At 52.3% G+C, this 115,343-nt stretch carries 98 protein-coding genes, 1 pseudogene and 1 riboswitch (2 of these 100 running past the window's edge); of the genes and pseudogenes, 66 read left to right on the top strand and 33 right to left on the bottom strand.

The window, feature by feature from the left end:
* The 5 genes in view from mltG to GNT65_RS07610 are tightly spaced (at most 44 nt apart) and all read left to right on the top strand, a layout consistent with a single transcriptional unit that may run on beyond the window.
* Window positions 1-332, top strand: partial view of an endolytic transglycosylase MltG gene (mltG, locus tag GNT65_RS07590; RefSeq protein ID WP_160794914.1) — the 3' portion only. The gene continues 676 nt to the left of window position 1, outside the view; only the last 332 of its 1,008 coding nucleotides appear in the window; its start codon lies off the left edge, out of view; its stop codon occupies window positions 330-332.
* Entirely contained in the window at window positions 329-961 is a 633-nt protein-coding gene (gene tmk, locus GNT65_RS07595; protein WP_160794916.1) for a dTMP kinase, read from the top strand. The genes mltG and tmk overlap by 4 nt, the downstream gene beginning before the upstream one ends.
* Before the next feature lie 17 nt (window positions 962-978).
* On the top strand, window positions 979-1,893 hold the full coding sequence (gene holB, locus GNT65_RS07600) for a DNA polymerase III subunit delta' (RefSeq protein ID WP_160794918.1): 915 nt from the start codon (window positions 979-981) through the stop codon (window positions 1,891-1,893).
* 6 nt (window positions 1,894-1,899) lie between these two features.
* Window positions 1,900-2,226 carry a PilZ domain-containing protein gene (locus GNT65_RS07605; protein WP_160794920.1) on the top strand — a complete coding sequence of 109 codons (327 nt, stop codon included), beginning with the start codon at window positions 1,900-1,902 and terminating at the stop codon, window positions 2,224-2,226.
* Window positions 2,227-2,270: 44 nt separating this feature from the next.
* Window positions 2,271-3,059, top strand: coding sequence for a TatD family hydrolase (locus GNT65_RS07610; RefSeq protein WP_160794922.1), 789 nt, complete (start codon window positions 2,271-2,273; stop codon window positions 3,057-3,059).
* Window positions 3,060-3,454: 395 nt separating this feature from the next.
* On the opposite strand, the gene rsmF is transcribed toward GNT65_RS07610, so the two are convergent.
* A complete protein-coding gene (rsmF, locus tag GNT65_RS07615) occupies window positions 3,455-4,915 on the bottom strand; it encodes a 16S rRNA (cytosine(1407)-C(5))-methyltransferase RsmF (RefSeq protein ID WP_160794924.1) in 1,461 nt (486 codons plus the stop codon).
* A gap of 88 nt (window positions 4,916-5,003) precedes the next feature.
* Between rsmF and GNT65_RS07620 the strand changes: the two genes are divergently transcribed.
* Window positions 5,004-6,230, top strand: coding sequence for a nucleoside recognition domain-containing protein (locus GNT65_RS07620; protein WP_160794926.1), 1,227 nt, complete (start codon window positions 5,004-5,006; stop codon window positions 6,228-6,230).
* A 121-nt stretch (window positions 6,231-6,351) separates the two neighbouring features.
* Here GNT65_RS07620 and GNT65_RS07625 read toward each other — a convergent pair whose 3' ends face one another.
* Together GNT65_RS07625 and GNT65_RS07630 are read right to left on the bottom strand one after the other, a co-directional pair.
* On the bottom strand, window positions 6,352-7,224 hold the full coding sequence (locus GNT65_RS07625) for a TonB-dependent receptor (RefSeq protein WP_160795119.1): 873 nt from the start codon (window positions 7,222-7,224) through the stop codon (window positions 6,352-6,354).
* A gap of 249 nt (window positions 7,225-7,473) precedes the next feature.
* Window positions 7,474-7,845, bottom strand: coding sequence for a diacylglycerol kinase (locus GNT65_RS07630; RefSeq protein ID WP_160794928.1), 372 nt, complete (start codon window positions 7,843-7,845; stop codon window positions 7,474-7,476).
* A gap of 177 nt (window positions 7,846-8,022) precedes the next feature.
* Here GNT65_RS07630 and GNT65_RS07635 point away from each other — a divergent pair, with 177 nt between their 5' ends.
* Window positions 8,023-8,922: a DNA ligase gene (locus GNT65_RS07635; protein WP_239872670.1), complete on the top strand. Its 900-nt coding sequence runs from the start codon at window positions 8,023-8,025 to the stop codon at window positions 8,920-8,922.
* Between the two features lie 65 nt (window positions 8,923-8,987).
* Entirely contained in the window at window positions 8,988-9,452 is a 465-nt protein-coding gene (locus GNT65_RS07640) for a low molecular weight protein-tyrosine-phosphatase (protein WP_160794930.1), read from the top strand.
* A 92-nt stretch (window positions 9,453-9,544) separates the two neighbouring features.
* Here the strand turns inward: GNT65_RS07640 and ylqF are convergent, their stop codons facing one another.
* Both ylqF and GNT65_RS07650 read right to left on the bottom strand, forming a co-directional pair.
* Window positions 9,545-10,486, bottom strand: coding sequence for a ribosome biogenesis GTPase YlqF (gene ylqF, locus GNT65_RS07645; protein ID WP_160794932.1), 942 nt, complete (start codon window positions 10,484-10,486; stop codon window positions 9,545-9,547).
* Between the two features lie 108 nt (window positions 10,487-10,594).
* Window positions 10,595-11,434, bottom strand: a complete 840-nt coding sequence (locus GNT65_RS07650) for an isopenicillin N synthase family dioxygenase (RefSeq protein ID WP_160794934.1) — start codon at window positions 11,432-11,434, stop codon at window positions 10,595-10,597.
* A 277-nt stretch (window positions 11,435-11,711) separates the two neighbouring features.
* Between GNT65_RS07650 and GNT65_RS07655 the strand changes: the two genes are divergently transcribed.
* Entirely contained in the window at window positions 11,712-12,629 is a 918-nt protein-coding gene (locus GNT65_RS07655; protein ID WP_160794936.1) for a bifunctional methionine sulfoxide reductase B/A protein, read from the top strand.
* Between the two features lie 67 nt (window positions 12,630-12,696).
* Here GNT65_RS07655 and GNT65_RS07660 read toward each other — a convergent pair whose 3' ends face one another.
* The gene (locus GNT65_RS07660; protein ID WP_160794938.1) at window positions 12,697-14,256 is read right to left on the bottom strand and encodes a SulP family inorganic anion transporter; all 1,560 of its coding nucleotides are present in this window, start codon (window positions 14,254-14,256) and stop codon (window positions 12,697-12,699) included.
* A 127-nt stretch (window positions 14,257-14,383) separates the two neighbouring features.
* Window positions 14,384-17,773: a ribonuclease E gene (rne, locus tag GNT65_RS07665; protein ID WP_160794940.1), complete on the bottom strand. Its 3,390-nt coding sequence runs from the start codon at window positions 17,771-17,773 to the stop codon at window positions 14,384-14,386.
* Between the two features lie 597 nt (window positions 17,774-18,370).
* Between rne and rluC the strand changes: the two genes are divergently transcribed.
* Together rluC and GNT65_RS07675 are read left to right on the top strand one after the other, a co-directional pair.
* Window positions 18,371-19,330 carry a 23S rRNA pseudouridine(955/2504/2580) synthase RluC gene (gene rluC, locus GNT65_RS07670; RefSeq protein WP_160794942.1) on the top strand — a complete coding sequence of 320 codons (960 nt, stop codon included), beginning with the start codon at window positions 18,371-18,373 and terminating at the stop codon, window positions 19,328-19,330.
* Window positions 19,327-19,986 carry an HAD-IA family hydrolase gene (locus GNT65_RS07675; protein ID WP_160794944.1) on the top strand — a complete coding sequence of 220 codons (660 nt, stop codon included), beginning with the start codon at window positions 19,327-19,329 and terminating at the stop codon, window positions 19,984-19,986. The genes rluC and GNT65_RS07675 overlap by 4 nt, the downstream gene beginning before the upstream one ends.
* On the opposite strand, the gene GNT65_RS07680 is transcribed toward GNT65_RS07675, so the two are convergent.
* A complete protein-coding gene (locus GNT65_RS07680; RefSeq protein ID WP_160794946.1) occupies window positions 19,967-21,340 on the bottom strand; it encodes a sensor domain-containing diguanylate cyclase in 1,374 nt (457 codons plus the stop codon). The genes GNT65_RS07675 and GNT65_RS07680 overlap by 20 nt on opposite strands.
* 258 nt (window positions 21,341-21,598) lie before the next feature.
* The gene (locus GNT65_RS07685; RefSeq protein WP_160794948.1) at window positions 21,599-22,195 is read right to left on the bottom strand and encodes a Maf family protein; all 597 of its coding nucleotides are present in this window, start codon (window positions 22,193-22,195) and stop codon (window positions 21,599-21,601) included.
* A gap of 405 nt (window positions 22,196-22,600) precedes the next feature.
* Here GNT65_RS07685 and yceD point away from each other — a divergent pair, with 405 nt between their 5' ends.
* The 12 genes from yceD (at window position 22,601) to GNT65_RS07745 (ending at window position 32,462) form a co-directional block, all read left to right on the top strand.
* Window positions 22,601-23,125, top strand: coding sequence for a 23S rRNA accumulation protein YceD (gene yceD / locus GNT65_RS07690; RefSeq protein ID WP_160794950.1), 525 nt, complete (start codon window positions 22,601-22,603; stop codon window positions 23,123-23,125).
* A gap of 17 nt (window positions 23,126-23,142) precedes the next feature.
* Window positions 23,143-23,313, top strand: a complete 171-nt coding sequence (gene rpmF, locus GNT65_RS07695) for a 50S ribosomal protein L32 (RefSeq protein WP_011865398.1) — start codon at window positions 23,143-23,145, stop codon at window positions 23,311-23,313.
* A 14-nt stretch (window positions 23,314-23,327) separates the two neighbouring features.
* Complete coding sequence (gene plsX, locus GNT65_RS07700; protein WP_160794952.1) at window positions 23,328-24,356, top strand: phosphate acyltransferase PlsX; 1,029 nt, start codon at window positions 23,328-23,330, stop codon at window positions 24,354-24,356.
* Between the two features lie 9 nt (window positions 24,357-24,365).
* On the top strand, window positions 24,366-25,325 hold the full coding sequence (locus GNT65_RS07705) for a beta-ketoacyl-ACP synthase III (RefSeq protein WP_011865400.1): 960 nt from the start codon (window positions 24,366-24,368) through the stop codon (window positions 25,323-25,325).
* A 46-nt stretch (window positions 25,326-25,371) separates the two neighbouring features.
* The gene (gene fabD, locus GNT65_RS07710) at window positions 25,372-26,298 is read left to right on the top strand and encodes an ACP S-malonyltransferase (protein ID WP_160794954.1); all 927 of its coding nucleotides are present in this window, start codon (window positions 25,372-25,374) and stop codon (window positions 26,296-26,298) included.
* Between the two features lie 11 nt (window positions 26,299-26,309).
* The gene (fabG, locus tag GNT65_RS07715; protein ID WP_160794956.1) at window positions 26,310-27,056 is read left to right on the top strand and encodes a 3-oxoacyl-ACP reductase FabG; all 747 of its coding nucleotides are present in this window, start codon (window positions 26,310-26,312) and stop codon (window positions 27,054-27,056) included.
* 160 nt (window positions 27,057-27,216) lie between these two features.
* Window positions 27,217-27,450: an acyl carrier protein gene (gene acpP, locus GNT65_RS07720; RefSeq protein WP_011865403.1), complete on the top strand. Its 234-nt coding sequence runs from the start codon at window positions 27,217-27,219 to the stop codon at window positions 27,448-27,450.
* A gap of 168 nt (window positions 27,451-27,618) precedes the next feature.
* A complete protein-coding gene (fabF, locus tag GNT65_RS07725) occupies window positions 27,619-28,860 on the top strand; it encodes a beta-ketoacyl-ACP synthase II (protein ID WP_160794958.1) in 1,242 nt (413 codons plus the stop codon).
* Between the two features lie 158 nt (window positions 28,861-29,018).
* The gene (locus tag GNT65_RS07730) at window positions 29,019-29,378 is read left to right on the top strand and encodes a hypothetical protein (protein WP_160794960.1); all 360 of its coding nucleotides are present in this window, start codon (window positions 29,019-29,021) and stop codon (window positions 29,376-29,378) included.
* An 86-nt stretch (window positions 29,379-29,464) separates the two neighbouring features.
* Window positions 29,465-29,944: an acyl-CoA thioesterase gene (locus GNT65_RS07735; protein WP_160794962.1), complete on the top strand. Its 480-nt coding sequence runs from the start codon at window positions 29,465-29,467 to the stop codon at window positions 29,942-29,944.
* Between the two features lie 23 nt (window positions 29,945-29,967).
* On the top strand, window positions 29,968-31,563 hold the full coding sequence (locus tag GNT65_RS07740) for an FGGY-family carbohydrate kinase (protein ID WP_160794964.1): 1,596 nt from the start codon (window positions 29,968-29,970) through the stop codon (window positions 31,561-31,563).
* A 23-nt stretch (window positions 31,564-31,586) separates the two neighbouring features.
* Window positions 31,587-32,462, top strand: coding sequence for an NAD(P)-dependent oxidoreductase (locus GNT65_RS07745; protein WP_160794966.1), 876 nt, complete (start codon window positions 31,587-31,589; stop codon window positions 32,460-32,462).
* Between the two features lie 109 nt (window positions 32,463-32,571).
* On the opposite strand, the gene cdd is transcribed toward GNT65_RS07745, so the two are convergent.
* A complete protein-coding gene (cdd, locus tag GNT65_RS07750) occupies window positions 32,572-33,462 on the bottom strand; it encodes a cytidine deaminase (RefSeq protein ID WP_160794968.1) in 891 nt (296 codons plus the stop codon).
* Window positions 33,463-33,579: 117 nt separating this feature from the next.
* A complete protein-coding gene (sbcB, locus tag GNT65_RS07755) occupies window positions 33,580-34,992 on the bottom strand; it encodes an exodeoxyribonuclease I (RefSeq protein ID WP_160794970.1) in 1,413 nt (470 codons plus the stop codon).
* A 164-nt stretch (window positions 34,993-35,156) separates the two neighbouring features.
* On the opposite strand from sbcB, the gene GNT65_RS07760 reads away from it, so the two are divergent.
* The 3 genes from GNT65_RS07760 to GNT65_RS07770 all read left to right on the top strand — a co-directional run bounded on the left by GNT65_RS07760 (window position 35,157) and on the right by GNT65_RS07770 (window position 37,335).
* Window positions 35,157-35,975 carry a hypothetical protein gene (locus GNT65_RS07760; RefSeq protein ID WP_160794972.1) on the top strand — a complete coding sequence of 273 codons (819 nt, stop codon included), beginning with the start codon at window positions 35,157-35,159 and terminating at the stop codon, window positions 35,973-35,975.
* A gap of 38 nt (window positions 35,976-36,013) precedes the next feature.
* A complete protein-coding gene (gene rlmA / locus GNT65_RS07765) occupies window positions 36,014-36,826 on the top strand; it encodes a 23S rRNA (guanine(745)-N(1))-methyltransferase (RefSeq protein ID WP_160794974.1) in 813 nt (270 codons plus the stop codon).
* A 302-nt stretch (window positions 36,827-37,128) separates the two neighbouring features.
* Window positions 37,129-37,335 (top strand): cold-shock protein, encoded by a 207-nt coding sequence (locus GNT65_RS07770; RefSeq protein ID WP_011865413.1) that lies wholly within the window; start codon window positions 37,129-37,131, stop codon window positions 37,333-37,335.
* 341 nt (window positions 37,336-37,676) lie between these two features.
* Here GNT65_RS07770 and GNT65_RS07775 read toward each other — a convergent pair whose 3' ends face one another.
* The 4 genes from GNT65_RS07775 to GNT65_RS07790 form a co-directional block, all read right to left on the bottom strand.
* Entirely contained in the window at window positions 37,677-38,582 is a 906-nt protein-coding gene (locus GNT65_RS07775; protein ID WP_160794976.1) for an ABC transporter ATP-binding protein, read from the bottom strand.
* Entirely contained in the window at window positions 38,579-39,433 is an 855-nt protein-coding gene (locus tag GNT65_RS07780) for an ABC transporter permease subunit (protein WP_160794978.1), read from the bottom strand. The genes GNT65_RS07775 and GNT65_RS07780 overlap by 4 nt, the downstream gene beginning before the upstream one ends.
* A gap of 56 nt (window positions 39,434-39,489) precedes the next feature.
* Window positions 39,490-40,143 (bottom strand): YceH family protein, encoded by a 654-nt coding sequence (locus GNT65_RS07785; RefSeq protein ID WP_160794980.1) that lies wholly within the window; start codon window positions 40,141-40,143, stop codon window positions 39,490-39,492.
* Window positions 40,144-40,241: 98 nt separating this feature from the next.
* Entirely contained in the window at window positions 40,242-41,075 is an 834-nt protein-coding gene (locus GNT65_RS07790) for a CvfB family protein (RefSeq protein WP_160794982.1), read from the bottom strand.
* Between the two features lie 551 nt (window positions 41,076-41,626).
* On the opposite strand from GNT65_RS07790, the gene speA reads away from it, so the two are divergent.
* The 4 genes from speA to pdxH all read left to right on the top strand — a co-directional run bounded on the left by speA (window position 41,627) and on the right by pdxH (window position 46,171).
* Window positions 41,627-43,540 carry a biosynthetic arginine decarboxylase gene (speA, locus tag GNT65_RS07795; protein WP_160794983.1) on the top strand — a complete coding sequence of 638 codons (1,914 nt, stop codon included), beginning with the start codon at window positions 41,627-41,629 and terminating at the stop codon, window positions 43,538-43,540.
* A 77-nt stretch (window positions 43,541-43,617) separates the two neighbouring features.
* Complete coding sequence (locus GNT65_RS07800; RefSeq protein WP_160794984.1) at window positions 43,618-44,538, top strand: adenosylmethionine decarboxylase; 921 nt, start codon at window positions 43,618-43,620, stop codon at window positions 44,536-44,538.
* A gap of 26 nt (window positions 44,539-44,564) precedes the next feature.
* Window positions 44,565-45,488, top strand: a complete 924-nt coding sequence (speB, locus tag GNT65_RS07805) for an agmatinase (protein ID WP_160794985.1) — start codon at window positions 44,565-44,567, stop codon at window positions 45,486-45,488.
* A gap of 26 nt (window positions 45,489-45,514) precedes the next feature.
* Window positions 45,515-46,171 (top strand): pyridoxamine 5'-phosphate oxidase, encoded by a 657-nt coding sequence (gene pdxH / locus GNT65_RS07810; RefSeq protein ID WP_160794987.1) that lies wholly within the window; start codon window positions 45,515-45,517, stop codon window positions 46,169-46,171.
* Window positions 46,172-46,244: 73 nt separating this feature from the next.
* On the opposite strand, the gene GNT65_RS07815 is transcribed toward pdxH, so the two are convergent.
* A complete protein-coding gene (locus GNT65_RS07815; RefSeq protein WP_160794989.1) occupies window positions 46,245-47,021 on the bottom strand; it encodes a hypothetical protein in 777 nt (258 codons plus the stop codon).
* 239 nt (window positions 47,022-47,260) lie between these two features.
* On the opposite strand from GNT65_RS07815, the gene cysB reads away from it, so the two are divergent.
* Window positions 47,261-48,235: an HTH-type transcriptional regulator CysB gene (cysB, locus tag GNT65_RS07820; protein ID WP_160794991.1), complete on the top strand. Its 975-nt coding sequence runs from the start codon at window positions 47,261-47,263 to the stop codon at window positions 48,233-48,235.
* A gap of 99 nt (window positions 48,236-48,334) precedes the next feature.
* On the opposite strand, the gene GNT65_RS07825 is transcribed toward cysB, so the two are convergent.
* A complete protein-coding gene (locus tag GNT65_RS07825) occupies window positions 48,335-49,711 on the bottom strand; it encodes an L-serine ammonia-lyase (protein ID WP_160794993.1) in 1,377 nt (458 codons plus the stop codon).
* Between the two features lie 358 nt (window positions 49,712-50,069).
* Between GNT65_RS07825 and nagZ the strand changes: the two genes are divergently transcribed.
* From nagZ to GNT65_RS07840, 3 genes are all read left to right on the top strand, one after another.
* Window positions 50,070-51,083 carry a beta-N-acetylhexosaminidase gene (gene nagZ, locus GNT65_RS07830; protein ID WP_160794995.1) on the top strand — a complete coding sequence of 338 codons (1,014 nt, stop codon included), beginning with the start codon at window positions 50,070-50,072 and terminating at the stop codon, window positions 51,081-51,083.
* 75 nt (window positions 51,084-51,158) lie between these two features.
* On the top strand, window positions 51,159-51,701 hold the full coding sequence (gene ycfP / locus GNT65_RS07835; RefSeq protein ID WP_160794997.1) for an alpha/beta hydrolase YcfP: 543 nt from the start codon (window positions 51,159-51,161) through the stop codon (window positions 51,699-51,701).
* Window positions 51,702-52,108: 407 nt separating this feature from the next.
* Window positions 52,109-52,378: an acylphosphatase gene (locus GNT65_RS07840; RefSeq protein WP_160794999.1), complete on the top strand. Its 270-nt coding sequence runs from the start codon at window positions 52,109-52,111 to the stop codon at window positions 52,376-52,378.
* 205 nt (window positions 52,379-52,583) lie between these two features.
* Here the strand turns inward: GNT65_RS07840 and GNT65_RS07845 are convergent, their stop codons facing one another.
* From GNT65_RS07845 to GNT65_RS07855, 3 genes are all read right to left on the bottom strand, one after another.
* Window positions 52,584-53,522, bottom strand: a complete 939-nt coding sequence (locus GNT65_RS07845) for a peptidoglycan binding protein CsiV (RefSeq protein ID WP_160795001.1) — start codon at window positions 53,520-53,522, stop codon at window positions 52,584-52,586.
* On the bottom strand, window positions 53,515-56,997 hold the full coding sequence (gene mfd / locus GNT65_RS07850) for a transcription-repair coupling factor (RefSeq protein WP_160795003.1): 3,483 nt from the start codon (window positions 56,995-56,997) through the stop codon (window positions 53,515-53,517). Before mfd ends, GNT65_RS07845 begins: the two co-directional genes overlap by 8 nt.
* Window positions 56,998-57,072: 75 nt before the next feature.
* Window positions 57,073-57,654, bottom strand: a complete 582-nt coding sequence (locus GNT65_RS07855) for a hypothetical protein (protein WP_160795005.1) — start codon at window positions 57,652-57,654, stop codon at window positions 57,073-57,075.
* Between the two features lie 95 nt (window positions 57,655-57,749).
* On the opposite strand from GNT65_RS07855, the gene GNT65_RS07860 reads away from it, so the two are divergent.
* From GNT65_RS07860 to lolE, 3 genes are read left to right on the top strand one after another with little or no spacing between them, the layout of a single operon-like run.
* Complete coding sequence (locus GNT65_RS07860; RefSeq protein ID WP_160795006.1) at window positions 57,750-58,982, top strand: lipoprotein-releasing ABC transporter permease subunit; 1,233 nt, start codon at window positions 57,750-57,752, stop codon at window positions 58,980-58,982.
* Between the two features lie 3 nt (window positions 58,983-58,985).
* Window positions 58,986-59,687, top strand: coding sequence for a lipoprotein-releasing ABC transporter ATP-binding protein LolD (gene lolD, locus GNT65_RS07865; protein WP_160795008.1), 702 nt, complete (start codon window positions 58,986-58,988; stop codon window positions 59,685-59,687).
* Window positions 59,684-60,937: a lipoprotein-releasing ABC transporter permease subunit LolE gene (gene lolE / locus GNT65_RS07870; protein ID WP_160795010.1), complete on the top strand. Its 1,254-nt coding sequence runs from the start codon at window positions 59,684-59,686 to the stop codon at window positions 60,935-60,937. Before lolD ends, lolE begins: the two co-directional genes overlap by 4 nt.
* A gap of 42 nt (window positions 60,938-60,979) precedes the next feature.
* On the opposite strand, the gene GNT65_RS07875 is transcribed toward lolE, so the two are convergent.
* Both GNT65_RS07875 and GNT65_RS07880 read right to left on the bottom strand, forming a co-directional pair.
* Window positions 60,980-62,335 (bottom strand): diguanylate cyclase domain-containing protein, encoded by a 1,356-nt coding sequence (locus GNT65_RS07875; protein ID WP_160795012.1) that lies wholly within the window; start codon window positions 62,333-62,335, stop codon window positions 60,980-60,982.
* A 331-nt stretch (window positions 62,336-62,666) separates the two neighbouring features.
* Window positions 62,667-63,173: a DUF2062 domain-containing protein gene (locus tag GNT65_RS07880; RefSeq protein WP_160795014.1), complete on the bottom strand. Its 507-nt coding sequence runs from the start codon at window positions 63,171-63,173 to the stop codon at window positions 62,667-62,669.
* Window positions 63,174-63,216: 43 nt separating this feature from the next.
* Between GNT65_RS07880 and GNT65_RS07885 the strand changes: the two genes are divergently transcribed.
* The 6 genes from GNT65_RS07885 (at window position 63,217) to GNT65_RS07910 (ending at window position 72,017) form a co-directional block, all read left to right on the top strand.
* Entirely contained in the window at window positions 63,217-65,493 is a 2,277-nt protein-coding gene (locus GNT65_RS07885) for a DNA internalization-related competence protein ComEC/Rec2 (protein WP_244952124.1), read from the top strand.
* Between the two features lie 34 nt (window positions 65,494-65,527).
* Window positions 65,528-67,342: a lipid A export permease/ATP-binding protein MsbA gene (gene msbA / locus GNT65_RS07890; RefSeq protein ID WP_160795018.1), complete on the top strand. Its 1,815-nt coding sequence runs from the start codon at window positions 65,528-65,530 to the stop codon at window positions 67,340-67,342.
* A 5-nt stretch (window positions 67,343-67,347) separates the two neighbouring features.
* Window positions 67,348-68,382, top strand: a complete 1,035-nt coding sequence (gene lpxK, locus GNT65_RS07895) for a tetraacyldisaccharide 4'-kinase (RefSeq protein WP_160795020.1) — start codon at window positions 67,348-67,350, stop codon at window positions 68,380-68,382.
* Window position 68,383: 1 nt separating this feature from the next.
* Entirely contained in the window at window positions 68,384-68,563 is a 180-nt protein-coding gene (locus tag GNT65_RS07900; RefSeq protein ID WP_160795022.1) for a Trm112 family protein, read from the top strand.
* Window positions 68,564-68,744: 181 nt separating this feature from the next.
* On the top strand, window positions 68,745-69,464 hold the full coding sequence (locus GNT65_RS07905) for a lipopolysaccharide kinase InaA family protein (protein ID WP_160795024.1): 720 nt from the start codon (window positions 68,745-68,747) through the stop codon (window positions 69,462-69,464).
* 341 nt (window positions 69,465-69,805) lie between these two features.
* A riboswitch (cyclic di-GMP riboswitch) is annotated at window positions 69,806-69,891 on the top strand.
* 71 nt (window positions 69,892-69,962) lie between these two features.
* Complete coding sequence (locus tag GNT65_RS07910; RefSeq protein ID WP_160795026.1) at window positions 69,963-72,017, top strand: Ig-like domain-containing protein; 2,055 nt, start codon at window positions 69,963-69,965, stop codon at window positions 72,015-72,017.
* Window positions 72,018-72,407: 390 nt separating this feature from the next.
* Here GNT65_RS07910 and GNT65_RS07915 read toward each other — a convergent pair whose 3' ends face one another.
* From GNT65_RS07915 to GNT65_RS07950, 8 genes are all read right to left on the bottom strand, one after another.
* Window positions 72,408-74,117, bottom strand: coding sequence for a hypothetical protein (locus GNT65_RS07915; RefSeq protein WP_160795028.1), 1,710 nt, complete (start codon window positions 74,115-74,117; stop codon window positions 72,408-72,410).
* 463 nt (window positions 74,118-74,580) lie between these two features.
* Window positions 74,581-75,369 (bottom strand): DsbA family protein, encoded by a 789-nt coding sequence (locus GNT65_RS07920; RefSeq protein ID WP_160795030.1) that lies wholly within the window; start codon window positions 75,367-75,369, stop codon window positions 74,581-74,583.
* Between the two features lie 33 nt (window positions 75,370-75,402).
* The gene (locus tag GNT65_RS07925; RefSeq protein WP_160795032.1) at window positions 75,403-76,773 is read right to left on the bottom strand and encodes a sigma-54 dependent transcriptional regulator; all 1,371 of its coding nucleotides are present in this window, start codon (window positions 76,771-76,773) and stop codon (window positions 75,403-75,405) included.
* A gap of 367 nt (window positions 76,774-77,140) precedes the next feature.
* Window positions 77,141-78,004: an MBL fold metallo-hydrolase gene (locus GNT65_RS07930; RefSeq protein WP_160795034.1), complete on the bottom strand. Its 864-nt coding sequence runs from the start codon at window positions 78,002-78,004 to the stop codon at window positions 77,141-77,143.
* Window positions 78,005-78,105: 101 nt separating this feature from the next.
* Window positions 78,106-81,153, bottom strand: coding sequence for an efflux RND transporter permease subunit (locus tag GNT65_RS07935; RefSeq protein ID WP_160795036.1), 3,048 nt, complete (start codon window positions 81,151-81,153; stop codon window positions 78,106-78,108).
* Window positions 81,150-84,398, bottom strand: a complete 3,249-nt coding sequence (locus tag GNT65_RS07940; RefSeq protein WP_160795038.1) for an efflux RND transporter permease subunit — start codon at window positions 84,396-84,398, stop codon at window positions 81,150-81,152. The genes GNT65_RS07935 and GNT65_RS07940 overlap by 4 nt, the downstream gene beginning before the upstream one ends.
* A gap of 14 nt (window positions 84,399-84,412) precedes the next feature.
* A complete protein-coding gene (locus GNT65_RS07945; protein WP_160795040.1) occupies window positions 84,413-85,477 on the bottom strand; it encodes an efflux RND transporter periplasmic adaptor subunit in 1,065 nt (354 codons plus the stop codon).
* A 352-nt stretch (window positions 85,478-85,829) separates the two neighbouring features.
* Window positions 85,830-87,116, bottom strand: a complete 1,287-nt coding sequence (locus GNT65_RS07950; RefSeq protein WP_160795042.1) for a citrate synthase — start codon at window positions 87,114-87,116, stop codon at window positions 85,830-85,832.
* A gap of 413 nt (window positions 87,117-87,529) precedes the next feature.
* Between GNT65_RS07950 and sdhC the strand changes: the two genes are divergently transcribed.
* The 8 genes from sdhC to sucD all read left to right on the top strand — a co-directional run bounded on the left by sdhC (window position 87,530) and on the right by sucD (window position 97,155).
* Window positions 87,530-87,925 (top strand): succinate dehydrogenase cytochrome b556 subunit, encoded by a 396-nt coding sequence (gene sdhC, locus GNT65_RS07955; protein WP_011865450.1) that lies wholly within the window; start codon window positions 87,530-87,532, stop codon window positions 87,923-87,925.
* Window positions 87,919-88,266, top strand: a complete 348-nt coding sequence (gene sdhD, locus GNT65_RS07960) for a succinate dehydrogenase, hydrophobic membrane anchor protein (protein ID WP_011865451.1) — start codon at window positions 87,919-87,921, stop codon at window positions 88,264-88,266. The genes sdhC and sdhD overlap by 7 nt, the downstream gene beginning before the upstream one ends.
* On the top strand, window positions 88,267-90,033 hold the full coding sequence (sdhA, locus tag GNT65_RS07965; protein ID WP_160795044.1) for a succinate dehydrogenase flavoprotein subunit: 1,767 nt from the start codon (window positions 88,267-88,269) through the stop codon (window positions 90,031-90,033).
* An 11-nt stretch (window positions 90,034-90,044) separates the two neighbouring features.
* Window positions 90,045-90,752, top strand: coding sequence for a succinate dehydrogenase iron-sulfur subunit (locus tag GNT65_RS07970; protein ID WP_160795046.1), 708 nt, complete (start codon window positions 90,045-90,047; stop codon window positions 90,750-90,752).
* 214 nt (window positions 90,753-90,966) lie between these two features.
* A complete protein-coding gene (gene sucA, locus GNT65_RS07975) occupies window positions 90,967-93,789 on the top strand; it encodes a 2-oxoglutarate dehydrogenase E1 component (RefSeq protein ID WP_160795048.1) in 2,823 nt (940 codons plus the stop codon).
* Window positions 93,790-93,819: 30 nt separating this feature from the next.
* Window positions 93,820-95,013: a 2-oxoglutarate dehydrogenase complex dihydrolipoyllysine-residue succinyltransferase gene (odhB, locus tag GNT65_RS07980; RefSeq protein ID WP_160795050.1), complete on the top strand. Its 1,194-nt coding sequence runs from the start codon at window positions 93,820-93,822 to the stop codon at window positions 95,011-95,013.
* Window positions 95,014-95,116: 103 nt separating this feature from the next.
* Window positions 95,117-96,283 carry an ADP-forming succinate--CoA ligase subunit beta gene (gene sucC, locus GNT65_RS07985; RefSeq protein WP_160795052.1) on the top strand — a complete coding sequence of 389 codons (1,167 nt, stop codon included), beginning with the start codon at window positions 95,117-95,119 and terminating at the stop codon, window positions 96,281-96,283.
* Window positions 96,283-97,155, top strand: a complete 873-nt coding sequence (sucD, locus tag GNT65_RS07990; RefSeq protein WP_160795054.1) for a succinate--CoA ligase subunit alpha — start codon at window positions 96,283-96,285, stop codon at window positions 97,153-97,155. The genes sucC and sucD overlap by 1 nt, the downstream gene beginning before the upstream one ends.
* Window positions 97,156-97,223: 68 nt before the next feature.
* Here the strand turns inward: sucD and GNT65_RS07995 are convergent.
* A pseudogene (locus GNT65_RS07995) lies at window positions 97,224-98,887 on the bottom strand (FMN-binding glutamate synthase family protein).
* A 220-nt stretch (window positions 98,888-99,107) separates the two neighbouring features.
* On the opposite strand from GNT65_RS07995, the gene GNT65_RS08000 reads away from it, so the two are divergent.
* Window positions 99,108-99,608 (top strand): GNAT family N-acetyltransferase, encoded by a 501-nt coding sequence (locus GNT65_RS08000; protein WP_160795056.1) that lies wholly within the window; start codon window positions 99,108-99,110, stop codon window positions 99,606-99,608.
* Between the two features lie 99 nt (window positions 99,609-99,707).
* Here the strand turns inward: GNT65_RS08000 and fur are convergent, their stop codons facing one another.
* Window positions 99,708-100,139, bottom strand: coding sequence for a ferric iron uptake transcriptional regulator (gene fur / locus GNT65_RS08005; protein ID WP_160795058.1), 432 nt, complete (start codon window positions 100,137-100,139; stop codon window positions 99,708-99,710).
* A 310-nt stretch (window positions 100,140-100,449) separates the two neighbouring features.
* On the opposite strand from fur, the gene cobB reads away from it, so the two are divergent.
* The 4 genes from cobB to GNT65_RS08025 all read left to right on the top strand — a co-directional run bounded on the left by cobB (window position 100,450) and on the right by GNT65_RS08025 (window position 102,758).
* Window positions 100,450-101,190, top strand: coding sequence for a Sir2 family NAD+-dependent deacetylase (gene cobB, locus GNT65_RS08010; protein WP_160795060.1), 741 nt, complete (start codon window positions 100,450-100,452; stop codon window positions 101,188-101,190).
* 68 nt (window positions 101,191-101,258) lie between these two features.
* Window positions 101,259-101,678, top strand: a complete 420-nt coding sequence (locus GNT65_RS08015; protein ID WP_160795123.1) for an AAA family ATPase — start codon at window positions 101,259-101,261, stop codon at window positions 101,676-101,678.
* A gap of 39 nt (window positions 101,679-101,717) precedes the next feature.
* Window positions 101,718-102,005 (top strand): antibiotic biosynthesis monooxygenase family protein, encoded by a 288-nt coding sequence (locus GNT65_RS08020; protein WP_160795062.1) that lies wholly within the window; start codon window positions 101,718-101,720, stop codon window positions 102,003-102,005.
* A gap of 99 nt (window positions 102,006-102,104) precedes the next feature.
* Entirely contained in the window at window positions 102,105-102,758 is a 654-nt protein-coding gene (locus GNT65_RS08025; RefSeq protein ID WP_244952130.1) for a Type 1 glutamine amidotransferase-like domain-containing protein, read from the top strand.
* A 48-nt stretch (window positions 102,759-102,806) separates the two neighbouring features.
* Here GNT65_RS08025 and GNT65_RS08030 read toward each other — a convergent pair whose 3' ends face one another.
* Window positions 102,807-104,093, bottom strand: a complete 1,287-nt coding sequence (locus GNT65_RS08030) for an alpha/beta hydrolase (RefSeq protein WP_244952125.1) — start codon at window positions 104,091-104,093, stop codon at window positions 102,807-102,809.
* Window positions 104,094-104,480: 387 nt separating this feature from the next.
* On the opposite strand from GNT65_RS08030, the gene GNT65_RS08035 reads away from it, so the two are divergent.
* The 10 genes from GNT65_RS08035 to GNT65_RS08080 all read left to right on the top strand — a co-directional run.
* A complete protein-coding gene (locus GNT65_RS08035; protein WP_160795068.1) occupies window positions 104,481-105,671 on the top strand; it encodes a thiolase family protein in 1,191 nt (396 codons plus the stop codon).
* 135 nt (window positions 105,672-105,806) lie between these two features.
* Complete coding sequence (locus tag GNT65_RS08040; RefSeq protein ID WP_160795070.1) at window positions 105,807-107,312, top strand: CoA-acylating methylmalonate-semialdehyde dehydrogenase; 1,506 nt, start codon at window positions 105,807-105,809, stop codon at window positions 107,310-107,312.
* Window positions 107,313-107,475: 163 nt separating this feature from the next.
* The gene (locus GNT65_RS08045) at window positions 107,476-108,633 is read left to right on the top strand and encodes an acyl-CoA dehydrogenase family protein (RefSeq protein ID WP_160795072.1); all 1,158 of its coding nucleotides are present in this window, start codon (window positions 107,476-107,478) and stop codon (window positions 108,631-108,633) included.
* A 15-nt stretch (window positions 108,634-108,648) separates the two neighbouring features.
* Complete coding sequence (locus tag GNT65_RS08050; protein ID WP_160795074.1) at window positions 108,649-109,422, top strand: enoyl-CoA hydratase; 774 nt, start codon at window positions 108,649-108,651, stop codon at window positions 109,420-109,422.
* Entirely contained in the window at window positions 109,422-110,552 is a 1,131-nt protein-coding gene (locus tag GNT65_RS08055) for an enoyl-CoA hydratase/isomerase family protein (RefSeq protein ID WP_160795076.1), read from the top strand. The genes GNT65_RS08050 and GNT65_RS08055 overlap by 1 nt, the downstream gene beginning before the upstream one ends.
* An 84-nt stretch (window positions 110,553-110,636) precedes the next feature.
* Window positions 110,637-111,536 carry a 3-hydroxyisobutyrate dehydrogenase gene (mmsB, locus tag GNT65_RS08060; protein ID WP_160795078.1) on the top strand — a complete coding sequence of 300 codons (900 nt, stop codon included), beginning with the start codon at window positions 110,637-110,639 and terminating at the stop codon, window positions 111,534-111,536.
* A gap of 4 nt (window positions 111,537-111,540) precedes the next feature.
* The gene (locus GNT65_RS08065; RefSeq protein ID WP_160795080.1) at window positions 111,541-112,299 is read left to right on the top strand and encodes an SDR family oxidoreductase; all 759 of its coding nucleotides are present in this window, start codon (window positions 111,541-111,543) and stop codon (window positions 112,297-112,299) included.
* Between the two features lie 276 nt (window positions 112,300-112,575).
* On the top strand, window positions 112,576-112,833 hold the full coding sequence (locus GNT65_RS08070; RefSeq protein ID WP_160795082.1) for a hypothetical protein: 258 nt from the start codon (window positions 112,576-112,578) through the stop codon (window positions 112,831-112,833).
* A gap of 9 nt (window positions 112,834-112,842) precedes the next feature.
* Window positions 112,843-114,894 (top strand): S9 family peptidase, encoded by a 2,052-nt coding sequence (locus GNT65_RS08075; RefSeq protein ID WP_160795084.1) that lies wholly within the window; start codon window positions 112,843-112,845, stop codon window positions 114,892-114,894.
* A gap of 248 nt (window positions 114,895-115,142) precedes the next feature.
* Window positions 115,143-115,343: the beginning of an ABC-F family ATPase gene (locus GNT65_RS08080; RefSeq protein WP_160795086.1), read on the top strand. 1,395 nt of this gene lie beyond the right edge of the window; only the first 201 of its 1,596 coding nucleotides appear in the window; the start codon lies at window positions 115,143-115,145; the stop codon falls past the right edge of the window.

Here is a 115,343-nt window from a genome sequence, read left to right on the forward strand (position 1 = left end):
GTCCCTGGATTTCTGCGGTCTTTACCAATAGGTTACGTAAGGGGATGCGCCTGCAGACAGATCCTACGGTGATCTATGGCATGGGTGAGCGCTATCAGGGCAATATTACCCGCAAAGATCTACGCGAACATACGCCTTTTAACACCTATCGTATTCATGGCCTGACGCCGACCCCAATAGCGGCCCCGAGCGGCGCGTCTTTGATGGCGGCGGCTCGCCCGGCCGATGTCGACTACCTCTATTTCGTGTCGAAGAATGACGGCAGCCATATATTTTCTAAAACATTAACCGAGCACAACCGTGCTGTAGACAAGTATCAGAGAAATCGATGAAGCAAGACAGCGCGAAATTTATCGTTATCGAAGGACTGGAAGGGGCTGGCAAGTCGAGTGCCATTGCCCTGGTGAGAGATTTTATCGAGAAACATAACGGCCAGGCGCCCGTGTGTACCCGTGAGCCCGGCGGTACGCCGCTCGCCGAGCGCATTAGGGATCTGGTAAAGATAGCCGATCCTAACGATCCCCTGTGTGATGAGTCAGAGTGTTTGCTTATCTATGCCGCCAGGGCGCAACTGGTGGCCAATGTGATAAAACCAGCTTTGGCCCAGGGGAACTGGGTGCTAGGCGATCGTCATAACCTCTCATCTCTGGCCTATCAAGGGGGCGGGCGTCAACTCATGCCGCTGGTCGAGGCCGTGAGCAATGCGACCCTGAAAGATTTTAAACCCGACCTTACGCTATATTTGGACATAGACCCTCAGCTTGGCTTGCAGCGCGCCAGAGACAGAGGCGCCCTGGATAGAATCGAGCAGCAGGCGCTGAGTTTCTTCGAGCGCGCCAGGGCAACTTACCTGCAACTGGCCGAGCAAGACGAGTCTATCGTGGTGATCGATGCCAGTCAGACTATGGCGCAGGTGCACAAAGAGATCTTGGCCGTGTTACAGCGCCAAGATTGGTCATGACAACAGCGGAAGTCATAATGAATCTACCTTGGTTAACCCCAGTTCGTGAGGCTTTCTGTGGTCAGTTGATGACTGGCCGGCAGGGACATGCCTATCTCTTGGGGATTCACCAGGGCTATGGCGGCATGCAACTTGCCAATACCTTGGCTCAGGCCAGCCTGTGTATGGCGCCGACGGCCAATGGTGCCTGCGGTGTCTGCAAGGGCTGTCAGTTGTTTATCGCCGGTAACCATCCCGATTGTTACTTGCTAGAGGCCGACGGCAATCAGATTAAGGTAGATCAAGTCAGAGAGCTGTGCCAGAAGTTGACTGCCACCGCCCAGCAGGGGGGAAGACGAGTCGCGATCGTTAAGAACTGCGAGCGACTCAATACGGCGGCGGCCAATGCCCTGTTGAAGACGCTGGAGGAGCCGGGCAAGGAGACCCTTCTGTTGCTGCAGAGTGATACCCCTAGCCGTTTGATGGCCACCATAAGCAGTCGTTGTCAGCGCCTACATTGCCAGCTGCCGAGCCGCGAGGCGGTACAGGAGTGGTTGGCGGTTCAGTTTAACTTAACGAGTGATGTGACTTGGTGTCTGCCGATTGTCGGTGGCCCAGTGGATCTGCTTGCCGCCCTAAATGACGGACGATACGAGGCCTTGATTGGCCTGAGAAAAGCCTGGGTGCAAAGTTTGTCGTCTGGGCACCTGTGTGCTAACTTAACTAATATAGATGAAAAGCAAGTTTCTGATGCACTTAAAGTTTTGTATGTTGTCCTGCGACAAAAACTGGTGAAGCAGAAAGATGCTGATGCATTAATTAACATCAAGATAACAAAATTTGCAGCCAAGGTTATGGAGACGTATCATAACCTGAGTATGATGCCTAATGTGAATTTTATGGCCGTTTTTCAGTCGTTTATCATAGAGTATCAGTCGCTAACAACAAGTTAAAATAATATGGTCGATCTCGTGGTTAATTTTGATACATTACATCAGCTATACAGAGCCTACATGCCCTTCATACAGCCTGCGGGCTTGTTTGTGGCGACGACCGAAAGCCACTACCTAGGTCAGGAGCTTACCATCGCCTATCAACTTCCTGGCTCGACCGCGCGTCACGAGTTTCAAGGCCTGGTAGTGTGGATCAACCCCTTGGGCGCATCCGGTGGGCGACCGGCGGGCATAGGGGTGAAGATCATCACCGACGCCTCGACCCACAAACATCATATTGAAAGTCTACTTTCCCGCGAACTCGCCTCAGGTGATTTGACCTGTACCATGTAGATAGCTATCCTTTGGCTCCTTTTGTAGTGACTTAGGATTTTTGCGTGCTTATCGATTCCCATTGCCATCTCGATCGCCTTAAAGCGGCGCCCGACCAGGACTCATTGAAGACTTTGCTAGCCCAAGCCAAGGATCGCGGCGTGGAGTATTTCCTGTGCGTCAACGTGCGTCAGCAAGGTTTTGCCTCTATGCAGGCGAAAATGGCAGCCTTCGATCAGGTGTTCCTGTCGGCAGGCGTGCACCCGTTAGATGTGCAGGAGGGGCTGGATACGACTCAGTTGCACAGCTATCTACAAGACCCTAAGGTAGTCGCCATCGGTGAGACAGGCCTGGACTATTACTATTCGGGCGAGACCAAGGCGTTGCAACAGCAATGTTTCGAGCAGCAGATCGCCCTGGCGGTCGAGGTAGATAAGCCGTTGATCGTCCATACCCGCGATGCCCGTGAAGATACCATCGCCATGCTTAAGGCCGGTCAGGCGGACAAGGTGGGTGGCGTGCTGCACTGCTTTACCGAGAATTGGGAGATGGCCAAGGCCGCCATAGATCTGGGCTTCTATATCTCTGTGTCTGGCATAGTGACCTTTAAGAATGCCGGCGAGCTACGCTCTGTGATCCGCAAGGTGCCAAAAGACAGGCTCCTGGTGGAAACCGATGCGCCGTATCTGGCGCCAGTGCCTCACCGTGGTGAAGAGAATCAACCTGCGTTTGTTCGGGATGTGGCTGAGTTTGTGGCCGAGCTACGCGGTGAGAAGTATGAAGAGCTGGCTGAGTATACTGGTGACAACTTCTTTAGCCTGTTTAAAGACGCGGCAAAGCTAGTGCAAGCCTAGTTTTTGGTGAAAGCCTAATGTTTGTTGAGAACCTAGTGTCTGTTGATAAATAGTCACTGGCGAAAGATGCGTGCTTAGCTGCTGGGGGCATAGACAAATGTCGCAGAGCTAAGCACTAAAGTTGTCATCTGGAAAACAACCAAGCAAGCAGTTAAGCTCGCAAGCCAAGAGAAGCTGATAAAAAAAGACCCAAAACTATTCCAATTGTTCTGGGTCTAGGGGAATGGCTCTTTGCAGAGCCGTGCGCTACTGTTTGAGATTGCCTCGAATTTCGTCTCAGGCTTTTAGTGTAGTCAAACTCTACCTCACTGCCGGGCTCGTCTAGGTAAATCTTAGATTAAAATGTAACAAAATGTTATCTTGCGGCTGTTGACGTTAATTCAGTCGCTTTCGCTTTAGCCTGAGGCAGCGCCTGTGTTATCCTCTGTAATTATCGAAGAAGGGCAGATTTTATCTCGTACCAGGTCTCTAGGCAGGCTGTTCTTTAGCTTATTCCCCAAGTGCTTCACCAAGCCTAAGTGGGCGCCCTGGTAACTCACCAACTGCTCGCCTTGTGGTTTCTCTTTACTGGCTAAGGCGATATCACGGCCCATCAGGTATTGAATCGCCTGAGCCTCATCAAGCCTGATCCCTTGGGAACTGCCGGCCAGTGCCATGACGGCCTCATGCCTGGGCTTAAAGCCTTTCTTCAGGGCATCGGCCAGCTTGAGGCCAATCCGCTGAAAGCGAATTTTGCCGATGAGAGGCTCCACATTGCTAGGAAACAGCCAATACTCATCGTCTCTCTGCATCAAGAGCCCCTGACCGTCAAGCTTTATGCCGAAGCTTGTATCGAAATAGTCGCATAGGGCCAGGCGAGACTTCTTGTCGATAGGACTAAAGGGAAAGTTCTTCTGCTTGCGCGGTTCTTCGCTGTTTCTGGGCACCTCGGTCAGCTTGGTTAACTTGGCGATGAAGAAACCTTCGCTGTCGAAGATCTGCGGCCAGACATGGAGGAAGCCTTCACCGGTACAGGCTTTCTCGGCGTCTGGGAAGAGGCTGGCTAGGGAGTCAAACTGCACCGCATCGCCATAGGTGGCCTTGAGGTGCAGACAGACTTCCTGATTTTCGCGGCGATTGAGGGTGCAGGTGGAGTATACCAGGCTGCCGCCCGGCTTTAACGCCAGAAAGGCAGATTCGATTAGGTCGCGTTGCACGCTGGCAATAGCCTCTATCTCATCTGCGTCCCAATGTTTGAGGGCATCGGGATCTTTGCGCACCGTGCCTTCACCGCCACAGGGGGCGTCGAGCAGTATGGCGTCGAAAGTCTCGAACAGATACTCGCCAAAGACTCTGGCATCGAAGTGGGTGAGGGCGAGATTGCTGGCGCCCATGCGTTGCACGTTGGCGTGCAGCACCTTGACCCGACTGGAGGAGTATTCGTTGGCGACCAACAAGCCCTGGTTGTTCATCAGGGCCGCAAGCTGAGTAGTCTTAGAACCCGGCGCCGAAGCCATATCCAGTAGGGTGAGGGGGGACGCATCCTCTATCGGCTCGGGAAATAGCGCCTTAGGTGGCAGCATGGAGCTGGCCTCCTGAATATAAAATAGTCCCTGAATATGCTCTACCGTGTTACCCAGCTGCACCGAGTCACCCACCTTTACCCAGAAACCCTCCTCGCACCAGGGCACAGGTTCGAACTGCCAGCCTTTGGCATTCATCATGGTGAGAAAGTCAGAGGTCGTTATCTTGAGAGTGTTGACCCTGATGGAGGGACGTAGGGGCTTGGCGCAATAGCTGATAAATTCATCCATCGAGAGATGATCCGGCATATCTTTCGCTATGCTATTGATAAAATTTTGATTTAGTTGAACCATAGGTAACAGAATAGAGATATCGTTAGTCGCCAGTATATCACATCCATTATTGGGCCTTGAGCAAAGCTTAGGGTGAAAGGAGTCTCGGGTGTTAAATCGCGTTTGGTTTGCCTTTTTTGTCGCCGCCTTAGTCGCAATCGCCATCAGTCTGTTTCAGGGACAGTGGCAGATCCTATCTGCCGTGGTCGAAGCCCTGTTTGCCAGTGCCAAGTTAGCCGCCGAAATTGCTTTGGGGTTGATAGGCGTACTTTCCCTGTGGATGGGCCTGATGCGGGTAGGGGAGAAGGCCGGTGTGGTGGGCCTCTTCGCTCGTTTGTTTGAGCCTTTGCTGAGCCGCTTAATGCCAGAAGTGCCGCGGGGACACCCCGCCTTTGGCAGCGTCACCATGAACCTGACGGCCAATGTACTTGGCCTAGACAATGCCGCGACGCCCCTTGGGCTTAAGGCGATGCAAGATCTGCAGAGCCTGAATCCGGTCAAGAGTGTGGCTACCAATGCGCAGATCCTCTTCTTGGTTCTCAACACCTCTTCCGTTACCTTGGTGCCGGTCACCGTATTTCTCTACCGCGCCCAGCAAGGTGCCGAGTCGCCAGCGGATATCTTTCTGCCTATCTTGCTGGCCACCACGGCCTCCACCCTGGTGGGCGTATTAGTGGTGGCCTTCTATCAGCGGATCTCACTGCTGAATAGTGTCCTGTTGGGCTACGGTGCCCTGATGTTGGCGGCGGTATCTACCTTGGTGTTTTATCTAGGCACGCTAACGGTAGCTGCCATAGGTGAATTTTCAACGGCGCTGGGCAACGGCATCTTAGTGCTGCTGATCTTCAGCTTCATTCTGGTGGCGGGGCTGCGTAAGGTGGCTGTGTATGATGAGTTTGTTGGCGGCGCGAAAGAGGGCTTTAATCAGGCGGTGCAGCTGATCCCTTACCTGCTTGCCATGTTACTGGCCATCGCCTTACTGCGCGCCTCGGGTGCGTTGGATTATCTGCTTGGGGTCATCGCCGCCCTGGTCAATCTGCTGGGGGGGGATACCCGGTTTGTCGACGCCCTGCCCACCGCCTTGATGAAACCCTTTAGCGGTTCGGGTGCTCGTGCCATGATGCTGGAGACAATGCAACATTATGGGGTCGACTCGTTTGCCGGCCGCTTAGCGGCCGTGGTGCAAGGGAGTACCGAGACAACCTTCTATGTGCTGGCGGTCTACTTCGGCGCCGTGGGGATACGTAACGGTCGTCATGCCCTGGTGTGTGGCTTAAGTGCGGATTTTGCCGGGATATGCGCTGGTATCTGGGTCTGCTATCAGTTTTATGGTTAATTGATGCCCGCACAAGGGGCGGCTGCCAAGCTAGCGGTCGGTCATACACAGTCGAGTATTAAAAAGAAAAATGGCCGTTAGGACCCAAGCCTAACGGCCATATCAAGATGGCATTTGGCGCTTAGAAGCGATAGCTTACCGATAGCATGGGCCCGATAAAGCTGTAGTACAAGTTATAGTCGGCCACGTTGAGCTGATCTGAGATGCTGTGTTTAAAGTCGACATCGACCTTGTAATAGTTAAAGGCGGCTGACATACGCCAATTCTTGGTGATCTCGGCTTCGACACCGGCGCGAATATCTATCAGACTGCCCTTGATATCGTCCAATTTGATGTAGAAATACTGAGCGTGGGCGTTGAACTTGAAGCCTGGGCTGAACTCATAGTCGCCGTACAGTCCGACATCCGGCAAGGGCGCCGTGACCTCTTCATCGACAAATCTTGGTGATGCCGTTTGCGCACATTGTTGTAGTGTCTCTCCCTTGGCACAGATACCTATGTCGCCGTCGAAGGCGGTCTTGATAAACATAGTATGGAGGCCTAAGGAAAGACCGAGGTTAAAGTTATTTCCCTGATAGAAGTTATAACCATATCCCAGGCGTGCAATGTCGATATTCAGGGTTGTCTCTAGACGAGCACCCGATTGAACGTCATAAACTTGATTGTCTAGGGTGACCTGAAAGGGGACGGTGAGATTTTTTACCTCTGCAGTACGATGCAGCTGTTTCCAGTCGAAATAGATGCTGTGCCGAGAGTTGAAGTGGTAGCTGGCCTCGAAAAACGGTAGAAACTGCGATTCTTCTAAAGCTAAGTCCTCTTCGAAATCGAGCTTAAAATTATTGCCCTGAACCGGGTTGGTGACATCCATGCTGGAGTTAGAGTTGGAGTAGAAACCGCCAATTTTTAACATGATCTCACTAGGTTCTACCGGTGCCGACACCGAATAGGAATTGGCAGCTCCAGCGGCTAATACCGAAGAGCTAAAGAGAGACAAGCTAAATATGGCGACCGATTTAATCACTAACTACAACCTCTATCAACTAATAATAATTATAAGTTATTGATTTATTTAGTAAGACTTTTTTACTACGCTATCATTCTAACAGGATATTTAAAATTGTGAATGATTTGTATCAAAAAATGTCAAGGTTGCGGCGTTTTTGTTGATATTGAGAGCTGGATTACACAAATAAAAAGGCTCCCGATGATGTATCGAGAGCCAGGTATTAAAGTCTGAAGCGGGTTAGAAAACCAGTGGCCAGAGGATAAGTAGCCAAGTGACGCCGCACAGGGCCAGAGCGATAAATACTGCCGCCGAGGCGATATCTTTTGCCTGACCGCTTAGGGGATGGATCTCGTGACCGATACGGTCGACCACCGCCTCGATGGCCGAGTTAAGTAGCTCGACGATCAAGACTATCATCAGCGTCATGATAAGCAGGATACGTTCGACCAAGGGCACCTCTACTAATAGGGCGATTGGTAGCATGAAGGCGACCAAGATCAACTCTTGGCGAAAGGCAGCCTCCGATTGCCAAGCAAGCTTAAGTCCTTGCATCGAGAAGCCTGTTGCTCTGAAGATTCGTTTGATGCCGTGATTATTTTCCGGTTTCATAGGTGTCCATTTCGTTTTTGTCGTTTAACTGTTTCCGCTCGGCCTGAGCTGGCGGGGGCAGGCCTGTTACAATTTGGGCGCCAGTATAACACTCTAGTTACCAGCGTAACATCTGCCTGATAGGCTTTGGGCTAAACTTAACGCTTAGCTGTCACCCTATTGCTCAAGGAGGAGCCAATGTCGTGTACTAGTCGGTCAATCTTTATCGGGCGCGCCGCGCTATTTCTATGTTGTGTCTCACATGTGGCGATGGCTAACGACTCCCCCAGTTTTCCAGGTGGCGCAGTGAGCCAGCTTAAGCCGAAACAACAGCCAGGATTGCAGTTGGCAGGTAGGCGCGAGGCCGACCGACCTATATCAGAGTATCTGGTGAGCGAAAAGTTCGATGGCGTAAGAGGACGCTGGACGGGCAACTCGATGATGACCCGCTCTGGTCATCCAATAAGAGTGCCTCCCTGGTTTACCAAAGGCTTTCCTAAAGACCCCTTAGATGGCGAGTTGTGGATTGGTCGCGAGCAGTTTGAGGCTATCTCTGCCTTAGTTCGTAATAAAAATGCCGACCCTGAGCGTTGGCGCGCCGTCTCGTTTCTGGTCTTCGATTATCCCGCTATAGATAGCCCCTTTGGTGAACGTTACTCGCTAGCCGTTAAACGCTACGCACATCTATCACCTTTCTTGCATGTCATTCCTCAAAGGCGAATTCAAGATAGTCAGGCGTTGAATGTTGAATTAGACAAAATGGTGGCACAAGGGGCTGAGGGCCTGATGCTGCATCATCAGGATGCTCGCTATCGGGCCGGGCGCAATGGTGACTTAGTGAAGCTCAAGCGTTATCAGGATGCCGAGGCTAAGGTTATCGCCCATCTGCCGGGGAAGGGGAAATACCTGGGAATGATGGGGTCGCTAGAGGTTGAAACGAGTGGGGGGATCCGTTTTAAGCTAGGCACTGGCTTTAGCGATGAGCAGCGTCGGCATCCTCCGGCCATTGGCAGCACGGTTACCTATAAGTATTATGGCCTGACTCAAAATGGTGTACCCAGGTTTGCCAGCTTTATGCGAATTCGTGAGCCGCTTTGAATTCGCATGCCGTTTGGGATAAGCATTAAATTAATAATGTAGGTTTTGAATAAGAAAGGAAAAGTATGTCAAACATCAACTCTGTCCTATTTGTCTGTCTCGGGAATATCTGTCGCTCTCCAACGGCCGAGGCGGTATTTAGAGGCCTGCTTAACGAGCGGGGCCTCTCGATCGTTTGTGACTCGGCGGGTACCTCTGATTACCATGAGGGGGAGGGGCCAGACCGACGGGCTCGTCAGGCTGGCGAGCGCAGAGGCTTAGATTTCAGTGACATTCGTGCCAGAGGGGTTAGAGACGATGACTTTGAACGATTCGATCTGATCTTGGCGGCAGATAAGGCTAATTTGCGAGATTTGCGTGTTCGCTGTCCAGCTCAATATCAGTCAAAGCTGGCCTTGATGCTCTCGTTTCTAGATGAGGGAGAGCGGGAGGTGCCAGACCCATACTATGGCGGCGATGCGGGTTTTGAGCAGGTTTTGGATCTACTGCAGCAGAGTTGTGAAAAACTGCTGTCGCAGATTGCTAAATAAGCATGAACTTGATGCACAACCGCTTGCTAGTGACAATTTAGAAATATTTTCGAGAGCGTCATCTTGCAAGCGGCATTTTTTAAGTTGCTAGCTTAGTCGTTATGACGAACGCCCGAACGCTTTTGGCGCTCAGCCTCGATCTTCGCCTGCTTCTCCGCCTCTTTTTCGGCCAGGATACGAGCCACTTCCGCCTTTTCGGCATCGGCCATCTCTGGGGTTTCCAGTGACAACTGACCTATCTTACCCGAGCGGAACTCATGCAGTAGCAGTTCCGAGGCCTTGTGCAGATCGATTCTGCCGCCTGGTCTCAAGGCGCCACGATTGCGACCAATCGCCTCGAGCAGACCTATGTCATCACTAGGAAGTTCTTTGAGCTTATAGCGCTCAAGCATGGCATCGGGATAGGCCTTGAGGAAGTATTCGGCGGCAAACATGGCCACATCTTCATATTCCATTGCCGTGTCTTTGATGGCGCCGGTTACCGCCAGGCGGTAGCCGCTGGCCTCGTTGTCCACCTTAGGCCATAGGATGCCGGGGGTGTCTGATAGTACGATGCCATTCTTCAAATTAATACGCTGCTGGGTCTTGGTGACCGCAGGCTCATTCCCCGTCTTGGCAATCACTCTTCCCGCCAAGGTGTTAATGATGGTCGACTTGCCTACGTTAGGGATCCCCATGATCATGGTACGGATATCTTTTTCTACCTTGTCACGGTTAGGCACTAGCTTACGACAGAGTTCGGGGACCTTACGCACCTGGGCTGCCTGCAGCGTGGTGATGGCCATCGCCTTCACCCCTTGCTCTTGCTCCAGGTAGTCGATCCAGCGCTGGGTGATCTCCGGATCGGCTAGATCTGACTTGTTGAGCAGCTTGATACAGGGCCTGTCACCACGCAAACTGGCGACCATAGGGTTTTCGCTGCTATAGGGAATACGGGCGTCGAGCACTTCGATCACCAGATCGACTTGAGGCATCACCTCTGCTATTTCTTTGCGCGCCTTGTGCATATGGCCTGGAAACCACTGAATTGCCATCTCTGTACTCTGTCTCTGTGCAAATTTGGGGAGGGATTTTACCCTGATACAGTTTAAAAATCATAAATAAAAAGCGCCCTTGGGCGCTTTTTATCTTAGTCGAGGGTGTTAGATAACGCCCAATTCTCTCAGACGCTCCATCAGGTAGGTGTCGGCGGTGTAACGCTCCGACAGGACCACTTCTGGTTTAGGATGGAGGAAGAGGGGCAGCGAGATACGCGAGCGTGTCTTGTCGGCGCCTTCTGGATTGATCACTCTGTGGGTCGTCGAAGGGAAATAACCGCCCGACGCTTCCTGGAGCATGTCGCCAATATTGATGATCAAGTTGCCGAAATCGCTGGGTACATCTAACCAGTCGCCTGATTTGGCTTTCACCTGCAGGCCAGGCTCGTTAGCGGCCGGCAATACGGTAAGCAGGTTAATATCTTCATGGGCCGCGGCGCGAATGGCACCTAGCTCTTCATCGCCCGACATTGGCGGATAGTGAAGAATGCGCAGCAGTGTCTTATGGCTGTTCTCTATCATCTTAGGTAGGGCGATAGAGTAATTGACAGCCACTTCTGCTGGAGTATGGGCTTCTACCCAACCGAGTAGCTCCTCGGCCAGTGCGTTAGCTTCCTGATAGTAGCGCAGTATGTTCTCTCTAAGGGAGTCTGGAATGCGCCCCCAAGGATAGACATGGTAGTATTCTTTGATATCTTTCACCGTATGGCCTTTGGCAGTTTCAGATACCTCGGAAGGGAAGAAACCATCGTGGGTTTCCGGCTTAAACAGGTAGTTGTGCTTGTCATCGCTATTGAAGAAGGCCTGCCACTCTTCATAGATGGTATCGACCAAAGCCTTGTCGATCGGGTGATTTGAGAGTACGCCAAATCCTGTTTCGCGCAAGGACTCAACGAATCGCTTGGCGCTGTCTTGAGCACGGTAATCTATTGTTTCTAATTTCATATTTTGTTTTCTTGTTATTGAACCCCGCTGGCAGTTTAACCTTGGGATCGCCTTTGAGCAATTGGGTGTGACAAAAATCACGCTTTCATTGTTTGGTGACGAGAAGAGCTTGGTTTGCCTCTAAAATTTTTACTATTAAAATCATGCTTTAGCTAACAAACAGCAGGTGGACACTATAATGATGCAATAACCTACCTGTTTACTAGGTCTTTTATCTGCTATTGTGTGAGTAGAGTGGTCTGAATGGCCTGAGGGAAAGTCGTACAGGAGTGCAAGAGTGCGTGAACTAACGGAATTTGAGCGGTATGTGATTGAGGATAAGGGCACGGAGCGCCCCTTTAGTGGTGAGTACAATCAGCACGATGCGCCTGGAGTCTATCATTGTAAGCGTTGCGATGCGCCTCTCTATCTGTCTGAGCATAAGTTTAACGCCCATTGTGGCTGGCCTGCCTTCGATGATGAGATCCCGGGCGCTGTTAAGCGTGTATCGGACGCAGATGGCCATCGTGTCGAGATAGTGTGTCAGCAGTGTGGTGGTCATCTTGGTCATGTGTTTGAGGGGGAGTATCTGACTAGCAAGAATCTGCGCCACTGTGTGAATTCTGTCTCTATGGTATTCAAGGGAAGAGCGGAGCGGCAGAACGTTGACAGCCATATTCGCTGGGCAACATTGGGCGGTGGCTGCTTCTGGTGTCTGGAGGCGGTATTTAGTCAGCTCAGAGGCGTGATATCGGTTAAGTCTGGCTATGCCGGTGGCGATGAGTCGACAGCTAATTATCGAGCCGTATGCACTGGAGATACCGGTCATGCCGAGGTGGTGCAGATTGAGTTCGACAGCCATATAATCAGCTATGAAGAGCTGCTGGAGGTATTCTGGCAAAGCCATGATCCCACAACGCTCAACCGTCAGGGCAATGATGTCGGTACCCAGTATCGCTCGGTGATCTTTACCCATGACGATGAACAGATTCAAGCGGCGAGTCAGATGATAGCCAGACTGACTGAGGCGAGCATCTTCGACAAGCCCATAGTGACTGAGCTGGTGGCATTGGATAACTTCTATCCCGCCGAGCCTTATCACGATGCCTATTTCGAGCATAATGGGCAGCAGCCCTACTGTCAGGTGGTAGTTAAACCTAAGGTAGATAAGATAAAGGCCCTGTTTAAGGAACGGCTCAAATCGGGCGGCGGATAATAAAAAAGGCGCATCATGCGCCTTTTTTATTGCCAAGGTTTAGCCAGCTTATATAGAGCTGGACCCCTTAAGAATCTAGTTTGTCGTCGGCCACCTTATAGTGGGGGTCTTCTATTAGGTTGACCTCCACCAAGTCGCCTGCCTTATGCAGTAGCTGCTTGCAATCGTGACTAAGGTGACGAAGATGTAATCGTTTACCCGAGCTCACATAACGCTCCGCCAGGGTGTCGATGGCATCGAGGGCCGAGTGATCACACACGCGAGAGTTTTGGAAATCCACAATCACATCCTGAGGATCTGTCTTGGCGTGGAACAGTTCCAAAAACTCGGCGACCGAACCAAAGAAGAGTGGGCCGTTGAGCTTATAGACTTTCCAGCCGTTAGCATCTTCACTCACATCGACGTTGATGTGTTTGGCGTGCTCCCAGGCAAATACCAATGCCGAGACGATAACGCCGACAAATACCGCAAAGGCGAGATCGGTAAACACTGTCACCACAGTTACCAGGACGATGACGAAGGCGTCGTGCTTAGGCACCTTACGCATTACCTTGAAGCTTGCCCACTCAAAGGTGCCTAGTACTACCATGAACATTACACCAACCAGTGCCGCCAACGGGATCATCTCAATCAACGACGAACCGAACAAGATGAAGGCCAGCAGGGCGATGGCCGCCGTGATGCCTGAGAGTCTGCCGCGCCCGCCTGAGTTTATGTTGATCATCGACTGACCTATCATGGCACAGCCACCCATGGCGCCGAAGAAACCACTCGTGATGTTACCTATACCCTGGCCAACACACTCTTTGTTGCCTTTACCCCGGGTGCTGGTCATCTCATCGATCACCGTCAGCGTCAGCAGAGATTCGATGAGGCCTACCGCCGCTAAAATAAAGGAGTAGGGCAGTATGATAGAGAGAGTCTCCAGGTTAAAGGGCACAGACGGAATGGCGAAGGTCGGCAGGCTACCCGCTATGGTCGCGCTCTCATCGCCTGACATGGACTTCAAGAAGTCCAGTACGTTACGAGTATCGAGTTCGAAATAGACCGCAATGGCGGTTACCGTGAGGATCGCCGCTAATGATGACGGAAACGCCGTGGTAAGTTTAGGCAGGAAATGGATAATCGCCATGGTGAGGGCGACGAGGCCAAGCATCAACGCGAGTTGATCCTGTGGCAGCCAGGTCAATACGCCGTTTGCATCGGGGACCTTAAACTGACCGAGCTGTGCCAGGAAGATCACGATAGCTAAGCCGTTAACGAAGCCTATCATCACAGGATAGGGCACGATGCGAATAAATTTCCCCAGCTTTAGCAGACCGCATCCGACTTGTATCAGGCCTGCCAGCACTACGGCGGCAAAGAGATATTGCACCCCATGTTCACTGACCAAGGCTACCATGACCACGGCCATGGCGCCGGTGGCACCAGAGATCATGCCGGGACGACCACCGATGAGCGCGGTAACCAGGCCCATGATGAAGGCGGCATACAGGCCAACCATAGGCTCGACACCGGCGACGAAGGCAAAAGCAACCGCTTCGGGGACCAGTGCTAACGCAACCGTGAGTCCCGACAACAAATCGGCTCTGTGGCTGCTGGTTTTGTGACGAATAAGATCGAACATTTAGCCTCTGTTATTAATCTGTTAGTTGATTGATTTTCGGCCGCGCATACTAGCAAAATAGCGGCGCTAATAAAATAAAAAGCCATGCATTATCGCATGGCTTTTTTGACTTAAGGCTTATTATACCTTAGGGACGTGCCATTTCCGAGTTTGCACTGTTAGTGCGTTTCGCTGGCTCGGCCGAGGCCTCTTTTGCCGCGTGCTCGTATTGACGACCCGATGGTGTTTCAACTTGAGCCCTGGCTTCTATCTCTGGTTTGGACATGGTTGAACTCACCATGGAACCGAAGCGGCTAGTGGCCTTAGGCGCAGGCTTTTCTGTCTTGTCGCCAGCTTCCTCGGCAGGCTTGGACTCTGCGGTTTCAGCCTTAACAGGCTTAGCGGCAGGCTTCACCTGAGCGATGGGGGCTTGCACTGCAACAGGCTTTGCCATTGGCGCTGTGGCGGCGCTGTTCTCTTTGGCGGCAGGGGCTTCAGTAACAGGGGCTTCAGTTTCAGCCTTGGCCTCTTGCACCTCCACTGCAGGCTCGTCGACAACAGGTGCAGCTTCTACCGTTTCAGCCGCAACAACTGGCTCTTCGGCCTGCGCTGTCACTTCTTCCGCTTGAAGCGCCTCTTCCTGATCCGCCTTAATCTCTTCAGGTGTGCTGGTCAGATCAAGCTCTGCCTGGACTTCCTCTTTCAGACTGGTTTCAGCTTCGCTTGCCAGTGGCAGGCTTTGCTGAGCTTTTTCTGTTGAGGTCTCCTCTTTAGAGGCGACTTTGGCCTTTGGCGCACGACGTTTTGGCTTAGGCTTGCCCTCTTCTTGAGTGGCGTCACCCTTAACCGATTTCTGTGCAGATGCTTCCTCGGTAACGGAGGTGGCCGCATCTGTCGTCTCGGCTTTGCTAGTAGCGCCTTGCTTATCTTCTTTCTCAGTCGCTGGAGCCTGAGCTTCACTGACAACTTCAACACCACTCTCGGCTTGTTCTAGCTGAGGTGCGGTGTCCACCTCATTCGGAATAAAGGCGGGTTCGGCATTGTTGGCTTCACCGTTACTCTCTTCGTCACGACGACGGCGTTGACCGGCAGCGCGAAGATGACGAGGGCTACGACGGCTGCGACGCTGACCTTCTCTTGGTTCACGCTTGCTGTCATCGGTCTCTTGAGCCTGAGCACTTGCGTCATCCCCTTGCGTTTCGCCTTCGGTTGCCTTGCTCTCTTCGAGCTGAGGCTGAGCGTCACTCTCGGCCTGAGTCTCGACAGCAGTTTGCTTGGCAGTCGTTTCTTCTACGACGCTTTGCGCTTCAGGCTCTAATGCTGTCTTGTCTTCTGTCTTGTCGACTTTTTCTTGCTTAGGCTTGCTCTTACGAGGCTGGCGTTTTTGGCGCTGTGGCTTCTCATCAGCTTTGGTGTCGGCGGCTGGTACTTGCACCTGCTCGTCGTTAGCCTTTTCAGCTACCTGTACCAGTGCTGCCTCATCGGCTAGCTGCTGCTCAGACTGTACACGAACCTTACGGCGCATGTTGCGGCGCTGACGGCGTTCGCGGGCGGCTTCCTGTTTAGGTTGTTGCGCTTGGCCTTCGCTCGCTTTGCTTTGGCTTTGCGGCTTATCGTCACGGTCACGCTTTTGGCGTTTCTCGTTACGGCTCTTAGCGGCGCGATTGCCAGCATCTTCGCTCTTGCCACCACGACTACGCTTGTTGTCAGCCTCTTTGTCTTCATCACGGTTCTTACGCGCGTCGTTACGACGGTTGTTGCGACGCGTATTACGACTCTGTGCGTTGCGGCGAGGTTGCTCTTTCTTAGGGGCTTCCTTAGGTTGCTCCGGCTCACCGCTAAACAGCTTACCAATGGCGGCTAGAAGCTTGGCAATGAGGCCTGGCTCCTGTGGCTTTTCTACCTGTTTGGTCTGGACCGGCGCCTCTTTGCTTGGTGCACCTTTAACTGGTGTCGAGAAGCCTTTGAGGGCAGGCTCGGGAGCGGCGGCACGCTCTAGCTTACGCGGTTCGTAGAGCTTAGATTCAGGTTGCTCAAGCAGCTTGTAGCTTGATTCGCTGATCTGATCGTCTTTGCGATGGCGGCTCACGCGGTAGTCAGGTGTCGTCATGTTAGGATCTGGGATCACATAGACTTCGACGCCATGACGCTGCTCTGTGATACGAATGGCTTTACGCTTCTCGTTCAGCAGGAAGGCGGCGACATCGACAGGTACGACGGCCTCGATCTGTGAGGTGTTTTCTTTAATCGCTTCCTCTTCCATCAGACGCAGGATAGAGAGGGCAAGCGATTCGGTACCACGAATAGTGCCTTGGCCATGACAGCGTGGACACAGGTGCGCGGCAGACTCTTCCAGAGATGGACGCAGACGCTGACGTGACATCTCCATCAGACCGAAGCGAGAGATGCGTCCCAATTGGACACGGGCTCTATCGTGATGCACGGCGTCACGCATTCTGTTTTCGACTTCGCGCTGGTGTCTGACCGGTGTCATGTCGATGAAATCGATAACGACCAGGCCACCCAAGTCACGTAGACGCAGCTGACGGGCGATCTCGTCGGCTGCTTCAAGGTTGGTATTAAGCGCTGTCTCTTCGATATCCCCGCCCTTCGTTGCACGGGCCGAGTTGATATCGATTGAGGTTAGTGCCTCGGTTGGATCGATAACGATAGAGCCACCAGAAGGGAGACGCACTTCACGCTGGAAGGCCGATTCGATCTGGGTTTCAATCTGGTAATGGGTAAACAGTGGTACTTCTGCCTCGTAGCGCTTGATTCGATCGACGAAGTCTGGGCGTACCAAAGATACGTGTTGTTTAGCCTGCTCATAAATACGTTGATGGTCGATAAGTACTTCACCGACATCGCGGCGCAAATAGTCACGAATGGCGCGTACGATAACATTACTTTCCTGATGGATCAGGAAAGGTGCAGGGCGGTTTTGCGCCGCTTCTTCGATGGCTGCCCAGTGGTGCTGAAGGACCTTAAGGTCCCATTTGAGCTCGGCGGCATCTTTACCTACACCTGCGGTGCGTACGATAAGTCCCATACCCTGAGGGACTTCCAGCTCAGACATGGCGGCTTTTAGCTCGGTACGCTCATCGCCTTCGATTCGGCGAGAAATACCACCGGCGCGAGGGTTGTTTGGCATTAGCACCAGGTAAGAGCCCGCCAGACTGATGAAGGTGGTCAGGGCTGCGCCCTTGTTGCCACGCTCTTCTTTGTCAATCTGAACTATGACTTCCTGACCCTCTTTCACCACCTCTTTGATGTTAGGACGGCCTTGGAAAGAGTAGCCTTTAGGGAAGTACTCGCGTGCAATTTCTTTGAGGGGGAGGAAACCATGACGCTCGGCGCCGTAGTCGACGAAAGCCGCTTCGAGAGAGGGTTCTACGCGGGTGATTTTACCCTTGTAGATGTTGGCTTTTTTCTGCTCGTGACCAGGGCTCTCGATGTCGAGATCGTATAGTTGTTGCCCATCAACTAGGGCAACGCGCAACTCTTCAGATTGAGTCGCATTAATTAACATCCGTTTCATGATGACGTATTTCTTCTTAAAATAAGGTCATCAAACGAAGCTGTTGTCGATGCATTACGGGCCCAGAATGATAAGTGGAGCCTCACGGCTTGGGTCTGGGCTAGGGTGCGCAATCTCTGTAAGACGCAATCGCTGCGTGTCGCATCCTATTTATGGCTTATTTTTTAAAATCGCTAAAAACAAGGAATTCGTTGTTAAACGTCAACCAACCCCATAAATTCTAATGTACTTTCCGGTAATGCCAAAATCGATACGTGCTCGTCTGACGACAAGTGAATATTAAACTTCGAATTTGGAGCGCTATTCTTAGAGAAACCACGTTTAAATGTGGCATTTATACTGCGTTTAGTCGTTTAAACTCGTTTTCTCGGTTTATTTTTATCTAACGACTTGTAAGTCAATCACTTACTACTCAGTAAAAATAGTTTTTAGTCTCTGCTCTTCGCGCTTGCATTGGGGGATTTGTGAACACTTTATTCAGTATTTATCCCCATTGGCGTGGCAAATATAGCAACAATCCTGAAAATCAGCAAATGGAAAGGCACAAAACTTGTTATCTGATGTACAATGTGAAGCTTGAAAGAGACAAGGCGTAGCATGAACAAGCAACAAGCATTAAATAAAGTCGAACTGGTGACAATTGACGAGGATCACCTGGGCCAGCGAATCGATAACTTTCTGGTGACTAAACTGAAAGGCGTCCCTAAGAGTATGATCTATCGTATCGTGCGCAAGGGTGAAGTTCGCGTTAACAAGAAACGGATCAAGCCCGAATATAAGCTGCAAGATGGTGACGTGGTGCGTATTCCGCCAGTTCGTGTATCCAGCAATGACGACAAACCAGGGCCGAGTGCCAAGTTGACTAAGGTGTCTCAACTTGAGGGGCGTATCCTGTTTGAAGATAAGGCCCTTATAGTGCTCAATAAGCCTGCCGGCATCGCGGTGCATGGCGGCAGTGGTGTGGATTTTGGCGTTATCGAGGCAATGCGTTCGCTCAGACCGCAGCAGAAGTTTCTCGAACTGGTTCACCGATTGGATAAGGAAACTTCGGGTGTCTTGTTGATCGCCAAGAAGCGCAGCGCCCTTAAACACCTACATGATCAGCTGCGTTATAAGAAGATGCAGAAGGACTACCAGGCCCTGGTGCGTGGTGAATGGCAAAAGCATGACAAGGTGATCAATGCGCCGCTGTTGAAACTGACTCTTAAGTCTGGTGAGCGTATCGTGCGTGTTAATCAGGAGGGGAAACCCTCGGAAACCCGTTTTAAGATAATGCAACGCTATCAAGGGGTCACCCTGGTACAGGCCAGTCCGGTTACCGGCCGTACCCACCAGATCCGTGTGCATTGCCAGTATGCCGGTCACCCCATTGCCTGTGATGAGAAATACAGCGAGCAGAAGTTTGATGATGCCATGCGTCAGTTGGGCCTCAATCGTCTTTTTCTCCATGCCGCTCAGCTGAAATTTACCCATCCGGTCACGGAGGAGGTGATGCAGGTGAAGGCGCCACTGGACAGCGCGCTACAAGAATTGTTGAATAAATTGGATAAGGCATGAAACGATACGATTTAGTGATATTCGATTGGGATGGCACCCTGATGGACTCGGTCAGCAAGATAGTAGCTTGTATGCAGCAGACCGCCAGGGAGCTGAGTATGTTGGTGCCGAGCGAACAAGCGATTCGTGACATCATAGGCCTGTCGATGGACGAGGCGCTAAATGTATTGCATCCCAGCGCCTGCGAGCAGACACGTGAGAATATGGTGAACGTGTATCGCAAACAGTATCTGCAGCTTAATCAAACGCCCAGCCCAGTCTTTGAAGGTGCCGAGCAGCTGCTTTTGTCCCTCAAGGCTTCTGGGCATCAACTGGCGGTGGCTACCGGCAAGGCACGCGCCGGCTTAGACAGGGTACTCAATGAAACAGGATTTCATCAGCACTTTGTGGCCAGTCGCTGTGCCGACGAGGCCAAGAGTAAGCCTCACCCGCAGATGCTACACGAGCTGTTGTCGCTGCTTGATGTTGCGCCCGATAAGGCGGTGATGATTGGCGATTCGGTGCACGATCTCAATATGGCGAGCAATGCCGGCATAGACGGCATAGGCGTGAGTTATGGTGCCCATTCGGCGCCAAAGCTACAGGAAGCCAATCCAGTCGCTATCGCTGAGTATCCGCTGGCGCTGCTTCCGCTTATTACTGGCAAGGCTGGTTAAGCCGCTTGCGGCGCTTGTTGCGGTACATAGACTTGTCCGCCATGCAGATAAGCGCCGATACGTCCCTCTGCTCTGGCTCGACCCAGTGGTAACCTATACTGGCGGCGAGTCTGAGTTGCTCTCCCTCATGCCTAATGCCCTCTTCTAGCTTCTGATTGAGGCTTAGGCTAAGTGCGTTGAGCAGCTGTCTTTTGTCACTCTCATCTTTGGCCTCGAAGCTATGCAGTATGATGAACTCGTCGCCGCCGATACGAGCTACCATCTCAGCATTGGAACAAACCGTCCTTAAAATCTCGGCAACTCTCTGTAGTACCTTGTCACCAACCTGATGGTTGTAGTTGTCGTTGATCTGCTTGAAATCATCGAGATCCAGATAGAGTACGGCCAAGTCTGCCTGCTGCTCTGGCAATTTGGGTAACAGTTTGGCGAAATGGTTAAATAGGGCGAGGCGATTAGGCAGCTGAGTTAGTGAGTCGTGGAAGGCGAGGTATTCACTCTCCTCTTTGGCCTTTTGCAGCTCGGTAATGTTATGGGCCGATACGATGACGCCACTGATTTGGCCATTTTCATCCTGGTGGGGGTTGTGATGGACGTTGAGATACTGAGGTTCCGCCACCGAAGGGGGGTGAATGCGGGTCTGGGTGTTGATCGACTCTCCCGCGAAGGACCTGTCTAGCAGCGGCCTAATGTGGTTCTCGAATACCGCCTCGCCGTGGATTTCGCTGGCATGTTTGCCGATGATCTCGCTCGCGTCACAGTTAAGCAGATGCTCATAACCCTTAGAGACCACATGATAGCGATAGTCGAGGCCGACGAAGGACATCATATGATGGGTCGATGCAATCATCTCCTTGTGTACCGACAGCTCCCTCGACATCAGCAAGCGCTTATATTCGATACCGATCCGCTGGGCTAACAGGCGGAAGAACTCCCGTGACTTGGTATTTTCTCTCTGGGGGAGTGGATCCATGACTAAGATATGCCCGAGAGGGTTCCCTTCGTCGCCTAGGATGAGTTCGGCCTGGTAGCTGACGGCCCCGAGATCTTTGATAAGCTGAAAGTCGGGAAAGCGCTGCTGTAGATCACTCGCATACAAGAGATGGGTGTCGGGGTAGCGCATCTGGTAGATGGCTTCGCAGGGAGAGCCTTTGAGGTCAAACTCGAATCCGGGAATGGTTTGTTTGACGTCGCAAAAGGCTACTACCTCTATTTTTCCCCGATGTGTTGAAGGACGGGCGAACGCAGCCCAGCGACACTGTGTCACGAGGGCGAGAGCCTTGAGTGCCCGTTGAAAGAATCGCTCGTCGATGCAGGGGGCGGCGAGTAAGGCAAGAGCTTCTTCGAGATCGGTCATAATATAACCACCCAAAAATACAGTTGACTTCCTTGTCGCTATCAATGTTATTGGCGTTTGAAAATCTTCATTTTCAAAGTAGCTAGTTTTTATCCGTTTGTGAAGCCTTGTTTTAGTGAATAAATCTAAACCTTGGCTCGTCACTGGAATGAATGTCTGCTTTGGAGAGGTGTAAGGCCTGATGAAGGCCTTAACCTGGAGGTAGTAGAGCCTGGAGACGTTGGAAATCGCTAGCGGCTGGTGATTGCCGGATAGCCTTTATGCCTGTGCGGGGGCCAAGATGTCCACGCCTTGCTTAAACAACATCTGGGTGAGGGCGATCAGGGGTAAGCCCACAAGCGTATTGGGATCCCGTCCCTCGAGGCGATCGAACAGGGCGATGCCAAGGCCTTCAGATTTGAAGCTGCCGGCGCAGTAAAGGGGCTGCTCGGTATCGACGTAGTAATTGATCTGCTCTGAGGTCAGCACCCTAAAGTGAACGGTAAAGGGCTCGCAGATAACCTCGCTCGTCCCATCGGCCGCATTAAACAGGGCGAGGCCAGTATAGAAGGTGATCGACTTGCCTGAGACGCGCTCGAGTTGTGCAATGGCCTTGGCTCGCGTGAGCGGCTTACCTATGATGTCACCGTCGATGACGCAGACTTGATCTGAGCCGATAACCAGCCCACTATGGCGGTCTTGTGCGCCCGCCTTGGCTTTGGCCAATGCCAGGCGTATCACTAACTCCTGAGCCGACTCTCCCGTGATCGGCGTCTCGTCTACCTCAGGGGCACAGGTATCAAACTCGATAGCGAGTTTCTGAAGCAAAGACTGACGAAAAACTGAGGTGGAGGCGAGTATGATAGGCGGGGTCATGATTTTACCTTGTTTATCTGGTATCTATTGCGAGTGGCAAAACTTTTTAATGAATGGCGGCTATCATAAGCCATCTTGGGAAAAAAACGCAGAATTAAGTCGTGTGGCAGGTGAGATGGATAAGCAAGGTTTAACGCATCGGGACAAAAATGACTGCTTGAAGAGATCGATATGCGAGGTGCGGACTATATTTAGACAAGGGCAATGAAAAGAGGCGACTAAGGCCGTGCGAATGCTTCTATTTTAAGCGTGCGGGGCTTGAGTATCCATTGACCCTTGGGTAAAATTTTCGCTCCAACAATTTTTGAATTATTGATGGGTTTTATCGCTTTCGTTAACGGGATCGATAAAGGAGATAAATTTTCCTTTGACTCAAGGTAATTCAAACTATAATATGCGCGCCTTATGCAAACAGTAAAGATACCGGTCTCAATTGATCCTATACGCGCAGCGGCCAGCAAGCTTTCTTATGAAGGCCTTGTTCCCGGTGTGCAGCTAAAGCGATTAAATGAGTTATGTGCCGGCGACTGTTCCGATGTGGCAGTGTCGATTGAATGTGGTGTAGATATACAGGGGATAGTCTACCTGAAAGGGAAGGCTGTGACGGAGCTCACTCTGATATGTCAACGTTGCATGACGCTATTTACCACTGAGGTTACGGTCGACTTTTGTTTTAGCCCTTGCGGGTCTGAGGCAGAAATCGATGAGCTCCCGGATGCGTATGACCCTATTGAGTGCAATGAGATAGGTGAGATTCGTCTGCATCAATTGATTGAAGATGAATTGATAGTAGCTATGCCTTTGATCCCAATGCATGCAGAAGAAAGCTGCAGCAAAGGCGATCAAGATGTAGTAGTAGGCGAGATTGAACCCGCTCAAGAGGAGCGTCCAAATCCGTTTGCAGTGTTAGAAAAACTGAAGAGCAAGTAATCTAGGAGACAGGTCAAATGGCTGTACAACAGAATAAAAAATCTCGTTCAAAGCGCGGTATGCGCCGTTCACACGACGCGTTGAGCACTGCTCAACTGTCAGTTGATGCAACGAGTGGTGAACTACACCGTCGTCACAACGTGACTGCAGACGGTTACTACCGTGGTCAGAAGGTTATCAACAAGTAATCTGTTGATTGCCGATGACTAATCTGACGCTTGCGTTAGATGCGATGGGGGGCGATTTTGGTCCCCGCATCACAGTGCCTGCAACCCTGCAGGCACTTCGCTTATATCCCTTCTTACACGTCATCATGGTGGGTGACAGGTCGCAAATCGAACCTCTGCTAAGCCACCTGGAATCTGACATACTCTCACGTATCGAACTCGTGCATACCACAGAAGTGGTGAAGATGTGCGACAGACCCGTGCATGCGCTGCGTAACTGCAAGCAAAGCTCGATGCGTCTGGCGATCGAACTGGTACGGGATAAGAAGGCGCAGGCCTGTTTAAGCGCAGGTAACACCGGGGCCTTGATGGCCATCTCCAAGGTGTTACTCAAGACGCTGCCGGGTATAGACAGACCGGCCCTGGTCAGCTGCCTGCCGGCGGTCAATCATAAACCCGTATATCTGCTGGATCTCGGTGCCAACGTCTCCTGCTGCAGCGAAACCCTGTTTCAGTTTGCGGTGATGGGCTCAGTCCTGTGTGAGGCAGTGGATAAGAATCCTGCCCCAAAGGTTGCCCTGCTCAATGTGGGCATCGAAGAGATCAAGGGTAACGATCAGGTACAACAGGCGGGGCAGTTACTGCAACAGAGCCCGCAGCTCAATTACGCCGGATTTATCGAAGGCGATGCTATCTATTCGGGTAATGTCGATGTCATCGTCTGTGACGGTTTTGTCGGCAACATTACCCTGAAAACCTCTGAGGGGATTGCAAGGCTCCTCGTCCATCAGTTGAAGAAAGGCTTAACTCAAGGCTTTTTTGTACGATTACTGGCCAAGTTAATCGCCCCGCGCATTAATAGTGTTTTAAATCAGATGAACCCCGACCACTATAACGGAGCAAGTCTGATAGGATTGCGCGGAATTGTAGTAAAAAGTCATGGAAGTGCGGATGAATCTGCCTATTTACAAGCAATTAGTTTGGCAGTGACCGAAGCACAACGTCGGCTTCCCAAGATGATTGAAGAGCGTCTTGAGTCGATCCTTTTAGACATAAATAACTGATATCTCCTTATGCATACAAAAATTCTCGGAACTGGTAGTTATTTGCCAGCGCAAGTCCGTAGCAATCAAGATCTGGAAAAGATGGTGGATACCAGTGACCAGTGGATTGTTGAACGTACCGGTATTTCAGAGCGCAGAATAGCCGCCGAAGACGAATCAGTATCAACCATGGGTTATGCTGCCGCGGTGCGCGCTCTGGAAATGGCCGGGGTCGACCCTAGCGAACTGGATATGATCGTATGTGGTACCACGAGTGCCAATAACGCCTTTCCTGCCGCGGCCTGTGAAATTCAGGCGATGCTGGGCGTGCATACCATTCCGGCCTTCGATGTCGCAGCTGCCTGCTCAGGCTTTGTCTATGCGTTGTCGGTTGCGGATCAGTTTGTGAAGACGGGCGCGGCCAAGAAAGTATTGGTGATTGGTGCCGATGTCCTGTCACGTCTGTGCGAGCCTGAAGATCGCACCACCATCATTCTATTCGGTGATGGCGCCGGCGCCGCGGTTGTGGGCGCCTCAGAAGAGCCGGGTATCATCTCGACCCATATCTACGCCGATGGCCGTCAAGGCGATCTGCTGAAATGTTCCTTCCCGCCAAGAGCCAGTGAGTCTTCAGAGGCCGTCGGCTATATGACGATGAAGGGCAACGACGTCTTCAAGGTCGCCGTGACTCAGCTTTCTCATGTGGTCACAGAGACGCTACGCATCAATCAGATTGATAAATCTGAGATCGACTGGCTGGTACCTCATCAGGCGAACTTCCGCATCATTAAGGCAACCGCCAAGAAGCTCGATATGAGCCTGGACAAGGTGGTATTGACCCTGGCCAAACATGGTAATACCTCGGCTGCCTCTGTGCCTATTGCTTTGGATGAGGCGGTGCGCGACGGACGTATTCAACGCGGTCAACTCCTGCTTCTCGAGGCCTTCGGCGCCGGATTTGCCTGGGGCAGCGCGCTCGTTCGTTTTTAGTCGATTTTAGTACTAGAATACATTGATTTAGTAAAGGTATATAAAAATGGAAAAGATTGCTTATGTCTTCCCTGGGCAAGGTTCTCAGGCGGTAGGCATGTTGGCCGACTTGGCGGCGGAACATGAGGTCGTCGGTCAAACCTTCGCCGAAGCGAGCGAAGTGTTAGGCTATGACTTGTGGCAACTGGTACAAGAGGGACCTGCCGAGTCTCTGAATCAGACAGATAAGACCCAGCCTGCATTGCTTACCGCAAGTGTCGCCATCTGGCGTGCGATTCAAGCTACCTCAGCGCCAAAGCCTGCCTTGCTTGCCGGCCACAGCCTGGGTGAGTATTCGGCACTGGTGTGCGCCGGTGTGATCGATTTTAAAGATGCGGTAAAGCTGGTTGAGCTACGTGGGCAGCTGATGCAACAGGCGGTGCCTGCGGGTACTGGCGCCATGTTTGCGATTATCGGTCTGGATAACGACGGCATCGCTAAGGCGTGTGAAGAGGCGGCCCAGGGTGAGGTGGTTGCACCGGTTAACTTTAACAGCCCTGGTCAAGTGGTTATCGCCGGTGAGAAGGCGGCGGTTGAGCGCGCGGCGGATGCCTGTAAGGCGGCCGGTGCCAAGATGGCCGTTGCCTTGCCTGTGAGTGTGCCATCTCACTGCCAATTGATGAAGCCTGCGGCGGATGAACTGGCCAAGGCACTGGACGCATTGAGCTTTAATGCGCCTAGCGTTCGTGTTGTCAACAATGTCGATGTCGCCACACCTGAGACGGTCGAAGCCATTAAGGATGCCCTGGTGCGTCAGCTATATTGTCCTGTTAGATGGTCTGAGACCGTTGAGAAGATGGCCGCCGAGGGCGTGAGCCAGCTGGTTGAAGTGGGCCCAGGTAAGGTACTCACCGGGTTAGCGAAAAGAATTAATAGATCGCTGAGCGCGAAAGTGGCGAATGATAGCGCCTCTGTTGCCGCGCTCGGTGAATAAGGAGTAAATAGATGAGTTTCAATCTCGATTTAACCGGCAAGGTTGCCCTGGTAACCGGTGCCAGTCGTGGTATTGGCCGCGCGGTCGCCGAAACATTGGTCGAGGCCGGCGCCTTGGTGATCGGCACAGCGACCAGCGAGCGTGGTGCGGCCGCTATCCAGGAATATCTGGGTGATAAAGGTCATGGATTAGTATTAAATGTCACCGATGGCGAATCAGTTGACCAATTATTTGCCTCGATCAAAGAAAAAGTCGGTGAAGTTGATATTCTGGTAAACAATGCGGGTATCACGCGCGATAATCTCTTGATGCGTATGAAGGAAGATGAGTGGACGGATATCATAGATACCAACCTCAGCTCTCTCTATCGCACCTCTAAGCCGGTGTTACGTACAATGATGAAAAAGCGCAGTGGCCGTATTATTAACATTGGCTCTGTTGTAGGCACAATGGGCAATGCAGGTCAGACAAACTATTGCGCAGCTAAAGCTGGTTTGATCGGATTTACAAAATCTCTTGCAAGAGAGGTTGCATCTCGTCAAATAACAGTGAATGCTATTGCTCCTGGGTTTATCCAGACCGATATGACGGATGAGCTGACGGAAGAGCAGCAAAAAGGTATTATGTCGCAAGTTCCTATGGAAAGACTGGGACAGCCGCAAGAGATTGCAAATGCTGTACTGTTTTTAGCATCGGATTCAGCGGCTTACATCACAGGGGAAACTCTGCATGTAAACGGCGGCATGTACATGGTTTAAATGTCGGTTATAACAACTGACTGATTTTGATTGATTTTTGGCGTAGACTTACGTAGGTTTTGTGGTTAGACCACAAAAGTTAAGCTTGCATTGTGTGCCAAATTGAATAAACTACTCGCAATCTTACGCAAGTGCGTAATTTGAATAGGAAAGAAAACTAATGAGCAACATCGAAGAACGTGTAAAGAAAATCATTATCGAGCAACTGGGCGTTAAAGAAGAAGACGTAAAACCAGCAGCATCTTTCGTTGACGACCTAGGTGCAGATTCTCTGGACACCGTTGAGTTGGTAATGGCTCTAGAAGAAGAGTTTGACACTGAGATCCCTGATGAAGAAGCTGAAAAGATCACTACTGTTCAAGCAGCGATCGATTACGTTTCTAAGAATCAGTAATACTGAATTCTCTAAAACAGGCGGCAATTATGCCGCCTGTTTTTGTTTGAGGGCTAGGAGCGGGAGAGGGCGGATGCCCGCCTGAGTTTCCTGTGCTATAACCTAATAAGCCTTGTTTTTCCGGTCTCCTTAGAGGCCTCCCATCTCATTCTAGTGAAAGGTGAAAACGTGTCTAAACGTCGTGTAGTCGTCACAGGTATTGGTCTAGTGACCCCTGTGGGCAATACCGTAGAGGCGTCCTGGAAAGCCCTGCTTGCGGGACAGAGCGGTATCGCACCGATAACCAAATTTGATGCCAGCGAGTTCTCTACTCGTTTTAGCGGCTCGGTCAAAGATTTTGACGTAGAGCAGTACCTGCCGAAGAAAGAAGCCCGCAAGATGGATCTCTTCATCCAATACGGCATGGCGGCGGGTATCCAGGCGATCGAAGATGCCGGTTTGAATATGGAAGTGGAAGATCCGACCCGTGTCGGTACGGCCATCGGCGCCGGTATGGGTGGTATGCCGCTTATCGAAGCGGCTCACTCAGCCTTGTTAAAGGGCGGTCCTCGCAAGATATCGCCATTTTTCGTGCCGAGCACCATCATCAACATGATCGCCGGTCATCTGTCGATCAAGTACGGCATGACAGGCCCTAATTTTGCGGTCACCACAGCCTGTACCACGGGCGTGCATAACATAGGCTTTGCCGCACGTACCATCGCCTATGGCGATGCTGATGTGATGATTGCCGGTGGCGCAGAAGATGTGACCTGTCCGCTGGCCGTCGGTGGCTTTGGGTCGGCCAAGGCACTTTCTACCCGCAACGAAGATCCTGTTGCCGCAAGTCGTCCTTGGGATAAAGACAGAGATGGTTTCGTCATCGGTGACGGCGCCGGCATCATGGTGATGGAAGAGTATGAGCACGCTAAGGCGCGCGGTGCGACCATCTATGGTGAGTTGGTTGGCTTCGGCATGAGCGGTGATGCCTTCCATATGACCTCACCACCGGCCGATGGTGCAGGCGCTGCACTGGCGATGGAAAATGCCATCAAAGATGCGGCTATCGAAAAACAGCTAGTGGGATACATTAATGCCCATGGCACCTCAACACCGGCAGGTGATAAGGCCGAGGCCTCAGCGGTGAAGAGTGTGTTTGGCGATCATGCATACGACCTGTTGGTCAGCTCGACCAAGTCGATGACTGGTCACCTGTTAGGCGCGGCCGGTGCTGTCGAGGCGATTATTACCCTGCTGGCGCTGCGCGATCAGATGATCCCTCCAACCATCAACCTGGATAATCCAGATGAAGGCTGCGATCTCGATTTCGTGCCCCATACGGCACGTAGTCACGCATTCGATTATGCCCTGTGTAACTCTTTCGGCTTTGGCGGCACTAACGGCTCACTGCTGTTTAAGCGTGGCGAGTAAGCTTCGGTTTTTAATTGAAAAAGCACCTTAATGGTGCTTTTTTTATGTTTGAATGAAGCCGGAATGGCGCCGGGATGAAGTTTCATTCATCTCTCTTGGCAGTGACTACAACCGGGCGGATAATCTGGCTCTGTTAACTTCACTCTGATGGTGTCATCGTGTTAAATCCTGTCGTTGTTCCGTTAATGCCCATGGTTGGTCTACTCACCGCTAACCTCAATGGACTGATTCGTGGTGAGTATTCATTTCGTCTGCCTGTGGGGCTGAAGACCTTCATTCTCGCCTCCGCCGCCTTTACCACCGTTTGGTTCGCCTTATTAGTCACCGCCATTTATAGCGGTGGTGACACCAATCTGTCAGCCGGTGTCGAGGTGCTCATGCTCTTCCTGTTGGGGATTGGCCTCTCTCGATTTATCAAGATCCCGGCTATCTTGGGGCAGCAAGGCCTGCTTTGGGTGATTCGTCTGAGTCTGCCATTGATTCTCGCGGCCTGTCTTGCAGTCGTTCGTTGGGGATAGCTGCGCTAAAAGCATGATTCTTAGTTACTATCGCCAAGTTATTTGCAGTACACTTTAGTTTTACTCTTCTAAATGAGGTGGCTGTGATGGCGGGACAAGATAGAGAGATCACCCTGCGATTTTTAGCCGAGCCGGCCGATGTTAACTTCGGTGGTAAGGTGCATGGCGGTGCGGTAATGAAATGGATCGATTTGGCCGCCTATGCCTGTGCGGCGGGCTGGAGCGGTAAGTATTGCATCACGGCCTACGCCGGCGGCATACGTTTTGTCAAACCCATTCACGTGGGCAATATTGTCGAGGTGAGCGCCAAGGTGATTTATACCGGTCGCACCTCGATGCACTTGGGGATAGACGTGAAAGCGGGGGATCCTAAGCATCCCGAACGGCATCTTACCACCCACTGTATCGTGATCATGGTGGCCGTAGATGATTCAGGTCAGCCATCCCCTGTGCCCGAGTGGGTCCCGGTCGCCGAGTCGGATAAGGTGATGCGTGACTCAGCCATTCGCCTGATGGAGATGCGCAAGAAGATTGGCGCTGAGATGGAGGCCCACCTCAAGCCTTAAGGGGAGGTGGCTCTACATCGCCTATGAATCCAGCTATAACAAAAGCCTCTGCAGAGCCAGGGGTCATCTCCAAGGATGCGAATCCCTATTTTCTAGCCCTGGACTATGGTACTCAGAGCGTTAGGGCCTTAGTGTTTGACCGCCAGGGACAGCTAGTCGCCAAACGTCAGCACTCGGTGCAGCCCTATCGTCACGGCGCACCTGGCGTGAGTGAACAGTCGGCTGAATATTGCTACCGACAACTGGTGGATGTGGTGCGCGGTCTGTTTGAGCATACCCAGGTGTTGCCGGCACAAATAAAGGGAATGGCGCTGACAACTCAAAGGGCCTGCACCGTGCTGCTCGATGGGGATGGACAGGCGGTATCGCCTGTCTACATGTGGTCCGACAGACGCCTGGCGAGCGATAATCTGCCGCCCATGGCCTGGTACTATCGCCTGGGGTTTTTCTGTATCGGTCTTAGCCGGCGTATCGCGTATCTGCGGCGCGCCGCTAAGGTGAACTATCTTCATGAGCATCAAAAAGATAGGCTAGCTGCCGCCGACAAGGTGGGGCTGCTTAGCGGCTACCTCATAGGGCAGATCACCGGGAGATTGGTCGATAGCCAGGCGTCACAGGTTGCCTATCTGCCTTTCGATTATCGGCGTAAAGCCTGGGCGAGTCCACGTAGTTGGCGTTGGCAGGCGCTGGCTAGCCGCCCTTCGCAGATGGTGCCCTTAGTTGCACCAACAAAGAGCATGGGGCAGGTGAGTGAGCATTTCGCCAAGGATACCGGTTTAGTGCCGGGCCTTGGTGTCTATGGCGCCGGTGCCGATAAGGCCTGCGAAGTGTACGCAGCTGGCTGTGGTGAAGAGGATATCGCCTGTATCAGCCTCGGCAGTGCGGCCATCTTGGCTTGGGGTGGCCAAAACTACCTCGAGGCCTATCGATATCTTCCTGCCTTTCCTTCTATCGATGAAAATGACTATATTACCGAGATCCAGCTGGAGCGCGGCTTTTGGCTGCTTAGCTGGCTCATCGAGCAGTTTGGCGCGCAGGATGTGCTTGAGGCCAACGAACTTGGTATTAGCCCTGAGCAATATATTACCCAGGCCATTGCCAAGGTGGCTATAGGCGCCGATGGATTATTACTGAGCCCGCTGTGGGCGCAGGGTATGATCTACCCAGGTCCCGAGGCGAGAGGCAGCATAGTCGGCTTTACGCCCGAGCATGGCAGGCTGCATCTGTACCGCGCCGCCATCGAAGGAATACTGATGACCCTCAAGCAGGGGCTACTTCGTCTGGAAAGGCTCAAGGGCTCGCCCTTCAAGGTGGTTCGTATCACGGGCGGCGGTGCCCAGAGTGATCTTGTCATGCAGATGTGCGCCGACATTTTTAATCGCCCTGTCGAACGTTTATCGCTGCATGAAGCCTCGGGGCTTGGCGCCGCCATGTGCTGCGCCGTGGGGGCTGGGATCTATCCAGATCTTGCTAGCGCCAGGACGCAGATGCGTCGTCTTGGCGAAAAGTTCGAACCCGAGGCTGTGCATGTGGCACAATATGCCCGCATATTTACAGCCTTCGAGGCCTTGTACCCCCAAATAAAACCTTTCTTTAAGAAGGTGAATAAGCAGTATTAATCAATAATGAGATAGGACAGAAGATGGCAAAGGTAGCATTTTTAGGATTAGGCGTGATGGGATACCCTATGGCGGGGCATCTGGTGAAGCATGGTCATGAAGTAACTGTCTATAACCGTACTCAAACCAAGGCGCAGGCCTGGTGTGATACCTATGGCGGTAACTGGTGTGCCACCCCGAATGAGGCCGCCAAGGGACAAGACTTTGTGTTTGTCTGTGTCGGCAACGATGACGATCTGCGCTCTGTGGTACTGGGTGATAACGGCGCGCTGGCGGCCATGGCGCCGGGCAGCATACTGGTCGATCACACCACTGCATCGGCAGATGTGGCGCGCGAGCTTGGCGCCGCGGCTAAGGTCAAAGGGGTTGGCTTTATCGATGCGCCTGTCTCTGGCGGGCAGGCCGGCGCCGAGAATGGCGTGTTGACCGTCATGGTGGGCGGTGAAGCCGCCGACTTTGAAGCTGCCAAACCTGTGATGCAGGCCTACGCCCGCTGCGCCGAGCTGCTGGGTGAAGTTGGTAGTGGTCAGCTCACTAAGATGGTGAACCAGATCTGTATCGCCGGTGTGGTACAGGGGCTGGCAGAAGGCTTGCACTTTGCCCGTAGCGCAGGCCTAGATGGCGAGAAGGTGGTTGAGGTGATCAGCAAAGGCGCCGCACAATCTTGGCAGATGGAGAATCGCTATCAAACCATGTGGCAGGGACAATATGATTTCGGTTTCGCCGTCGATTGGATGCGTAAAGACTTAGGGATCGCCCTGGGTGAGGCGCGCCGCAACGGCTCACATCTGCCGTTAACCGCACTGGTGGATCAGTTCTATAGCGAGGTTCAGGCCCAGGGTGGACAGCGCTGGGATACCTCAAGCCTGTTAGCGCGTCTGGAGAAGAGCCGCGGTTAATTTCACTAGCGCGATAATGAGAGTGCAATAACCAGAACGTGCGCAATAGATAGTAAAAAGGACTGCCGAGCAGTCCTTTTTTGATCCTAAAGGCCGGTGACTTAGACCCTTAAACCGGATCCACCATGATATGTTCCAGCTCCACGGCGGCTACGGCGTGCAGGGCATCCATGGTCGCGCCCACCAGGGAGATCTTACCCTGGCTCGACTCGATCAATACGGCACGGTTGATCTCGCTGAAATCACGATTATGTCTGGCCATGGACGACAACGCCATCTGCATCGGCAGCATGGAAGGGTTGAAGGCGGCGTTTTCCGCATAGCGGCCGCAGAAGGTGGCACCATCGCGGGTCTCTAACACCACGGCGGCATAACCTTCACTATAGGGGGCGTAGCTCAGGCTCAAATGATCCAGCGCCTCGATGATCATAGGATCGGCGCTTTCCAGGGCAAACTCGTGTTGCTGTTTGGAGAGCAGTGGCGTCTTGATATTTAAGTCGGCCGGGCCAAAGGCGTATGGCAGATAGTGAGACAAGGGCTGAGTCGCCTGCTCTGGCAGGTGGATGCGAATGGCCTGCCCCTCCACCAATTCATTCATAAATTGGCGGCAATGACCACAGGGCGAGGCATTGACTATGATATCTTCGATGCCAGTTTCACCGCTTAACCAGGCGTGGCTGATGGCACTCTGCTCGGCGTGAACGCTATGGAACAGGGCTTCGCCGTCTAGCTCCAGATTGGCACCCATGTAGATATCGCCACTAGCGCCCTTGGCGATGGCGCCCACATAAAATTCGCTTATGGGCGGTTTGGCAAGTGCCGCAGCAACTGGCAAGAGGGCGAGCAGCAGCTCATCCTGGTGCATCTGAGTGGCCTTGGCGAGATCGGCCACCTGTTGAGCGTCCATATGCCCGGCAAAGTCCTGGTTCAATAAAGGGACTAAATTATCTGCCAAGGATTCTGGCAGTTGAGCTATGCAGTGAACAAATCTATCTTGCATCAGCTTGATCCTTAATTGTTAAGCTATTGGAAAATCATTTTAGTAACTAAGTTACCACGAAAACGGGATCTGACGCCCATTTTGATGGCCTATTCCACTAAATGACCGCTGTTTCGGCTACAGGTTGCTAAGATAATGACATAAAGCCGTCAATAACTTCTGTTTTTCTTCATCTGCCTCTGTGTCGTTGACTAAGGTTTCCAGCTTGATCATATAGTCTGGATCGCTCAGTCGGGCCTGACAGAAGGTGCGCCAACGTTGTTGTTCGGTGTCATCCAATGTCTCTGGATAGTTGCGGGCTCGGTAGCGAAACAGCATCTCGGGCAGACGTTCGTCGTCAAAGTCTAACTCCAGAGCGGCTAAGTGTTGCGGCGACGTATGACGTATGATCTCCATCTTGCTCTTATCGGCGTGGCTGAAGAAGCCGCCGCTATAGAGCTGCAAATCCGGATCGCTTATGTCGTTGCCATGCTCGGTATCGAAGACGGCTACCAGTTTCTCTCTGATCTCCGGGTGCTGACGCAGGCGCTTGTATTGGGCGCGGGCAAACTCCTTGTCTATCTCCAAACGTTCGGCGTTGCCGTCTGTGAGTGTCTTGGCCGTCGCAATAAAGGGGCACTTGTTGATGTGAAGCTGTTTTAGACCTATGGGCAACTCATCGCTGGCAAGATCGGCCCTTGGGGTATACATGCGCTGGCGGATCTCATCGGCGCTTAGCTCAATCAGTGGCGTGACATCCATGGCTAGATTGACGCAGATGATGGCATTCTTATTGGTGCTATGGTGCGCTACTGGGGCGATCAGCGTGGTACAGCCGTTGAGAGCGCTGATCTTGGAGCTGACATGTACCAGAGGCTGCATATTCAGCACATCTATCTGCTTACTGACCTCGTTCTTCTTACGTAGGTTGAAGTAGTAGTCGAACAGCTTTGGCTGGCGCTCTTTGATCAGCTTGGCCATGGCGATGGTAGCGTACACGTCTGACATGGCGTCGTGAGCCTTGTCATGGCTTAAGTTGTTGGCCTGAGTGAGGTGTTCGAGTTTGAAGCTTGGGCTGCCATCCTCTTTCTCGGGCCAGTTAATGCCTTCGGGCCGCAGCGCATAACAGGCGCGCACCAGATCGATAATGTCCCACCGACTGTTACCGTTTTGCCATTCCCGCGCATAGGGATCGTAAAAATTGCGGTAAAAGCCATAACGGGTCACCTCATCATCGAATCGCAGCGAATTATAGCCAGCCACACAGGTGTTGGGCAGGGAAAACTCAGCGTTGATTCTGGCCATAAACTCCGCTTCCGGCATCCCCTTGAGATTGGCGAGCTGGGGCGTGATCCCTGTAATGAGGATCGCCTCAGGTGACGGCAGGTAGTCGCTGGCCAGTTTGCAGTAGAAGGTGACTGGCTCCGAGATGATGTTGAGATCCATATCGGTTCGAATACCGGCAAACTGAGATGGCCTGTCTTTGGCCGGGTTTGCGCCGAAGGTCTCATAGTCGTGCCAGAAGATGCTGGGAAGGTTATTTGCAGGCATAGCGTAAGGTTGCGTGTGAATCGTGGCACTTATCATAGCACCCTAGTTTCCGCCTGCACTAATTTAACGGTTTATTTTCCCTATTTGATTGAAATCGCGCCATTTTGAAGTTGGCAGTGGCTTAGCTAGCCAGTTACAATGGTCGGCTAACGAGGAATAACCCAATGTTTGAACCCCTACTGACTCAGCCACAATTTGTCGAACTGACTCGTAAGAGTCAGTTACAGCTGCGCCTGCGCGAGTCGGTAAGCGATTTTAGTCTGCTACAGACGCTGGGGGGCCACTTGCTCGAGTGTGTGGCGACCCAGGCATCCAGCGAAAAGGGATTGATCTTAAGAGCCCATCCTTATCTTATCTGTGAGTTAGTGTCGGTAGAGGTGCCCAGGGTTGATGAGGCGATGCCTCAAGAAGAGTGCTTATATCGCTCCCATGGGCAGGGCTGGCGTCTGTTTAGTGCCTTAGGCATTTCACCCGTGATGTGCGCGGAAAGGTTACGTAAAGGTCTGGTGATAGCGGTTGAGACTCAGGGCGATAGCGTTTGCTTTATGCCGCAATTTGACCATAAATGGTTACTGGTGACACTGGAGCGCGACTTGAGACTCTTCGGTGGCCCCCGCGAGCTTAGGCGCGCAAAGTCGGTACTTGCCAGGGGGGAAGATTTGAGTCAAGACGCCGAGGGGCTGCTGCTAGAGATTGGTGAGATAGAGCTGGTTCGACAAGAACTGGCCCATTTTGCCAATCAGGGTGATATTAAACAGCATGGAGTGCTCCTAAGCGAGGTGACCAAGGTGGATGAGCAGTTACTGCGTAAGAAGCAGTTGTTGTCTCACCATTACTATCTGAGGGTACAGAGACCCAACTGGCAGCATGCCGCCAACCAGCATGAGGAGCTTGAGTCGTTGCAGCGAAAGCTGGAGTCCTATCAACTTCTAGCACCACCCGAACTTAACCTCATGGTTGAGAAGATGTTTTTAGACGACTAGTCGAACACGCTTGTTCGGCTAGGATTGGAACTATAGCAATGATTTATCTTTGTCCTATCTGTCAGCGGAAGCTGTCACTCATAGATCGCACCTGGTGCTGCGAGGCGAATCATAGATTCGATTGTGCCAAAGAGGGCTACGTTAACCTACTGCCGGTGCAGAAGAAACGCTCAAAGGATCCCGGCGACAACAAAGAGATGATGTTTGCCCGGCGAGAGTTTCTCAATAAGGGCTATTATGAAGCGATGAGCGATAGGGTAAATGCCTTGGCGAAGGAATATGCCAGTGAGGCTCAGCATGGTTTGGATATAGGTTGCGGCGAGGGTTACTACACCCATAGATTGCAACACACCATGGGTAGCGCCGAGGCGTTTAGTCTCAGTGGCTTGGATATTTCTAAGTCGGCCCTTAAATATGCTGCGAAGCGCTACCCAGATATTCAATTTTGCGTCGCCAGCAGTTTCGAGATGCCCTTTGCCGATCAGAGCTTCGACTTCATGCTGCGTATCTATGCGCCTTCACAAGATGCCGAGCTAAGACGTGTTGCTAAACCGGGCGCTATCTTGATCACCGTCTCGGCAGGTCCTCAGCATCACTTTGCTCTGAAGCAGGTGATCTATGACCAGCCAAGGCCTAATCCCGAAGTCGATAGTCAGATCGCAGGGTTTGAGCGCCTGCACAGTGAGCGATTAACTCAGACCATGACAATCGACGATGGGGCGGACATCGCTCATTTTTTGGCGATGACGCCCTACAATTGGAAATTTACCGACGCGCAGCGAGAGGCGCTAATTTCCAAGTCCTTGACCTGCGAGCTGGATTTTAAGTTGGAGGTCTTTCGGGCCTGCTAGCTGGTTAATCATTGTTTAATTTGTGTTTTTTATTCGCTTAGAAAAATTTAGTGTTTTTAAACGGGTTTTTAGAAGGTATTTTCGTAACAACTGACAGAAATGTAAGTAAAAAATAGGATTTGAGGCATTTAATGTTTGTTGACATACCGCCAGAATGATTTATAGTGGAATCAGCTTGAAGGTTGGGCTTAACTTTATGTGTTCAATACGACCAGTTCGTCCTGTTAACATAAGTAATACCGGCATTTTCCAGCTCTACTGCCGTTTAAGGCTTTATTTTATTTAGTTACAGGATTTATATCATGTCTCAAGTTACTGGCGTTGTTAAGTGGTTCAACTCTGACAAAGGTTTTGGTTTTATCGAGCAAGAGTCTGGCCCAGACGTTTTCGTACACTTCCGTGCGATCAACTCTGACGGTTTCAAAACTCTAGACGAAGGCCAAAAAGTACAGTTTACTGTGACTCAAGGTCAAAAAGGTCCACAAGCTGAGAACGTAACCGTTATCTAAGCTGACCTTTAGGTAGCATCGCCTACCTATAAAACAGAATTCCAAGAGCTGTGATTATTATCACGGCTCTTTTTTTGTCTGTAACTTTCCGTAAAGCCCATTCAGTAAGTCTAATCAACTACTTACCTTTCATATTTGATTTTCGTTCCGGTCGATATTAGGAAGCATTCGAGATTCGTTGCCAGTCTCCGGTACCTGCGCCCGGCTTCGGAATTGGGAGTTCAGAGCAAAAGAGCGAGCGAAAGACGAAGAGAATAAAGAAAAGAGAGGGTAGACGGTAAGTTGAGCGGAGCTGTTAGATGAGTGGGCACGGCGTTTATGCCGTGCCCGAAGTGGTACTTTTAAGCTTGTGAGAACAGCTTGTCTTCCAATGTTCGTCCCCGTTGCAGGGCTCTGTAACGCCAATCTTGTCGATTGAAGAGGGCAAAGAGTTCGGTTTCCAACGCGAAGCTAGCCGTGATCTGATAGTGGATCACAAACTCCTTGCTCTGGCTGGATTTTACCGAAAGCACTTGAGGCAAAGCCTCGAGTGCGGCCGTTAGCGCCGTGTCGTCGCAGCTCTGCATGGTGAGGGTCAGGTATTCGTCGGCCAGATCGTCTTGAATCGAGATAGATTGATTCAATATGCCCTTGTCGAGATAGAGCACCTTGTCACATAGCTTCTCTAGCTCGGCCAGGTTGTGTGAGCTGATGACGAAGGTGGTCTTGCCTACTTGACCCCTTACTAGCTCGCGTATCGCCTTGGCGTTGGCGGGGTCCAGCCCTGCGGTAGGCTCGTCGAGCAGCACTAACTCAGGGGAGCCGATTAATGCCTGGGCAATCGAGACACGCTTGCTCATGCCGTGGCTCAGGGAGGAGGGCTTTTGCGGGGCGACCTCGGGCAAACCCACCAGGGCCAATACTCGCTGACATTCCTGACGCGCCGCGGCGGCGCTAAAGCCCTGTAGCTGGGCAAATAGCTCTAGCTGAGTCGCTATGATGAGGTTGGGATCGAGTCGCGCATCCTGTGGCAGGGCGGAAACCTTACCCAATAGCGCAGGACTACCGGGGGCGTAACCTAAGATCTCGACCGCGCCCTCCGTTGGGCGAATATAGCCGCAAAGGAGCGAAAATAACGTCGTCTTACCCGCACCGTTGGGACCGACTAGGGCGATAGGCTCGCCAGCACTCAGTTCCAGGTTGACATCGTTAAGAGCGCGTTTACTGCCGAACTGCTTGCTCAGCGCCTTACAGGTAATTAGCTTCATAGTGCTATCCTCGCCATATAACTTCTTCCTAATAGCAGGAGTACACCGGCCTGAAGCAGAGGTATGGCTGCCACGGCTAGGCTGCTCAGGCCCTTGGTATTGATCATCATATCGAGCTGGGCACCGGGCACCAGCCATTGCAGTATGTTGCTGAGTCCAGGCAGATAATAGGAGATGATACCATTGACTATCGTGCTGCCGGCGAGGAACAGCACTGCATAAATGCTTGCCTGTCTGGCCGAGTTGGCGCGCAGTGATAAGATTGCCATCATGGCGGTAAAGGGCGCCAGGACAATCATGATATTGATAAACACCAAGACCCCTGAGCCCATGGCGGCCCACACCAGAGACGTGTCGCGATAGGCGACCAATAACAGTGTTGCCACTAGGGTCAATATGAGGAGTATTGCCTGGATCAACAGATAACCCGTTACCCGACCGAAAAACAGGGTAGTGCGGCTGACTCTCAGGGTGAGGAAACGAAAGCTGCCCCTAGCTTTATCCGAGGCGAATTGATCGGCGCCCACAAACAGACTAAAGATGGGGAACAGATAGAGGGCGGCCACCCAGAGAACGGCCATCTCGGCCACATCCCATGAGAGCAGTTCGCCCACATTGGCGGCACCAAAGACACCTTCAAGCAGCTGCTTAAAGTCTGGTGAAAACAGGTAGATGGATGCCTGTCTGATGGGGTACCAGAGCAGCAGAGCCCAGGCTAGCGCGAAGGTGGCCAGGCCTATCATGCCTCGTGTGCTAAAGAGGATTTTTTTCAGTTCGAACCTGGCCAAAAGCAAGGCTGCGTTCCATGAACTGCGCGGAGTAAGATTATCCAAAGATGATTCCTTTATCATGTTGTTTAGGGCTCAGCCTAACACTCATCTGATTGTCTAAGTGTTTCAGATTGTTGTTAAATTTTACTCAGAAGATCGGCAACTTGCTGTTTTAACTCGGCGACTTCCTGCTCGAGTTGTTCGACGCGCGAGGTAAGCTCATTATTTGGCTGACTACTCGCCGGCCTTGGTGCTGTTTGTGGTACCTGCTGGGTGTCGAGATGTGCCTCGGCCTCGCTGATGAGCTCGATAAAACGTGACTCTCGTTTCCCTGGTTCCCTGGGGAGCTGGCGTACCAAGGGGGACTCCATCTGCGCAAGGCTGTCGAGTGCTTGATCGACCTGGGCGACATCACTAAAGCCATGCAGGCGGTTGCTGCGGGTTCTCAGCTCTCCAGCGGTCTGTGGCCCTCTCAACAGCAAGAGACAGAGTATCGCGACCTTGTCTTCGCTAAGCTGGAGATCGCTAAACTCGGTATTGCAGAATCTATGCTTGTATTTGACGACGCGAGAGCCGAAACCACTCTGCTCGGCCACTAGGCGTTTCTTCGCCAATGAATCCAGTGCGGCCTGGGTATCAGACTCCGACAGGTTCATCACAGGCTCGCGGCTCGATTTCTGGTTGCAGGCCAGGGTGAGACCGTTGAGTGAGAGGGGATATTGCTCTGGCGTGGTTTTTTCTTTTTCCAGCAGACAACCGATCACACGCGCTTCATGGGAGGTGAGTTTCATGATTTAGGTACCCAAATAAAAAAGCATAGCCTTGTTATAACAGAGCCATGCTTTTATGCAAAGACAATCAGAGGCTTGGCGCTTTCGCTGCTTAACTTCTATTCAGTTAGGCGGATACCGTCTGCCTCGATGCTGATCTTCTGGCGCTTGTAGAGGCCGCCGATGCTCTTCTTGAAGGCCTTCTTGCTCATGGCGAGCTGGGCGTAGATCACCTCAGCATCCGTCTTGTCTGTGAGGGGCAGGAAGCCGCCGGCTTGGTTGAGTTTCATCAAGATGGCGGTGGCATGCTTGTCCAGCTCCTCTTTGGCGCCGCGCTGCAAAATCAGGTCTATCTTATCGTCACTCCTGATGCGCTTAATGAAGCCTTTGATACGCTGGCCAAATTTAAGGGGCTGATACACCTCATTTTTATAGAGCACCCCCCAGTGGGCATTATCGACGATGGCCTTGTAGCCAAGGTCTGTAGTGCCGGCGATGATGAGGCTGACTTCTTGGCCGTTGCGATAAGGTGGCGGCGTACGGTCGAGAAACTTGTCGATTTTCGATGAGGCCACGATACGATCGTCGGCGTTGCTGACATAGACATAAACCAGATAGGAGCGACCCACCTCGATCTCCCTGTGCTGCTCGCCGAAGGGCAACAACAGATCTTTATCCAGGCCCCAATCCAAGAAGGCGCCGTAAGGGCCGGTGGCGACCGCCTTTAAGTAGGCAAATTGCCCCACCTGCGCCTTGGGGCGCTTGGTGGTTGCGATCACCATATCTTCAGAGTCCAGATAGAGGAATACCTCGACGCTGTCGCCTACCTCGCACCCTTGGGGGGCAACCTTGTTAGGCAGTAATACCTGGCCGAATTCATGGGCATTTAAGTACACCCCAAAATCGACGCGTTTGACGATCTCTAAGGTGCAGCGCTTTCCTATCTCTATCATGTGGTTCTCTATGGATTATGGCTTAGATGTTAAATGTGGCGATTATAGTGGAAATCTTGCCAAGATGCTTTAGCCTAAGCAGTTAATTCCAACCGTAATGCCATTAATTTTGGCTAAGCGGCGGATGCCCACAATTGGGCGAGCATTGCTGGTGGGATTGAACCTTAGTTAAAGCCAGGATTAAAAGCTTGTTTATCGCGGGCCAGCTGACTGAATTTACTGTAAAAAACGCTGAACACCCGTAAGGGATAAAAGGCGGTCTGGCTGCGTACTGGCGTGCAAAAAACCTTGTAATAAATTAATGTGATAATGATACTTGCATTTAGCTAAATTCAGGGGTTTAATTGCGCGCCTTTTTTTACTTTAGACAAGTATAAATTGAGTTAACTAATTATGGCGGGGACTCGAAGGATAACTTCGATATCTGACACCCAAAAACGGTGTTGATGTTGCGGCTTATTTACCTGATAGGTGCGATAGTAAGTAACATTAATGTGTTGGTAGACAAAGCAGCTGCCGAATATGAATGTAAATAGACAGGTTGAGAGAATATGAGTAATTGGTCTATTAAAGATGCTTATGCTGGTTATAACGTTAATTATTGGAGCTCTGGGCTCTACGGCATAAGTGAGGCCGGTGAGGTGACGGTGTCCCCGGATCCTAATCATCCTGAGCACACGATAGGGTTAAATGAACTCGCTAAGGATATGGTGAAATCCGGCGTGGCCTTGCCTGTGTTGGTGCGCTTCCCGCAGATCCTGCATCACAGAGTCAACAGCCTGTGTAACGCCTTCAACCAGGCTATCACCCGCTATGATTATCAGTCAGACTATCTGCTTGTCTATCCCATCAAGGTGAACCAACAGCAAACTGTGGTCGAAGAGATCCTGGCGAGTCAGGTGTCTAAAGAGGTGCCGCAGCTGGGTCTAGAGGCCGGCAGTAAGCCTGAGCTGATGGCGGTACTCGCCATGGCGCAGAAAGCCAGCTCGGTGATCATCTGTAACGGCTACAAAGATGTGGAATATATTCGCCTGGCGCTGATCGGCGAGAAACTGGGCCATCAGGTCTATATCGTGCTCGAGAAGCTCTCCGAATTGAAAGTGGTTCTCGAAGAAGCCAAGAAGCTGGGTGTGACCCCGCGTCTGGGTCTGCGCGTGCGTCTGGCCTTCCAAGGCAAGGGCAAGTGGCAAGCCAGCGGCGGCGAGAAGTCTAAGTTTGGTCTGTCGGCGGCTCAGGTGCTCAACGTGATCAACTCACTGAAAGATCATGACATGCTCGATAGCCTACAGCTGCTGCATTTCCACCTGGGATCGCAAATCGCCAACATCCGTGATATCCGTAGCGGCGTGAGCGAGGCGGGCCGTTTCTACTGTGAACTACAGAAGATGGGCGCCAACGTTAAATGTTTCGACGTGGGTGGCGGTCTGGCGGTGGACTATGACGGTACCCGGAGCCAGAGCAGCAACTCGATGAACTATGGCCTGACCGAATACGCCAACAACATCGTCAGCGTGTTGAATGACATGTGCCGCGAGCACGATCAGCCTATGCCACGTCTCATCTCTGAGTCTGGTCGTTACCTGACGGCTCATCACGCCGTGTTGATCACCGACGTGATTGGCACAGAGGCCTATAAGCCAGAAGATTTGCAAGCGCCGAATGATGAGGCGCCGCAGCAGCTGAAGAACATGTGGGATTCATGGGGGGAGGTGAGTGGCCGCGCGGATCAAAGGGCGCTTATCGAGATCTACCATGATGTACAGAGCGATCTGGCCGAAGTGCATTCGCTGTTTGCCCTTGGACAGATGAGCCTGGCCGACAGAGCCTGGGCGGAGCAGATGAACCTGCGTGTCTGTTACGAGCTTAAAGGGGTCATGAGCGGTAAGTATCGTTTCCACCGCCCGGTGATCGATGAGCTTAACGAGAAACTGGCCGACAAGTTCTTCGTAAATTTCTCGCTGTTCCAGTCGCTGCCCGATGCCTGGGGTATCGATCAGGTGTTCCCTGTGATGCCGCTAAGTGGCTTGGATAAGGAACCTGAGCGCCGCGCCGTGATGCTGGACATCACCTGTGACTCAGACGGCACTGTGGATCAGTATGTAGATGGCCAGGGTATCGAAACAACCCTGCCTGTACCGGCATGGAGCGCTGAGAGCCCTTATCTTATCGGTTTCTTCCTGGTGGGGGCCTATCAGGAGATCCTCGGGGATATGCATAACCTGTTTGGCGATACCAACTCTGCCGTGGTGCGATTGGACGATGATGGCCTGGTGAATATCGAGTCGGTACTGGCCGGTGATACGGTTGCCGATGTACTGCGTTACGTTAACCTGGACGCCGTCTCCTTTATGCGTACCTATGAGGAGCTGGTGAACCTGCACATTAAGGAAGATGAGCGCGCTAACATCCTCGAAGAGCTGCAGGTTGGATTGAAAGGCTACACCTATCTGGAAGATTTCTCCTGATTGGCAAGTTAGCCAGTATTGCCTGGGATCTCGGCTAGGGCTTGCCGGGATCCTGTTAGACGATGGGGAGGGAGTCGATGTATTTTGAAGGGGCAGAGAAGCGTTTATCGCTGACGCTAGAGTCGGCTTGTCCGTCGCTTAGGGCGTTAGGCGATGCCTATTGGCGCCGCGCCCTGGCAAAGAGCAATACAGAGATCCTCTCCAAGTTGAGCAGTGAGCAGTGCGATGCCTATCTGCTCAGCGAATCCAGCCTGTTTATCTGGCACGATAGCCTGGTGTTGATCACCTGTGGTAACACCCGACTCATAGAGACGGTAGTGAACTTGGTTGAGTCTTTGGGTCCCAAGCAGATACTGAGCTTAAGCTATCAGCGCAAGAGCGAGATCTTAGCCTCCTTGCAGAGCAGTCGTTTCGAAGAAGATCTTGCCCGCCTAAGAGAGCTGCTGAGCGGTGATGCTTATCGAATGGGTCACTTAGATGGCCATTATCATCAGCTGTTCTTGTCAGGGCAGGTGGGACAGCTCAAGCCTACTCAGGTGATGCAGATGTACCATATCCGCGGCGACTTGGCCGATTATCTGCGTAGCGACAGGCAATCGACAGAGGGGATCGCCAGTCGGCTCAATTTAACTCAGTTATTGTCGGGCTTTCACCTAGATACGCATCTGTTCTCGCCACTGGGTTATTCGCTTAACGCCCTTAGGGGGCAAGACTATTTCACCCTGCATATCACTCCCCAAGAGATGAGCTCCTATGTGAGCCTGGAGACGAATCTGTCGCTCGGCGACGGTCTTAGGGCTATAGTCGTTGAGTTGTTAAATCGCTTGAACCCGGTAAGCTGGGATATCGCAGGATTTGATGCCGAGGCGCCAGCATATTGCGCCGAGCAGTATAGCCTGCAGGCTCGCGGCGAACTTGCCTTGGCAGATGGCCAAGGCCTATATATAAAACACTATAAACAGCGCGATTGTGAGCAGTTGTTGCCTGTTGCGTTGTGATCTTTACTTCTTGATTTGGAGCATGTATGACCACTATTGCAGATAAGCCTGATTACTCGCTTTACTCTAATGCATTTGGTTATTTAAGACAGCCACTGGACTTTAAACCACTCGAGAGTGACGCCGATGTAGTGGTACTGGGTTTACCCTTCGATATGGCTACGACGGGCCGCTCGGGTGGTCGTATGGGCCCTGGCGCCATACGTCAGGCATCGGTAAACCTGGCCTGGGAAGAGTGCCGTTGGCCTTGGGACTTTAAGTTGTCCGATCACCTTAAAATGGTCGATGCGGGCGACTTGGTGTACGACTGCGGTGATGCGGCCGATTTTACCCAGCGTGTGGAAGACTTTGCGACGGCGATTCTCGATTCTGGTAAGGCGCTACTCAGCTTTGGTGGCGATCACTTCGTAACCCTGCCGCTACTACGAGCCCACTATAAGAAGCATGGCAAGATGGCGCTGCTGCATTTCGATGCGCACACAGACACCTATAGCCAGGGCAGCAAGTATGATCACGGCACCATGTTTTTCCACGCGCCAAACGAAGGGATCATAGATGCATCTCATTCAGTGCAGGTGGGGATCCGCACCGAGTATGACAAGCCAAGTCACCTGTTCAAGGTGATCGATGCGGCCGCTGCCAACGAGCTAAGCGCTGATGAGATTATTGCCCAGATTAAAGACCGTGTCGGCGACATGCCTTTGTACGTTACCTTCGACATCGATTGTCTGGATCCAGCCTTTGCGCCGGGCACGGGAACGCCTGTGTGCGGCGGCCTCACCAGCGACAAGGCGATGAAGATCATTCGAGGTCTGCGCGGTATGAATGTAGTCGGCATGGATGTGGTAGAGGTGGCGCCAGCCTATGATAGCGCCGAGATCACTGCGCTGGCCGGGGCGACCTTAGGTCTGGAGATGCTACACGTTTGGGCCTGCGCCCATAAGACGTAAACGAAAGGGACAGGGTAAGGAAGCAGATGTCGAACTTAAGTGATATTAGACGAGAATACACCCTGGGGGGGCTGCACCGTGAGGAGCTGCCCGACAACCCAATGGTGCTATTTGAAAAGTGGATTGAACAGATCCGTGATGCAGAGGTCCTGCCGGATCCGACAGCCATGTCGGTGGCAACCGTCGACGCTGATGGCCAGCCGTTTCAGCGCATAGTGCTGCTTAAACGCTTCGATGACGAGGGCTTTGTGTTTTTCACTAACCTGGCCAGTCGTAAGGCGGAGCAGATAGCGCAAAACAACAAGGTGAGTCTGCTGTTTCCCTGGCACGCCCTGGAGCGTCAAGTGGCGGTGACAGGTGTGGCGGAGCAGCTCTCGACGACTGAGGTATTAAAGTACTTCGTGACGCGACCCAAAGAGAGTCAGATCGCCGCCTGGGTGTCTAAGCAATCGAGCAAGATCTCCGCCCGTCAGGCGCTGGAGAGCAAGTTTGCCGAGATGAAGGCCAAGTTCAGCCAGGGGGAGGTGCCTTTGCCTAAGTTTTGGGGCGGTTACCGAGTGCGTCCCAGCAGCATAGAGTTTTGGCAGGGGGGCGAATATCGCCTGCATGATCGCTTCCTCTATACCCGTCAAGACTCTAGCAGTACAGAAAGTGGCTGGAGTATCGACCGTCTGGCGCCATAGGCGTCGCGAGCAAGGCAACCTTGCATATAAAAAAACCACCGCATTGCGGTGGTTTTTTGTTCTAAGAGGGGGGTTACCATTTCTTCTTCGGCTGGAACAGTACGTCGATATCGTCCTCTTCACTTTTCTGCTGCGGTGCATTAGGCTGCGCCTGCTTCTGCGCGCCCATGATCTCATCGAGCAGTAACTTGGCTTCATCTACCTTCTTGGTGATAAAAGGATCGTTAGGGGTTAATGCCTTTATGGTGTGAAGGGTGGCTAATGCCTTTGTCACCATCTGCTTAGAGGAACCATATTGCTTCATGAAACAGGCGGTGCGGGCGCGCGATAGCATGGAATCTACATTTATTCTGAGCTGCAGGCTGTCAACACGGGCCTCTTCCTGGGCAAAGGTATTGGGATCGACTTTGCCTTTGTTGTGCTCGGCGCGCAAGATGGCCTTGAGCTTCTTTAGTACCTTAACTAGATCTAGGATCTGCTTGTCGGTATCGGGCAGGCGAAAACTCTCGATGGCAGGATTTTGTTTCTGGGCGTTTTGCAGGTTTTCTATCTGTCCAGTAAGATCTGTGAGTCGGCGCTGATAATCGGCAGACTGGGGACCACCTAAGGTGACAGATTGGCTTAAGGCTTCTTGCACTCTTTTGTAAAGGATCAATACCAGGTTGGTCGAACAGGGAAACATCCCAGTGCAAGAGAGCACGTTCTCGGTTTCGTCGATGATGGCTCTTTGTCTGGCTAACTCTGTTCTTCGCTCGGCCTCGGCTCGTTCTTTTTGTTGTTGGATGACATTGATGCCAATAACCAGTAGCAGCAATGCGCCTATGAGGATCAGAACCAAAGTAAATATCATAGATCTACCAATTTTTATGCAATTCCATTAATGCTACTATAAATCAACACGCTAGCATAGTTATCTTAGACCAGCTTTATCTTTATGTCGTGTGATTCATCTCACCTCTATGCTATATTCCCCTTTGATTTAATTTTTCGCCTGTACTATAACTAATTCTTATACTAACTCTTATGATTAGGGTAGCGAAATTAGGCCTCGGGGCTCGCTAAGAGACCGACCTTTGCAAAGGAAAGATGATGAAGCTGCAACAACTCAGATACATTGCCGAAGTGGTGAATCACAATCTAAACGTGTCGGCGACGGCTGAGAACCTATATACCTCTCAGCCAGGGATCAGTAAACAGGTGCGTATGCTTGAAGATGAGTTGGGTATTCAGATCTTTGGCCGTAGCGGTAAGCATCTGACCCATGTGACGCCAGCCGGTCAGCAGGTGATCAACATCGCCAATGATATCTTGGGCAAGGTAGAGAGCATCAAGAAGGTAGCCGAGGAGTATACTAAGCCGGATCAGGGTGAATTGAATATTGCCACGACCGATACTCAGGCGAGGTATGCCTTACCGGGAATTATCCGCGCCTTTATCGAGCGCTACCCTAAGGTGAATCTGCATATGCATCAGGGCACGCCCTCGCAGATCAGTGAGCTGGCAGCGAGGGGGGATGCAGACTTTGCCATCGCCACCGAGGGGATGCACCTCTATAACGATCTCATCATGTTACCTTGCTATCACTGGAATCGCTCCATCGTGGTGACCAAAGATCACCCGCTGGCCTCGCGCACTCAGATAAGCATCGAAGACTTAGGTCGTTTCCCCTTGGTGACCTATGTGTTTGGATTCGATAGAGAGTCTGAAATTGAGAAGCCCTTTAATCGTGCCGGCATCGACCCTAGAGTGGTGTTTACCGCGACCAGTGCCGATGTGCTCAAGACCTATGTCAGGCTAGGTTTAGGAGTTGGGGTGATCGCCTCCATGGCAGTCGACCCTGTGATAGACAAAGACCTAGTCGCCATAGATGCCAGCCATCTGTTTGCTCACAGCACCACTAAGATTGGCTTTAGAAAGGGTAACTTCCTGCGCAATTATATGTATGAGTTTATTGAGCATTTTGCGCCGCATCTGACCAAAGATATTGTCGAGAAGGCGGTGGCGCTCAGGGATCCTCAGTTGATCGAGAACCTGTTCGCGGATGTGGAGCTGCCGATCCGTTAAGGCTAGCGTTTAGGCTTAGCTTAGATTTCAAATAAGCCGGTGTTTATCCATAAAAAAACTCGCCCCAGGGCGAGTTTTTTATTCTTTATATAAAGGCGATTAACATTCGACTATGTTCACCGCCAATCCACCCTTGGCGGTTTCCTTGTATTTGCTGCGCATATCTTTGCCGGTATCCATCATGGTCTTGATCACCTTATCCAGCGAGACCTTATGGTTGCCATCGCCGCGCATCGCCAAGCGTGAGGCGTTGATCGCCTTGACCGCGCCCATGGCATTACGCTCGATACAAGGCACCTGCACCAGACCGCCTACAGGGTCGCAGGTCAGTCCCAGGTTATGTTCCATGCCGATCTCGGCGGCATTCTCCACATGTTCAACCGTGCCGCCCATGATCTCGGTGAGCGCGGCGGCGGCCATAGAGCAGGCCACACCGACTTCGCCCTGACATCCCACTTCGGCACCTGAGATGGAGGCATTCTTCTTGTAGAGAATGCCGATGGCGGCTGCAGTCAATAGGTACTGACAACAGATATCCAGATCTACCTTTTGGACGAAGGTGTCGTAGTAGCATAGCACGGCTGGGATGATGCCAGCGGCGCCGTTGGTCGGCGCAGTCACCACGCGATCGCCGGCGGCGTTCTGTTCATTAACGGCCAATGCAAACAGATCGACCCAATCCATGGCTGTAAGCGGGTCGACCACTGTCTTGCTCTCGGCCTTGAGGCGACGATAGAGGGCCGGGGCGCGGCGTCTGAGTTTCAGGCCGCCGGGGAGTATGCCTTCCTTCTGATAGCCACGTTCGACGCAAGTCTTCATAGTCTGCCAGATGGTCCACAGGCGCTCTTTCACCTCTTGCTCGCTGGCGATAGACAGCTCGTTTTCCATCATCAGCGCGGAGATGCTTAGGCCGTTGTCGACACACATGTCCAGTAACTCGGCGGCGCTATTAAAGTCATAGGGCGCGGCTTCGATTGGGGAGGCGGGCGAGGCATCTTGCGCCTGGATCTCATCTTCATCTAAGATGAAGCCGCCACCGACCGAATAGTAGGTACGCTGGTAGATGCAGTTACCCTTAGCATAGGCATAGAGGGTCATGGCGTTGGCGTGAGCTGGCAGACTCTTGCGCCTGTGGTAGGTGATGCCATCTTCGCGGCTGAAACGAACCACCTTGTTGTTCGGCATGGTTAAGCTTTGCGTATCGTGTACCTTTGCCAGGGTGGCATCGATCTTATCGGTATCAACGGTTTCAGGGGCTTCGCCCATCAGGCCTAATATCACGGCCTTACCCGTGCCGTGGCCCTTACCGGTTTGGCCGAGAGAGCCAAATAGCTCAGATCTCAGCTCATCTGTTTCTGCTAGATGACCATGTTTTTCTAAATCTTGAATGAAGACATTACCCGCTTTCATCGGGCCGACGGTATGGGAACTTGAGGGCCCGATACCAATTTTAAACATGTCAAAAACGCTAATCATTATAAAACCCTGTTGTAATCATTATTTTCGTTATTCAATCTCTGTGATTTTAGGCCAATTTAATTATTCATGCCCGAAGGGGCGTTAACACCGCCCCATTGTGCTACCCTTGCGAGCACATTAAGATTGTCAATTATTAAGTATCCCATACTTTAGTCGCAGCTTTCGCATTAGTTTTTTTCAAGATTGGGTTTCGCATTAGGCATACTATTGCTAATCTAGAAGGGCCGCGGGAAGCTGTCTGCGACATTGAAGTTTTATCGATTTTATACAAAAGCTTATGGCATTTTTATTTTCACGGTAGTTGTTTTTAGTTGGCGTACTTTAAGCTGAACTAACAGTTTTTCTAGGGGGAGTTGTGAGCTATTTAATGATGGATTTGTTATCCACTGAGATGAATGCGCAGGAACAAGTGCAGTTGATGCATCCCATGGTCGGCGGGCTGATATTGTTTTCCCGCAACTATCAAGATCGCCATCAACTTTGCACCTTGGTGGCCTCGGTGCGTGCCCTGAGACCCGATCTGCTCATCGCCGTGGATCATGAAGGCGGCCGGGTACAAAGATTTATCGAGGGCTTTAGTAAGATCCCTGCCATGGGGGACATATTGCCAGCGGCTAAGCATGATCTCCAGTTAGCCAAGTGTTGGGCGACCGAGCTAGGTTTTCTCATGGCCGTTGAATTGCTGAGCTGTGATATCGATTTAAGTTTTGCCCCTGTATTGGATCTGAATGGCATCAGTCAGGTGATTGGTACCCGGGCCTTTAGCGATAAGCCTGATGAGGTGATAGCCCTGGCTGGTGCCTTCATTCAAGGGATGCAGGATGCGGGAATGGCCGCAGTGGGTAAGCATTTCCCAGGCCATGGTAGTGTGGCGGCTGACTCCCATATTGCCAAGCCCTTGGATGAGCGCAGCGAAGCTGAGATCCGCGCCCTGGATATGGTGCCGTTTCAACACCTCATGGGGGCAAAACAGTTGCAGGGAGTGATGCCGGCCCACGTGATCTATCCTAAGGTCGATCCTAATCCGGCGGGCTTCTCTTCCTATTGGCTCAAGCAGGTGCTGCGTGAAGAGCTCAAGTTCGATGGCGTGATCTTCTCTGACGATCTCGGCATGAAAGGCGCAGGCGTAGTGGGTGGCTATTCAGCGCGAGCGAGGGCGGCTATCGAAGCGGGCTGTGACATGATCTTGTTGTGTAACGACAGTCAGGGTGTCAGCGAGCTACTAACCTCGTTCCAGTGGCCAGAGCAAGGTCCACAGGTGCCTGCGCGTAAATTACTTGCCAATGGGGCTCAGGCGGCCAAGGCGCTAGAGGATGAATCACGTTATCTGGCGGCAAGAAGGATAGCAGAGCAGATCTGTATGGGCTAAATTTGATGTAGCGCAACAACAGCCAATGATGAGTTAGCTAAAGTTAATATTCACTTACAGTTAGCAGGTAACAGGATGATCCTCTATTTCCACGGTTTTGACGCCACCAGTCCAGGTAATCACGAAAAAATGCGCCAGCTGCAGTTTGTCGATCCCGACGTGCGTCTGGTGAGCTACAGCACGCTCCACCCCAAGTATGATATGCAGTATCTGCTTAATGAGGTGAGCCGTCAGTTAACTCAGAGTGATGATCCCGCGCCCTTGGCGATAGGCGTCGGCCTAGGGGGATACTGGGCCGAGCGGATAGGCTTTCTCAATGGGCTTAAAACCGTGTTGATTAACCCTAACCTGCATCCGGAAGATAATATGCTGGGTAAGATAGACAGGCCCGAAGAGTATGCCGATATCGCCAGCAAGTGTGTCAGCCAGTTTAGAGAGAAGCACAAGGGCCGTGGTATTTGTATCTTGTCCCGCCAGGATGAGGTGCATGATAACCAAGCTGTGGCCAACACCTTAGCGCCTTTTTACCCCATCGTCTGGGATGAGGAGCAGCATCATAAATTTCCGTCGTTGGCGGCGCATCTTGCCGAGATCAAGGCCTTTAAAGAACGCCAGTAAACAGAATTAACCAAGATGAGGAGCCGGTAGGCTCCTTTTTTATGCGTGTGATTCGAAGGTTTTCGATGACACTAGGGCTTAGTCAATCGCCTAACCGACTTCACAGTGCAGGGGGTTATGGTGACTGAGTGATAAAAAATGGTTGAATATCCTGAATTTAGGTCAAAGATGAGCGTATGTGGTTAAAACTTTTTGTTATGCAAATCTAGCATAGCTTATCCATTTTATGATACAAAGTGATACATATTGCTACATGATGGTCTTAAAGACCTTTTCCCAGTTTGCGTATGTCGCCCGATGCAGCTAACCACTTTATTAGTTAGCTGTTTTTTTTGTCTATTTTTTGCCCATCCCCCGAGTTTAGGTTATCTTCAAAGGGTTAGATCGATAAGAACAAAGAGGCGCAGATGAAGCGGGTATTATTGACAATATCGGGAAAGGTTCAGGGCGTGTGTTTCAGGCGGTACAGTCAGCTTAAGGCTAATGAGTTGGGGCTGACGGGGTATGCAAAAAACCTGGAAGATGGCAGGGTGCTGATTTTATTGCAGGGAGGCAGTCTAGCTGTCGATCGTTTCATCGCATGGAGTGAGCAGGGATCGCCTCAGTCTGAGGTGGACAATGTGCTGGTGGAAGAAGATGAGGCTGATGAGATCTACCTGGATTTTTCCATCTATTGAGGTGAGCGAGCCTCTTTGAGCTAAGCACTCGGCTGGTGTTCCTATAGGGGGGGCGCCTGTTTAACACCCTATTCAAACCTATGCTTAAAGCTACCCCTACGCCTGTAGTGAACAGGTGTCTTTGCCTGCTGCAATAGCGTCTGATAATCTACCGATGGAGGAAGGCGAGGCAGATGAGCTCTACCTCGATTTCTCGTCTAATTGTCTAGCCTTGGGTCGTTTCGTCAGGCTGACTCTGGGGGGAGTGAAATTCTTCCGGCTGCTCCATCTTTCTGATCTGCAAAATCATGCCCATGTTCGGGTGGTCGAAATAATGAATTTCGTCGCTTCTTACCCGCTTATTCTGTGTCATATAGATGTTGTGCAGATAAGGGGTCTGAGTCATTTCATTTTCACCAGCAACTTGAGGCTGCGCCTTGCTGCCTTCTCTATGTAGGGTCAACGCGGTTTCCACATAGAGGTAATGATTCAGGTAGATGTTGAGGGTACCCTCCAGCGCCCAGATAGGAGTCACCTGTTTTTCATCGAAATTCAGATCAAAGTTAAACTCAGGGATCACGCTAGTTTCATTTTGGGGCGCTGCATTTACCGCGTAACCATCCTCATTGAAGCGATCTGAATAGTCTTCACCGGCGTAGAGACGCACAGGTTTTGCCTGATGACGGGGCAGCATAGATTGTTGCCAGGTCATGTGCAGCAGACTCTTGTGTCCGGCTTCGCGTTTCAGGGTGTTGATCATGGCGCCAAACTGCGACTGAGAATCGGCCAGTAATACTGTGCCCGCGCCCAGGGTGGCATACTTTGGCTCTGGGGCGCCAATGGTTGTCGGTATCTGGCTAGGATGAGTCACCTGTGCCTGTTGCAGTTGCTTGTCGCACTCTGCAGGGGTCTCCAGCCATTGCTGGGCATTGCAGCCTTCCAGTCCCAGGCTGGCTCCTGTGATGTCTGTAGCGAATAGCGGCGAGATCATGTCTATTGGTTGACGCGAATGGCGATTGCCGGGAAGCGTCAAGGTCTCTTCCAACTGACTTCCCTGACGCTCAAACAGGTAAACTTCCACCTCAAACCAGCGCTCTGTATCTGCCCAGGCGGCGCCGGATAGTGAGGCAAGGGTGGTCACCAATAAAAGACTCTTTTTAAACACGCGGTTCTCCAAGGCGATGTTGCATGAGTTGAGAGATGATCAGGGATAACAGGGCTAACCTATCCTTGTCTGTCTCTGTCGGCATCAGGAATTTTAACTTACTTGGGCCGTCCATACGATAATTTTGTGGCTGACTCTGTAATAGTCCGATGATAAAGCCAGGATCTACACAGTGATCGTTGTTAAATTCTAAGCTGCCGCCCTTGGCATGCATCTCTATCTTGGCGATGCCGAGTGCGGTTGCCTGATGTTTAAACAGCGACACCTCCATCAGGTTCTTTGTCGCTTGAGGCAAGAGGCCGAAGCGGTCGATCAACTCGACCTTTAACTCGTCCAGCGCCTGGGCTGTGGCGCAGTTGGCGATACGCTTATAGAGTGACAGGCGGATGTTGACATCGCCCACATAGTCTTCCGGTAGCAGGGCTGGGATCCTAAGATCAATCTCGCACTGTCCCTTGAGCATCTGATCCAGCGAAGGCTCCTTGCCCTCCTTGAGGGATTTCACCGCGTCTTCCAGCATCTCCATGTAGAGGGTAAAACCTATCTTGGAGATATGACCGCTCTGCTCATCGCCCAGGAGTTCACCGGCGCCGCGGATCTCGAGATCTTGAGTCGCCAGCATGAAGCCTGCGCCGAGATCTTCCAGCATGCCAATGGCTTCCAGCCGTTTGATGGCGTCCTTGGTCATGCGTTTGGGATGGGGGGTCATCAGATAGGCATAGGCCTGGTGGTGGGAGCGTCCTACACGTCCCCTGAGTTGGTGCAGTTGCGCCAGGCCGAAGTTATCGGCTCTCTCTATGATGATGGTGTTGGCACTGGGCACGTCGATGCCCGTCTCTATGATGGTGGTACACACCAACACATTGTATTTCTGGTGATAGAAGTCAGACATCACCTTTTCCAGGTCGCGTTCGCGCATCTGACCATGGGCGGTGATCACGCGTACCTCGGGCAGTAGCGCCTCAATCTCACGGGCGCGCTTCTCTATGGTCTCTACGCTGTTGTGGAGAAAATAGACCTGGCCGCCCCTTAAGATCTCACGCAGCAGGGCCTCGCGCACCGTGGCATCATCATATTCGCGTACGAAGGTCTTCACCGCCAGGCGCTTGGCCGGTGGCGTGGCTATGATGGAGAGGTCGCGCATGCCTGACATCGCCATGTTGAGCGTACGCGGGATAGGGGTCGCCGTTAGGGTAAGGATATCGATATTGGCGCGCAGCGCCTTGATCTTCTCCTTCTGACGCACGCCGAACCTGTGCTCCTCGTCGATGATAAGTAGGCCTAAGTTTTCAAACTTGGCCTCAGACTGCAGCAGCTTATGGGTACCGATAACGATATCCACCTGGCCAAGCTCCAGCTGCTTGAGTACCGCCTGTTGCTCCTTAGCGGTCTTAAAGCGCGACATCACCTCTATCTTGATCGGCCAGTCGGCAAACCTGTCTTTGAAATTTTCATAGTGCTGCTGAGCCAGCAGCGTAGTGGGCACCAAGATGGCCACCTGTTTGCCGTCGTTGACCGCTACGAAGGCGGCGCGCATGGCCACTTCAGTCTTACCGAAGCCGACGTCGCCACACACCAGGCGATCCATAGAGATGGGGCTACACATGTCGGTGAGTACGGCGTCGATGGCGGTTTCCTGATCCACCGTCTCTTCGAAGGGGAAGCTGCCGGCAAACTGGGCATACTCTTCACGATCTAATCGGCAGGCCTCGCCGGGGCGAGCCTGGCGGCGGGCATAGACATCCAGCAGTTCGGCGGCCACGTCGCGGATCTTCTCGATCGCTTTACGTTTGGCCTTGGTCCAGCTCTCGTTGCCCAGCTTGTTGAGCTGTGGGTCCTCATCGGCGCCGATACTGTATTGACTGATGAGGTTGAGAGAGGCGACGGGCACATAGAGCTTATCGCCGCCGGCGTATTCCAGTTTCAGGTACTCGGCGACCAGCCCGCCCGTGTCCAGGGTTTCCAGCCCCTGGTAGAGGGCGACGCCGTGGTCCAAATGCACTATGGGTTGACCCACCTTGAGCTCGGCAAGGTCCTTGATGAGCACATCCTGGCTCACCTGGCGCTGTTTATCGCGTCGGCGTTGCTGGGCGATGCGTTGACCAAACAGCTCGGTTTCACACACCAACGCCCAGCTTGGGCCCTTCTTTGGGTGATAGATGGCACCTTGAGACAGCGGCGCGACGATCAAGCCAAAGAGTTGAGGCTTCTGGCTGAAGCTCTCCAGATGATCAAGCAGCGCAGGTTTAATCTCTATCTTGGCCAGCAGCTCCAGCAGCGCCTCGCGTCGGCCTTCCGATTCGACGCAGAACAAAATAGGTGTACCTGTGTCGGCAAATTCTTTGAGGCTGATCAGGGGCTGCTTCAGCTTATGGTTGGCGGCGATGTCGGGTAAGGCCTCAAGCTGCGCCTCAATGCTGGTGCCAGTGGTCTCATTACCCTTGATCAGGAAACGTGGCAACTGTTTAAAGGCCTCGAAGATCTGCTCGGTCAGCAGGTAGAGATCCTTTGGGGGCAGCAGTGGCCTTAGGGGATCGACCCGGCGGTTCTCATAGCGCTGGTTGATCTCTTGTAGGTGATGCTTGGCCGCATCCTCGAGAGCGCCCATCTGCACCAGTTGACACTCGCCGGGCAGGTAGTCGAACAGACTCGCCGTTTCATCGAAGAAGAGGGGCAGGTAGCTTTCAATCCCGGCGGGCATCACCTTGCGGCTCACCATCTGATAGATGGACTCTGGCTCCTTGACCACTACCTCAAACTGACGGCGGTAACGCTGGCGAAACCCTTCGATGGCGGCGTCATTGGTCGGGAACTCCTTGGCCGGCAGCAAGCGAATCGATTCTATCTCGCCGCTGGAGCGTTGGGTCTCCGGGTCAAATTCGCGGATCGACTCGACCTCATCGTCGAACAGCTCGATGCGATAGGGGCTCTGGGCGCCCATGGGGAAGAGGTCGATAATAGAGCCGCGCACGGCAAACTCGCCATGCTCATAAACCTGTTCTACGTGATGATAGCCTGTGTTGACCAGCTGACTGCGCACCGCCTCTAAGGGATAGTTGTCGCCCTTGCTGAGCAGTAAGACGTTGCCGGTTGAGAATGATTGCGGCGGCAACTTCACCATCAGGGTGCTCATGGGCACGATCACCAAACTATGACCGGCGCTTGGGATCCGCGATAGGGTCTCTAGCCTTTGGGACACCAGATCCTGATGGGGCGAGAAGCTGTCGTAGGGCAAGGTCTCCCTATCGGGGAACAGCATGACGGGGATTGATTTTGGCGCTAACAGATAGCCTAGCTCCGCCTCTAACCTGAGCGCGCTGGGCGTGTCAGGTGTCACCACTAAGGTCAGGCCGCTATACTGCTCGCACAGTTTCGCCAGGCTGATCGCCTGGGCGGCACCTGTTACTTGGCTCAGGGTTTGGGGCGACTTAACCCCTTTGACTTTAGGTGGTGTGAGGATGGAAAAAGCATTCATGAAAACAGACTAAGGCCAACAATCGACAATGATGCGGCCATTGTAGAGACTTAGCCCCGTCAGTGCCAGTGAAAACTAACTCGGGTTTTGTTGCTGCTTTTTACGTTGTTGTAATTGTTTTTGTTGAATATTCAGACTGGCTTTGACCAGTTGCTCCACATCCTCATCGAGAATTTGAGTAAAGCTGAGTTCGCAGTCAAATCCACCCTCAGAGGCTTCATCTTCACAGCGGGTGCACTCACCTATGCAGAGGATGGCGATAAGCGCCTCCCTGATATGCAGTGTGATGCGATAGGGCTCGCCGGGCACAAGCTTTGTAGGGCTTAAGAGATGTATGCCGCTGCCGCCAAAATGCAGGCCGCTGCAGCGCTCACCCTCGTGGGGCTGCTGCTCGAGCACATGTTGCAGCACCAGATCTATCTTGCGCGACTGCAGCTTGAGGTAATCCACCACGGTGCGCGCCTCATCATCAAGATGCCTTAGCTGTAGCAGGCAGTCGGCTTCCATCGCCTTGACCTCGCTGATGAGTTGCATGCCGAGGGGCAGCATGGCTCTGAGTTCATGGTCGTTGGGCAGCGGTTGCTCCTTAGGCCAGGGCGATAGGTAAGCGGCGAACCCATGCGCGACGCTAAAATAGGAGTTTGTTTGGCTGTTCAACGGATTGCCTCTTGTTTTTAGGGGGCTATTCCCCCTATTATCGTGCCCATCTTAATGATTTATCAAGGCTCTGACGCAAAGAGACCCTGCCAAACATGAATTTAGCGTTATCTTGGACCATAGGTTATCGGTACTGGCGAGCACGTAAGGCCAATCCATTTGCCTCATTTATTACCCTGTTTGCCGTGTCGGGGATCTTGCTCGGGGTAGCGGCCCTGATCATCGTCAGTTCTGTGATGAATGGTCTGGAGGGACAGCTCAAGCAGCGCATTCTCGGCGCAGTGCCGCAGCTGACGGTGCATAGCGAGCAGCACCTTGGCAACTGGCAAGATGTCGCCAACGACTTAATCGATGGTAAACAGATCTTGGCCATGAGCCCGAGCGTGGCCACCCAAGCCATGTTACAGGCGCCGAGCAGCATCAGCGCGGTGCAGATTTATGGTATCTATCCCGAGCTTGAAAAAGACAACCTGGCGCGTCTGAACCGTCACTTCAACGGCTCCCTCGATAGCCTCGAGGCGGGCAAATACCGCATCGTCATAGGCGCCGAGTTGGCGCGCCGCCTGGATGTGAAGCCCGGCGATAAGATACGTGTACTCAGTGGTGATGGTGTAGTCTATTCGCCGCTGGGGCCTGTGCCGAGCCAGCGTAAGTTTACCGTGGCAGGTGTGTTCGAGATGGGCTCACAGGTGGATGCGAGCCTGGCTTACGTGCATCACGAAGATGCACTGCGTCTGATGCGCAAGTCTCCCAAAGAGATCAAGTCGCTGCGCCTCTATCTGGGCGATCCCTTCACGGCGAGCAAGCTGACCCCTAAGGTCAAAGCCGCGTTTGAGGCGTCAGGTGATAAGGTGACCACCAGTGATTGGCGCGATAGCTATGGTCACCTCTTCTCTGCGGTAAAGATGGAGAAGAACATGATGTCGCTGATGCTGAGTCTTATCATCGCCGTGGCCGCATTTAACATCGTCTCTGCCTTGGTGATGATGGTGGTGGATAAGACCACAGACGTTGCCGTGCTCAAGACCCAAGGTTTGACCACGGGGAGCATCATGGGGATCTTCATGATCCAGGGCTCACTCAATGCCGTCTTAGGCCTGGTGGGCGGACTGGTTATCGGCGTGCTGGCCACCTTGAACATTAATACACTTTTCTCGGCGCTCGGCATTAATGTACTCGGGGCGGGCCAACGTTTGCCGGTGCAACTCGAGTGGGGCCAGTTGTCCCTGATAGTCGTTGGCACTCTAGCAATCACATTTCTAGCGACAGTTTATCCCGCGCTAAGGGCGGCTAGCGTGCAACCAGCCACAGCTTTAAGGTATGAATAATCTATGACCCAACAGGAAAAATCTTTGTTACTTCAAGTCAGTAACGTCAGTAAACGCTACCATGAGGGAAGCATAGATACTCAGGTGCTGAGCGGTGTTGATCTCAGTATCGCCAAGGGCGAGCAGGTGGCTATTGTTGGCAGTTCGGGCTCGGGTAAGAGTACCTTGCTGCACATCATGGGCACGCTGGATAAACCCAGCAGTGGTCAGGTGATGTTCGACGGTGAAGATCTCTATCAGCTTTCACCCTCGCGTCAGGCGGCGATTCGCAATCAGGAGCTGGGATTTATCTATCAGTTCCATCATCTGCTACCCGAGTTTACCGCACTTGAAAATGTGGCCATGCCAGGGCTTATTCAGAAACGTCCGCGTCAGGAAGTCGAGCAGGAAGCGAAAGAGCTGCTCAGCCGTGTCGGCCTTAGTCACAGGCTGCACCATACCCCGGCTGAAATGTCTGGTGGCGAGCGTCAACGCACCGCCATAGCCAGGGCGCTGATTAATCGCCCTAAGCTGGTGTTGGCCGACGAACCTACCGGTAACCTGGACGCCGCCAGCGGCGATACCGTGTATGAGCTTATCCGAGAGCTGGGTAGCCAGCTGGGTACGGCCTTTGTGGTGGTCACCCATGATCCTAAGCTGGCTGCGCGCATGGATAGGCAGCTGAAGATGCAAGATGGGCTGTTAAGCGCCTGGGAGATGGCATGAGAGAGAGACTCGCCTTCTGGGTAGGCTGGCGCTTCTACATGGCGCGTCAGTCCAATCGTTTCATCAGCTTCATCTCCTTTGCCTCCACGGCGGGCATCGCCCTGGGGGTCGCCGTGTTGATCACTGTGCTGTCGGCCATGAACGGCTTCGAGAAGGAGCTTGAGCAGCGCCTGCTGGGGATAGTGCCCCATGGCGAGCTGACCGGGGTGAATGAGCCGCTACATGACTGGCCGCAGATAGCCGAGGATGCCAAGAAGATCCCAGGCATTGTCGCCAGCGCACCCTTTGTGCGAATTCAGGGCCTGATCCAGAAGCCCGGCGGTTTTCAGGGGCTGACGGTTATCGGCATCACGCCAGCGCTAGAAGCTAAGGTTTCAACCATAGATGATTTCATGCCGGATACGGCCTGGCAGGCACTGGCGAGCAAGGAAAACAGTATCGTTTTGGGTAAGGGGCTGGCCGATACGCTGGGACTGTCGCTTGGTAGCACCCTGAGCCTCTACACGCCCAATCTTACCAGTCAGTCTACGGGACGAGGCCTCGGCTCGGCCAAGAGTCATCAGTTTAAGGTGGCGGGGATCTTCGAGCTTGGCGGCGAGCTGGACTTGACCACAGCCTATATCTCGCTGGATTACGGCGCCGAGCTGTTGGGACTGGGGGATGGGGTGAGTGGGATCCGCATCAAGGTGGACGATGTCTTTGCCGCGCCGCAGCTGATCCGCACCTTGGGTTATAGCCAGTCGCAATATATGTACCTCTCAGATTGGACCCGCACCCAAGGCCATAACTATCAGGACATTCAGCTGGTACGCGCCGTAATGTACCTGGTGCTCGCGCTGGTGATCGCCGTGGCCTGTTTCAATATCGTTTCGACATTAGTGATGGCGGTGCGCGACAAACAGTCGGAGATCGCCATCTTGCTGACCATGGGGATGGCCAAGTCGACCATCATGGGGATCTTCGTGGTGCAAGGCGCCTTAAATGGCCTCTTGGGATGTCTGATTGGTGCGGTGCTGGGGAGCACCCTTGCGCTGAACCTAAGCGCCATCGCCAGTGGCATAGAGCAGCTGTTTGGCGTGCAGCTCTTGTCGGCCGATGTCTATTTCATCGACTTCTTACCCTCACAACTACATCTTGTGGATGTGGCTCTGGTGGTGTCTCTGGCCCTGGTGATGAGCCTTTTGGCCACCCTATATCCCGCCTGGAAGGCGAGTCGTATTCATCCCGCACAGGCCCTGGCCGGGCGTTAAGGTTAGGTCGTAAATTAAGATGAGTCTTTAGCGACTTTCCCGTTAGCGACTTTCCCGGTAGGCGCGTTTTTGTTGATACATCCGCTTGTCGGCATCTGAGAGCAACTCTTTGATGTCGGCATTCTGACCATCATAGATTGCGTAGCCTATGCTGAGCGAGGGGATCAGTCGATGGGACTGCCAGCTGAATGGTTGGGACTCTATCGACTGACTAATGTGCGCCATGATGGTCTCGATCTCCTGCCTGTCGGTGAGCTCATAGAGTAAGATCAGAAATTCGTCGCCACCAAATCGGGCAACCGAACCTTTAATGCCGACCTCGGTCACCAGACGATTAGCGATATGTTTTAGCAGCTCGTCTCCCGCCTCATGACCCAGCTCGTCGTTAACCCTCTTAAAGTCGTTCAGATCTATGTTGAGCAAGGTAAAGGTAGGGCGATGATTCTTGTTTATCAGCCTATCTAGTTCGTTAATGATGAAGCGCCGATTGGGCAGGTGAGTCAGCTCATCGTGCAGTGCGGCCTTGTGGGTGTGCTGATAGTTCCTAAACAGGAGTAGCATCAGCATATACAGGGTAAAGGCCGCGACCGTGCCCGTACTGACGATGATCAGACGTAGGTGAGTGATGCGATCCAGGTTTTCGATATGAAACTTGGCGGCCATATTCCAGGTCGCACTGGGTAGCTTGATGGGGTAGATCACATCTGCGTCGTCAAACAGGCTAGGATCGCCATAGAAAACCTGTTCGGGTTCCTTGGTGTCGAGCTGTTTCCTGATGGCAATATTTCCTCCTGGAAACTGGGTGATCCCCGTGTCATCTAGCAACTGGTTATAGTTCATTACCACACTTACGCTGCCCCAATACTGAGTATTTTTCGGATAGTCTTTGAAGATAGGGTAGCGGGCGATAAGGCCTAACCCGCCCTGGACCAGGTTTACAGGACCGGCAATAAACACGGATTGCTGTTCTTTTGCCTGCAGCACAGTCTTTAGCTGGTTTGGCTGAGTGCGAAAGTCAAAGCCCAGCGCCGCCTCGTTGCCTTTCAGGGGATAGACTAAGGAAATAATATTGTTCGGCGCGATGGCGACGTTGCGCACGTATTGCGCCTTGCCTAATAACTTGGCGGCGATCACATGCCAGTTTTTCATGGCAAATTCGGGATCTATGGTCACTACGGTAGCCAGGCTATCGGCCAGATAGGTGTCTTTGTAGATGGTCGCCTCAAAGTTAAAGCGGATAAGTGCCAGGTTTTTGCGCAGGTTTTCCTCTTCTTGCTGAATCACGTTGTCGACAAAATATTTTGTCATGGCGCTGATGGAGAGTGCGGCCAGGATCAGATAGCAGCAGGAGAGCAGGGCGAAGATCGTGATATGTTTTCTATTTGAATTAAAGTGCATGGCCTTCCTGCATTTTTGTGATTCTTCTAACGAGCGACGTCATCTAGGCATGTGATTCAGATAGATACAAAGTGTTACCTGTGTAATGAGTCTGTGCATTCTATCTTAAGTTTATTTCAGATGCTAAGGGACATTTGCAGTAGCTCATGCTGTAGATAGAGACAATTGTGGTGTGATCATCGAAAAGTCGGTGATGATTTAGTCGTTGCAAGCCATGATCTATCAGGGGCTGGATTTACCCTCTATCTCATTGGCTCAGGCTTGACTAGATTCTGTCGCTATTACTGTCGGGTATTTATCTGCAGGCAAGTGCGGTAGCGGTTGATGGCCGTTACCTGGTACGATTTTTCCACTTAAATAGGATCGAATATTTCCACAGATTGTGGACGACAAAGTAACCCATGGCGGAAAAGATGATCCCAAACACCAGACAGCCGAGCAAGAAGGGTGGGCCTATGGTGAAGAGAGAAGCCTCGATCCATTGCCAACTGGCTTCGAAGACAAAATTTTGGGGAGGATGACCGAGCAGTTTGGCGCCAAAGAGGTAGGCGGCGTAGAACATAAAGGGCATGGTGACAGGGTTGGTGACCCAGACTAAGGCGACGGCGACAGGCAAGTTACAGTTAAACAGGATAGCCAGCGCCGCGGCTAATACCATCTGAAATGGCATGGGGATCCAGGCGACAAACAGGCCGACCGCGAAGGCGAGGGGAGCGGAGCGTCGATTCAGGGCCCAGAGGTTTGGCTTGTGAAGCAGCTTACCGAACATCTGCAGATGCTTATGATTCTGCAGCGTCTCGGGCTTGGGCATATATCGTTGAATGAATTTTTTTGGCATAGCTTAGTGTTGCAGTCTTAAATTATTCATTATGAATCGATTCATGTTTGGCTATTGTGCCACGCTCATCTCTGCACTGCTCTGGCCTGTCTTGCCAGCCATTTCCCTTGCATGTGCCGTCTTAGTGATTGCCGTCATCATGCTGAAATGGTCGAAACTATTGGCCGGTAGCCTCTTGGCTATAGCTTGGATGAGTCTATTTTGCCACCAACTTTTGGTTTTTACGCCTGATAAATCGAGCGAGCTGCCATCAGTAAGGGGCGAAATCATATCACTAGTTTATCGAAACGGCGACTGGATAAATGCCGATATTCGTATTTTAACGGGGCATCCCCCTCATTTTCCTGATAAATATTTGCGCCTGCGTTGGCAAAGCGAACAAAAAGTCGCCATCGGTGAGGTGTGGCAATTCACCCTTGCCCCTAAGCCCATTACCAGTGTGTTAAATCAAGGGGGATTTAATCAGCAGGCCTATCAACTCTCGAAGCACATCATAGGCAAGGGCAGGGTCATTGCGGCCAGGCGCCTGTCGCCGCCTCTGGGAATGCGGGCAAAACTGCTTACACAGTTGCGCCAGGCTGTTGCAACGCTTCCTAATGGCGACCTGATGCTGGCGTTGATGCTAGGAGATAAGCAGCTGATAAGCGATAGCCATTGGCAAGGGCTGAGGCAAAGCGGCACAGGTCATCTGGTGACCATCTCAGGGCTGCATCTGTCGGTGCTGGCGCTTTGGGTGATGGGGTTGGGGGGCCTTCTGTTAGGACGGCTGACTCCTCGTATGGGACTCGGCAACCGTCAGGCCATCGCATTGGTGGCCTTGCTTTGCTGTGGGATCTATGCCTTTCTTGCCGGACTTGGGCTGCCGACCCAAAGGGCGCTCATCATGTTGGTGATGGTGATTCTGCTTGGTCTCATTCGGCGCTACGCATCGCCCTTCGAGCGGCTATTGTGGGCCTTGTTTATCGTCTTGCTGCTGGATCCTTTAAGTATTCTCGGCGCCGGACTCTGGCTCTCCTTTGGCGCGCTGGCCATTATTCTCTGGTTCACTCAAGCTCTACCCGCACCAGAGGAGGGACTAACACCCTTGCAGAGGCTGAAATGGCGCCTCGGGCAGATGTGGCAGATCCAGTGGCGCTTGAGTTTATCGCTAGGTTTGTTGCAGGGCCTCTTGTTTGGTGGCTTTGCGCCTTACGCCCTGATTTTTAACCTGATCTTTGTGCCTTGGTTTAGTATTGTGGTGATCCCCTTAAGTTTCATGGCGCTGATGATCTGGACAATCAGCATTTATCTCGGCGTGCCCATTAGCCTGCCACTCTATTTATTAGATCTTGCCATTTCTCCTATGACTCTCGCTTTCGATTGGCTAGGGGAGCTGCCACTTCACTGGCTGCCCGCATCGATGCAGCTTGTCTCAGCATTAGTGTTTGCCCTGCTTGGCATTATTCTTTGGCGACTCGCCTCGGGTGCCTGGCGCTGGATGATCCCCGTGTTGCTCATGCCCCTGTGTCTTTGGTTTTTACCACAGAGATTAATGGATCCTCACCGCTGGCAGGTTCATCTGCTTGATGTCGGACAAGGGCTGAGTTTGGTGGTCGAGAAACAGGGGCGGGCACTAATCTATGACACTGGCGCTGCCTTTGGTGAGCACTTTAGTTACGCAGAGAGAGTCATAGTGCCCTTCTTGCATTATCGCGGAATAGGCGAGCTGGACTACCTGGTGCTCAGCCATGGGGATAACGACCATTCCGGCGGCGCAGATTATTTGTTAAGTCAGTACCCTAAGTTGAATTTGGTGACAGATCTCAGCTTTCCCGGCGCCATCGACTGTCGCCCTAAGAAAATGCGTTGGCAGGGATTAAGTGTCGATCTGCTTGGGCCGCTGGTGGCCGGGGCTGGCAACAATGGCTCCTGTATTGTACGGATCAGCGATGGAGAGCAAAGCGTGCTGATCCCCGGAGATATCGAGAGCGAGGGTGAGCGGTTACTGTTAGCGCAGGCATCAAAGGAGGTGCAAAGCACAGTCCTGATCGCCGCACACCATGGCAGTAACACCTCTTCGAGTCGTGCCTTTATTCAGGTTAATCAGCCAGACATCGTGCTCTACGCGGCCGGATTTAATAATCGCTACGGCTTTCCCAAGGCCGAGGTGGTGCGGCGCTTCAATGAGACAGAGGCGCGCCAATACAGCACGGGAGACAACGGCCAGCTGAGTTTGACACTCGATCGGGACGGAGTAACCGTGGCGGGTTATCGTACCGACTTGGCGCCTTTTTGGTACAATCAACGCTTTGAATTTGGTGAGTTTGGCAATCCAGAGTAGAATACGTTTTTTTGCACCTACGATAGAATCCTGAATGACAAATTCTTCGAAAAGTGAAGTGAGCAGCGTTTTTCTCAGACTGCTGACTTATCTTGTCCCGCTAAAAGGGGTGTTATTTTTGTCTGTGTTCGGCCTAGTGCTTTATGGCTTGGTGGACGCAACCTTCATTTATTCAATTAAACCTTTTATTGATCAAGGTTTTGCCAGCAATGTGCCGACAACACCGGGTCTGGTGGAAGGTGTCGACCTCGGCATGGGCGGTGGCTTTAACTCCGACAGCGACGTGTTGAAAACAGCGCCTTTCGTGGTGATAGGCTTGTTTACCCTGAGGGGCCTGGCTAACTTTCTCTCCACCTATGGGATCTCCTATATCAGTGCGCGCATGATCATGGATATGCGTCAGCAAGTGTTCGAGCATTACCTGAAATTGCCAGTGAGCTATATCGATGCCGAAAGCAGCGGGAACTTGATCTCCCGAGTGACCTTCGATACCGAGCAGATCGCCAGGGCATCGGGCAGTGCGCTGATCACCATAGTACGTGACGGCATCACTGTTATTGGCATGCTGGGGGTGATGTTCTATAACTCCTGGAAACTCTCTCTCTGTATTTTGATCGTTGGGCCTCTGATCGGTCTGGTGATTGCCGTGGTCAGCCGTAAGTTCCGTAAGGTCTCGAAACAGATCCAGACCGCCATGGGCGGGGTGACCTCGGTTACCGAGCAGATGATCAAGGGGCACAAGAATGTGTTGGTCTTCGGTGGTCAACAGGCCGAGTCCCAACGTTTTGCCAAGGTAAACGACGATAACCGCTCGCGCACCATGAAACTGGCTCTGGCCCAGGCGATCAGTCAGCCCTTGGTGATGGTGATAGGCTCTCTGGCGCTGGCTTTCGTGCTTTATGCCTCTAGCCTCGAGAGCATGCGCGCCGACCTCACCGCGGGTACCTTTGCCACTATCCTAGCGGCTATGCTCGCCATGTTGCAGCCAATTAAGAGTCTGACCCGGGTAAACGCAGAGTTTCAGCGGGGTATTGCTGCCTGTAGTACCATCTTTGCCGTGTTAGATACCCCGGCCGAGGTGGATAATGGCACCTACGAGAAGCAAAGAGTCGAGGGTCGCCTGAGCTTCGATAAGGTTAATTTCCGTTATGATAATCAAGAAGGCTTAGCCCTGAAGGAAGTGGACTTCACGGTTAATCCTGGGGAAACTTTGGCCCTGGTTGGTCGCAGCGGTTCGGGTAAGTCGACCATCGCCAGCCTGATCACCCGTTTCTACTCAGATCTCGATAGCGGCGATATTCGCCTGGACGATGTGAGTCTGAGGGACTACAAGCTGGCGTCCTTGCGCCGTCAGGTCGCACTGGTGTCACAGCAGGTAACCCTTATCAACGATACCATTGCCGCTAACATCGCCTATGCCTATCCGGGCGAAGTCACCGAGGCGCAGATCATAGATGCGGCCAAGCTGGCCAATGCCTGGGAGTTTATCAGCAACTTGCCCGAGGGGATCGATACCCAGGTCGGCGAAAACGGCGTCATGCTCTCTGGTGGTCAGCGCCAACGCATCGCCATTGCCAGAGCGATACTGCGCGACGCGCCTATCCTGATCCTCGATGAGGCGACCTCGGCGCTGGATACCGAATCGGAGAAGGCTATTCAGACAGGTCTGGATAATCTCAGACAGAATCGCACCTCAATCGTGATCGCTCACCGTTTGTCGACAGTTGAAAACGCCGATCAGATCTTAGTGGTGGATCAGGGGAAGGTGGTCGAGCGTGGTACCCACAGCGAGCTGCTTGCTAAGCAGGGGATCTATTACAACCTGTACCAGATGCAGTTTGGTAGCTAACCAGTATGCAGGCGTTGGTTAATCGACTCTGGTATGACAGGCAGGCCGGTGTTCACTGGCTGCTTGTTCTGCTGCTTCTGCCTTTAAGTGGTTTGTTTTATCTGCTGACGAGCCTCAGACGGCAGCTGTTTCGTTTGGGGCTTAAATCAAGCGCTCGGCTCGATGTGCCAGTGATAGTGGTGGGCAACATCACGGTAGGTGGCAGCGGCAAGACGCCCACGGTTATCTATCTCATCGAACTGCTTCGCCATAACGGTTATCGCCCAGGGGTGATCAGTCGCGGCTATGGTGTCGAGTTTACGGGCTGTAAGCGGGTTATTGCTGGCATGCCGGCCAGTGAAGTGGGCGATGAGCCGGCCATGATTGTGGCGCGCACTCAGGTGCCTATGGTGATAGGCCGGGATCGCGTCGCGGCCGGTAAAGCCCTACGGGAATGGCAGGCGGTGGATGTGATCATCAGCGACGATGGTCTGCAACATTATCGACTCGAACGAGATATTGAGATCTTAGTGCTCGATGGCAAGCGCCGCTTCGGTAATGGTCTGCTGTTACCTGCAGGACCCCTGCGAGAAGGACGCTGGCGTCAGCGCACCGTCGATTTTACCTTAGTCAATGGTGAAAGCGCCCATCCGGAGGAGTTTGAGATGGCGCTGGCTCCCGGCAACTGGCGCAGCGTGGCAGATGGCGAGCTGGTCTCAGCTAATTTAACTGGGAGCCCAGCCGATAATCCGCTTTCTGAGAGCGTGGCCATCGCCGGGATTGGCAATCCTCAGCGATTCTTCGATACCCTTACCCATATAGGGGTTCATCCCGTTCACCAACATGCCTTCGATGATCATCAGGTCTACAGCCTAGAAGCCATAGAGACGGTCGCGGCGGGTCGGGGCGTGCTGATGACAGAGAAAGATGCGGTTAAATGTCGCGAATTTGCAAAGTCTAACTGGTGCTATTTGCCGGTAGATGCCAAGATAGCCCCAGAATTTGAACAGCAATTGTTAACGCTGCTAAGGCGGCGCGAAAACGTACAACAAGGAAATTAACATGGCGTTTGATAAGAAACTTTTAGAGATAGTTGCCTGCCCTGTGTGTAAGGGTAAACTTGAATATGACAAGGCTAATCAGCAGCTTATCTGTAGGGCTGATCGTTTGGCCTATGCCATTAACGAAGGGATCCCCGTACTGCTTGAAAATAAGGCGACGCCTTGGAACGAAGAGGCCTAAGCCTAGGTTTCGAGGAGCCGAAATAGAGGCGTGCCTTTTGGCACGTCTTTAGTTTTCCCCACTATTCTTATCTTTACGTTAGCCTGGCGCCGCTCAGAGTTTCCCCGTTTAGGCGCCCAGTCATTGCTTTTGCCTAAGTTTGCACACATAATCCCCTTTCACTTTTACCGGAGTAGCCTGTGTGACGGTTTCCAGCCTTCAACATGTGATTGATAAACTGCTTGTCGAAAATCAGGGCGAACGAATAGTCAGTTTCGAGTACCAGGGACGTAAGTATTGGCTTAAGCAGGCCGAGCGTCTCACCGGCGCAATGCGTTGGCTAAAGTCGCAGCCTCAAGCAGCGTTGCAGCTCGAGATTTTAACACTCACTCAACTCGCCGAGAGCGGGGCACCCGTACCCAAGCTGGTTGCCAGTGGCGAAGGGTTTCTCGTGCTAGCCGATGTGGGGATGCCAATTAGTGGTTGGTTAAATGCAGATATTTCGCAGGCCGAAAAACAAGCGATATTATGCGATAGTGCCGCGGGGTTAGCTCGCCTACATCAGAAAGGCTTGGCTCACGGCAGGCCCGCGCTACGGGATATTTGCTGGGAAGAGGGTGATGTAGCCTTTATCGATTTTGAGGCGAATCAGCAAGACAGCGATATGCATAAGCAGCAGATCAGAGATCTCCTCGTCTATATTCACAGTCTATATCGTTACATTGGGCCTCATCCTGAGGTCGTCGAGCCCGTTATTGCTGCTTACCGTGCTGCTGGGGGAGAAACACTCTGGCAGGCTTCAAAACGAGAGATGGAAAAGTGGCAGTGGCTGAACCTTCTTGTCGCGCCGCTTAAAACCATCGGCGGCAAAGATCTGCGCCCCGTCTATTGGCTGCTGCGCCACTTTAAACAGACTCTCTAATCCCCAAATAATCTCCTACTCACCAGCTCCTTTGCAGTCAATTCTGTGCCATTTGGACGCTATCGCTTTCGCTTGATGGTTACAATTGTGATGTGGCAGAGTTTTCATCTGGCGAGGGTTTGAATGGTAGGTGATTTGACTGTTTGTGAGATTTGGTATCGAGTTTTACGCCAGGAACTGCTGTTTTGGTAAATTTTATCCACTCATTGTGTATTGATTTATATAGGGTTTTAAAAATTGGTTAAAAAATGATCGATTTTTAGTTGAGCTTCTCTTAAATTAATTGCTAGAATGCCCGTGTTCTCTGGGCAGCAGCAGCTTAGAGGTTTAGTTCGAAAGCACTCTCGAAACGGCAAACATTAAGAGATTAATGCACGCAAAGCCACAGACCCTAATTGCAATGCAAAAGGGTGGCTGGGCTACCGAATGAGCGTTGATAGAGCCTAGTACTTGTACTTGGAGCTTTCGAAGTGATGTTGACTTTGAGAGGTCCTAGCTATGAGTTCAGTTCATTGCGCTGTTGCGCGTCCCTTTTCTTCTTTTCTGAAAACCTTTAGTTTTGGTCTATTGGGTGCAGGCATGTTGTCGGTGTCGGCCGTTATACCTGCCCACGCAGATTCTTCTGCATCGGTAAATGCCGCTGAACACAAAGCCGGACAGCATCAATTAAAAGGTATTCTGAGTGTGGCATACACAGATTATGAAGATGAGAAACGCTCAGAATTACATCATAAGGTGACGTTAGATGACGGCAGAGTGGTGCCTTTCAATCTTGTTGGAAAAAACCTAACTCTGAAGAGTGGTCAAAAGATCACACTCCCAAACAGCGTACTCAAAAATCCGAATCTCTATCCTGAGCAAATTACCTTATTTGACGGTGGCGTCAGTTCATCAACCACTACCACGAGCAGCCTAGACGCCATTACAGTATCAGGCGATCGCAGCGTACTAGTGATGTTGGTGAGGTTTGAAAACTCATCGGGCGAGTATGCCAGTGTTGCAGAGGCTAATGACTTGGTATTTAACCAAGGTAATGCATTCTATCTGGAAAACTCAAATGGGAACGTCAGTTTGAGCGGCGATACCATAGGTTATTTAACTGTCCCGATGGATAAATATAACTGTGATACCACGGCTATTGGTAATGAAGCCGATATATTAGCCCGTGATCAAGGCTTTGAGCCAAATGACTATGATCACGTGATGTATGTTATTCAAGCAAATCTAGGTTGTCGTTGGTCTGGCCAGGGTACTGTGGCAGGTTATCCTGGACGTACCTGGATTAAAAATTTCCAGATAAAGACGGTCGTTCACGAGCTTGGGCATAACCTTGGGTTACATCACTCCCATAGCAAGGACTGTGGTGAGTCTGTTAGCGAAGGGACTTGTTCAACAACTGAGTACGGTGACATCTACGATGCAATGGGGGGAGCCGACGAGGGGGCTCATTTCAACGCATTCCAAAAGGAACGCCTAGGCTGGTTAAATAACCAAGTTACCACAGTGACTAGCGATCAAGTTATCACCTTAGATTATTACGAATCTTTAGAAAGCAACAGCACCCTTGCTGCAAAAATCTATCTTGGCAACGACGCCAATGGTAATGCACGCTACTACTACTTGGAATATCGCACTCCAACGGGGTTTGATGCATTTTTATTCGACAAATATGCCAACCTAGCAGATTCAATTATTCTGCGTGAGGGGACTGAAAACACGCCTGGTAGCAGCTACCTACTCGATAGTACGCCCATGAGCACCAGCAGCGATTGGACCGATAGTACCATAGGTGTTGGCCAGACTTTTTATGATGCAGATAATGGTGTGACAATTGAGCTGTTGGCAGCAGATGGCTATCAGGCAACAGTAGGCATTAGTCACTCAAGCGCAACCACTTGTATCGCCAAGGCGCCAAGTTTAACCGCTATGTCATCAGCTAGTATGCAAACCTGGGAGCAAAAAAGCTTAAGTTATAGCCTGACTAATAATGATTCTGCAGATTGTCCAAGCACCAATGTGTCACTTGCCGCGACTCTGCCAACTGGATGGAATGGTCAGTGGGATCAAACTGTGATGACACTGGCACCACAGCAGACGGCCACAGTTAACTTTACCTTGACTGTTAATGGTGATGTAGGTGCTCAGCAGCTCGCCTTGGTTGCAACACCGAGTAACGGCAAGACGAATGCTGAACTGTTGCAAACTATCACGGTAGAAGAGACGAGTGTTAACACGGCACCAGTTGCCCTGGCAGATACACTGACACTCACTAGTAAGACAAGTGGCATAGTTAACGTATTAAGCAATGACAGCGATGCCGAGGGTGATGAGCTTACTGTTGTCGCGGTATCTGCACCAGCTAAGGGAAGTGTGGTGATTAATAGCGATAACACTATCACTTACATACCGGGTAAAAGGTTTAAGTCGAGCGATAGCTTTACTTATACGATAAGCGATGGTGAGTTGCAGGCCACGGCAACCGTTAAAGTCAGCCTGACAACTAGTTCTGGCGACGGTGGTGGAAAGCCTGGCGGAAAAGGAAAGAACAAATAGTTTTAGTGTATTCTTAACAAAAAGGGCCATAAGGCCCTTTTTTGTTGGTGTTGACAAGTTGTAATAACAAATCTTCCTATAATTGTGCCGTGATTTCTTTTAAGGCTTTGCTGCCGATTTTTGCTCTGTTTCTAAACATCCTGTACCCAAAGTGTTTACTTTTGAGATGATGGGAAACCGAAGGCGGCAGAGTGATATTTCGTCTATCCATTGGATATTGGGCGAAAGACTATTTTGGCGAGGTGAATGGCAATAACTTCGGGAGAAGATTCGATTAAGTCGGAGCCATTACGTTAGTCATCACCAATGTCTATACGCCTTTTGTCATGCGGGCTAAAAAAAAGCCACCTGCGATAAGTAGGTGGCTTTGTCGTTATTCAGAATAAACCTTTATTCAGGTTGAGGTTCAGGTTGTATTGGGCATAATGGACAGGTTGCCGTTACCTCATCTGTCAATTCTTCAATTTCATCTACATCAAATATTGAGTAGGCTGAAACAGTGACTGTATTTTGAGAATTCAGTCTATTGCCAGTAGGTAGCGTGCTAGGTCTGTAAGTGTCAGATATTATTGCACAAACTGGATCGCCATTGACTAGGCCAGGTGCTTCTAAACATAGACCATTGTCACAACTACCGACTGCACAGTCTGTATCGAGTTCACAGGCTTGTGCTATGTCTAATGTATAAGATGCTAATAGATCAACGGTCGCATCAGTAATGGTTGCGTCTAGTGGGACATCACCTAAGTTACAAGAGACGATATCGTAGTCGACACTCAATATTACCTCGCCACCATCTTCGACCAGCTCTGATGTACAGACTTTGGTTAAATCAATCGCTGGGTTGAGATCCAAGGAGCTACATTCGATAGTATATTCGTCTGTGGCTGTGGAGCTACCAAAGTCGACTGTTGCCTCGATGGTGTTCATTGGTGGGTTGTCATCGGTAAAGAAAGTGCCTGAATAGGTGAACGATTCTCCACCTGGGAGTCCTTGTCCGCCGTTGAAGTAGCCAACGGTTTGGTCAATGACAACATCATCGGTTAGATCCATAGGTGTTCCCGCATCATCTACAAGCATGAGTGGGAAGTCAGCATCATAAGCACCGGAACCATCATTGGTAACAGTTGCTTCGAACGACGCTACATAAGTTTTCGCTGTGTTGTCGCTGGATAGGGCTAGTCTTTCTACCTTACAGGTCTTAGTGACCATAATGCTACACAGTGGGAATTCACCGCCGATGAAATCTTTCAGCTGGGCGGTTTCCGAACGTGAGGAACGCGTTTCAATTAAGAAGCTGCTAAAACATGGGATATTATCTCCCAAGATCTCACTAACGTTTACTCGGCCCTCGAAGAATGACTCATGGGGATAAGTGGCAGTTGAGCCATCTTTGGCCATATAGTCCCATATCGTCATTTGTGAGTCGTCTTCGTTGGTGATCGCACAGGCTTCTGCAGCGACATCGGCCGCATCACATTTAGCACTATGCATGTCATCGTTCTCAGAGTTGTAGAGCAGTTTCAGGTTGTCTGACACATCACCGCCGCCTTCCAGCCATTCCATGACTTGGACGAAGGGTTCTGCATTACTGCCTTGTGGATACTCCATCACAATAAATAGGTCACCATCTGTATGTTCACCGGTAAATCGATTGCTACCGTTGGGGCCAACATCGGCCTGGAAGAACCAGAATCCGAAGATCGCATCACCACTGTTGGCATAACGGTCGGCGCCGAAGTAGAAGACCAGATCATCGTTACTGTCGCGATAGGCTGCAGCAATACCGTTTCTGATATCATCTTTATCGGGAACGGCACCGTCTTTGTACCACCACTCAGTGACGTCGTTGATATCTTTCGAGCCCCCTTTCCAGAAAATTGTTTTGGGTGGAAGATCCGGTATAACGCCTGCCATGCCCGTTTCTCTATCGACTGAAATCGCTATTGCTCCAGCGCCGTCGATGAGGACTTGCTCCCAGTCATTCATACCATTATTTTTAACGTTACCGTCGAGTTCGAGTTGATCGTCGGCGGCAAATGCGCTTGCAGCGGTAAAGCAGGCTGCACAACACATGATTGCAAGTTTATTGAATCTCATTGTCGTATCTCCTACAAATTTGATGACTTCTGTTCCTTGTTGCTATGGCTTCACTTTTGCCATCAAAACCAGGATCGTTTTTTCAAAAGTGTTTACTTCGGCTTACTTGTTCGGCGTATGCCGCTTTTTAGTAACTGCAGAGGATGTGAAAAAAGCCGTCCATATGCAGTATCCAAATCAATGGTCTAATAACAGCAAGCATTAGGCCAAAAGTATAAGTAACTGATATAAATGGTTTTGTGTGGTCTTTGACTTAGAGGGGAAAGGTGGTGTGTTACACATGTGGAACAGTCTGCAATGTTCAAATATGAGTTGGACAAGATCCCTGTGATTGGCGAAATGCGTTCTGACGTCGCAAGCATTCGCTACAGAAGAGAAAGAGGTGTTGAGTGAGGAAGGTTAAAACGCCGCAGAGTCGATAAGGTTGCTATAAATTGTAAAAAGTACTTTGCGGCGGTTTAGATTAGTTAGTTTTAGTTGGTGCCTCTAAGGCGTCGATGGCTGCCTTAAAAACATCATAGCTTTGTGCGCCGATAAGGAGTTTGGGTTTGAGCAGTTGATTGTTTTCCAGTTTACCTATCAAAAAACTTGGGGTGCCACGAACCCCTACCGATGCGCCATAGTTTATGTCCTGCTTTATTTTACTCATGATGGCTTGGTCTTCTAGGCAGGCGGTAAATTTGGTCATGTCCAGAGAGAGCTGAGTGGCCGTGTCTCGATAGAGTTTGTTGCCTAGTTGGCGCATGTTTTTAAACAGGGCGTCGCGCATGGGCCAATAGGCATCTTGTTTCTGGCCACAGTTGGCGGCTATTGCGGCGCCTTTAGCCTTGGGATGAAAGCCTAGGGGAAAGTCCCTGGCGATATATTTCACCTTGCCTGTGTCTATATAGTCGCTCTTGAGCTTGGTAAAGGTATTGTCCATATATCGCTTACAGTAGGGGCATTGAAAGTCTGAAAATTCGATGATGGCTACGTTAGCAGAGGCTAGACCTAAGGAGGGGAGTTTACCACCTTCGTCCGGATTCTCTTGCGTTGGAAGATTGCGATATCGCAGCTTTTGGCCCTTCATCACTATGGTGTGCATCTCTTTGACCTGGCTGCTCATGATGGCCATCTGTTGTTTTAATTGACCGACCTCCTGTTTCAGGTAGGCAAGCTCTTGCTGCTGTTTGTCGTCACTTGTCTGCTGGCAGGCGGTAGTGAATAAGAGTAAAGATAGGCTGGCTACTACTGTCGAGTGAGTTGATGGCATAAGTAGGTCCTCTTCTGTCGCCATTGATCTTAGCTATAGCTTTATCTTGCACTTCTTGATGAGGCGATAGAAAGTCGTTCGGGAGATGTTAAGATCACGGGCCGCCGCCGAGATGTTGTGGTTATTGCGCTTGATGGCGGCCAATAGCAGTTCGGTATCAATTTCGGTTCTGTGTTGCGCGAGATCGACCACGTCCGAATCATCATTTGCCGAACATGCGAATTTAATGCCGAGGTCGGTTTCTGTGATGATATCGCTTTCGGCCATGATGATGGCGCGTTGAATGCGGTTTTTAAGCTCCCTTACATTGCCTGGCCACTGGTAGTTGCTCATGGCGACAAGGGCATCTTGGTGAAACTGAAATTGACGATTGGGTGGAGCGAGTTTGCTTAAGTAATCTTGAGCCAAGAGAGGTATGTCCTGTCTATGTTCTCTCAGGCTGGGGAGCTCAATTTGGATGATATTGATCCTGTAAAACAGATCCTCTCTGAACTTGCCCTCTTCGACGGCGTTCTCTAGGTTGACATGGGTGGCAAATATGATACGGCAATCTACCTCTGTCGATTTCTGACCTCCGATACGTTCTATGTAGTGTTCTTCTAGAAATTGCAGCAGATTGATCTGCAATTCTAGTGACAGATCGCCTATCTCATCTAAGAACAGGGTTCCCTTATCTGCGCGCTCGATACGACCTATATATTGTCTGTCGGCACCGGTGAAGGCGCCTTTCTCGTGGCCGAATAACTCAGAGTGGATGAGGGTGGGGGGCAAGGCGCCACAGTTGACCGTAATAAAGGGGCCATTTTTACGGGATGAGAGCGAATGGATTAAGTGGGCACACAGGCCTTTCCCTGTCCCCGTCTCACCGCCTATCAGCACTGTTTCATCAGATTTGGCAATTTTGTAGAGGTTATCCCGCAGGGTTTGCATGACATCGGATTCGCCAAAGAAAAAGGAAGCCGGTTTATGTGTGGTGTGTTCTTTGACCCAATGTTCATTTAGCTGGGCCATACCACTAAGGTGCCCTAGCGTGTGTTCGAGTCGCTGCCAGTCTATAGGAAGGTGATGAAAATCAAGAAAATAATCTGTAAAGCAGAAACACAGATTATCCATCTTCTTTGGGCTGTCTAAGGAGATTGCGAGCCAGAGCAGGCCGGGTTGGCGGGCCGATAGCAGTTCTATTGCTCGCAGTACGACTTGCTGATGTGGGACATCTATGATGGCGATGGCAATCTGGCAGGGAGAATGCTCTAATGTTTTATAGGCCGCACTCAGGGTGCCAGCATGATTGAAATGCCACTGCGAAGTATCGGTTTGTTTATCGGTAAGACACACTTCATCCGTTAAGTTTAATACCAATATGTTACGTTCCTTGTGAGTTGAATTCCTCTTACGGTTACTCACGATGAATCCTTAGCCGGGGCCCCAAGACAGCCAATGCATTTGCTAAACAGGATGCTTAAATTTTAGGAGAGCTTGGGGTGATCGCAAGTTGATACTGTATCTAATTGTGATGACCTTTGGGTTTGATAGCGTCTAGTCTTGTCGACTCGTTTTACTGAATTCGGGCATGATATGTAATCTTGTCTTTGCGCCCTTGTTTTTGTGACTATTTTAGCCACTGGAAATTCTGTAGTGATAACAGGTGATGCACTATCGATGTGATGTTTGATATGAAAAGCATGTTCAAATAAAAAGCGCGTCCTTGGTGGCCGCGCTTGGTTTTTTATAAAGAGAATGGATTGGCTGCTAATTTACCACTAGCCAGTTATCAGGACTTGAGGCCGTTATAGAGAGTCTCTATCCAGGTCTCCTGAGAGATAAAACGCCACTCCCACGCCTTTAGCTCCTCGGGTAATCCTTGTTGTTTGATCTCATCTAGGGACTTCCCTGATGTCAGCTGTTTGTTCATCCAGTCGATAGAGGTATCTAACATCTTTTTAAATCTAATGAAATCTTGCTTGTTTGCCAGGCCTCCATGTCCTGGGATGATCTTGGTGTCGTCATCAACTTTAGTTAATAGTGTGGCCACATTATCGCGATAGCCGAGTATCGAGCCGCCAGCTTTGAGGTCGATATAGGGGAATCTGTCTTTAAAGAAGAGATCGCCCATATGTACCACAGGCGCATTGCGCCAGAAGATCACGCTATCGCCGTCTGTATGCCCAGCAGGCAGATACATTAGGGAGAGGGTATCGTCGTTAAAGTGGATCTTGATACTTTTATCATAGGTGATGCTGGGTAAAGCCTGTTTGGATAATGCATCGTCATCGGCCAACCGTTTAAGCACATTGTCGTGGGCGAAGATGGTGCCACTTTGCCCAAATATGCCATTGCCGCCAGTGTGATCCCCATGGTAGTGGGTGTTGACAATATATTTGGGTTTGCCGGGTTGGATATCGGCCAGCGCCGCACTGATCGTATCAGCCAGAGGGGCAAACTGATCGTCTATGATCAGTAGGCCATCTGTTCCCGCCGATACGCCAATGTTGCCGCCGGCACCGGTTAGCATGTAGATATGGTCGGAGAGTTTGGTTGCGCTGATCTCTACGTCGGCAAACTTATTTTCTGCGGCCAAACTGCCAGCGCAGCAGATGAGCAGGCTCGCCGAGACGAGACGAAATATGATGTTCATTAGGAGACCTTTTTCTCTATTCTGGAAATAGTTTATATAGTTGTATAGTAAAAAGGCTGCAAGAAGCAGCCTTTTTATTTTGTATTACCTATTGGCGCGCCTTAGTGGGCCCAGGGCATGATGCGCCGAGTGAACCTATCGGCATTGCCTAGCTTAACGGCCGCCTGATGACGCATGCGATACAGGGCCTGATAGCAGAGCGGTACCAGATAGAGACTGGTGAGGGTAGAAAAACTTAGCCCACCTATTATGGCGATTGCCATAGGTGAATAAGGAGGGCCTCCGCCGCCTATCTGGGTGTCGCCCATGGCGAGTGGGACTAGGCCTAGTACCGTTGTGCCTACCGTCATCAGTACAGGACGTAGGCGGGTAATGCACACGGCCTCTATGGTGGCAGACAGGCGTTCTAGTTCCGGCGTCTTCTGGTTGATTTGGTCAACCAACACTATGCCGTTGTTCACCACTATACCCATTAAGATCAGAATTCCTATCATGGCCATGATGGACATGTTGGTGCCGGTTAGCAGCAGGGCCCAGAATACCCCAGTGATGGAGAAGAGGATCGAGGTAATGATAGCCGTTGGCAGCAGTAAAGATTCGAACAGGGCGGCCATGACGATATAGATCATGGCGATGGCCAAGATCATATTAGTTGCCATGATGGCCTGATCTTCATCCTGACGCTGGAAGCCACCTCGTAGCGAGTAGTCATAGCCCGCAGGAAATTGCACCGCATCCATCACTTGTTTGATGGCTTTTTGTGCCTCTTCCGTGGTCATCTCATCCAGGTTGGCACCGATTGAGAGCGCCGTTTGACGGTCATAGTGACGAATAGTGTCAAATCGTGGACGAATCGAGATCTCGGCCAGACTCTGCAAGGTGTAGACGCGATTACCCTGACGCACGATAGGCAACTCCTTTAGCCTTTCAAGCGACTCGCGCCACTGCTTGTCATAGGCCAGTTCTATGCGCAGCTCACCGCTGGGATCGTGCCTGAAGGAACGTAGCGGCGAACCGCGAAGGGCCATGGACACGCTGCGAGCAAGCTCGCTCAGGCTAAGATCCAGTCTCGCTGCCATGGTGCGATCCAGCTCGATGATCACCTCCTGCTGTGTGCTGTTAAGCTCGGAGCGCACGTCGATGAGCCCATCTATCTTGGCCAGCATAGGCACTACCTGCTCACTGATGGTGATCAGCTCGCTGGTGGAACGTCCGGTGAGGGTGACACGTATGCCGTTGTTATCGTTACCCCAGCCAAATTGCGGTTTGGCGATGGAAAACTTAGGGAAGCCTTCGCGGATCTTTCGTTTTAGCGCCTTGATATCTATGTCGGCATCTTCTTGCAGCAGCAGGGTCGACTGGCCCCTGTCGGCCGAGAAGTAGCTGTAGACAGAGTCTATGTAGAACTCCTCTTTATTGGCGTAGAGGTAATCTTCCATGCGGTTGATCATCGCCTCGGTAACATCCAGGCTGTGGCGTCCCTCTACCTGGTAATTGATATAGAGGCGGTTATTGCCTTCGCCATCGCTTTGATCTTGCTGCACCATGCTCAGCGGCAGCGCCGTCGAGCCAAGGATGATCACGGCGATCAGCCCTGACCGCTTGGGCCTATGTAATATCCACGCCAGGCTGCGCTTGTAGAAAGACTCGAGCTTGCTCTGCTTAGGGTTAGTGTCGATCTCGAAATGTAGTTTAGTTAACATCAAAGGGATCAGCGTCTTAGCCACCAAGAGCGAGGCTGCCAGTGAGATACAGATGGCGATGGCCACATGCTCCAGGAAGATGGTTAGCTCTACCTTAACGCCAAAGATGTTAGGCAGAAACACAATTGCCGTGGTCAGGGTGCCGGCCATTACTGCCAGGGCAACCTTGTTGACCCCGGTAAGCACAGCCTGGGAGGTCGATGCCGTGCCTTGGTGTTGCTTCTCTTGCAACACACTCTCGCTGACTACTACGGCGTTGTCGATCAGCATGCCGACCGCCAGCAGTAGTCCCATCATGGAGAGGATATTCAGGCTATAGCCTAAGAAATACATGCCCGCCAACGTCATACACAGAGAGATTGGCACCGAAGAAACGACCACCAGTGTCATCTTCAGGTTGCGTAGGAAAAGATAAAGCACCGCAAAAGAGAGCAGGGCACCCACCAGACCGGCGGCGAGCAGATCTGACAGCGAGGATTTTACGCCGTAGGCCTGATCTTCCATGATAAACAGCTTGATACCGTTGAACTGCTGGTCCTGTTTGGCGGCCTCGATCACCTTGAGCACACGCTCAGACACGTCCACCAGGTTGGCGCCAGACTCTTTAAATACGTCCAGACCGACCGCGTATTTCTGATCCAGATGGCGACCGTCGAGGCGCTCTGGCAGGGCGTAGCGAATGCTGGCCACATCGCCCAAAGTCACGCCAGGCATCAACACTAGGGCGGCGATATCGTCTAGATCGCGAAACTCACCCTTTGGCGATACCTGATACACCCGGGTATTCGCCCTCAGGGTGCCGGCGCTGACGATGAAGTTCTCCTGTCCCAGACGTTGTTGCAGCATGCCGCTGTTGATCCCCGTGGCGCTGAGCTTGTCGGCATCGATTCGGATCTCGATCTGCTTCTGCTCGACGCCATAGAGGCTCACCTGAGAGACGCCTTCGACCCGTTCCAACGGCTTCTTCAACTGTTTGTCCAGCAGATCGAAGGCACCGGACAGCTCACGCTCGCTGGAGATACGTATGGTGAGCACAGGCATGTCGGCAGTCGAGAACTGACGGATGAAGACCCGCTCCACATCTTTAGGTAAGAGGTGGCGAACCGCATCCACCTTTTCCCTGGCCTCCAGGCTCTTGGTGGAGACATTCTCGCCCCACTTCATTCTCAGCTCGATCTCCGCGCCATTTTGCGATGAGCGCGATCTTAGCTCCTCAATGCCGCCCATGGTGGCGAGAGACTCTTCTAGTACGTTAGTAATCTCACGTTCCACCTCCGCAGGGGTCGAGCCCTTGTAGGGAACTTCAATCATCACCTGGGGCATCTCGATGCCGGGAAACATCTCCAGCGGCAGCAGGCGGCTCGAGGCCAGACCAAAGAGGAGTATGGCTACGAAGAACATGCTGGTAGTAACGGGTCGCGTTAGGGCTAATCGAGTGATATTCATGCTGATTCTCCCTCTTGAGCGACTTCGGCTGGTGCGTCAAAGGCTTTGCGATCGAACAGGGCATAGAGCGCTGGGATCACTACGAGCGTCAGCAAAGTTGCCAGCGACAGGCCGAAGATCACTGTGATCGCCATGGGCGCACGCACCTCGCTGCCGTCGCCTAAGCCCAGTGCCATAGGCGCCAGACCCAGCGCCGTAGTCATTGTGGTCATGACGATGGGACGCAGGCGAGACTTGGCGGCTTCTTCGATGGCCGTCAGTTTGGCGATGCCCTGGTGACGAAGCTGATTGATGCGATCCACCAAGACGATGGCGTTGTTGACCACTATGCCCGCCAGCATGATGAGGCCGATGAACACCACCACGCTCAGGTGTGTCTGGGTGATGAACAGGCCGAAGATGCTACCGCCCACCGCCATAGGCACAGCGATTAGGATGAGCAGTGGGTGCACCAGTGACTCGAACTGGCTAGCCATCACCAAGTACACCAGGAATACGGCCAAAACCAAGGCAATTTGCAACGACTGGAAGGAGTGCTCCATCTCTTCGTTCTGGCCACCGAAACGTACCTGAATCGAGCTAGGCAGGTTTTGTTGATCTATGATGCTTCTCGCCTCGAGCACCGCATCGTTGAGATCACCATAGGCGAGGTTAGCCGAAACGATGGCAACGCGCTGCTGACTGATGCGGTTGATGGCAGAAGGGCCCAGATTCAAGGTGACATCGGCAACGGCGCTCAGTGGGATAGGCTGACTGCTGTTGGGGTTGATGATCATCGAATCGATATCGCTTATCTGATCGCGCTCCTCGAGTTCGCTGCGCACCAGGATGTCTATTTTCCTGTCGCGCACCGTATATTGGCTGGCGACTGTGCCACCGATGCGTTGGGCGATACGGTTAGCCACGGTTGGCGCGTCCATGCCTAGGGCGGCAAGGCGAGCGTGATCGAAGCGGATGCTCAGCTCTGGCTGACCGTCACGCAGGCTGGTGTTGAGGTCGGCGAAGCGATCTGAGTCTGACAGGGCGCTGATAAGGTTATCGGCGGTCTGCTTAAGCTGCGCCAGATCATAACCAATCACTTCGATTTCAAGCGGCGTCTTGAAGCTAAACAGCTCTGGGTGTTGGATCTTGGCCTCTAGCTCAGGGATACGCATGGCAGTGGTGCGAAGCACATGGGTGACCGCATCGAAGGCCTGGTGATCGGCCAGTACCACCTGCAGACGGCCCCAGTTTTCGCCGCCGCGCGAGGTATCCGAGGTCATCAGACCGCCGCTACCGGCTTGGCTGTAGGCATGTTTTACATCTTCTCTGTCTTTAATTGAGAGCGCCAGCTTCTGCAACACCCTGTCTGTCTCGCTCACCTCTGTGCCCGGTGGCAGCAGGACTTCCACATAAAACTCACCTTGGTTCATCGGCGGGATCAGCTCCATGCCGAGTCTTGGGATCAGACTCATGGTGCCTATGGTGAGGGTGATGGCCACAGCTAAGGTAACCCAGGTAAATTTAAGCGCTTGACGTAGCAGCTTATGATAGACGCTTTCGAGTAGGTGATAGAACCAGTTAAATACCAGGCTGATGGGGCGCATGATAAGGCCTGCAAGCCAGGAGAACGCGCGGCTAAGCATCAGCGCCAGGGTCAGCACCAGTGAGGGCAGGTAGCTAAATAGCAGCACGAAGGGGAAGGAGCATACGGTAGCGCCGTAATGCTTCACCTTAGCCATCTTAGTGTCGAGTACCGGCTTTTCGCGTTTCTGCACCATGTGCGGCAGAGCCTTGAAGCCCTCGCGTGATGCCAGCATAGGGATGGTGGTCAGCGCGACCAGCAGGGAGGCCAGCAGGGCGAAGGTTACCGTCAGCGCCTGATCCGAGAAGAGTGCACCGGCCACGCCATCGACAAACACCAGGGGCACGAATACCGCCAGGGTGGTCATGGTGGAAGCGAAGATAGCACCGGCTACCTCTTTGGTGCCAGTGACGGCGGCGTCGAGCTTGTTCATCCCCAGCTTGCGACAGCGGTCGATGTTCTCCAGCACCACGATGGCGTTATCCACTAGGAGGCCCACCGCCAGGGCGATACCGCCCAGTGACATGATGTTGAGGCTGATGTCGGCAAAATACATCATGTTAAAGGTGGCGATCACCGAAAACGGAATTGAGATAGAGATGATAAGGGTCGGCACTATGTCCCTGAGGAACAGGTAGATCACCAGCATGGAGAGCAAGCTACCTATTAGTGCCGCCGAGGTCACCTCGCTCACGGCGCTCTCGATAAATTCAGATTGATCGTAGATCACCTTAAGCTCCGCCTTCTCATTTAATTTCTTGAGGGCATCCAGCTTAGCGGTGACTTTACGGGCCACGGCGACCGTGTTGGCATCACCTTCCTTATAGATGGCCAGCTCAATAGATTCGGCGGAGCCGATACGCGTGATGTCGTTACGTTCCTTGTGAGCGTCTATGATCTCGGCCACCTCGAACAGACGCACCAGAGTCTGATTGTCACGATAGACGATGATCTGACCCAGCTCCTCCAAGGAGTTGAACTGGTTGAGGGTACGCACCAAATACTCTTTCTCTCCCTGTACCACCTTACCGGCCGAGAGGTTGATGTTTTCGGCGGCGATACGCTCGCGGATCTTATCGGCGTTCAGGTTAAGTTGCGTCAGTTTCTCCTGGTTCAGCTGAATATGCACCTCTTGCTCGAGACCGCCTGAGAGCCTGACGGCGGCGACGCCGCTGAGAGATTCCAGCTGACGCTTAAGCTCCTCCTCGGCAAAGGTGCGCATCTGCTTAAGTGACTGGTCATCGGCATCCGGCATGGAGAGTGCCAGACGCACGATAGGGTCTAAGTTAGGGTTGAAGCGCAGCAACAGTGGCTTCTTCACATCCAGGGGCAGCTCTATGGTGTCTAGTTTTTCCCTGACCTCCAGGCTCGCCATATCCATGTCTGTGCCCCATTCAAATTCGAGCACTACATCTGACATACCAGAGCGTGAGATAGAGCTAATCTTACGCAGCCCCTTAACGATGCCAGCGGCCTCTTCTATGGGCTTGGAGACAAGCTGCTCCACCTCGACGGGGGCGGCGCCTTCATATTGGGTACGTATGGTAATGGTCGGGTAGCTGAGGTCCGGCAGGAGCTTCACCGCCAGGCGAGAGAATCCCACCATGCCAAACAGGATCACCGCCAGCATAAACATCCACACGGAGACCGGCCGTTTAACGGAAGTATTAATTATCGACATAAGCTAAGTTCCCGTTATTGTTGTGCGCGAGCAACGTCTAGTTGGCTGATCACTTCGACTAAGGATTGATCCTTTAGGTTTTGTTGTCCGCGGATCACTATCTGTTCGCCGGGTTCCAGCCCAGAGACCACCTCTACTGTGTCGGCCTCGCGATAGCCTAGGGCGACTTCGCGGCGTAGGGCATTGTCACCTTGGATCACATACAGGGCGTATTGGTTGTCCTGATTGACCACGGCGTTGTAGGGAACGGTTATCACATTGCTGTGGGTGTCATACCTCAGCTCAACCCGGGTAAACATACCGGCCTTGAGTTTGGCATTCTGGTTAGGCACAGAAAGGGTGACCTTAAAGGTACCGCTTTGAGGATCGACTATGGGGCTGATACGCAGCACCTTGGCGTGAATGGTATCTTGGGTGTGTTTGTTGGCATAGAGCTCGGCTTCCTGGCCTAAACGCAGGCTTTGCAGCTGGGCCTCTGGTAGGTGGACTATGCCGTACAGCTCATCCTGATTAACCACATAGAAAAGCTGTTCAAACTCTTTGGCCATGTTGCCGGCTTTCACATAACGCTTGGCTACAACACCGTCTATTGGGGAGCGAACCATGCTCTCTTCAACGTGCAATGCTGCAAGGTCTCGCTTGGCGATGGCTGCCTGCAGGTTGTATTCTAGTTTGGCCATGGAGTCGGCGCTGATAAACTCTTTATTGCTCATCTTCTTCAAACGGTTGAGCTCCTGCTCGATGATCTCCACTTCGGCCTGAGAGCGAGCTAAGTCGTAGCGTTGGCGCTTGGCATCGATCACCGCCAGCAGTTGTCCCTTAGCGACGCGATCGCCTTCCTCGACCTTTATTGTCTCGATAAGACCCGCGATGCGGCTAACAACATCGGCCTCCTGTGGGGCTTCCAGGGTGGCAGTAGTACTATAAAAAGAGGAGACATCGCCTTGTATGACTGTCGTGGTTTCGACGGGAACGGCGTACTTTTCCTCTTCTTTCTTCGTTTCCTCATTACCACATGCACTGAGTACGGCAACAAATAGTAGGGGAAGTGCCAACTTAAACTTTGAAAAAGATTCCATGTGAAGATACCTATGTTATTTATCCAATTAGCCTTAGTAAGCACAAGCTGTGCCAAATTGTTAAACCTATAAATATCAGCTTGTTACGCTAGAATCAGTTAAGAAGTGGTGAGCTTGTTAACTGGTTTGTAGCGAAAATGTTTAACATGTGATGCTTTTGACTAAGTTACAGTTAAGACCTATAGCCGAGGTGAGTGCAAATTGGATTTGATACAAAATGTATCCTAAATGTGTGGGGGCGAGTGTTTGTTACTGTGCGCCGCCGGTTTTGCCAGAATAAGCGGCTGGGAGTGTGTTTGCGCTAGGCATAAAAAAAGCACCCCTAGGGGTGCTTTTTACGATTAAGCCGATTTTAACGCTTATCCAGTTTGACGAAGCTGCGTTCGGCCGAACCTGTGTAGAGCTGGCGTGGACGGCTGATCTTGTGACCAGGCTGATCCAACATCTCTTTCCAGTGAGCAATCCAACCTACGGTACGCGCCAGGGCGAACAGTACGGTGAACATGCTAGTTGGAATACCGATAGCCTTCATGATGATGCCTGAGTAGAAATCGACGTTTGGATAGAGTTTCTTCGATACGAAGTACTCATCTTCCAGTGCGATACGCTCAAGTTCCATCGCCACGTCGAGCAGCGGGTCGTTGACCTTAAGCTCGGCAAGTACTTCGTGACAGGTTTCGCGCATAACTTTGGCGCGAGGGTCGAAGTTCTTGTAGACGCGGTGACCGAAGCCCATCAGACGGAATGGATCATCTTTATCCTTTGCACGTGCGATGAACTCAGGAATGCGATCTACGGTACCTATCTCTTCCAGCATGTTCAGACATGCTTCGTTTGCGCCACCGTGTGCAGGGCCCCACAATGAAGCGATACCCGCTGCGATACACGCAAATGGGTTAGCACCCGATGAACCGGCTAGACGCACGGTAGAGGTAGAGGCGTTTTGCTCGTGGTCGGCGTGCAGGATAAAGATACGGTCCATGGCGCGTTCGATGATTGGGTTAACCTTGTATTCTTCACAAGGAACCGCAAACATCATGCTGAGGAAGTTGCCCGCATAGCTCAGGTCGTTACGTGGGTAAACAAATGGCTGACCAATTGAATACTTGTAACACATAGCGGCGATAGTCGGCATCTTAGAGACTAAACGGAACGCCGCAATTTCGCGGTGGTGTTCGTCGTTAACATCGAGAGAGTCTTGGTAGAATGCAGACAATGCACCTGTCACACCACATAGCATCGCCATTGGGTGTGCGTCACGGCGGAAACCACGGAAGAACGAAGCCAGTTGCTCGTTAACCATAGTGTGAGTCTTAACCGTGTAAACAAATTTGTCGTATTGAGCCTTGTTAGGTAACTCACCGTAAAGCAGTAGATAACAAAGATCTAAATAGTCTGAATCGACGGCTAGTTCGTCGATCGCGTAACCACGGTGTAAAAGTATACCTTGGGCGCCATCAATGTAGGTGATAGCTGATTCGCAGGATGCTGTCGCTAGGAATCCTGGGTCAAATGTAAAATGACCTTTGCTACCGAGTTTGCTGATGTCGATAACATCAAATCCTGCCGTTCCTTTTTTGATAGGCAGGTCAATCGAATCGTTCCCTGGTAGTTCCAATTTGGCTATATTATCAGCCATACCCCGTTCTCCTTACTTCATTCTTATGTGAGTGCGGCTTTTGTCAAACGCCAATACTTTACAGTGAATCTAGATCACATTTCAATTTAAATAAGCGTTTAAATTCGTTAGACCATGGTCTTAATTTGACGTAAGTGCCCGCCAATACAGCGACTTGGCAGATTTTTTTACCAAAAAAACAAAATTTGCATAATGTGATGTTTGTATTTGACATTTGTGGGGCGTATACTTGCTTCGGCTCGAAAGAGCTGCAAACAAACCAATTCGAAGACCATTATTTACATACTTATTTAGTGATTTTTGAATTAGTTAACTGTTTGTTTCAACTTTCCTTTTGAGGCGAGAGGAGGTGGTAAGTTTGCTTGCTGTTCAAATTTCGTTCGAAAGAGGTTCAATAACAAAAATAATGCTCAATGGAGCAGAGTGAGCAGAACGTGAAAAAGCAAAGACCTGTCCATCTAGATCTGCAGACCATTCGCTTTCCTGCAACAGCGATTGCGTCAATCCTACACCGTGTCTCCGGTGTCATCATGCTGTTTGCCGTCGGTATTCTTATCTGGTTGTTGAGTGAGTCACTCGCATCTGCTGAGAGTTTCGCAGGCATTCAATCTCTATTTGATACCTTCATCGTTAAGTTTGTTGTCTGGGGAATTCTGACCGCGCTTGGTTATCACCTGATTGTTGGCCTACGCCATCTGATCATGGATACCGGTCGTTGGGAAGAGTTGGAATCAGGTAACGCTTCAGCGAAAGCCGCCTTCGTTATTGCTGCGGCATGGTCAATCATTGCGGGGATTTGGGTATGGTAACAAATGCAGCGAGTCTTGGACGCAGTGGCGTTCATGATTTTATTCTTCTTCGTGCTAGTGCCGTGATCCTTACTTGTTACACCATTTTCTTAGTAGGATTCATCGCCGCTAGTGCTCCTCTCACTTATGACGTATGGCACGGTTTGTTCAGTGCTTTGCCGATGAAAGTGTTTACGCTTCTTGCCCTGGTTGCCATCCTGGTTCACGCCTGGATCGGTATCTGGCAGGTGCTTACCGACTATGTTAAGCCGGTAGCCGTTCGTGGCGTACTCCAATTCGTCTTCGTCGTAGCAGCACTTTCTTACCTGGCTGCTGGCATTGTTATTGTGTGGGGTGTTTAAGTGAGTATTCCAGTTCGTGAGTTTGATGCAGTCGTAATTGGCGCCGGTGGCGCGGGTATGCGAGCTGCACTACAGATTTCTAAAGAGGGTAAGAGCTGCGCGCTTTTATCTAAAGTATTCCCAACGCGTTCTCATACGGTTTCTGCTCAGGGTGGTATTACCGTCGCCCTAGGTAACGCCCATGAAGACCATTGGGAACAGCACATGTACGATACCGTTAAGGGTTCCGACTTCATCGGTGACCAAGACGCGATCGAATTTATGTGTCAAACCGGTCCAGAAGCCATTATCGAGCTAGAGCACATGGGTCTGCCATTCTCTCGTTTCGACAACGGTAAGATCTATCAGCGTCCATTCGGCGGTCAATCGAAAAACTTCGGTGGCGAGCAGGCGGCACGTACCGCTGCGGCAGCTGACCGTACCGGTCACGCCCTGTTGCACTGTCTATATCAGCAGAACGTTAAGCATAAGACTGAGGTCTTCTCTGAGTGGTATGCGCTGGATCTGGTTAAGAACGAAGACGGTGCCATCGTAGGTTGTACCGCAATCGAAATCGAAACCGGCGAGATCGTTTACTTCAAGTCTAAGGCCACTATTTTGGCTACCGGTGGTGCGGGTCGTATCTACGCCTCTACCACTAACGCACATATCAACACAGGTGACGGTGTCGGTATGGCAATGCGCGCCGGCGTGCAGATGCAAGACATGGAGATGTGGCAGTTCCACCCAACCGGTATCGCCGGCGCGGGTGTACTGGTCACCGAAGGTTGTCGTGGTGAAGGCGGATACCTGCTGAACAAAGATGGCGAGCGCTTCATGGAGCGTTATGCGCCAAACGCGAAAGACCTGGCATCTCGTGACGTGGTAGCACGCTCTATGATGACAGAGATCCGTGAAGGTCGTGGCCTCGATGGTCCACTAGGTCCTCACTGTCTGCTTAAGCTAGATCACTTAGGTAAAGAGACCCTGGAAGCACGCCTACCAGGCGTTTGTGAACTGTCTCGTACCTTCGCGCACATAGACCCTGCCGATGGTCCAATCCCTGTCCTGCCAACCTGTCACTACATGATGGGTGGTCTGCCTGCTAAGGTGAGCGGTCAGGTGATTCGCAAGAATGAAGATGGTAGCGAGCAAGATGTTGCTGGTCTGTTCGCCGTGGGTGAGATTGCCTGTGTATCGGTACACGGTGCAAACCGCCTGGGTGGTAACTCACTGCTTGACCTTGTAGTCTTCGGCCGTGCGGCCGGTCAGCACCTAGGTAAGGCGCTGGATGAAACCGCTACGCCTAAGGATGCGACCGATGCCGATATCGCGAAGTCGCTTGAGCGTCTAAATCGTTGGGAAAGCAACAAAGACGGCGAAGATCCAGCTAAGATCCGTAAAGATCTTCAACTTTGCATGCAGCTTAACTTCTCGGTATTTCGTACCGGTGAAGCCATGGCTGAAGGCCTTGAAGAGCTTAAGGCGATTCGTGAGCGTCTGGCTAATGCCAAGCTGTCTGACAACTCAAGAGAGTTCAACACTCAGCGTATCGAATGTCTCGAGCTGGACAATCTGATGGCCACAGCAATTGCAACCGCTTATGCGGCAAACTTCCGTAAAGAGAGTCGTGGTGCGCATTCACGTGAAGATTATCTCGACCGTGATGATGAGAACTGGTTATGTCATAGCCTGTTCGATCCTCAGACCGAGCAGATGACCAAGCGTGATGTAAACATGGAGCCTAAGCTTCGTGAGGCATTCCCGCCAATCAAGCGTACCTACTAAGGAATTTTGAGATGAATTTGAAGATTGCTATTTATCGCTATAATCCTGATGTAGACACTAAGCCTTACATGAAGGATTACAAGCTCGAAGTGGCTGACGGTACCGATATGATGGTGCTGGATGTGCTGATGCAGTTGAAAGAGCAAGATCCAACACTGGCGTTCCGCCGCTCATGCCGTGAAGGTGTTTGTGGTAGTGACGGTGTGAACATGAACGGTAAGAATGGTCTGGCCTGTATCACGCCTATTTCTACCTTCAAGGGTAAGAAGCTGGAGATACGTCCGCTGCCGGGTATGCCTGTGGTTCGTGACCTGATTGTCGACCTGACTCAGTTCTACAAGCAGTACGAGAAGATCAAGCCTTACCTGATCAACGATGATAAGACGCCGGCACGTGAACACCTGCAATCGCCAGAAGAGCGTGCGCACCTAGATGGTCTGTATGAGTGTATCATGTGTGCGTGTTGTTCAACGGCTTGTCCATCATTCTGGTGGAACCCAGACAAGTTCGTCGGTCCAAGCGGCCTGTTGCACGCCTATCGTTTCCTTATCGATAGCCGTGATACCGCCACCGAAGAGCGTCTGTCTGAGCTCGACGATGCCTACAGCGTATTCCGTTGCCATGGCATCATGAACTGTGTTGACGTTTGTCCAAAAGGACTCAACCCGACTAAAGCAATTGGGCACATCAAGTCCATGCTGCTTAAGCGAGCTGTCTAAATGCAACACACTGAGCTGATTTTAATAATTATATAGCTCATTGAGAGTCACTTCTCCCATGTGAGAAGTGGCTCTTTTATGTAATGGAACTACACATGCCGTGAAATCTGGACTCTAGGGGCGGCAGATATTTTGCAATTGCAGTACATTTGACTGGATTGCATTTTCAATACTTTGGCTAAAAACACGTGTATAAAGTTTGAAAGGAATAGAAATGCACCAAGGCATCATGAAAGCCTGGCTCGAATCGTCTCACTTAAGCGGGGCTAATTCGACCTATGTAGAAGAGATGTATGAAGCCTATCAAGAGGACCCTCAGTCAGTTTCAGACGACTGGCGAGCGGTGTTTGATAACCTCCCATATGCCAACGGTGCAACAGCAGATGTACCCGAAGCTGCCCACTCTAAAGTACGTGAATATTTCCGTAGTTTGGCCCTAGACGGTCGCCACAAGAGCGCTGCTCGCGTGACCGACCCTGAAGTCGATGCCAAACAGGTTAAAGTTCTTCAGTTGATCAACGCCTACCGTTTCCGTGGCCACCAGAATGCGAATCTGGATCCCCTCGGGCTGTGGAAGCGCGATAACGTCTCTGAATTGGACCCTGCCTTCCACGGCTTAACCGGCGAAGATATGGATCGTGAATTCAATACTGGTTCATTTGCTCACGGTGGCGACACCATGAAGCTGGGTGATCTGGTTAAAGCGCTGAAAGCCACCTATTGTAGTGCTATCGGCGCCGAATACATGCACATCACAGATACCGATGAGAAGCGTTGGATTCAACAACGCTTGGAGCCATCATTAGGTAGAGCTAACTACGACAAGAGCATCAAGACACGTATCCTCGAGGGCCTGAACGCCGCCGAAGGTATGGAGAAGTATCTCGGCGCCAAGTTCCCCGGCGCAAAACGTTTCTCACTGGAAGGTGGTGACGCGCTAGTCCCTATGATGCGCGAAATCATCTATCGCGGCGGCGAAGCGGGTACCAAAGAGATGGTCGTGGGCATGGCCCACCGTGGTCGTCTTAACCTGTTGATCAACGTCCTAGGTAAGAAGCCATCAGAGCTGTTCGACGAGTTCGCCGGTAAGCACAGCGATGAGCTCAACGGTTCGGGCGACGTTAAGTACCACCAAGGTTTCTCATCAGATTTCGAAACTCCCGGCGGCAACGTGCACCTGGCACTGGCGTTTAACCCATCGCATCTTGAGATCGTTAACCCTGTGGTTATGGGTTCGGTAAGAGCGCGTCTGGACCGCCGCGGCTGTGATACTGGTTTGCAGGTGATGCCAATCACTATCCATGGTGACAGCGCGATTGCCGGTCAGGGTATTGTTCAAGAGACATTCAACATGTCTCAGACCCGCGCCTTCAAGGTGGGCGGCAGTATCCGCATCGTGGTCAATAACCAGGTGGGCTTTACCACTAACCTGACCGAAGATACCCGTTCTACCGAATACTGTACCGATATCGCTAAGATGGTACAGGCACCTATCTTCCACGTGAACGCAGACGACCCAGAATCGGTCGCCTTCGTTGCTCAGCTGGCGGTCGACTATCGTAATGAGTTTAAGCGCGACGTAGTGATCGATCTGGTTTGTTACCGTCGTCACGGCCACAACGAGGCCGATGAGCCGAGTGCAACCCAGCCGCTGATGTATGCCAAGATCAAGAAACACCCAACGCCACGTAAGATCTATGCCGACCGTCTGATCGAAGAGAAGACCCTAGGCGCAGATGATGTGACCGCGATGATCAACGACTACCGCGACGCACTGGATAAGGGCGATTGCGTAGTTAAAGAGTGGCGTCCAATGACGCTGCATACGGTTGACTGGACACCTTATCTCAACCGCGAGTGGGACGAGGCTTATCCTGCCGAGTTGCCGCTAGATCGTGTGAAGGCCTTGGCTGAGAAGATCAGTTATGTGCCAGAGAGCCATAAGCTACAGTCTCGTGTTGCTAAGATCTACAAAGACCGCGTGGCCATGGCTGCCGGCGACAAGCTGCTGGACTGGGGCTTTGCCGAGACATTGGCTTACGCCTCTATTCTGGATGACAACAAGCGCGTGCGTATCACGGGCCAAGACTCTGGTCGTGGTACCTTCTTCCACCGTCACGCCGTGTTGCACAACCAGAATGATGCGACGGCCTATCTGCCGCTGCGTCACCTGTCTGACATGCAGGGCCCTATCGATATCTCAGACTCTGTATTGTCTGAAGCCTCGGTACTGGCGTTCGAATATGGTTATGCCACGGCCGAGCCGGGTGGCCTGACCATTTGGGAAGCTCAGTTCGGTGACTTCGCTAACTGTGCCCAGGTGGTGATCGACCAGTTCCTCTCATCAGGCGAGCAGAAGTGGGGCCGTCTGTGCGGCTTGACCATGCTGTTGCCTCATGGCTACGAAGGTCAGGGACCAGAGCACTCGAGTGCGCGTCTGGAACGTTTCCTGCAGTTGTGTGCTAATCACAACATGCAGGTGTGTGTTCCATCGACACCGGCGCAGGTTTACCACATGCTACGTCGTCAGGTGGTGCGTCCTATGCGTCGTCCTCTGGTGGTGATGTCACCTAAGTCACTGCTGCGTCATCCGCTGGCGGTGTCTAGCCTGGAAGAACTCGCCGAGGGCAGCTTCCAGAATGTGATTGGTGAGATCGATGAGCTCGATAGCAGCAAGGTGGATCGCGTGGTCTTCTGTAGCGGTAAGGTTTACTTCGAACTGCTTGAGAAGCGTCGTAAAGAGAAGCTGGAGAATGTTGCCCTGGTTCGTGTCGAACAACTGTACCCGTTCCCTCACGAAGAGATGGCAAAAATTCTCGCCCAGTATCAGCACGTTAAAGATTTCGTTTGGTGTCAGGAAGAGCCTCAGAACCAGGGCGCTTGGTATTGCAGCCAGCACCACTTCTGGGCAGCCATTCCTGCCGGCGCTCAATTAACCTATGCGGGTCGTGAAGCCTCGGCCGCGCCAGCATGTGGTTATCCGGCCCTGCACGCCCAGCAGCAAGAATCTTTAATCAATAGCGCATTAAAACTGTAGTAATAGATAATTTAAAAAGGATAGCTTTCCATGAGTATCGAAATTAAGGTACCCGTACTGCCAGAATCCGTTGCTGATGCAACCATCGCCACATGGCATGTTAAAGCTGGCGAGCAAGTGTCTCGTGATCAAAACCTGGTCGATATCGAAACCGACAAGGTTGTTCTTGAAGTGGTTGCGCCTGAAGATGGTTCAATCGTTGAGTTTCTGGCGGAAGAAGGCGACACAGTGTTGGCCGAAGCCGTTATCGCTAAGTTTGTAGCGGGTGCGGTTGCCGGCCAGGAAGTCTCTAAAGAGCAAGCCGAAGCGGCAGCGCCACAAGCCGAGGCGGCTAGCGAAGAGAGCAACGATGCGCTGAGCCCATCTGTACGTCGTCTGATTGCCGAACACAACTTAGATGCTGCTAAGATCAAGGGCACAGGTGTTGGCGGTCGTATCACTAAAGAAGATGTGGAAGCCTTTATCAAGTCCGCTCCTGCGGCTAAGCCAGCTGCAGCACCTGCGGTTGTTGCACCACTGGGTGAGCGCAGCCAGAAGCGTGTACCTATGACACGTCTGCGTAAGACTATCGCTAATCGTCTGCTGGAAGCGAAGAACTCAACCGCTATGTTGACTACCTTCAACGAAGTGAACATGAAGCCTATCATGGACATTCGTAAGCAGTATCAAGAGCTGTTCGAGAAGAAGCACGGCATCCGTCTCGGTTTCATGTCTTTCTACGTGAAGGCCGTTACCGAAGCGCTGAAGCGTTACCCAGAAGTGAACGCCTCTATCGACGGTGATGATATCGTTTACCACAACTACTTCGACGTGAGCATCGCGGTTTCTACGCCACGTGGCCTGGTAACGCCAGTACTGCGCGACACAGACACCATGAGCCTGGCTGACATCGAGCGTAACGTGCGTGAACTGGCTATCAAGGGCCGTGACGGTAAGCTGACTGTTGACGACATGACAGGTGGTAACTTCACCGTGACTAACGGCGGCGTATTTGGCTCGCTAATGTCTACCCCAATCCTTAACCTGCCACAAAGCGCTATCTTGGGCATGCATGCCATCAAAGATCGTCCAATGGCGGTTAATGGTCAGGTAGAAATTCTACCTATGATGTACCTAGCACTCTCTTATGACCACCGTATCATCGATGGTCGTGAGTCTGTTGGCTTCCTGGTTGCCATTAAGGACTTCCTGGAAGACCCAACTCGTCTACTATTAGACCTGTAAGACGATGTTGTTTCGATGCCTGTCGGCGACGGTAGGCATCACCCCTCGCTACCGGCTCCACTGAGCCGGTTGGATTAGATTAGAAGTATACGGATAGATCATCATGAATTTGCATGAGTATCAGGCAAAAGCCCTATTTGCCGAATATGGTTTACCAGTGTCAGAAGGTTATGCTTGCGATACCCCTCAAGAGGCGGTAGAAGCGGCTGGCCATATTGGCGGAGATATGTGGGTTGTTAAGTGTCAAGTACACGCAGGCGGCCGTGGTAAAGCAGGTGGCGTAAAAGTTACCGGTGATAAAGAAGAGATCAGAGCATTTGCCGAGCATTGGTTAGGTAAGAACCTGGTGACTTATCAGACTGACGAAAATGGTCAGCCAGTTGCTAAGATCCTAGTCGAAAGCTGCACTGATATCGCAAACGAGCTATACCTAGGTGCCGTTGTTGACCGTGCGACCCGTCGCGTTGTCTTCATGGCGTCTACCGAAGGTGGCGTTGAGATTGAAACAGTAGCCGAAGAGACCCCTGAGCTGATCCACAAGGCGATTATCGATCCTTTGACAGGTCCTCAGCCATACCAGGCACGTGATCTTGGCTTCAAGTTGGGTCTAAACCCAACTCAGATGAAGCAGTTCACTAAAGTCTTCATGGGTCTGGCGACTATGTTTACCGACCATGACTTTGCACTGCTTGAGATCAACCCTCTGGTTATCACTACCGAAGGTAACATCCACTGTCTAGACGGTAAGATTGGTATCGATGGCAACGCACTGTTCCGTCAACCAAAGATCCGTGACATGCACGATCCATCACAGGATGACGCCCGTGAAGCACACGCGGCTAAGTTCGAGCTGAACTATGTTGCCCTAGACGGTAACGTAGGTTGCATGGTAAACGGTGCCGGCCTAGCAATGGGTACTATGGACATCGTTAACCTGCATGGCGGCAAGCCAGCTAACTTCCTCGACGTTGGTGGCGGCGCGACTAAAGAGCGTGTTGCTGAAGCATTCAAGATCATCTTGTCTGACGCAAACGTTAAAGCCGTGCTAGTAAACATCTTTGGCGGTATCGTACGTTGCGACATGATCGCCGAAGGTATCATCGGCGCCGTTAAAGAAGTGGGTGTTGAAGTGCCAGTGGTTGTTCGTCTTGAAGGTACTAACGCTGACCTAGGTCGCGAAGTATTGGCTAACTCTGGCCTTGACATTATTGCAGCCGAGTCGCTAACTGACGCTGCTGTTAAAGTTGTTGCTGCTGCGGAGGGCAAATAATGTCTGTATTAATTAACAAAGATACCAAGGTTATCTGTCAGGGTTTCACCGGCGGTCAAGGTACTTTCCACTCTGAGCAAGCGATCGCTTACGGCACGCAAATGGTTGGCGGTGTTTCGCCAGGCAAGGGCGGTCAGGTTCACCTGGGTCTGCCAGTGTTCAACACTGTGAAAGACGCTGTGGCTGAAACCGGTGCAACTGCTACCGTTATCTATGTACCAGCGCCTTTCTGTAAAGACGCTATCCTAGAAGCTATCGACGGTGGTATCGAGCTAATCGTTTGTATTACTGAAGGTATTCCTACTCTGGACATGCTGGAAGTTAAGGTTAAGCTGGAAGAGACTGGCGTTCGCATGATAGGTCCTAACTGCCCAGGTGTTATCACTCCGGGTGAATGTAAGATCGGTATCATGCCAGGTCACATCCACAAGCCAGGTAAGGTGGGCATCGTGTCTCGCTCTGGTACCCTGACCTATGAAGCGGTTAAGCAAACCACAGATGAAGGTTTCGGCCAATCAACTTGTGTTGGTATCGGTGGTGACCCAATCCCAGGCACTAACTTCATTGACGTATTGGAAATGTTCCAAAACGATCCGCTGACCGAAGCTATCATTATGATCGGCGAGATCGGTGGTACTGCTGAAGAAGAAGCGGCTGAATATATCAAGGCTAACGTGACTAAGCCTGTTGTTTCTTACATTGCCGGTGTAACTGCACCTGCTGGTAAGCGTATGGGCCATGCTGGCGCGATCATCGCCGGCGGTAAAGGTACGGCTGAAGACAAGTTTGCTGCACTAGAAGCGGCAGGCGTGACTACCGTACGTTCACTTGCCGACATCGGCAGTGCACTGCGTGCTAAGACTGGCTGGTAATCCACCGAGTCTGTAAGCATAAAAAAAGGCGCCTAAGGGCGCCTTTTTTTATGGTCGTTAGCGTCTAATTAGGCTTGCTCTTTATGGCTACGGCGAGAGAGGCCAAACTCGGCTGGCGTCAGGATATAGGTATCCTCGCAGTAGAAGTTTTCGGCGGAGCACTGCTGCCACCATGAGGCCCAGGAGGTGCCATGCAACTTCTCCTCTAGGATGGCGTTGTGGGTCAGGGGAGCCACCAGGCTGCCGGTGGATATCAGCAGGCCATAGGGTGAGCGGCGCTTGATCATCCTAGGCTTTAACTTGTTAGGATTATCCAGTCCCATGCTGCCTACCAGTTCATAGAAGGCTTTTAAGGTGTTGTGATGGAAGTGCTTCACCCGTTCACTCTTCTTCTCGACATTCAGCGCCTTGGAACGAGCCGGATCTTGGGTGGCGATGCCCGTAGGACACATGTTGGTGTTGCAGTTTCTCGATTGAATACAGCCTAGTGACATCATCATGGTGCGGGCGGCGTTAACCAGATCGGCGCCCATGGCGATCTTGGTCAGCAGATCGAAGCTTGAGGCCGTCTTGCCCGAGGCGATCAGGGTGATCTTGTGCCTCAGGCCCACACCCACCAAGGCATTGTTGGCAAAGTAGACCCCTTCGAGACACATCATACCTAGGCGGTTGGTGAACTCTACTGGCGCTGCGCCCGTGCCGCCCTCGGCGCCATCTATGGTGATGAAATCTGGTGTGATACCTGTCTTTAGCATGGCCTTACAGATGGCAAGAAACTCCGCCGGATTACCGATACAAAGTTTAAATCCCACCGGCTTGCCGCCACTGAGCTCCCGCAGGTGTTTGACGAAGTTGAGCAGTGCTATCGGCGTGGTGCACTCAGGATTGACCGCGGGGGAGACACAGTCTTTATCCAGGGGTATATGACGAATGAGGGCGATCTCCTGAGTGATCTTGGCCTTGGGTAGCACGCCGCCGTGCCCCGGCTTAGCTCCTTGGCTGAGCTTGATCTCTATCATCTTGATCTGGGGTCTTTTGGCCATCTTCTCGAAGCTGTCGGGGTTAAAGTTACCCTCATCGTCGCGGCAACCAAACAGGCCAGAACCTATCTGCACACCAGATCGCCGCCATGCTTGAGATGATAGGGGCTCACGCCGCCTTCCCCCGTGTTGTGATAGCAACCCGCCTTCTTGGCGCCTAGGTTTAGGGCCTCGATGGCATTGGCACTTAGGGAGCCAAAGCTCATGGCCGAGATATTCAGATAGGAGGCGTCATAGGGCTGGATGCAGTCGGGGCCACCGATGCGCACCCGCTTGGCTTGCTCGTCGATATGCTTAGGTGAAAGTGAATGCCACAGGCTCAGGTAGTTCTCCTCTAACAGGTCTCGCTGTGTGCCGAAGGCTATGGTATCGCGCACATTTTTGGCCCTCTGATAGACCAGGGAGCGCTGCTCGCGGTTAAAGGGGGCTTCCTCGGTGTCGCTGGCGATGAAGTATTGCTGTATCTCTATGCGGTACGACTCGAGAAAATAGCGTAAGTAGGCAACCACGGGATAGAGGCGGTTAAGGGTGTGCGAGCTAAAGCGCAGATCGTAGGCGCCTACTAAGGTATAGATTAACGTGAAGGCGAGAAAGAGTAGGGCACCTGTGCTGGCGTCTTGTCGATAAAAGTAGAGCCCGATGCCGTTGCCTAAGGTGGCGATAAGCCAAAAGACCTTTTGCATGATTGTCATAACGCATTCCTGTATTGCAGACACTTATCATTATCTGTCTATTGAACGTCATTGCGACGGCTTTGGCAATCGGGCCACCCGAGGCGATTGGATAAATTTTGCTTATTTTAGGGGAAGTTAGTGTAAAGCTGAGTCGACAAAAGCTTAGATTAATACTTTCTAATCTACTCTGTAATGAGTATATTGGTGGGCTGGATGGGGGAAAAGAAAGGAATGAAAGATGTTCATCGCAGAAACAGAGAGGCTGATTTTACGCCGTTTTGAGGAGAGAGATGTGGAGAGCCTCTTCCTGCTTAATAGCATTCCCGAGGTGCTCACCTATATTCCCGGTGCACCCATGACCTGTCGTTCCCAGGCGCAGGCGATTTTTGAGAATGTATTGCTAAAGAATTACAGCGAGCGTGGCTATGGTCGCTGGGCGGTGGAGCACAAGACGGACAACAAGGTGATAGGTTTCTGCGGCCCCACCTACATCAAGGAGTTTGACGAGGTCGAGCTGGGCTATCGTTATCTGCCCGAGTATTGGGGCAAGGGGATTGGCAGTGAAGCAGGTGAGGCGGCCTTGTCACGGTTTAAAGATCACGGCATAGATGAGGCGATCGCACTGATACTGCTCGGTAACAAGGGCTCCGAAGGGGTAGCGCGTAAGCTGGGCATGGCTGAGCGTGAGCGCAGCAAGTTCATGGGTCACAAGGTGAACGTGTTTCACAAGGTGCTGTGATGCAGTTTGATTACGGCGTTAACCTTCGCCAGACATAAACCTTAGAAACAAAAAAACCAGCATCATGCTGGTTTTTCTTTACTGTGACTTAGCACCGAATCATTCGTCGCCGTGATCGCACTCGTCGTTGGTGCAGACACCGTAGAGGTATAGGCTGTGATTAGTCAGCTTGATGTTGTGTTTCATGGCGATCTCGTCCTGACGTCTCTCGATCACTTCGTCAGAGAACTCGATGACCTTGCCGCACGAGAGGCACACCAGATGGTCATGATGGTGAGATGAGGACAGTTCAAATACGGCCTTGCCGCTTTCAAAGTGATGACGGGTGACGATGCCCGCGTCGTCGAACTGGTTTAACACACGGTAAACCGTGGCCAGTCCAATCTCTTCGCCAATATCGAGCAACTTCTTATATAGTTCTTCTGCACTGATATGCTGGTTTTCGGGCTCCTGCATCAGCTCGAGGATCTTGACTCGTGGTAAGGTGACCTTTAATCCCGCTTTCTTTAGCGCTTGATTTCCATCTGTCATCATTAATCTCTGGATTGAAGAACCATTAGCAATGCCAATAGTGGTTCAGTAGTTGATGTTGAGAACCATTATAGGGTTTGAATTTGAAAACTTAAACCTTTGATCTTGCATATTGTTCGCATCGGCATAAATTTGTTCTAAATTGGCCCTACCTGTGGGATTTAGGCTGAATTTAACGCGTACTTTTTGTAATGTTATTGAGACTAATGCCTAATAGCCTGTCGGTGGTATATCTGGCAGGATGCACTCTGGTCAACCTGTATCCTGCGGGCGATAGCCGCTCGCGTAAGCATAAAAATAAGGAAGAGGGATGTATCGGCAGATCGTAGTATTAACTGGGGCAGGGATCTCGGCAGAATCTGGTTTGAGAACCTTTAGGGATCAAGATGGACTCTGGGAAGAACACAAGATTGAGGATGTGGCGACGCCGGAAGGCTATGCCCGCGATCCCGAAATGGTAGAGCGTTTCTACAACGAGCGTTGGCAGCAGCTTCACGACGGCAAGATAGAGCCCAATGCCGCCCACAAGGCTTTGGCAAAACTTGAGCAGGAGTTCGACGGTCAGCTGTTGGTGGTGACGCAAAATATCGACGATCTACATGAACGTGCCGGCTCCCGTCGCCTGCTGCATATGCATGGCGAGCTCACTAAGGGACGCTGCCCGCGCTCCCAGCAGACCTTTCTGTTGACCGATCACTTCGGGGTCAACCATACCTGTACCTGTTGTATTCCGGCCCAGCGCCTGCGCCCCCACGTGGTCTGGTTCGGCGAGATGCCCATAGGCTTAGATCGAATTCAGCATGCGCTGGATACCTGTGACCTCTTCATCGCAATTGGTACCTCGGGCACCGTCTACCCTGCGGCGGGCTTCGTCGACACCGCCAACCATCATGGCGCCCAGACGGTGGAGGTGAACCTGATGCCGGCGGATCGTCACAGCCAGTTCCAGTATCACCTGCAAGGCAAGGCCAGCGAGATAGTGCCGCAGCTGGTAGATCAGATCCTCGCCAAAGAGGTGATTAGCGATCGACCAGGAGTCGCCAAGGCTTGATTAATGACACTGAGTGCGAGGAAGCTCGAGAAGCGAATCGCGACAGCAAGGCAAGGCTGGCGATCATCATGCGTGGCCTGCCGGGTAGCGGTAAGAGCCATTGGGTCAACGCCTTCATTGCCAGCCATAGTGATGGCGAGGCGATTCGCCGCCGCGGCTACTTCTCTACCGACGATCGTTTTGTCATTGCGGGCGAGTATCGCTTCGATGCCAGCAAATTGTCTGAGTATCACCAGCATAATCTCACAGGGTTTATCCAGGCCTTGTCGCGCAGAGAGCCTGTGGTGATCTGCGATAATACCAACATGGCCCTCTGGGAGTTTATGGCCTACGAGGCCGCCGCCAAGGCGATGGGTTATCAGGTTCGCATAGTGCTTATTGGCGAGCCGCAGGATGAGGCGCATCAGGCGCTGTGCGCCGAGCGTAACCAGCATGGTCTGGAGCTCAAGCAGATCCAGGCCATAGCCCGTCAATTTCAGCAGCTGTGATGGCTGTTGTCTCTATTTTTATCATGTTGAGGGAGCAAGATGTTTGCCGTAATTTTTCGGGCCAAGGTGGCCAAGTTAGATGCCAGGTATGCCGAGATGGCCGCCCAGATGCGTCAATTGGCGATAGATAAGTACCATTGCCTGGATTTTGTTGCCGTCACCGAAGGCGAGCGTGAGATCGCCATCTCCTATTGGCGTAGCGAGGCCGACATTCAGGCCTGGAAACAAGACGGTGAACATAGGATCGCCCAGCAACTTGGCCGCGAGGCTTGGTATGAAAGCTATAAGGTCGAGGTGGTAGAAATCAAGCGTCAGTATCAAGGTTAACACTTAGGTTGATATCAAGGCGCAACAAAGGCCTTAACCAAGAATAAGCAGAACATTTGCCTGGGAAGGCAAGCCCCATAAGGAGACCAAGTAGTGACAATGGTGCTGATTAGCGATCTTAACAGCGCGGCAAGCCAGGCGGCGATAGCCTCTGTGCTTAGCCAAGATGCTAACCTGGGTTATTTGGCCTCGGGCCATGAGCCAGACCAAGCCTACTACCGTGGGACTCAGGTGCAATATGCCCGCTTAGGCATGGGGCTTGACCATTACTTAGATCTCGAGCTGGGATATACCCAGGCGGGGCTAGATAGATTACTCAATTGCCAGGCGATTCACCTCGCCGGTGGCGATACCTTTCAATTTCTGGCGCAGGTGCAGACACGCGGCCTGATAGCAGAGTTTACCGATTATCTCAATCGCGGCGGGATCTTTATCGGCCTCAGCGCCGGTGCCATGGTGATGACGCCAAGCATCGCCTGCGCGCCCCTGTGTGGCGATGAGAATCACCTGGGGCTGAGTGACTTAAATGGCCTGGGTTTGCTCCCCTATCAGTTTTTGCCCCACTGCGATCTCAGCGATGGTGGGGTGGCGCTCAGCGTCAATGCCGCCTGTTTAATGGAGGCATCCTCTCTGGCCGAGTATCCACTCATTCTCTGTAGCGATGAGGATGCCGTCATCGCCACTAAGGCAGGGCTGCGTGGATTCGGTCAGCCGCTGCTGTTCGATGGTGTGGGCCTGATGGCTTTGGCTTGAGCGCACTAGAAAAAAGCCCTTAGCAATAAGTCATTTGCCCAACAGCCGCTATTGCAGCTCCCAACGCTCCCAGGTGTTGAGCCGATACTGCTCGGCCAGTGCCAGGGCCTTCTGTTGATGGTGCTGGGTCTTTGTCTCTTCCCCTAGAGATTGATAATAGAGGCTCATCTCCCTGTGCCAGTAAGGGGAGGCTTCGCCCTCTTTAGCGACGCTATCGAGTAGGGCCTTGGCTCGCGCGCCGTCGCCCTTGATGTTAAACCCCTTGGCCAGCTGCACGGTCACTATGGTGAGCGAGTCGGGAAACTCCTTCTTTACCGCCGCTAAAATCTCATCGAGCTTATCGAGTTGTTTGGACCAGAACAGATACTTGCCAAACTGATAGGCTTGCAGCCACTCTATATGAAAGCCGGCCCAGTTAGCCTTGCGATTGGCAAAATAGTCCAGCACGGCGCGGTAGTCGCCAAGGGCCAGCATCTCGCCGCCATCCAGGCCGTAGTCGGGTGATAAAAATAGCAGACCGTCATTGAGTGCGGGCAGGGCGGTGGTGAAGTGGTTTTCGCTCGGGTACTGCTTAAACTGCCAGTGGATCTGCTGCTTGTCATAGCCTTCGAGTGCGCTCACCAGTTCATCGACTCCCATCTCCTGCTCATTGGCCAGGGTTAAGAATAGCGGCGCCTGGATAGGCGCTTTCTGCAACCGCTGTTTGAGTAACTCGATATAGTGCATCTTGTCATACCAAACGCTGGGGCTCATGGCCAGATAGGCATCGAAGGGGCTCCCGGTTTGGGTCATGGCGTAGAGGGTGAATAGCCCGCCAAGCGAGTAGCCGGCCAGCGCCCTGTGGGAATTAGTGCGGTACTGGCCATCTATACTGGGCAGCAGCTCCTTGATCAGGTAGCGATAAAAGGTGTCAGCGCCACCAAAGGCCTCGCCCTCGTCACTTTTCCAGGTGGTGGTATAGAGATAATCGCTCTGGCCCTGATTGGCTATGCCCACCACTATCATGGGGGCTATCTTACCCATGCGGGCCAGATGCAGCGCTAGGGCCGATACATGCTGAAACTGGAAGTCGGCGTCCACCACATAGAGTACAGGGTAGCGCCGCGTGTTGCCGTGGTAACCTTCGGGCAGGGAGACCATGTAGCGCCTTTGCGTCTTAAACTCGTTCGAGTCATGGCTAAACTCATATCCCGCAATGATGGCATTGGCACCGTGACTCGCACTGGTATGAGTTTGACGACTGTTGCCTGGCGCTTCGGCCCAAGCTTGGCTAATGAGCAATAGCAGGAAGGCGCAAAGGCCTCTGCCAAAGGTGGGTATTGTCTTGCTGTTCATCGTGCATTTCATCCATGTGTCATTAAAGATAACCAGCAATATATTTTTCACCTTAATTTGGCGAGTGAATAGTCGGTTATTTCTCGGTGAAAACTGGGTGAAATGCATGAGATGTCATTCAGGTTGTTGTTATTTAAAGGATTTCTATCTTGGTGTTTAGTCTGCGATGAGTGATGGCTTCTGTGGTCTGTTATCATTTCGCAGCATCTTCTCCCAGGTCTGTAAATGCAGCCTGACAAGACATTAGACTAAAGTTAATGAAATTCGACCAGTTAATGCTTGCTTTACGTTCGCGTAAACGTCACAGTGATATTATTTGAACATGATCACGCTTCCCAAGGGAAGACGTGTGATGTGAGCGCATAAGTACCTTGAATGGAGCGGAAGATGAGTACAGAGCAAACTAACCAAGAAATCGTGATTGTCGCGGCGAAGCGCACCCCTATGGGCGGATTCCAGGGATCCCTTTCCAGCGTGCCGTCCCCTAAGCTCGCCGCCACGGCGATCAAGGGACTCATGGACGCTACGGGCCTTAAGGGCGGCGATGTCAACGAAGTCTTGATGGGCTGCGTATTACCGGCTGGCCTGGGTCAGGCGCCAGCGCGTCAGGCGACCCTTGGTGCGGATCTTCCCCTGTCTGTGGGCGCGACCACAGTCAACAAGGTGTGTGGTTCTGGCATGAAGACTGTCATGATGGCTCATGACCTGATCAAGGCCGGTAGCGCCGACGTTGTGATCGCCGGTGGCATGGAGAGCATGAGTCAGGCGCCTTATCTGCTGGATAAGGCCAGAGGCGGCATGCGCATGGGTCATGGCAAGGTGCTGGATCATATGTTCCTCGATGGCCTGGAAGATGCCTACACGGGCGGTGCCATGGGCACCTTTGCCCAGAAGACAGCCGATGATTTCGATATCACCCGTGAGGCGATGGATAACTTCGCCCTGAACTCACTGCAGAAAGCCAATGCCGCCATCGAATCTGGCGCCTTTAAGCAAGAGATAGTGTCGGTTACCGTGGCGAGCCGTAAAGGCGATCTCATTGTCGATACCGACGAGCAGCCAGGTAACGCCAGACCCGAGAAGATCCCAAGCCTGCGTCCGGCCTTCGCCGCCGATGGCACCATCACGGCCGCCAATTCTAGCTCTATCTCAGATGGCGCCGCGGTACTGATGCTGATGAGCGCCGATGAGGCGAGCAAGCGCGGCCTAGAGGTACTGGCCACCATCAAGGGGCATACCACCCATTCGCAAGAGCCTTCTATGTTCACCACGGCGCCAGTTGGCGCCATGAACCAGCTGCTGGATAAGGTGAACTGGTCGAAAGCCGATGTGGATCTGTTTGAGATCAACGAAGCCTTCGCCATGGTTACCATGCTTGCCATCTCTGAACTTGGCCTGGATGAGGCTAAGGTCAACGTCAATGGCGGCGCCTGCGCCCTGGGTCATCCTATCGGCTGCTCGGGTGCCCGCGTGCTGGTCACCCTGATCCACGCCCTGAAGGCTAAGGGTCTTAAGCGTGGTGTGGCATCACTTTGTATCGGTGGTGGTGAAGCCACGGCCATGGCTATCGAAGTGTAACTCCCTTATTTAGGCTCGCGGAAGCGAGCCTATGCATTCACCCATGATTATGTGAGTTTTTTGCTGTCACTTACATAGCAGATCATCAGGCAGCGGCAGACGCCCAGCCCTGTTAGACGTATTTAGGAAAGCGATATGACAACTCAAGTAAAACATTACATCGACGGTCAGTTTATCTTAGGTAGCGGCCAGCAACAGATCTCTGTCACCAATCCAGCGAACAACGAGGTGATCGCCACCATCAACGCCGCCACGGTAGAGGAAGTTGAAACCGCGATCGCCAGCGCCAAGCAAGCTTTCAAAACCTGGAAAGAGGTGCCTGTGTCTGAGCGCGCGCGCGTCATGTTCCGCTATCAGCATCTGCTCAAGTTGCATCACGATGAGATTGCCACCATCCTGGCCCAGGAAACCGGCAAGACCTTCGAAGATGCCAAGGGCGACGTATGGCGTGGTATCGAGGTGGCTGAGCATGCCTGTAATATCGCCAGCCTGATCATGGGTGAAACCGTTGAAAACGTGGCTCGCAGCATAGATACCTATAGCTACACTCAGCCACTGGGTGTGTGCGCCGGTATTACGCCGTTTAACTTCCCGGCGATGATCCCACTGTGGATGTTCCCACTGGCCATTGCCTGCGGTAACACCTTCGTGCTTAAGCCATCTGAGCAAGATCCTATGACGCCACAGCGTCTGGTTGAGCTGTTCGAAGAAGCCGGCGCACCTAAGGGCGTGCTGCAGTTGGTACACGGCGACAAGACGGCGGTAGACGTGCTGCTGAGCCATCAGGATATCAAGGCGATCTCTTTCGTCGGCTCTGTGGGTGTGGGTCAGTACATCTATAAGACAGGTACAGACAACCTCAAGCGCGTTCAGGCCTTTGCCGGTGCCAAGAACCACTGCGTCATCATGCCTGATGCCAACAAGCAGCAGGTGATCAATAACCTGGTAGGCGCCTCTGTGGGCGCGGCCGGTCAGCGCTGTATGGCCCTGTCGGTAGCGGTATTTGTCGGTGAAGCCAAGAAGTGGATCCCTGAGCTGCGCGATGCCATCGCCAAGGTCAGACCCGGCGTGTGGGATGATAAAGATGCGGCCTATGGCCCAGTTATCAGCCCGGCCGCCAAGGAACGTGTACTTAAGCTGATCGCCCAGGGTAAGGAAGAGGGCGCCGAGTGTCTGCTGGATGGTAGCGACTTTACCGTCGAAGGCTATGAAACAGGCAACTGGGTTGGCCCAACCATGTTTACCAATGTGACCACAGACATGAGCATCTACAAGGAAGAGATCTTCGGCCCTGTGCTCTGCTGCATGGAAGCCGAGACACTTGAGGAGGCTATCGAGGTCGTCAATGCCAGCCCATACGGTAACGGTACCTCTATCTTTACCGCCTGCGGCGCCGCGGCCCGCAAGTATCAACACAACATCGAAGTGGGTCAGGTGGGGATCAATGTACCTATCCCTGTGCCTCTGCCATTCTTCTCGTTCACCGGTTGGAAGGGCAGCTTCTACGGCGATCAACACGCCTACGGTAAGCAGGCGGTGCGCTTCTACACAGAAACCAAGACGATCACCGCTCGTTGGTTCGAGACAGATATCGTCGAGGCGGAGCACCATGCGCCCAACATGACCATTGCCCTGAAATAAGGGATAGCAAGAGACCTTGCAAGGTAAAAGCGATAAGGCCGGGGCCGAATCGCTTTTATCATTACTAGCCCTCAACAAGTTAAGCGCCGCCATAAATAAGCCGGGTACTGGAACCCAATAAATAGGCCCAAGGCAAATACAAAGGCGCGAAAGGAGAGATCAGATGGATTTTAATCTGAATGAAGACCAACGTCAGTTCGCCGAACTGGCTACCCAATTCGCCCAGGAAGAGCTGGCACCCTTTGCCGCCAAGTGGGATGAAGAACACCATTTCCCTAAAGACGTGATTCAAAAAGCCGGTGAGCTGGGCTTCTGCTCACTCTACTCGCCCGAGTCGGAAGGTGGCATGGGCCTGTCACGTCTGGATTCATCCATTATATTCGAGCAGCTCGCCATGGGCTGTACCGCCACCACCGCCATGCTGACCATTCACAACATGGCCACCTGGATGGTGACCAGCTTCGGCTCTCAGACACTACGCGATGAGTGGTCTGAGGCGCTGACCACAGGTAATAAGCTGGCCTCTTACTGCCTGACCGAGGCGGGTGCGGGTAGCGACGCGGCCTCACTCAAGACCAAGGCGGTGCGCGAAGGCGACGAGTATGTCATCTCAGGCGCCAAGATGTTTATCTCCGGCGCGGGGTCAACCGAGTTGTTGGTCGTGATGTGCCGCACCGGCGAAGCAGGCCCTAAGGGGATCTCGGCCATCGCCATCCCGGCCGACGCGGCGGGGATCAGCTATGGTAAGGCGGAAGATAAGATGGGCTGGAACGCCCAGCCGACCCGCGAGATCACCTTCGACAAGGTGCGCGTACCTGTGACTAACCTACTGGGTGAAGAGGGCCAGGGCTTTACCTTCGCCATGAAGGGCCTAGACGGCGGCCGCATCAACATCGCTACCTGCTCTGTGGGTACTGCCCAGGCGGCGCTGGAGCGCGCCCAGCAGTATATGAATGAGCGTCAGCAGTTTGGTAAGCCGATCGCCGCCTTCCAGGCGCTGCAATTCAAGCTGGCCGACATGGCTACCGAGCTGGTTGCCGCCCGTCAGATGGTGCGTCTGGCCGCCTTCAAACTCGACTCAGGTGACCCAGAGGCGACCGCCTACTGCGCCATGGCGAAACGTTTTGCCACAGACGTGGGCTTTAACGTGTGTGACAGCGCGCTGCAGCTACACGGTGGCTATGGCTATATCCGCGAATACCCGCTTGAGCGTCACTTCCGCGACGTGCGCGTCCACCAGATCCTAGAGGGCACCAACGAGATCATGCGTCTCATCATTGCCCGCCGTCTACTCGACGAAAATGCCAGCCAAATCTTATAGTCAGGGAGAAGAGAGATGACAGCGATAGTTGAACAGATCATCGGCCATACCGCCGTACTGACCATGAACAACCCACCGGCCAACACCTGGACGGCAGACAGCCTGGCGCTGCTGAAGCAGAAGGTGACCGAGCTGAACGCGAACAAGGAGATCTATGCCCTGGTGCTGACCGGTGAAGGCGAGAAGTTTTTCAGCGCCGGCGCCGATCTCAAGTTATTTGCCGACGGCGACAAGGGCAACGCCGCCACCATGGCGAAACATTTCGGCGAGGCCTTCGAGGCCCTGAGCGGTTTCCGCGGCGTCTCTATTGCCGCCATCAACGGTTATGCCATGGGCGGCGGTCTAGAGGTTGCCTTGGCCTGTGATATTCGCATCAGTGAGGCCCAGGCCGTGATGGCGCTTCCAGAAGCGACCGTCGGCCTGCTGCCTTGCGCCGGCGGTACCCAGAACCTTACGGCCCTGGTGGGCGAAGGCTGGGCTAAGCGCATGATCTTGTGCGGCGAGCGCGTAGACGCCGACAAGGCGCTGAGTATTGGCCTCATCGAAGAGGTGGTCGACAAGGGAGCTGCCCTTGATGCCGCCATGGCGCTGGCCGAGAAGGTGGCTAACCAGAGCCCAAGCAGCGTGACCGTGTGTAAGCAGCTGATCCAATCGGGCCGCGCCATGCCGCGCACTCAGGCGCTGCCCCTTGAACGTGAGCTGTTCGTTGGCCTGTTTGATACCGAAGATCAGGCAGAAGGAGTTAACGCCTTCCTGGAGAAGCGCAAAGCAAACTGGAAGAACCGCTAATGACAGAGCAGACTAATTGTGTGGTCTTTCAGACCTTAGGCACCCTATCGGGTAAGCTGGTGGGTGTGGCTACCCTCAACATGGAGAAGGCTCTTAACGCCCTCAACATGGAGATGGTACGCGCGCTAACGACGCAACTTACCGCCTGGGCTGACGATGACGCCATCGCCATGGTGGTACTTGACGGCGCGGGCGAGAAGGCCTTCTGCGCCGGCGGTGACGTACGAGCCCTCTATCAGGCGGCACGAGAGCTGCCGGGCGAGATCCCTGAGGTGACCCAGGACTTCTTTACCCGAGAATATTTCCTCGATCATCTGCTGCACACCTTTGACAAGCCTGTATTGGTGTGGGGTGATGGCATCGTCATGGGCGGCGGCCTCGGCCTTATGGCTGGCGCCAGCCACCGCGTGGTGACAGAGCGGTCACGCATTGCCATGCCCGAGGTGACCATTGGCCTCTATCCCGACGTGGGGGGCAGCTACTTCCTCAACCGTATGCCAGGCCATGTGGGCCGTTTCCTGGGAATGACCGCCTATAATATGGATGGCGCCGACGCCTTCTATGTGGGTCTGGGTAATCACTACCTGAATTCAACGGACAAACAGCCGCTGTTCGACGCGCTTTCAAGCATCGACTGGGAAAGCGATGTCTGCGCCAACCATGGCAAGTTAAATGCGCTGCTTGAGGCGATGTCGAGCCGCTGCGCTCAGCCGATGGGTGAGAGTGTCCTCGAGCAGCATCAAGGGCAGATCGACGCCCTGATGCAGGGAGAGCTGGTTGATATCATGACCAGAGTTAAGGCGGTAGAAGACGCCGAACCTTGGCTGGCACGTGCCCTGAGCACCATGCAGGCAGGCAGCCCACTGAGTCTGCACCTTGTCTATCAGCAGTCGCTACTGGGTACTGAGCTGAGCCTGAGTCAGGTATTTCAGCTGGAGCTGGGGCTGAGCTGTAATTGCTGCGCAATCGGTGATTTTGCCGAAGGGGTTAGAGCGCTGCTTATCGACAAAGACCGTCAGCCCCAGTGGCTATACGATAGCGTTGAGGCCGTTCCACAAGAGATGGTTAAGTCACTGATGACCTCGCCATGGGAGCCGCAAAACGATCCTCTGCGCACCTTAGGCCAATAATTTTCATATCAGTCACAGTGACTAGATGATCAGATATCGACTGTGATTGGTATTTAGGGCTCGCCCGAAGAAAAGGAGCAAAACATGAATACAGTTGCATTTATCGGATTAGGTAACATGGGTGGCCCGATGGCGGTCAACCTGGTGAAGGCTGGCTATACGGTCAAGGCCTTCGATCTCTCTCAGGCGGCCCTGAGCCATGTGGTTGAGCAAGGTGCCATGCAGGCGCCGAGTGCCTGCGCGGCAGCGGCAGCAGCCGATGTTGTGATCACCATGCTGCCAGCGGGCAAGCATGTGCGCAGTCTCTATCTGGGAGACGAGCAGAATAAAGGCATCATAGATGTGGTGGCCGACGGCACCCTGCTAATCGATTGTTCTACCATAGATGCCGAGAGTGCGCGCTTTGTCGCCGAACAGGCAAAGGCCAAGGGACTCGAGTTTATCGACGCGCCGGTATCGGGCGGCACAGCGGGTGCGGCGGCCGGCACCCTGACCTTTATCTGCGGCGGCAGCGATGCCGCCTTCGAGCAGGCTCAGGGCGTGCTTAACGTGATGGGCGCCAACATCTTCCACGCAGGTGGCCCGGGTGCCGGTCAGGTGGCGAAGATCTGTAACAATATGCTCTTGTCTGTGCTCATGGTTGGTACCAGCGAGTCAATCCAGATGGGGATAGACCATGGACTGGACCCTAAGGTGCTTTCTGAGATCATGAAGGTCAGTAGTGGTGGTAATTGGACGCTAGATAAATATAATCCTTGTCCAGATGTGATGGAAAACGTGCCATCATCAAATGGTTACCAAGGTGGATTCATGGTTGATCTCATGGTGAAAGACTTAGGTCTGTCCCAGGAGGCGGCCCTGCTCTCAAATTCGAGCACCCCGATGGGGGCCTTGGCCCGTAGCCTGTACGTGAATCATGCCCGTCAGGGAAATGGTAAGCGTGATTTCTCCAGTATTTTTGAGCAGTTTAATAAAAAAGGGTAAGTTGATGGATTTAAAAGATAAGGTTGTAGTCATCACAGGTGGTGCCGGTGGTTTAGGTTTTGCGATGGCACAAGAACTTGCCGCTGCCGGTGCTAAGTTGGCACTTATCGATGTGGATCAGGAGAAGTTAGAGCGTGCCTGTGCCGACATCGGTGATACCACCGAGGTGCAAGGTTACGCCTTCGACATTACCGATGAAGAAGATGTGGTAGCCGGTTTCGCTTACATCCTCGAAGATTTTGGCCAGGTCAACGTGCTGGTAAACAACGCGGGTATCTTGCTCGACGGCATGCTGGTGAAGGCCAAAGAGGGTGAGGTGACAGATCGCATGTCGCTGGCGCAGTTCCAGGCGGTGATCAATGTTAACCTGACCGGCTCATTCCTCTGCGGACGTGAAGCCGCGGCGGCGATGATCACCTCGAAGCAGCAGGGCGTTATCGTTAACATCTCTAGCCTGGCAAAGGCCGGTAACATAGGCCAGACCAACTACGCGGCCTCTAAGGCCGGTGTTGCTGCCATGTCTGTGGGCTGGGCGAAAGAGCTGGCACGCTACAATATCCGTAGCGCCGCCGTGGCGCCGGGTGTTATCGAGACAGAGATGACGGCAGCCATGAAGCCTGAGGCGCTCGAGCGTCTCGAGAAGATGGTGCCAGTTGGACGTCTGGGTCAGGCGGCCGAGATTGCCTCTACCGTTAAGTTCATCATCGAAAACGACTATGTTAACGGTCGCGTGTTCGAGATCGACGGCGGTATTCGCATCTAGATTGTTCATTTTAGTTGTATTTGAAACGGGCCCAGTGCCCGTTTTTTTATGGTGGCGCTTACCCTTAAAGGGGCCGATGTGCGAAGGCGCGCCATTTAATGTAATCTAATACCAATCACGGTAAGTAAGTGACCAGAAATAGCGCAGGAAAAACCTTCGAGAACAAGGCTTTATTTTTCGATAAGTAGTTATTCTACAATTAAAAATAGTAACGCCGTTATCGGAGGTTTTAACAAGCAAGAATGATCAGTTATTTACTATGATTGGTATAACCTTATGAGTAAGAAAAGAAAGATGATATGGTTTGAACAAGCAACCAAGACGCTGATGTTACTTGTGGGTGTCCTTGGGGTAGTGGTGATCTATGCTGGTTTCTTCTTTCTGCTGATAACCCAGTCTACGGCCAGCTTCTTACCCTGGTACATTCTGCTTTCCCCCTGGCTCTGCATCTACTTTGGCCTGAGCGCCGAGAAGCAGAGGCTCACGCTTCAGTGGTTGCAACGTAAGTTATTCTTTTGGCGTAAATTCAAGTGAAATAAGACTATGGTGCGGTGGTTTAAGAACCTGACTCTGGTGTTGGTAGTAGTGGCCGTGGCCGCCATACTCTCGATACGCCTTTTTCAGGTAGAGCCTCCCGAGCAGCCCCGTGATAAACGAAGCGGACGTCTCATCGCCGATTACGGCAGCTGGCACTCGGTACTCTCGGCCAATCAGGTCTATGCCCCCTCGGACAGCTTCGGCGTACTCAGACCCATAGAAGAGGGCCTCTACTTTAGCCAGGCCGATGCCAGTCGTGATGGTAAGGTGGGCGTGAATAGGTTAAACCCTGATGGCGAGGTGGAAACCATCATCGACCCCGATTTCGATGTCAAGAGTCGGGTACATGAGTATGGCGGTGCCCCCGTGCTGGCCATGGGCAATAGCCTGTTTGCGGTGAAACACGGCGATCAGCGTCTCTACCGTATCGCCCCCAATCAGGCCCCTGTGGTGCTAACGCCGGCTGGGACACGCCACGCCGATTGTGTCTCATACCCTAAGGGATCGCGCATCATCTGTGTGCGCGAAGATCATCGCCAGGCAGGCGAACCCAGTGCCAGCATAGTGGCGCTAAACCTCAATTTCGAAAACGAAGGCGAGATTCTGGTCAGCGGCGGCGATTTCTATGCCGCCCCCCGGGTATCACCAGATAATCGTCAGCTGGCTTGGATAAGCTGGCAGCAACCTAACATGCCCTGGGACAACACTGAGCTCTGGGTTGCCGAATTCGATCCCAAGGGCGGTATCTCCCATCCAAGAAGGCTGCTTGGCAATCTCAAAGGGGCGATCACCCAGCCACTCTATAGCCCCGGCGGTGAGCTTTATGTGGTGGCTGATTTCAATAACTGGTGGAATCTCTATCGTGTCACCCCTGAGGGGAATGCCGAGCCCGTGCTCGAGCTGGCGGGGGAGTTTGCCAGGCCCGATTGGCTGTTGGGTAATCACAGCTATGCGTTTGAGACTGAGGATCAACTGATCCTCAGCGTACAGCAAGAGGGCAAGACCCAGCTACTGCGCCTCTATATCCAACTTGGGCTCACTGAATCGATCGCCGCCGAATTTGCCGAGGTGAAACAGGTGGTCAAGGGCCCGGACGGCGTATACTTCATCGGCAGCAAGATGACGCCGGAGAAGGGGATCTATCGCATTCGTGGCCGGGGCGTCGAGCTGGTGTATGCACCCAGGGTAAATTCGTTAGACCCTCGCTACATCTCCCGTGCCGATCCAATACACTTTACCTCAGATATCAGTGGGCTACTCGTATACGGGTACTTTTATGGCCCCATGAACCCTGAGTATATTGCGCCAAATGACCAACGTCCGCCCTTGATCGTCATGTTGCACGGCGGCCCTACCTGGCGGGCTAGCCTGAGTTTTCGACGGGATATTCAGTTCTGGACCAGCCGCGGCTTTGCCGTGTTGGATGTCAACTATCGTGGTAGCTCGGGTTTTGGCCGTACCTATCGTCAGAGCCTCTACGGGCAATGGGGTCGGGCAGAGGTGGAAGATGCCATCGAGGCCGCTGGCTATGTGACAGACAGGGGCTGGGTCGACGGGGATAAGGTGGCCATTCGCGGCATGAGTGCCGGTGGTTTCAGCGTGCTATCGGCATTGGCTTTCTACCACACCTTCAAGGCTGGCGTGGTTTACTCGGGGATCAGCGATCTCGAGGCGCTGGATAGGGAGACCCATAAGTTCGAGCAGGGGTACCTGCATCACCTGGTGGGTGAGCTCAAACCCAACTCGCCCCTCTATCGTCAGCGCTCGCCACTGTATCACCTGAATAAGCTTAAGGCGCCGCTACTCTTGGTGCAGGGGGCCAAAGATCCTATCGTGCCAGCCCAGCAGTCGGCAGCCATCTATGCTGCTCTCAAACGCCGAGGAGTGCCCGTGGCCTACCTGCAATTTGATGACGAGGGCCATGGGGTGAAGAAACCCCTGAATCGCATTGCCGCACTCAACGCCGAATTATCCTTTTACAGTCAGGTGTTTGGCTTTACCCCGGCCGATAAGCTGAGTCCGCTGACCATAGAGAACGCACTAGCCATAAGTCATTAGTGGCGCCTGAGAAACTGCGCGGCTAATGCGCGCGAAACGATATAGAAAACCAGGGGGGAAAGCGGCGGAAAATCGCCCGCTTAAGTTGATAAAATCCCCCAAAGTGGCTATAGTAGCGCGCTTTAAAATATCCCTTTAGCGCAGTTTTTCATCAGCTTGTCATCGGCAGCCGATAGGGTGTTTGTTGAGGCAGGATTCTAGACTCAAACAGGCGTCACTTCGCTTAACTACTATTTCGGAATTTCACATTGATCACGACAGCTAACATCACCATGCAGTTTGGCTCTAAGCCGCTGTTTGAAAACATCTCAGTAAAATTTGGCGGCGGTAACCGCTACGGCCTTATCGGTGCCAACGGTTGTGGTAAATCAACCTTCATGAAGATCCTCGGCGGCGAACTCGAACCAACATCGGGTAACGTCTCGCTGGATGTGAACGAGCGCCTGGGT

Source organism: Shewanella insulae, from assembly GCF_009831655.1.
Taxonomy (GTDB): Bacteria; Pseudomonadota; Gammaproteobacteria; order Enterobacterales; family Shewanellaceae; genus Shewanella; species Shewanella insulae.

Coding starts and splice junctions, on each gene's coding strand:
- fabG (WP_160794956.1), top strand. CDS start 26,310: ATGAGTTTCAATCTCGATTTAACCGGCAAGGTTGCCCTGGTAACCGGT.
- GNT65_RS07940 (WP_160795038.1), bottom strand. CDS start 84,398: ATGTCGATAATTAATACTTCCGTTAAACGGCCGGTCTCCGTGTGGATG.
- sucD (WP_160795054.1), top strand. CDS start 96,283: ATGTCTGTATTAATTAACAAAGATACCAAGGTTATCTGTCAGGGTTTC.
- mmsB (WP_160795078.1), top strand. CDS start 110,637: ATGAATACAGTTGCATTTATCGGATTAGGTAACATGGGTGGCCCGATG.
- GNT65_RS08030 (WP_244952125.1), bottom strand. CDS start 104,093: ATGAACAGCAAGACAATACCCACCTTTGGCAGAGGCCTTTGCGCCTTC.
- GNT65_RS08015 (WP_160795123.1), top strand. CDS start 101,259: ATGCGTGGCCTGCCGGGTAGCGGTAAGAGCCATTGGGTCAACGCCTTC.
- fabD (WP_160794954.1), top strand. CDS start 25,372: ATGGAAAAGATTGCTTATGTCTTCCCTGGGCAAGGTTCTCAGGCGGTA.
- GNT65_RS07800 (WP_160794984.1), top strand. CDS start 43,618: ATGTATTTTGAAGGGGCAGAGAAGCGTTTATCGCTGACGCTAGAGTCG.
- rsmF (WP_160794924.1), bottom strand. CDS start 4,915: ATGGTTCAACTAAATCAAAATTTTATCAATAGCATAGCGAAAGATATG.
- holB (WP_160794918.1), top strand. CDS start 979: ATGAATCTACCTTGGTTAACCCCAGTTCGTGAGGCTTTCTGTGGTCAG.
- cobB (WP_160795060.1), top strand. CDS start 100,450: ATGTATCGGCAGATCGTAGTATTAACTGGGGCAGGGATCTCGGCAGAA.
- sdhC (WP_011865450.1), top strand. CDS start 87,530: ATGGAGCAGAGTGAGCAGAACGTGAAAAAGCAAAGACCTGTCCATCTA.
- GNT65_RS07680 (WP_160794946.1), bottom strand. CDS start 21,340: ATGACCGATCTCGAAGAAGCTCTTGCCTTACTCGCCGCCCCCTGCATC.
- lolD (WP_160795008.1), top strand. CDS start 58,986: ATGACCCAACAGGAAAAATCTTTGTTACTTCAAGTCAGTAACGTCAGT.
- pdxH (WP_160794987.1), top strand. CDS start 45,515: ATGTCGAACTTAAGTGATATTAGACGAGAATACACCCTGGGGGGGCTG.
- speB (WP_160794985.1), top strand. CDS start 44,565: ATGACCACTATTGCAGATAAGCCTGATTACTCGCTTTACTCTAATGCA.
- mfd (WP_160795003.1), bottom strand. CDS start 56,997: ATGAATGCTTTTTCCATCCTCACACCACCTAAAGTCAAAGGGGTTAAG.
- GNT65_RS08025 (WP_244952130.1), top strand. CDS start 102,105: ATGGTGCTGATTAGCGATCTTAACAGCGCGGCAAGCCAGGCGGCGATA.
- GNT65_RS08035 (WP_160795068.1), top strand. CDS start 104,481: ATGAGTACAGAGCAAACTAACCAAGAAATCGTGATTGTCGCGGCGAAG.
- rpmF (WP_011865398.1), top strand. CDS start 23,143: ATGGCTGTACAACAGAATAAAAAATCTCGTTCAAAGCGCGGTATGCGC.
- lolE (WP_160795010.1), top strand. CDS start 59,684: ATGAGAGAGAGACTCGCCTTCTGGGTAGGCTGGCGCTTCTACATGGCG.
- sdhD (WP_011865451.1), top strand. CDS start 87,919: ATGGTAACAAATGCAGCGAGTCTTGGACGCAGTGGCGTTCATGATTTT.
- GNT65_RS07880 (WP_160795014.1), bottom strand. CDS start 63,173: ATGCCAAAAAAATTCATTCAACGATATATGCCCAAGCCCGAGACGCTG.
- GNT65_RS08020 (WP_160795062.1), top strand. CDS start 101,718: ATGTTTGCCGTAATTTTTCGGGCCAAGGTGGCCAAGTTAGATGCCAGG.
- GNT65_RS08070 (WP_160795082.1), top strand. CDS start 112,576: ATGAGTAAGAAAAGAAAGATGATATGGTTTGAACAAGCAACCAAGACG.
- GNT65_RS07675 (WP_160794944.1), top strand. CDS start 19,327: ATGAAACGATACGATTTAGTGATATTCGATTGGGATGGCACCCTGATG.
- rne (WP_160794940.1), bottom strand. CDS start 17,773: ATGAAACGGATGTTAATTAATGCGACTCAATCTGAAGAGTTGCGCGTT.
- sucC (WP_160795052.1), top strand. CDS start 95,117: ATGAATTTGCATGAGTATCAGGCAAAAGCCCTATTTGCCGAATATGGT.
- GNT65_RS07915 (WP_160795028.1), bottom strand. CDS start 74,117: ATGAGATTCAATAAACTTGCAATCATGTGTTGTGCAGCCTGCTTTACC.
- tmk (WP_160794916.1), top strand. CDS start 329: ATGAAGCAAGACAGCGCGAAATTTATCGTTATCGAAGGACTGGAAGGG.
- GNT65_RS07630 (WP_160794928.1), bottom strand. CDS start 7,845: ATGAAACCGGAAAATAATCACGGCATCAAACGAATCTTCAGAGCAACA.
- GNT65_RS08055 (WP_160795076.1), top strand. CDS start 109,422: ATGACAGAGCAGACTAATTGTGTGGTCTTTCAGACCTTAGGCACCCTA.
- odhB (WP_160795050.1), top strand. CDS start 93,820: ATGAGTATCGAAATTAAGGTACCCGTACTGCCAGAATCCGTTGCTGAT.
- GNT65_RS07785 (WP_160794980.1), bottom strand. CDS start 40,143: ATGAAACTCACCTCCCATGAAGCGCGTGTGATCGGTTGTCTGCTGGAA.
- GNT65_RS07650 (WP_160794934.1), bottom strand. CDS start 11,434: ATGAAATTAGAAACAATAGATTACCGTGCTCAAGACAGCGCCAAGCGA.
- ylqF (WP_160794932.1), bottom strand. CDS start 10,486: ATGGCAATTCAGTGGTTTCCAGGCCATATGCACAAGGCGCGCAAAGAA.
- GNT65_RS07640 (WP_160794930.1), top strand. CDS start 8,988: ATGTCAAACATCAACTCTGTCCTATTTGTCTGTCTCGGGAATATCTGT.
- GNT65_RS07745 (WP_160794966.1), top strand. CDS start 31,587: ATGGCAAAGGTAGCATTTTTAGGATTAGGCGTGATGGGATACCCTATG.
- GNT65_RS07910 (WP_160795026.1), top strand. CDS start 69,963: ATGAGTTCAGTTCATTGCGCTGTTGCGCGTCCCTTTTCTTCTTTTCTG.
- GNT65_RS08050 (WP_160795074.1), top strand. CDS start 108,649: ATGACAGCGATAGTTGAACAGATCATCGGCCATACCGCCGTACTGACC.
- GNT65_RS07660 (WP_160794938.1), bottom strand. CDS start 14,256: ATGTTCGATCTTATTCGTCACAAAACCAGCAGCCACAGAGCCGATTTG.
- GNT65_RS07605 (WP_160794920.1), top strand. CDS start 1,900: ATGGTCGATCTCGTGGTTAATTTTGATACATTACATCAGCTATACAGA.
- GNT65_RS07685 (WP_160794948.1), bottom strand. CDS start 22,195: ATGACCCCGCCTATCATACTCGCCTCCACCTCAGTTTTTCGTCAGTCT.
- GNT65_RS07970 (WP_160795046.1), top strand. CDS start 90,045: ATGAATTTGAAGATTGCTATTTATCGCTATAATCCTGATGTAGACACT.
- GNT65_RS08000 (WP_160795056.1), top strand. CDS start 99,108: ATGTTCATCGCAGAAACAGAGAGGCTGATTTTACGCCGTTTTGAGGAG.
- cdd (WP_160794968.1), bottom strand. CDS start 33,462: ATGCAAGATAGATTTGTTCACTGCATAGCTCAACTGCCAGAATCCTTG.
- speA (WP_160794983.1), top strand. CDS start 41,627: ATGAGTAATTGGTCTATTAAAGATGCTTATGCTGGTTATAACGTTAAT.
- msbA (WP_160795018.1), top strand. CDS start 65,528: ATGACAAATTCTTCGAAAAGTGAAGTGAGCAGCGTTTTTCTCAGACTG.
- sbcB (WP_160794970.1), bottom strand. CDS start 34,992: ATGCCTGCAAATAACCTTCCCAGCATCTTCTGGCACGACTATGAGACC.
- GNT65_RS07900 (WP_160795022.1), top strand. CDS start 68,384: ATGGCGTTTGATAAGAAACTTTTAGAGATAGTTGCCTGCCCTGTGTGT.
- fur (WP_160795058.1), bottom strand. CDS start 100,139: ATGACAGATGGAAATCAAGCGCTAAAGAAAGCGGGATTAAAGGTCACC.
- acpP (WP_011865403.1), top strand. CDS start 27,217: ATGAGCAACATCGAAGAACGTGTAAAGAAAATCATTATCGAGCAACTG.
- plsX (WP_160794952.1), top strand. CDS start 23,328: ATGACTAATCTGACGCTTGCGTTAGATGCGATGGGGGGCGATTTTGGT.
- rlmA (WP_160794974.1), top strand. CDS start 36,014: ATGATTTATCTTTGTCCTATCTGTCAGCGGAAGCTGTCACTCATAGAT.
- GNT65_RS07860 (WP_160795006.1), top strand. CDS start 57,750: ATGAATTTAGCGTTATCTTGGACCATAGGTTATCGGTACTGGCGAGCA.
- GNT65_RS07885 (WP_244952124.1), top strand. CDS start 63,217: ATGTTTGGCTATTGTGCCACGCTCATCTCTGCACTGCTCTGGCCTGTC.
- GNT65_RS08065 (WP_160795080.1), top strand. CDS start 111,541: ATGGATTTAAAAGATAAGGTTGTAGTCATCACAGGTGGTGCCGGTGGT.
- GNT65_RS07920 (WP_160795030.1), bottom strand. CDS start 75,369: ATGCCATCAACTCACTCGACAGTAGTAGCCAGCCTATCTTTACTCTTA.
- GNT65_RS07825 (WP_160794993.1), bottom strand. CDS start 49,711: ATGATTAGCGTTTTTGACATGTTTAAAATTGGTATCGGGCCCTCAAGT.
- GNT65_RS07775 (WP_160794976.1), bottom strand. CDS start 38,582: ATGAAGCTAATTACCTGTAAGGCGCTGAGCAAGCAGTTCGGCAGTAAA.
- GNT65_RS07790 (WP_160794982.1), bottom strand. CDS start 41,075: ATGATAGAGATAGGAAAGCGCTGCACCTTAGAGATCGTCAAACGCGTC.
- ycfP (WP_160794997.1), top strand. CDS start 51,159: ATGATCCTCTATTTCCACGGTTTTGACGCCACCAGTCCAGGTAATCAC.
- GNT65_RS07945 (WP_160795040.1), bottom strand. CDS start 85,477: ATGGAATCTTTTTCAAAGTTTAAGTTGGCACTTCCCCTACTATTTGTT.
- GNT65_RS07760 (WP_160794972.1), top strand. CDS start 35,157: ATGTTTGAACCCCTACTGACTCAGCCACAATTTGTCGAACTGACTCGT.
- lpxK (WP_160795020.1), top strand. CDS start 67,348: ATGCAGGCGTTGGTTAATCGACTCTGGTATGACAGGCAGGCCGGTGTT.
- GNT65_RS07875 (WP_160795012.1), bottom strand. CDS start 62,335: ATGCACTTTAATTCAAATAGAAAACATATCACGATCTTCGCCCTGCTC.
- sucA (WP_160795048.1), top strand. CDS start 90,967: ATGCACCAAGGCATCATGAAAGCCTGGCTCGAATCGTCTCACTTAAGC.
- rluC (WP_160794942.1), top strand. CDS start 18,371: ATGAACAAGCAACAAGCATTAAATAAAGTCGAACTGGTGACAATTGAC.
- GNT65_RS07780 (WP_160794978.1), bottom strand. CDS start 39,433: ATGATAAAGGAATCATCTTTGGATAATCTTACTCCGCGCAGTTCATGG.
- GNT65_RS07840 (WP_160794999.1), top strand. CDS start 52,109: ATGAAGCGGGTATTATTGACAATATCGGGAAAGGTTCAGGGCGTGTGT.
- GNT65_RS07705 (WP_011865400.1), top strand. CDS start 24,366: ATGCATACAAAAATTCTCGGAACTGGTAGTTATTTGCCAGCGCAAGTC.
- GNT65_RS07815 (WP_160794989.1), bottom strand. CDS start 47,021: ATGATATTTACTTTGGTTCTGATCCTCATAGGCGCATTGCTGCTACTG.
- GNT65_RS08075 (WP_160795084.1), top strand. CDS start 112,843: ATGGTGCGGTGGTTTAAGAACCTGACTCTGGTGTTGGTAGTAGTGGCC.
- GNT65_RS07740 (WP_160794964.1), top strand. CDS start 29,968: ATGAATCCAGCTATAACAAAAGCCTCTGCAGAGCCAGGGGTCATCTCC.
- GNT65_RS07770 (WP_011865413.1), top strand. CDS start 37,129: ATGTCTCAAGTTACTGGCGTTGTTAAGTGGTTCAACTCTGACAAAGGT.
- GNT65_RS08045 (WP_160795072.1), top strand. CDS start 107,476: ATGGATTTTAATCTGAATGAAGACCAACGTCAGTTCGCCGAACTGGCT.
- cysB (WP_160794991.1), top strand. CDS start 47,261: ATGAAGCTGCAACAACTCAGATACATTGCCGAAGTGGTGAATCACAAT.
- GNT65_RS07950 (WP_160795042.1), bottom strand. CDS start 87,116: ATGGCTGATAATATAGCCAAATTGGAACTACCAGGGAACGATTCGATT.
- GNT65_RS07735 (WP_160794962.1), top strand. CDS start 29,465: ATGGCGGGACAAGATAGAGAGATCACCCTGCGATTTTTAGCCGAGCCG.
- GNT65_RS07635 (WP_239872670.1), top strand. CDS start 8,023: ATGTCGTGTACTAGTCGGTCAATCTTTATCGGGCGCGCCGCGCTATTT.
- GNT65_RS07930 (WP_160795034.1), bottom strand. CDS start 78,004: ATGAACATCATATTTCGTCTCGTCTCGGCGAGCCTGCTCATCTGCTGC.
- GNT65_RS08040 (WP_160795070.1), top strand. CDS start 105,807: ATGACAACTCAAGTAAAACATTACATCGACGGTCAGTTTATCTTAGGT.
- GNT65_RS07935 (WP_160795036.1), bottom strand. CDS start 81,153: ATGAATATCACTCGATTAGCCCTAACGCGACCCGTTACTACCAGCATG.
- yceD (WP_160794950.1), top strand. CDS start 22,601: ATGCAAACAGTAAAGATACCGGTCTCAATTGATCCTATACGCGCAGCG.